Annotated in this window: 97 protein-coding genes and 4 tRNA genes (1 of these 101 running past the window's edge); 41 read left to right on the plus strand and 60 right to left on the minus strand. The window is 47.6% G+C overall.

The features are described 5' to 3' along the window. Positions 1–46: 46 nt before the first annotated feature. The 8 genes from EHO61_RS10130 to EHO61_RS10170 all read right to left on the minus strand — a co-directional run bounded on the left by EHO61_RS10130 (position 47) and on the right by EHO61_RS10170 (position 16,911). The gene (locus tag EHO61_RS10130; protein WP_135813495.1) at positions 47–352 is read right to left on the minus strand and encodes a hypothetical protein; all 306 of its coding nucleotides are present in this window, start codon (positions 350–352) and stop codon (positions 47–49) included. Next, a complete protein-coding gene (locus EHO61_RS10135) occupies positions 336–1,001 on the minus strand; it encodes a hypothetical protein (protein ID WP_135813496.1) in 666 nt (221 codons plus the stop codon). The genes EHO61_RS10130 and EHO61_RS10135 overlap by 17 nt, the downstream gene beginning before the upstream one ends. A gap of 101 nt (positions 1,002–1,102) precedes the next feature. Further along, positions 1,103–2,253 (minus strand): IS3 family transposase gene (locus EHO61_RS10140; protein WP_135813497.1). Its coding sequence is split into 2 segments (ribosomal slippage): positions 1,103–1,986 and positions 1,986–2,253, totalling 1,152 coding nucleotides; the frame shifts between segments, so codons are not numbered across the junction. A 56-nt stretch (positions 2,254–2,309) separates the two neighbouring features. After that, positions 2,310–3,449, minus strand: coding sequence for a polymorphic toxin-type HINT domain-containing protein (locus EHO61_RS10145; RefSeq protein ID WP_135813498.1), 1,140 nt, complete (start codon positions 3,447–3,449; stop codon positions 2,310–2,312). Positions 3,450–4,512: 1,063 nt separating this feature from the next. After that, positions 4,513–5,412 (minus strand): hypothetical protein, encoded by a 900-nt coding sequence (locus EHO61_RS10155; RefSeq protein ID WP_342776060.1) that lies wholly within the window; start codon positions 5,410–5,412, stop codon positions 4,513–4,515. Further along, positions 5,363–13,681: a TIGR04388 family protein gene (locus EHO61_RS10160; RefSeq protein ID WP_246032086.1), complete on the minus strand. Its 8,319-nt coding sequence runs from the start codon at positions 13,679–13,681 to the stop codon at positions 5,363–5,365. The genes EHO61_RS10155 and EHO61_RS10160 overlap by 50 nt, the downstream gene beginning before the upstream one ends. 99 nt (positions 13,682–13,780) lie before the next feature. Continuing rightward, positions 13,781–14,341 carry an Lcl C-terminal domain-containing protein gene (locus tag EHO61_RS10165; RefSeq protein WP_135813501.1) on the minus strand — a complete coding sequence of 187 codons (561 nt, stop codon included), beginning with the start codon at positions 14,339–14,341 and terminating at the stop codon, positions 13,781–13,783. Further along, on the minus strand, positions 14,338–16,911 hold the full coding sequence (locus EHO61_RS10170) for an Lcl domain-containing protein (protein ID WP_246032087.1): 2,574 nt from the start codon (positions 16,909–16,911) through the stop codon (positions 14,338–14,340). Before EHO61_RS10170 ends, EHO61_RS10165 begins: the two co-directional genes overlap by 4 nt. Here EHO61_RS10170 and EHO61_RS17355 point away from each other — a divergent pair. From EHO61_RS17355 to EHO61_RS10185, 3 genes are all read left to right on the plus strand, one after another. After that, positions 16,889–17,173 (plus strand): hypothetical protein, encoded by a 285-nt coding sequence (locus EHO61_RS17355; protein WP_246032088.1) that lies wholly within the window; start codon positions 16,889–16,891, stop codon positions 17,171–17,173. The two genes, EHO61_RS10170 and EHO61_RS17355, sit on opposite strands and share 23 nt — an antisense overlap. A gap of 513 nt (positions 17,174–17,686) precedes the next feature. Next, a complete protein-coding gene (locus tag EHO61_RS10180; RefSeq protein WP_135813796.1) occupies positions 17,687–18,172 on the plus strand; it encodes a hypothetical protein in 486 nt (161 codons plus the stop codon). Then, entirely contained in the window at positions 18,145–18,579 is a 435-nt protein-coding gene (locus EHO61_RS10185; protein WP_135813503.1) for an ASCH domain-containing protein, read from the plus strand. Before EHO61_RS10180 ends, EHO61_RS10185 begins: the two co-directional genes overlap by 28 nt. Here the strand turns inward: EHO61_RS10185 and vapC are convergent. Further along, positions 18,576–18,974: a type II toxin-antitoxin system tRNA(fMet)-specific endonuclease VapC gene (vapC, locus tag EHO61_RS10190; RefSeq protein ID WP_135813504.1), complete on the minus strand. Its 399-nt coding sequence runs from the start codon at positions 18,972–18,974 to the stop codon at positions 18,576–18,578. The two genes, EHO61_RS10185 and vapC, sit on opposite strands and share 4 nt — an antisense overlap. A gap of 214 nt (positions 18,975–19,188) precedes the next feature. On the opposite strand from vapC, the gene EHO61_RS10195 reads away from it, so the two are divergent. Further along, on the plus strand, positions 19,189–20,046 hold the full coding sequence (locus EHO61_RS10195; protein ID WP_135813505.1) for a hypothetical protein: 858 nt from the start codon (positions 19,189–19,191) through the stop codon (positions 20,044–20,046). A gap of 31 nt (positions 20,047–20,077) precedes the next feature. Here the strand turns inward: EHO61_RS10195 and EHO61_RS10200 are convergent, their stop codons facing one another. The 10 genes from EHO61_RS10200 to EHO61_RS10245 form a co-directional block, all read right to left on the minus strand. Beyond that, positions 20,078–20,764 (minus strand): hypothetical protein, encoded by a 687-nt coding sequence (locus EHO61_RS10200; protein ID WP_135813506.1) that lies wholly within the window; start codon positions 20,762–20,764, stop codon positions 20,078–20,080. Further along, positions 20,761–21,555, minus strand: coding sequence for an MORN repeat-containing protein (locus EHO61_RS10205; RefSeq protein WP_135813507.1), 795 nt, complete (start codon positions 21,553–21,555; stop codon positions 20,761–20,763). Before EHO61_RS10205 ends, EHO61_RS10200 begins: the two co-directional genes overlap by 4 nt. Next, positions 21,552–24,530, minus strand: a complete 2,979-nt coding sequence (locus EHO61_RS10210) for an efflux RND transporter permease subunit (RefSeq protein WP_135813508.1) — start codon at positions 24,528–24,530, stop codon at positions 21,552–21,554. Before EHO61_RS10210 ends, EHO61_RS10205 begins: the two co-directional genes overlap by 4 nt. Further along, the gene (locus EHO61_RS10215) at positions 24,527–27,622 is read right to left on the minus strand and encodes an efflux RND transporter permease subunit (RefSeq protein ID WP_135813509.1); all 3,096 of its coding nucleotides are present in this window, start codon (positions 27,620–27,622) and stop codon (positions 24,527–24,529) included. The genes EHO61_RS10210 and EHO61_RS10215 overlap by 4 nt, the downstream gene beginning before the upstream one ends. Continuing rightward, positions 27,622–29,094 (minus strand): efflux RND transporter periplasmic adaptor subunit, encoded by a 1,473-nt coding sequence (locus EHO61_RS10220; protein WP_425460349.1) that lies wholly within the window; start codon positions 29,092–29,094, stop codon positions 27,622–27,624. Before EHO61_RS10220 ends, EHO61_RS10215 begins: the two co-directional genes overlap by 1 nt. Positions 29,095–29,130: 36 nt before the next feature. Next, positions 29,131–29,763, minus strand: a complete 633-nt coding sequence (locus tag EHO61_RS10225) for a tetratricopeptide repeat protein (protein ID WP_135813511.1) — start codon at positions 29,761–29,763, stop codon at positions 29,131–29,133. Further along, positions 29,748–30,392 carry a lipoprotein gene (locus EHO61_RS10230; RefSeq protein WP_135813512.1) on the minus strand — a complete coding sequence of 215 codons (645 nt, stop codon included), beginning with the start codon at positions 30,390–30,392 and terminating at the stop codon, positions 29,748–29,750. The genes EHO61_RS10225 and EHO61_RS10230 overlap by 16 nt, the downstream gene beginning before the upstream one ends. Positions 30,393–30,432: 40 nt before the next feature. After that, complete coding sequence (locus EHO61_RS10235) at positions 30,433–32,235, minus strand: Ig-like domain-containing domain (RefSeq protein ID WP_135813513.1); 1,803 nt, start codon at positions 32,233–32,235, stop codon at positions 30,433–30,435. 50 nt (positions 32,236–32,285) lie between these two features. Next, entirely contained in the window at positions 32,286–33,842 is a 1,557-nt protein-coding gene (locus EHO61_RS10240; RefSeq protein WP_425460350.1) for a TolC family protein, read from the minus strand. 427 nt (positions 33,843–34,269) lie between these two features. Continuing rightward, positions 34,270–37,194, minus strand: coding sequence for an Lcl domain-containing protein (locus EHO61_RS10245; RefSeq protein ID WP_167884853.1), 2,925 nt, complete (start codon positions 37,192–37,194; stop codon positions 34,270–34,272). A 564-nt stretch (positions 37,195–37,758) separates the two neighbouring features. Between EHO61_RS10245 and EHO61_RS10250 the strand changes: the two genes are divergently transcribed. Beyond that, on the plus strand, positions 37,759–39,603 hold the full coding sequence (locus EHO61_RS10250; RefSeq protein ID WP_135813515.1) for an OmpA family protein: 1,845 nt from the start codon (positions 37,759–37,761) through the stop codon (positions 39,601–39,603). A gap of 96 nt (positions 39,604–39,699) precedes the next feature. On the opposite strand, the gene EHO61_RS10255 is transcribed toward EHO61_RS10250, so the two are convergent. Continuing rightward, positions 39,700–40,521, minus strand: a complete 822-nt coding sequence (locus EHO61_RS10255) for a thioesterase family protein (protein WP_135813516.1) — start codon at positions 40,519–40,521, stop codon at positions 39,700–39,702. A 97-nt stretch (positions 40,522–40,618) separates the two neighbouring features. On the opposite strand from EHO61_RS10255, the gene EHO61_RS10260 reads away from it, so the two are divergent. Then, a complete protein-coding gene (locus EHO61_RS10260; RefSeq protein ID WP_135813517.1) occupies positions 40,619–41,221 on the plus strand; it encodes a TetR/AcrR family transcriptional regulator in 603 nt (200 codons plus the stop codon). On the opposite strand, the gene EHO61_RS10265 is transcribed toward EHO61_RS10260, so the two are convergent. Continuing rightward, positions 41,218–41,688, minus strand: a complete 471-nt coding sequence (locus EHO61_RS10265) for a MarR family winged helix-turn-helix transcriptional regulator (protein ID WP_135813518.1) — start codon at positions 41,686–41,688, stop codon at positions 41,218–41,220. The genes EHO61_RS10260 and EHO61_RS10265 overlap by 4 nt on opposite strands. A 268-nt stretch (positions 41,689–41,956) precedes the next feature. Here EHO61_RS10265 and EHO61_RS10270 point away from each other — a divergent pair, with 268 nt between their 5' ends. The 3 genes from EHO61_RS10270 to EHO61_RS10280 all read left to right on the plus strand — a co-directional run bounded on the left by EHO61_RS10270 (position 41,957) and on the right by EHO61_RS10280 (position 43,879). After that, the gene (locus EHO61_RS10270) at positions 41,957–42,148 is read left to right on the plus strand and encodes a hypothetical protein (protein ID WP_135813519.1); all 192 of its coding nucleotides are present in this window, start codon (positions 41,957–41,959) and stop codon (positions 42,146–42,148) included. An 87-nt stretch (positions 42,149–42,235) separates the two neighbouring features. Next, a complete protein-coding gene (locus tag EHO61_RS10275) occupies positions 42,236–43,522 on the plus strand; it encodes a UvrD-helicase domain-containing protein (protein ID WP_135813520.1) in 1,287 nt (428 codons plus the stop codon). A 57-nt stretch (positions 43,523–43,579) separates the two neighbouring features. Continuing rightward, on the plus strand, positions 43,580–43,879 hold the full coding sequence (locus EHO61_RS10280; RefSeq protein ID WP_135813521.1) for a YciI family protein: 300 nt from the start codon (positions 43,580–43,582) through the stop codon (positions 43,877–43,879). Positions 43,880–43,984: 105 nt separating this feature from the next. On the opposite strand, the gene EHO61_RS10285 is transcribed toward EHO61_RS10280, so the two are convergent. Both EHO61_RS10285 and EHO61_RS10290 read right to left on the minus strand, forming a co-directional pair. Beyond that, the gene (locus EHO61_RS10285; RefSeq protein ID WP_135813522.1) at positions 43,985–44,836 is read right to left on the minus strand and encodes a metal-dependent hydrolase; all 852 of its coding nucleotides are present in this window, start codon (positions 44,834–44,836) and stop codon (positions 43,985–43,987) included. A gap of 22 nt (positions 44,837–44,858) precedes the next feature. Beyond that, on the minus strand, positions 44,859–45,710 hold the full coding sequence (locus EHO61_RS10290) for a metal-dependent hydrolase (RefSeq protein WP_135813523.1): 852 nt from the start codon (positions 45,708–45,710) through the stop codon (positions 44,859–44,861). Between the two features lie 290 nt (positions 45,711–46,000). On the opposite strand from EHO61_RS10290, the gene EHO61_RS10295 reads away from it, so the two are divergent. Continuing rightward, positions 46,001–46,077 (plus strand) — tRNA-Val (locus EHO61_RS10295). Between the two features lie 53 nt (positions 46,078–46,130). Here EHO61_RS10295 and EHO61_RS10300 read toward each other — a convergent pair. Beyond that, a complete protein-coding gene (locus EHO61_RS10300; protein ID WP_135813524.1) occupies positions 46,131–47,024 on the minus strand; it encodes a HEAT repeat domain-containing protein in 894 nt (297 codons plus the stop codon). Between the two features lie 72 nt (positions 47,025–47,096). Further along, on the minus strand, positions 47,097–47,660 hold the full coding sequence (locus EHO61_RS10305; RefSeq protein WP_135813525.1) for a polyhydroxyalkanoate synthesis regulator DNA-binding domain-containing protein: 564 nt from the start codon (positions 47,658–47,660) through the stop codon (positions 47,097–47,099). Between the two features lie 185 nt (positions 47,661–47,845). On the opposite strand from EHO61_RS10305, the gene EHO61_RS10310 reads away from it, so the two are divergent. Further along, positions 47,846–48,730 carry a hypothetical protein gene (locus EHO61_RS10310; RefSeq protein WP_135813526.1) on the plus strand — a complete coding sequence of 295 codons (885 nt, stop codon included), beginning with the start codon at positions 47,846–47,848 and terminating at the stop codon, positions 48,728–48,730. Between the two features lie 18 nt (positions 48,731–48,748). On the opposite strand, the gene EHO61_RS10315 is transcribed toward EHO61_RS10310, so the two are convergent. From EHO61_RS10315 to EHO61_RS10335, 5 genes are all read right to left on the minus strand, one after another. Further along, complete coding sequence (locus EHO61_RS10315; protein ID WP_135813527.1) at positions 48,749–49,399, minus strand: DsbA family oxidoreductase; 651 nt, start codon at positions 49,397–49,399, stop codon at positions 48,749–48,751. Between the two features lie 110 nt (positions 49,400–49,509). Continuing rightward, on the minus strand, positions 49,510–50,280 hold the full coding sequence (locus EHO61_RS10320) for a hypothetical protein (RefSeq protein ID WP_135813528.1): 771 nt from the start codon (positions 50,278–50,280) through the stop codon (positions 49,510–49,512). A gap of 71 nt (positions 50,281–50,351) precedes the next feature. After that, positions 50,352–50,867, minus strand: a complete 516-nt coding sequence (locus EHO61_RS10325; protein ID WP_135813529.1) for a TlpA family protein disulfide reductase — start codon at positions 50,865–50,867, stop codon at positions 50,352–50,354. Positions 50,868–50,886: 19 nt separating this feature from the next. Continuing rightward, positions 50,887–51,786 (minus strand): decaprenyl-phosphate phosphoribosyltransferase, encoded by a 900-nt coding sequence (locus EHO61_RS10330; RefSeq protein ID WP_135766727.1) that lies wholly within the window; start codon positions 51,784–51,786, stop codon positions 50,887–50,889. Positions 51,787–52,141: 355 nt separating this feature from the next. Further along, positions 52,142–53,731 carry a potassium transporter TrkG gene (locus tag EHO61_RS10335; protein ID WP_135813530.1) on the minus strand — a complete coding sequence of 530 codons (1,590 nt, stop codon included), beginning with the start codon at positions 53,729–53,731 and terminating at the stop codon, positions 52,142–52,144. A gap of 210 nt (positions 53,732–53,941) precedes the next feature. On the opposite strand from EHO61_RS10335, the gene fusA reads away from it, so the two are divergent. The 7 genes from fusA to prmC all read left to right on the plus strand — a co-directional run bounded on the left by fusA (position 53,942) and on the right by prmC (position 60,807). Continuing rightward, entirely contained in the window at positions 53,942–56,062 is a 2,121-nt protein-coding gene (fusA, locus tag EHO61_RS10340) for an elongation factor G (RefSeq protein ID WP_135813531.1), read from the plus strand. Between the two features lie 92 nt (positions 56,063–56,154). Beyond that, a complete protein-coding gene (locus EHO61_RS10345) occupies positions 56,155–56,814 on the plus strand; it encodes an LIC_10271 family cell wall hydrolase (RefSeq protein WP_210415335.1) in 660 nt (219 codons plus the stop codon). 47 nt (positions 56,815–56,861) lie between these two features. Then, the gene (locus tag EHO61_RS10350; RefSeq protein WP_135813532.1) at positions 56,862–58,091 is read left to right on the plus strand and encodes an amidohydrolase family protein; all 1,230 of its coding nucleotides are present in this window, start codon (positions 56,862–56,864) and stop codon (positions 58,089–58,091) included. Positions 58,092–58,115: 24 nt separating this feature from the next. Further along, a complete protein-coding gene (locus EHO61_RS10355) occupies positions 58,116–59,174 on the plus strand; it encodes a tetratricopeptide repeat protein (RefSeq protein ID WP_135813533.1) in 1,059 nt (352 codons plus the stop codon). Then, on the plus strand, positions 59,174–59,815 hold the full coding sequence (locus tag EHO61_RS10360; RefSeq protein ID WP_135766721.1) for a Crp/Fnr family transcriptional regulator: 642 nt from the start codon (positions 59,174–59,176) through the stop codon (positions 59,813–59,815). Before EHO61_RS10355 ends, EHO61_RS10360 begins: the two co-directional genes overlap by 1 nt. A gap of 40 nt (positions 59,816–59,855) precedes the next feature. After that, a tRNA-Arg gene (locus EHO61_RS10365) sits at positions 59,856–59,932 on the plus strand. Between the two features lie 11 nt (positions 59,933–59,943). Next, the gene (prmC, locus tag EHO61_RS10370) at positions 59,944–60,807 is read left to right on the plus strand and encodes a peptide chain release factor N(5)-glutamine methyltransferase (RefSeq protein WP_135813799.1); all 864 of its coding nucleotides are present in this window, start codon (positions 59,944–59,946) and stop codon (positions 60,805–60,807) included. A gap of 70 nt (positions 60,808–60,877) precedes the next feature. On the opposite strand, the gene EHO61_RS10375 is transcribed toward prmC, so the two are convergent. From EHO61_RS10375 to rpsT, 8 genes are all read right to left on the minus strand, one after another. Beyond that, on the minus strand, positions 60,878–61,222 hold the full coding sequence (locus EHO61_RS10375; RefSeq protein ID WP_008595143.1) for a P-II family nitrogen regulator: 345 nt from the start codon (positions 61,220–61,222) through the stop codon (positions 60,878–60,880). Positions 61,223–61,259: 37 nt separating this feature from the next. Beyond that, entirely contained in the window at positions 61,260–62,552 is a 1,293-nt protein-coding gene (locus tag EHO61_RS10380; RefSeq protein ID WP_135813800.1) for an ammonium transporter, read from the minus strand. A 321-nt stretch (positions 62,553–62,873) separates the two neighbouring features. Further along, complete coding sequence (locus EHO61_RS10385) at positions 62,874–64,475, minus strand: carboxyl transferase domain-containing protein (protein WP_135813534.1); 1,602 nt, start codon at positions 64,473–64,475, stop codon at positions 62,874–62,876. 20 nt (positions 64,476–64,495) lie between these two features. Continuing rightward, entirely contained in the window at positions 64,496–65,539 is a 1,044-nt protein-coding gene (locus tag EHO61_RS10390) for a GlmU family protein (protein WP_135813535.1), read from the minus strand. Positions 65,540–65,542: 3 nt separating this feature from the next. Then, positions 65,543–67,375 (minus strand): glutamine--fructose-6-phosphate transaminase (isomerizing), encoded by a 1,833-nt coding sequence (gene glmS / locus EHO61_RS10395; RefSeq protein WP_135813536.1) that lies wholly within the window; start codon positions 67,373–67,375, stop codon positions 65,543–65,545. 2 nt (positions 67,376–67,377) lie between these two features. Beyond that, entirely contained in the window at positions 67,378–68,769 is a 1,392-nt protein-coding gene (gene glmM, locus EHO61_RS10400; RefSeq protein WP_135813537.1) for a phosphoglucosamine mutase, read from the minus strand. A gap of 37 nt (positions 68,770–68,806) precedes the next feature. Next, positions 68,807–68,879: transfer RNA gene (locus tag EHO61_RS10405), tRNA-Val, on the minus strand. Positions 68,880–68,895: 16 nt separating this feature from the next. Further along, positions 68,896–69,168, minus strand: a complete 273-nt coding sequence (gene rpsT, locus EHO61_RS10410; protein WP_135813538.1) for a 30S ribosomal protein S20 — start codon at positions 69,166–69,168, stop codon at positions 68,896–68,898. Positions 69,169–69,466: 298 nt separating this feature from the next. On the opposite strand from rpsT, the gene EHO61_RS10415 reads away from it, so the two are divergent. The 3 genes from EHO61_RS10415 to EHO61_RS10425 are packed head-to-tail and all read left to right on the plus strand — an operon-like array spanning position 69,467 to position 72,065. Continuing rightward, on the plus strand, positions 69,467–70,567 hold the full coding sequence (locus EHO61_RS10415) for an LIC_10450 family protein (RefSeq protein WP_135813539.1): 1,101 nt from the start codon (positions 69,467–69,469) through the stop codon (positions 70,565–70,567). A gap of 11 nt (positions 70,568–70,578) precedes the next feature. Continuing rightward, complete coding sequence (locus EHO61_RS10420) at positions 70,579–71,373, plus strand: hypothetical protein (RefSeq protein ID WP_135813540.1); 795 nt, start codon at positions 70,579–70,581, stop codon at positions 71,371–71,373. Then, a complete protein-coding gene (locus EHO61_RS10425; protein ID WP_135766711.1) occupies positions 71,370–72,065 on the plus strand; it encodes a glycosyltransferase family 2 protein in 696 nt (231 codons plus the stop codon). The genes EHO61_RS10420 and EHO61_RS10425 overlap by 4 nt, the downstream gene beginning before the upstream one ends. 23 nt (positions 72,066–72,088) lie before the next feature. Here the strand turns inward: EHO61_RS10425 and EHO61_RS10430 are convergent, their stop codons facing one another. Then, positions 72,089–73,663, minus strand: a complete 1,575-nt coding sequence (locus EHO61_RS10430; RefSeq protein WP_135813541.1) for an LA_3751/LA_3752 family putative glycosyltransferase — start codon at positions 73,661–73,663, stop codon at positions 72,089–72,091. A gap of 235 nt (positions 73,664–73,898) precedes the next feature. Between EHO61_RS10430 and EHO61_RS10435 the strand changes: the two genes are divergently transcribed. Continuing rightward, positions 73,899–74,486 (plus strand): YceI family protein, encoded by a 588-nt coding sequence (locus tag EHO61_RS10435; protein ID WP_135813542.1) that lies wholly within the window; start codon positions 73,899–73,901, stop codon positions 74,484–74,486. A gap of 196 nt (positions 74,487–74,682) precedes the next feature. Beyond that, positions 74,683–74,943, plus strand: coding sequence for a BufA2 family periplasmic bufferin-type metallophore (bufA2, locus tag EHO61_RS10440; RefSeq protein ID WP_135813543.1), 261 nt, complete (start codon positions 74,683–74,685; stop codon positions 74,941–74,943). Here the strand turns inward: bufA2 and EHO61_RS10445 are convergent. Next, complete coding sequence (locus EHO61_RS10445) at positions 74,930–75,691, minus strand: HvfC/BufC N-terminal domain-containing protein (RefSeq protein ID WP_167884854.1); 762 nt, start codon at positions 75,689–75,691, stop codon at positions 74,930–74,932. The two genes, bufA2 and EHO61_RS10445, sit on opposite strands and share 14 nt — an antisense overlap. After that, entirely contained in the window at positions 75,688–76,542 is an 855-nt protein-coding gene (gene bufB / locus EHO61_RS10450) for an MNIO family bufferin maturase (protein ID WP_135813545.1), read from the minus strand. The genes EHO61_RS10445 and bufB overlap by 4 nt, the downstream gene beginning before the upstream one ends. Before the next feature lie 77 nt (positions 76,543–76,619). On the opposite strand from bufB, the gene EHO61_RS10455 reads away from it, so the two are divergent. Beyond that, on the plus strand, positions 76,620–77,078 hold the full coding sequence (locus EHO61_RS10455) for a YHS domain-containing (seleno)protein (RefSeq protein WP_135813546.1): 459 nt from the start codon (positions 76,620–76,622) through the stop codon (positions 77,076–77,078). 36 nt (positions 77,079–77,114) lie between these two features. Here the strand turns inward: EHO61_RS10455 and EHO61_RS10460 are convergent, their stop codons facing one another. Then, on the minus strand, positions 77,115–78,017 hold the full coding sequence (locus tag EHO61_RS10460; protein ID WP_135813547.1) for a J domain-containing protein: 903 nt from the start codon (positions 78,015–78,017) through the stop codon (positions 77,115–77,117). Positions 78,018–78,121: 104 nt separating this feature from the next. Here EHO61_RS10460 and EHO61_RS10465 point away from each other — a divergent pair, with 104 nt between their 5' ends. The 5 genes from EHO61_RS10465 (at position 78,122) to EHO61_RS10485 (ending at position 83,523) form a co-directional block, all read left to right on the plus strand. Continuing rightward, positions 78,122–79,978, plus strand: coding sequence for a carbon starvation CstA family protein (locus tag EHO61_RS10465; protein ID WP_135813548.1), 1,857 nt, complete (start codon positions 78,122–78,124; stop codon positions 79,976–79,978). Next, positions 79,975–80,529, plus strand: coding sequence for an NUDIX hydrolase (locus tag EHO61_RS10470; protein WP_135813549.1), 555 nt, complete (start codon positions 79,975–79,977; stop codon positions 80,527–80,529). The genes EHO61_RS10465 and EHO61_RS10470 overlap by 4 nt, the downstream gene beginning before the upstream one ends. A gap of 103 nt (positions 80,530–80,632) precedes the next feature. Continuing rightward, a complete protein-coding gene (gene lsa66 / locus EHO61_RS10475; RefSeq protein WP_135813550.1) occupies positions 80,633–82,384 on the plus strand; it encodes a fibronectin-binding adhesin Lsa66 in 1,752 nt (583 codons plus the stop codon). Position 82,385: 1 nt separating this feature from the next. Then, the gene (locus EHO61_RS10480; RefSeq protein ID WP_135813551.1) at positions 82,386–83,132 is read left to right on the plus strand and encodes an NRDE family protein; all 747 of its coding nucleotides are present in this window, start codon (positions 82,386–82,388) and stop codon (positions 83,130–83,132) included. A 7-nt stretch (positions 83,133–83,139) separates the two neighbouring features. Then, entirely contained in the window at positions 83,140–83,523 is a 384-nt protein-coding gene (locus EHO61_RS10485; RefSeq protein ID WP_135813552.1) for a PilZ domain-containing protein, read from the plus strand. A gap of 21 nt (positions 83,524–83,544) precedes the next feature. Here the strand turns inward: EHO61_RS10485 and cueR are convergent, their stop codons facing one another. Beyond that, positions 83,545–83,940, minus strand: coding sequence for a Cu(I)-responsive transcriptional regulator (gene cueR, locus EHO61_RS10490; RefSeq protein WP_135813553.1), 396 nt, complete (start codon positions 83,938–83,940; stop codon positions 83,545–83,547). Positions 83,941–84,105: 165 nt separating this feature from the next. Between cueR and EHO61_RS10495 the strand changes: the two genes are divergently transcribed. From EHO61_RS10495 to EHO61_RS10525, 7 genes are all read left to right on the plus strand, one after another. Further along, a complete protein-coding gene (locus EHO61_RS10495) occupies positions 84,106–84,312 on the plus strand; it encodes a heavy-metal-associated domain-containing protein (protein ID WP_135813554.1) in 207 nt (68 codons plus the stop codon). Positions 84,313–84,349: 37 nt separating this feature from the next. Next, positions 84,350–86,608 carry a heavy metal translocating P-type ATPase gene (locus EHO61_RS10500; RefSeq protein ID WP_135813555.1) on the plus strand — a complete coding sequence of 753 codons (2,259 nt, stop codon included), beginning with the start codon at positions 84,350–84,352 and terminating at the stop codon, positions 86,606–86,608. A gap of 123 nt (positions 86,609–86,731) precedes the next feature. Next, entirely contained in the window at positions 86,732–87,577 is an 846-nt protein-coding gene (locus tag EHO61_RS10505; RefSeq protein ID WP_135813556.1) for an adhesin OmpL37 family surface protein, read from the plus strand. Between the two features lie 75 nt (positions 87,578–87,652). Continuing rightward, the gene (locus EHO61_RS10510; protein ID WP_135813557.1) at positions 87,653–89,626 is read left to right on the plus strand and encodes a DUF4178 domain-containing protein; all 1,974 of its coding nucleotides are present in this window, start codon (positions 87,653–87,655) and stop codon (positions 89,624–89,626) included. 4 nt (positions 89,627–89,630) lie between these two features. Then, a complete protein-coding gene (locus EHO61_RS10515) occupies positions 89,631–89,828 on the plus strand; it encodes a hypothetical protein (RefSeq protein ID WP_135813558.1) in 198 nt (65 codons plus the stop codon). A gap of 1 nt (position 89,829) precedes the next feature. Next, complete coding sequence (locus tag EHO61_RS10520) at positions 89,830–91,329, plus strand: polyamine aminopropyltransferase (RefSeq protein ID WP_135813559.1); 1,500 nt, start codon at positions 89,830–89,832, stop codon at positions 91,327–91,329. Positions 91,330–91,419: 90 nt separating this feature from the next. Further along, positions 91,420–91,806 carry a hypothetical protein gene (locus EHO61_RS10525; RefSeq protein ID WP_135813560.1) on the plus strand — a complete coding sequence of 129 codons (387 nt, stop codon included), beginning with the start codon at positions 91,420–91,422 and terminating at the stop codon, positions 91,804–91,806. On the opposite strand, the gene EHO61_RS10530 is transcribed toward EHO61_RS10525, so the two are convergent. The 10 genes from EHO61_RS10530 to EHO61_RS10575 form a co-directional block, all read right to left on the minus strand. Continuing rightward, the gene (locus EHO61_RS10530) at positions 91,781–93,700 is read right to left on the minus strand and encodes a SpoIIE family protein phosphatase (RefSeq protein ID WP_246032093.1); all 1,920 of its coding nucleotides are present in this window, start codon (positions 93,698–93,700) and stop codon (positions 91,781–91,783) included. The genes EHO61_RS10525 and EHO61_RS10530 overlap by 26 nt on opposite strands. Positions 93,701–93,826: 126 nt before the next feature. Continuing rightward, on the minus strand, positions 93,827–94,306 hold the full coding sequence (locus tag EHO61_RS10535; protein ID WP_135813562.1) for an EVE domain-containing protein: 480 nt from the start codon (positions 94,304–94,306) through the stop codon (positions 93,827–93,829). Then, positions 94,303–96,270 carry an ATP-dependent zinc metalloprotease FtsH gene (ftsH, locus tag EHO61_RS10540; protein ID WP_135766784.1) on the minus strand — a complete coding sequence of 656 codons (1,968 nt, stop codon included), beginning with the start codon at positions 96,268–96,270 and terminating at the stop codon, positions 94,303–94,305. The genes EHO61_RS10535 and ftsH overlap by 4 nt, the downstream gene beginning before the upstream one ends. 242 nt (positions 96,271–96,512) lie before the next feature. Next, the gene (gene pth / locus EHO61_RS10545; RefSeq protein ID WP_135766785.1) at positions 96,513–97,076 is read right to left on the minus strand and encodes an aminoacyl-tRNA hydrolase; all 564 of its coding nucleotides are present in this window, start codon (positions 97,074–97,076) and stop codon (positions 96,513–96,515) included. 43 nt (positions 97,077–97,119) lie between these two features. Continuing rightward, positions 97,120–97,755: a 50S ribosomal protein L25/general stress protein Ctc gene (locus tag EHO61_RS10550; RefSeq protein ID WP_135813563.1), complete on the minus strand. Its 636-nt coding sequence runs from the start codon at positions 97,753–97,755 to the stop codon at positions 97,120–97,122. Positions 97,756–97,773: 18 nt separating this feature from the next. Continuing rightward, positions 97,774–98,709, minus strand: a complete 936-nt coding sequence (locus EHO61_RS10555; RefSeq protein ID WP_135813564.1) for a ribose-phosphate diphosphokinase — start codon at positions 98,707–98,709, stop codon at positions 97,774–97,776. After that, complete coding sequence (locus EHO61_RS10560) at positions 98,709–99,464, minus strand: sugar phosphate nucleotidyltransferase (protein WP_135813565.1); 756 nt, start codon at positions 99,462–99,464, stop codon at positions 98,709–98,711. Before EHO61_RS10560 ends, EHO61_RS10555 begins: the two co-directional genes overlap by 1 nt. Before the next feature lie 25 nt (positions 99,465–99,489). After that, positions 99,490–99,565: transfer RNA gene (locus EHO61_RS10565), tRNA-Gln, on the minus strand. A 10-nt stretch (positions 99,566–99,575) separates the two neighbouring features. Further along, positions 99,576–100,469: a 4-(cytidine 5'-diphospho)-2-C-methyl-D-erythritol kinase gene (locus EHO61_RS10570; RefSeq protein WP_135813566.1), complete on the minus strand. Its 894-nt coding sequence runs from the start codon at positions 100,467–100,469 to the stop codon at positions 99,576–99,578. A gap of 60 nt (positions 100,470–100,529) precedes the next feature. After that, positions 100,530–101,483, minus strand: coding sequence for a helix-turn-helix transcriptional regulator (locus tag EHO61_RS10575; RefSeq protein WP_135813567.1), 954 nt, complete (start codon positions 101,481–101,483; stop codon positions 100,530–100,532). Between the two features lie 184 nt (positions 101,484–101,667). On the opposite strand from EHO61_RS10575, the gene EHO61_RS10580 reads away from it, so the two are divergent. Then, the gene (locus tag EHO61_RS10580; protein WP_135813568.1) at positions 101,668–102,579 is read left to right on the plus strand and encodes an NAD-dependent epimerase/dehydratase family protein; all 912 of its coding nucleotides are present in this window, start codon (positions 101,668–101,670) and stop codon (positions 102,577–102,579) included. A gap of 6 nt (positions 102,580–102,585) precedes the next feature. On the opposite strand, the gene EHO61_RS10585 is transcribed toward EHO61_RS10580, so the two are convergent. Continuing rightward, a complete protein-coding gene (locus EHO61_RS10585; protein WP_135813569.1) occupies positions 102,586–104,166 on the minus strand; it encodes an LA_3751/LA_3752 family putative glycosyltransferase in 1,581 nt (526 codons plus the stop codon). A 196-nt stretch (positions 104,167–104,362) separates the two neighbouring features. After that, positions 104,363–104,698 (minus strand): LIC10421/LIC12816 family protein, encoded by a 336-nt coding sequence (locus tag EHO61_RS10590; protein ID WP_135813570.1) that lies wholly within the window; start codon positions 104,696–104,698, stop codon positions 104,363–104,365. Positions 104,699–105,215: 517 nt separating this feature from the next. Between EHO61_RS10590 and EHO61_RS10595 the strand changes: the two genes are divergently transcribed. Then, a complete protein-coding gene (locus EHO61_RS10595) occupies positions 105,216–105,638 on the plus strand; it encodes a VOC family protein (protein WP_135813571.1) in 423 nt (140 codons plus the stop codon). 10 nt (positions 105,639–105,648) lie between these two features. On the opposite strand, the gene EHO61_RS10600 is transcribed toward EHO61_RS10595, so the two are convergent. Further along, complete coding sequence (locus EHO61_RS10600) at positions 105,649–106,737, minus strand: helix-turn-helix transcriptional regulator (RefSeq protein WP_246032094.1); 1,089 nt, start codon at positions 106,735–106,737, stop codon at positions 105,649–105,651. 101 nt (positions 106,738–106,838) lie between these two features. Between EHO61_RS10600 and EHO61_RS10605 the strand changes: the two genes are divergently transcribed. From EHO61_RS10605 to EHO61_RS10615, 3 genes are all read left to right on the plus strand, one after another. Further along, positions 106,839–107,060 carry a hypothetical protein gene (locus EHO61_RS10605; RefSeq protein WP_135813572.1) on the plus strand — a complete coding sequence of 74 codons (222 nt, stop codon included), beginning with the start codon at positions 106,839–106,841 and terminating at the stop codon, positions 107,058–107,060. 176 nt (positions 107,061–107,236) lie between these two features. Beyond that, complete coding sequence (locus EHO61_RS10610) at positions 107,237–108,337, plus strand: DegT/DnrJ/EryC1/StrS family aminotransferase (RefSeq protein WP_135813573.1); 1,101 nt, start codon at positions 107,237–107,239, stop codon at positions 108,335–108,337. 184 nt (positions 108,338–108,521) lie between these two features. Then, on the plus strand, positions 108,522–111,869 hold the full coding sequence (locus EHO61_RS10615; protein WP_135813574.1) for an efflux RND transporter permease subunit: 3,348 nt from the start codon (positions 108,522–108,524) through the stop codon (positions 111,867–111,869). Between the two features lie 87 nt (positions 111,870–111,956). On the opposite strand, the gene EHO61_RS10620 is transcribed toward EHO61_RS10615, so the two are convergent. From EHO61_RS10620 to EHO61_RS10635, 4 genes are all read right to left on the minus strand, one after another. Beyond that, complete coding sequence (locus EHO61_RS10620; RefSeq protein ID WP_135813575.1) at positions 111,957–113,051, minus strand: hypothetical protein; 1,095 nt, start codon at positions 113,049–113,051, stop codon at positions 111,957–111,959. Positions 113,052–113,278: 227 nt separating this feature from the next. Continuing rightward, entirely contained in the window at positions 113,279–114,058 is a 780-nt protein-coding gene (locus tag EHO61_RS10625; protein ID WP_135813576.1) for a GNAT family N-acetyltransferase, read from the minus strand. A 96-nt stretch (positions 114,059–114,154) separates the two neighbouring features. After that, complete coding sequence (locus tag EHO61_RS10630; RefSeq protein ID WP_135813577.1) at positions 114,155–114,511, minus strand: PilZ domain-containing protein; 357 nt, start codon at positions 114,509–114,511, stop codon at positions 114,155–114,157. 110 nt (positions 114,512–114,621) lie between these two features. Then, positions 114,622–115,343, minus strand: partial view of a histone deacetylase gene (locus EHO61_RS10635; RefSeq protein WP_135813578.1) — the 3' portion only. The gene runs 100 nt beyond the window's last position; the window shows 722 of its 822 coding nt (coding positions 101–822); the start codon falls outside the window, past its right edge; the stop codon is at positions 114,622–114,624.

The following is a 115,343-nucleotide window of genomic DNA, read 5'->3' on the forward strand; positions in this document are numbered from 1 at the left end:
TCGAAGGAATCAAAACCGAGGAAAACGACGAACCAATTTTAGAAAATTAGGAAATTTCTTTCTGAAGAAATGTCAAGCGAATACTATCACTGTACAAAAAATCCAATAGTTGGTTTATATTTCTTTCACCAATCGTCAAATAGTATCCACTTTCTTCCTCGTCAGTATACTCTCGATCATCTCTATCCAGATCATCAAATGGAACAAAAGCATCAGGATACTTTTCTAATAACTTCTCATAACCACTTTTACGATTCATATAAAAATAGGTCGAAAGACCGACCAATACGATCGCAGAGCAAATCCCCGCTATCGCCCCAAGGCGAATTTTCGATTTATTCAGATTTTCCAATGGAAAACTTATCTGTACAGAATTTCTTCAACGAAAGATCGTTTACGGCCAATATTTCAAGCTTCGCAACATAATAAAAACCTTCCGTTGGTTTGTAGTTTAAGTCAATGGTCACATCCGAATCAGAATCTAAAGTGACTTCGAAGGATTTCTTCTCTTTCACCTTGCTCGTAACTTTCGGTACCATTGCATTTATTAAATTAAATGAGCCTTCAAAAAGAGTTATCTTAGCCTTAGTAACATTCGCAGCTTTAAATTTATCTCCTTTTTCATTCTTACAAGAATTCTGAAACTTTATGATGTATTTATCATCTGACTTTGATTCTTTCATATCAAGAAAATCAAACTTATTCACCAAGAGAATATATTCGCCAAGACCTCCGCTATTTCCAATTGACCATTTAGTATTTGAAGGAGGCCCATATATGTAGTCTAAAGTTTTTGGATCCATTCCTTTGATAACTTTAGCTTTCGCATTAAAAATTAGCTTTTCATCAGACTTTGAGGCAGCATAAATACCATGCCCATTGTCGCCTGGTGTAAATAAACTGCTAAAATGGGTTTTCACCTCCTTGTCAATGTCAATGGCAAATATTGAATTCTGAAAAAGAGTCAAAATTAAGAAATTTAGCAAAAGCGTACGTTTCATTTCTTTCGAACCACCGTGTTATAATTTCCCATACCAAGTAAATACTCTCCATATTTATAACGAACCAACTTATAGCCTAGTGACGTTTTAGCGGACACATTTTAAGCCACTTGTTCTTCAAATTCCACGGGACTTACATAGCCTATGAAGGAATGTAGCCTCTGTCGATTATAATAAACTTCTATATAATCAAAAAGAGTTACTTTAGCATCCTCTAATTTGTAAAAGTAATTATACTGAATCTCTCTCTTTAGGGTACTAAAAAACGATTCAGAGACTGCATTATCCCAACAGTTGGCCTTCCGACTATTACTCCTCCTGATTTTATTTGCAATAAGGAACTTCCGAGTTTCTTCCGAACAATAATTGGATCCTCTATCCGAATGAAAGATGAGTCCCTTTGGTGGGTTCCGAAGCTCAATCCCTTTCATGAGGGCAGACTTAACTAACTGAGAATCATTGCGAAGTCCCAAGGACCAGCCCACTACTTTCCGAGAGTAGAGGTCCAAAACCACACAAAGATAAAGCCAACCAAGAGATGATGGAAGATACGTTACATCCGAAACCCAAACTTCATTCTTCGAGGATCGTTTAAATCCTCTCCCAACTAAATCCGGGGCAATACGACCGGTGTGTCTTGAATCTGTTGTGAATGGCCTAAATCTTTTCTCTTGTTTTCCTTTGATTTTGCAAAGTTTCATCACTTTACGAACAGATCGGGCTCCATAACATGGATACAATTTCTTTGACTCTCGAAACAATCTGAGAAAACCATAATTCTCGCAATGCCTCTTCCAAGTCTCATAGAGGAATTTTACAAACTCCGGATCGTACTTATCTAATTCATTCTTTCTCCTCTTCAGATATTCATAGAATCTGGATCGAGATACATTAAATAATCTGGCCATGCTTTTTACGGAAAACAAACCTCGGTACGTCTCCATAAACTCTAATCGAGATTTTGTTCCTTCGAAAGCATGGCTGAATACTTTTTTAAAATCGCATTCTCCTCTTTGAGCCGGTGAATCTCTTTTCTAAGTTTCCGCAGCTCTTCGCTTTCTTTGATCTGCTTATCTGTCGGAGGGTTTTGTTCTTCTTCTGATTTCTTCACGTAAGCCGCCTTCCATTGTCGCAATACAAAATAGCTGATCCCCAACGACTTCGCTACTTCTTTTATCGTGAAGGATCCCGTTAAGGCCCTTTTTACTGCCTGTTCTTTAAACTCCGAAGAGTATTTGCCTTGTCTGCTCATCGTTTTACCTTTACCTCTTTTTCAGCAAAAAAGGTGTCCGGGTTTACGTCACTAGGCTAGGGCTTCCCTGATTCCGTATAGCTCAGCTTTGTTTTACCTGAACCGTCTTTCACTAAATCGTATCCCCTCTCCTTTGCAAATTGATTCGTATAATCTGTATGGAATTTTATTGATTCAGAGTTGTTCTTATCAAATACAGGGAGATTTCCGGCAAAGTCTACGTTTCCTTTCCAATTGAAGTTCTGATCATAAACCTTTGTATTTTTATAATATTCCCCTTCTTTCTGAACCTGAACCGCTTCCAGTTTGCCTCCACTACCTTCACGGAAGGTTAGTGTATCAGGTTTGCCATATTGGTTCTCTTTCGAAAAGAAACCGAATTGCTTTTCTTGTATTACCTTACCGCTTTTATTCTTAACTTCGGGAGAGATTTCCTGTCTTTGCCATACTTTACCTTCGTATGTAAACGAATCTCTTTCGAAAAGTTTGTTCATCTTTTCTTTAGCGCTCAAATCATTATTCGTAAGTATTTCCCGAATCGTCTTATCATAGTTATGTACCAGCACTTTCGACTTCGTTACAAAATAGCTGTGATTCCCTTCCACCTCTATATTGTACACCTTCTCCGGTCTACGGATCTCCTCCACCTTGCGGATCCCAATCGTACCCGCATACGTCTCGGACCAAGAGGGAGTCGCAACACTTGCTTGCCCGCCAAGGGAAGCCAAAGAAGCACCTACGACAACTCTTCTGCCTCTCTCCTCCAAAATCACACTGTTTTGGATACTCGCCAACGTCACAGAACGGTCCTCCGAACTTAGATCCTTCACTTGGGTCCAACCGGAGCCTTTCACATAAAAGGGGTGGTTCCAAGTCGTCTCTACTACTGTTCCGTTGTGATATGTAATTTTATGAACGAGCGGTACGTCATGGACATACGTCTCTGTTACTCTTTGGAAGGACAATTGTCCTGTTTTCTCATTGTGTGATAGTACTAAATCACCTACGTTGATCTCCTCGATCCCTTTATAACCTTCTTTCGTGTATACCAGTGTTCCGGCTACAAAGCAAGTATCGAACTCGAACGACTTACTTCCCGTGCTCCTCGCTCCTCCCACGTCGGATACCCCAAGTGCTAAAAGTGCATCCGATTTCACTCTGTAATCCCCTGTATTCCTTTTGGCCGCGCCCCTCATGTTTTCTTCTACTAGAGCACCCTTATATCAATAGCTTCGGGTCAGGCTCTCCGCTTCGGTCAAGTTATTGCAACATTCAATCTTTGTCGCCAATTGCATACTCCCCACTCAATAACTTGACCCCGCGTCGATCCTTCGCGGGCTCGAGCCACAAGAACTTTATCCTTTCTGAATCGATCACCCTTCTACATCAGAGCGTAGTTATCAAAGTGCGATATCCCAATCCAGCATCCTTCACAACGCCGGTGTGACAGAGATCTGTAAATAAACAGTACATTCGCGATGGTCACGTTATCCTCGTTTTTACCTGCATAGTGGCATTTCAATAAACGGCAAAGATGGATCAAAAATTGATAAAAAGCATCCAAAATTCCCTCAAAAACCGGGATTCTCGTCGATTTTCCTCGACACTGTGTCCAAACGATGTTCCCTTGGACTTATACAGAAAGGAGTATTCTTACTACGATGAAAAATTGGAAAGCGGCCCCCACTCTAATCCTATTGGCCACGATCGCTATGTTGAGTCTCGGATCCTGCAAGAAAAGCAGCAGCAATAGCAATGATCTCACTACGGACTACCTGCTCTATATTTCAGGGCAGTGTGCTGTTACCCTCGGGGGTTCAACTAAATACGTTCCCCCTCAAACTCTAAAAAAGGGGCAGACTGGTACCGCGTCCTTTATTGCAGCAACCGCTTCGGTATACATTAGTGCGGTTACGATTGTGGTGTCTGTAAGTGATCAAGTTACTGTTACAATACCTGCAGGGAGCAGCACAATGACTTATACTGGATATTTAGGCGCTTGCCCAATAAATACGAATAACGGAACAATTACCACATCGACGCAATTCACAGGCGGTACTGGAGGGGGCTTAAATGGAACGGCTACCGCCACTTATACCACAGCAGTTGCTGGGACATACACGGTTTACTTCAGTGGTGCCCCAATTACAAACCCTGCGATTACAGTCGGGATTCAGTAACATAGTAACCGAATCTTCATCCTCACAATGTTCTGGGGGGATGAAGATTGAAAGGCTTGCAGTTCTTAGGAGATTACTTTTATTTCGGAACATATTGGAATTTATCCGGAGTATTGAAATTACCTATGTCACCTATGCAGGTAATATCCTTATATATGGAGCCTTCGTAAACGCTATTGACCTCAATTCCAGCAAGAATGAGTACTACGCTCTTTCCACTTTTCGTCTCATAGATATCTTCATACATTTCTTCAAAATTTTTAATGTCGATTCTTTGGTAACCAACGCGATCTGACAAGGTAACCTTTTGTCTCTGATACAATGCCGGATCGGTAAATTGTTTATCTGATACCTGAGATGCACCATATTGAGCCGTTACTAAATAATAAATTGTAATATCTTTAGGCCTATTATACTTTAAGTAATTCGCTGCCGAGTTCTGTTTGCCAGGCAAAATATAAAAATAATTAAATTTATCGTCTCCGCTCTTGATTGCAATGTATGATAAAATTATCTCGCCGACACCCTTGTTTTTATCTGTACAATAAGCCCTGTCATGTTGTTCATATAGACCATCATAAAGCGCGTTTTCACAAGTTTTCCAAAGCCACTCATTATACTTATCTATATTTTTTTCGGAAGGCTTAGACTTCAGCAAATCTGCTGCCGCCTTTCCTTTTGGACGTAAATGAGACGTCGCCAAACCCAGACCATCCGACCAGCGACCATACTTTAATTTCCCTCTCAATGACTGAAATATAAAATCTCCCTGAAGAGTATCTTCGTCCTTCATTTTCGAAAGCCTGTACAAGCTCTCATTATCTTTTGCAGTAATACAATCGGAACCAAAACGAAGTTCCTCTTGACCTTCCAACTGCAAGAAGGACATAAAAATAATGAGCAATAAAATATATTTAAAATTTTTCATATTATTGATTACCACCCGTAAACCAATGCCATATTTTAGAAGCTCCTCCACCAATGTCTCCGAACCAATTACTGTTTCGCTTTCTAAATCCTTTTGAAGGTGTTTGAGATTTATCTGGTAGACCATCTGGCTGGCCGTCATCCTTAGTAATAGAATATGCGCCTCCACTTGGAGCCAAATCGGCTATTGTAGGATCATCCGCTGGGTAGAAAACCAACCGACCATCTTGGCCGCCTTTCTCTTTTGAGTAATGCTTTGTTAAATCCCCCCAAGAATCATTGACCATATATCCGCGTTTGCCAGGCGGACCGTCCACAAATCCCACGATCTCTATCCAGTGACCCATCGCCTTTTTTCCTTGTGATTTGCGGTAGCTTGCGTCTAAATCTCCAGGAACATTTACCGTCTTTCCATTCTCAATCTGGTTCTTTACCCAATCGTACAGTTGACTTTGATTAGTTCCCTCTTTATTCTCCTTATATTCATAAATATCGTTTTCTTTAACAGTTAAGCCGAATTCCTTCAGCATTACCTTTGCATCCTTAGCTGTTAAATTTGAAGTTCTCTTTCCTTGCTCCGCTGCCTTATAACCTATCTTTCTCGCAAGCTCCCCAGTCGGAATGTCCGCAAATCGTTCATTTGTCGAATATGAAGCTACGTAACAGATACTCTCGTCCAGTAGATGGCCTCCGTCCTTACCTATTGCAGCATTCGCATCTCTCTTATAAGCCTCCCGCTGCTTCGGATCACGTAAATCATACTCTATGATCATCTTCGGTTTTCCTTTCTCCGAATAATCTCCCCGAGTCTCCCTCTGCGTCCTCGCAACGTCCCCCATCAATAGTTTACCTATAAGTGGTTCCTTTGGATTTCCAGTAGGAATTTGAATCTCGACTGATTTGCGCCCCGTAGCTGTTTCGGAAAACTTTGCTTCCCCGGTTACAGGATCTCTTACGATCGCTACTTTAGGTTTTCCGTCATCGTATTTACCACCCTTAGCTCCCCTCTCTCCTAATACGTTCGTAGCATACGTCATGGCCGACGCATCATCCGTCTTAAACCCTGCTACTGACTGTTTCAATACATCCAGGTTCGTGCTCGATGCCTCATACCATTTACCTTCATGATACTGTCTCTGCAGGATTTTCAGTTCGCCGTTCTCTTTATGGAATATCAATTCTTCAGGCTTTCCATACGGGTTCGACTTTGTACTAAAACTTACGTAGTCCTTGGAGTTACCTGAAGTTTTCTCCCACTTCGAACCGCCGTAATTAAATTCTTCTATTTTACCAAGTGCTCTAAGCTTGTCCGCAATGGTAGCTTTTGATTTCTCATAGATAGGACTACCCGATTTATCGTAACCGGCAATTCCTCCCATCAGCTTGGAATTGTCTTCCGTCAGGATCCCTTTTCCATCCAAAATATCTTGAATCTGTTGGGTATAGTTATGCACCAACACTCTCGACTTCGTTACAAAATAGCTGTGGTTCCCCTCAACCTCTATGTTGTACACCTTCTCCGGTCTACGGATCTCCTCCACCTTGCGTATACCAATGGTGCCCGCATACGTCTCAGACCAAGACGGAGCCACGGTGTTGCTCGCTTGCCCGCCAAGGGAAGCCAAAGAAGCACCAATTGCAACTCCCTGATTTCTCCCTTCTAAAATCACACTGTTCTGGATACTCGCCAACGTCACGGAACGGTCCTCCGGACTTAGATCCTTTACTTGCGTCCAACCGGAACCCTTCACATAAAATGGGTGGTTCCAGGTAGTCTCTACGACTATTCCGTTGTGATATGTGATCTTATGAACGAGCGGTACGTCATGGATATACGTCTCTGTTACCCTTTGGAAAGATAACTGTCCCGTCTTTTCGTTGTGAGACAAGACCCAGTCCCCTACTTGGATCTTCTCTATTCCTTTATAACCTTCTTTTGTGTATACGAGTGTCCCGGCTACAAAGCATGTATCGAACTCGAAGGACTTACTTCCCGTGCTTCTCGCTCCGCCCACGTCGGATACCCCAAGTGCTAAAAGTGCATCCGATTTCACTCTACTCCAAAGAGATTCTAAGGTACCTTCTGCGGAAGCTCCTTTATTAACTGAAATATCAACTCCATATTTCTCTTGGATCGACTTTGCGGACTCTCCTAATATATTCTCCCAACCCTTCTGACCAACCTTCTCGATCATGTCCGATTTGTATTTGTCATACATCGCAAGCACTTCTTCTCCATGACCCTCTGCGACCATCTTCTGGACCGTCGATTCCTGGATCACACCACGCTCGGACAATACGTGGCCGATTGCTTCTGCTGTAGGTTTGATTGACTCTTGTCTGTTCTCCCCGGCATGCTCCTGGATCAGGTTCGTACTCAATTCGTTGATGAAATTATCGTTCCCCTGGACCTTATAACGATGTGTATTCGTGTCGAAGTCCATCGTGGCAACATTCGTTCCCCGGAACTGTCCGCTGACGTCAAAGTTTCCGCTGTTTGAAAAGTTGATCGTCGCCCCGTTCGTGCCGATCTTACGATTGCCTGATTCGTAGTTATAAAAGGCCCCTACGCTCGCTTGGCCGTCTTTACTTGCGGACATTGCCAGCCCATAATGGTTCCCCCCCTTCGAATATACATCATAACCTCCGTTCAACGTGTAGTTACCGCTTCCTGCATTGTAGTCTATCCCCACAAAGCTACCTTTTGGCAAAAGACCTCCGGCATAGTTCACGTTCACGTCCACACCGCTCCCGGGCGCAAAGCTGGCACCCACCGTCACATCTCCTACGGAAAAGCCGGCTCCTCCTCCCCAGCCTCCCTTCTGTTCGTCCTCTCCCATCAAGAGATCCGCGTTTCTATGCGAGGTCCAAGTCACAAACCCGGTATACGGGATCTTACCCGCCATCGTTACCGACGAGATCATTCCGTTCAAAAACCCGGCGATGGCTCCGTTCGTTCCGCCCTGCTCTTCTCCTACGATGGTCTGGGTTGCAATATTCGCAACCACCGCCACCGCTCGCGCAATCCGCATAGCGCTCATTCCGTCTGTTGCCAAGGTCGCTACGTTTTTAATGTCGTTTGTGATGGAGGCAATCGTTTCTAGCAACGTCTCGGAGGCAGTTCCAGAACTAGCCACTGTAATCAGGATCGAGGCCGCAAGCTCCACTGCCTGGGCCGCCTCGTTCACCCTCTCCTGTCTCGCCTGCTTCTTCGCCTCTCTATGGTCCATATATCCACGGAGGAGGCTCGCAAAGTTCTCCACTTCCTGCTCCGATCCGTTCGGATCCATACTCCGCGCAATCGCATCAAAAAATAGTTCTCTCGCCTTTTGTTTGAGAAAGGACTTATTGACCATCCCGACTTCGGACTGTGCCTGCAAGGCCGCGCCCGTTACCGTATCCGACCAATCCTTCGATTGCCGATAGATACTCTTCACATCCGATTTGCTGAACAATCCGAAGGCCTTTCCCACGTCTGCAAACGTTGTTAAGGCGCCTCTATAAACCTTCGCTTCCAGTACGCCTAGGCCTCCCTTAAACAACGCTTTGTCAAGAAGGCTCGTCCCGCCGGTTAAGACGATTTTCGCTGCGTCTAATTTCCTCAGCTCCGCCTTTGCCTGTTCTCTCGTAAGATAGTCCCCTACGATCTGCTCCATCTGTTTCGTATACGCTGGATCCCAGCCCGCTTGGTTCCCGTAGATCTCGATGGAGGTTTTCGCTAGCTCGATCTTCTCCTGTTGCCAAGCCTTCTCGTCGTCCTTGTATTCCCTCAACTTCGTCGCATCCACGTCCTTCCGAAGGTTCCCTTCGATCTTCTTATAGTCTCCGTTGGAAATCAAATGGAGATCCCGGAACACTTCCAGTCCCGGTTTCAGGAGTGCGTTCTCGATCTCTGCCAGCGGCCCTTCCACATTGCTCGCAGCAAGCCTCAGTTGCCCCTCGATCCGTCCGAGAGAGAACATCGCGGAAGTCTCCCCGAACTCTCTTTGAGCCTCCTTATGCTTCATATAGGACCCTACGATCTGTTGCATCTTGGCAATCTCGTCTGCGGACCAACCGTTCTGCTTTCCGATCTGCGCCGTTGCAAACTCCGCGGCTTGGATTTGGTCGTTATGCCACTGAGTGATCGCATTCTTCTCGTCCGTTAGCTTTACGGAGTTGATGGCGCTTCTTAAGTTCTTATCAAAATCCTTCTCTTCCCGTTGCGAGATCAGGTGAGCGTTACTCAGCGTCCTCGCGGCTGCTTCCGCTGCAAATCCTATGGCTTCAGAAATTGGCCCCTCGATCGAGGCTTCCATCGCCGCCACGGAGCGTTCCAACCTTCCCAGGGACAGCGCCTGCCCCCTCATTCCCAATTCCGTCTTAGCGTCGTTTTGGCGTGCAAAATCCGTCGCCAACTGGGATGCCAATTGAATGACATCCGGAGACCAACCCTGTGACTTCCCGTATTCCGTCATGAGGAGACCGTACACCGCCGTCTTATCGTTCCTCCACTGGCTGATCGCCGCCATATCGTCCGGACGGAAAATTCCTCCCCCCAGCTTATACAGCAGATCTCCCTCCATATACATCAGAGGATCCAAGGGTCCCAGAGCCTGTAGTACGTTCCGGACGCCTGTCAATCCCTGCAAATGATGCTCCGCAGACTTGTATGCTTCGTGATCCAAATACGCCCCCGCCAAAAACGAAGCCGCCTCCGGAGACAGATGGAAGGTGTTCACAAGCGCCGTTGCATACAAACTCTGCACCATATTATGGGTCTCATGAGCGATCCATTGCTTCGTGCTCATCCCTCCCAAAAACACGCTCTCTATAAAATCGGCCACCATCCCGGCCTTTTGGGCTTGGTCACTCGCGCTCATAGACGCCTTGGTTTCGTTCGCGCTATTCAAAGCGTCGTAACCCGCCAGTTTGGAAAGGATGGCGTTGGAATAATTGCTATTGGCAAAGAAATTGTTCACCCCGTTAAAACTCGCGCTGATGACCTCGGAAATCCTTCCCGCCTCGTTATAGCTATTGCTCGTATCGAAAAGATTCCCGACCCCTCCCCCATGACCCAAAAGGAATGCCGGAGGCGGTCCCACGCTGATATGCTGGTTATACTGACCGAACCGATAATTGGCGACATTGTCCCCTTGGCCGTCCGCTGCCCCGGTATAAGTCGCTTGGTCCATCAGGATATTTCCGTTGGAATCCACATGCACGTTCGCGTACTTCAAAGTCGTATACCCGGAACAAACGGAACTCATCAGATCGTTCCCGCACTTGGAAGTGATGAACTGATCGATCGTCTCGTGTCCGCAGACCCCGCTCGTAGGATCGCAATACTGGATATAATTCCCGTCCTGATCCGTCAGATACGTCTTGCCGTCGTCTCCCCGTTTGGTGGCCAGATGTCCGTTGTCCCTCAGCAGTTGGTCCTGCCCGTTCTGCGTAAAGGTCCGTTCCTGAGCCAGGCTATTCGCCATTTGTTGCATATAGCTCATTCTGTCGTTTAACAGAGCATTGTTGGTAGAGGAAAGGAGCGTAAGATTGGAAATCCCGGACATCGCCTGGTTCAAACTCCCTGCAAAATTCGCGAGGAGATTAAAATTCAAGTTTCCGTACTGCCCCTGAGCATTCGTGGACTGCAACCCGGAACTCACATTCGCAAACAAGGAACTCGTGATGATCCCGCTACTCGGAGTCTGGGACAAATCCGTCCCGGAGGAGATGGAATTCGGATTCAAAACACCGAACAACTCCTGAGCCAAGAGATTCGCGTCTGCCTGGTTCCGACTATCCTGTAACTTCCGATTCACTGAGGCAAAATCCGCAGTCGCTTTGGACTGGAGCTGGTTCATCTGGGACAACCAATTCGTCTCACTATTCTGCAGATTCTGTAAGCCTGTGGCGTAATCCGCTTGCGCCTGAGAAAGCAAAGTCTGCTCTTTCAACTGCCAGCTCGCATACTGCGCCTGGAAGGTACTCACCTGCCCGGTCCAATTCGTAATGCTCGGCAATACGTTTTGGTCCCAATTGTAGGCAAAGCTCTGCAACTGCGTGGCCAAATTCTGCCAAGTAGTGGCATTGGCCCCGGAATTGAAGTTGGACACCTGATAGTTCAGATTGATGGCGATCCCATCCTCCTGCCACTGAACCATCCCAACCCCGCAAATCAGAGGCCAGCCGTAACAACCGCTCTCGTCTTCCCAATAGTCGTAAAAATTCGTCCCTGGAGTCTGACCTATCGTACGATTACTCGAAAACGTCTGGTTCGCCCCTGCAATCGCAGGAGCCCCTGTGAAAATATTCCCATAACACCCCAGCCAGTCATGGCAGTACGCGGGATCCACCCCCCAGTTGTTAGATCCTCCAGCCATATTCCCTTGGTATCTGGTATCCTGGAACGCAGTCAGATCTGCCGCATTAATCCCCGTAATCAAAGATCCGGGACCCAAACTCCCGAACCAACTCGCTAGACAGGCCGGATTATAATCATTCACGCGATATGAATCATTATAATAGTAAGACGAAGTGTCCGGATTGCAAGAAGCACTTCCCCCTGCAGACAAGCTAGCGGAATATGCATTTTCCAGATAATTCGCAAACTGCGCCTGGGTCTCCTGCCCCAAAACATACTTCACGATATTCCAAGCCAACCCCACGGCCCCCGAACTATTCGCATTTCCATTTAAGAAGTCTTGTCTAGTAACGGAAAATACGTTCGACACTGTGGCAAACGGATTCGCTACGGTGGGCAAGTCGCTGTATCCGTTCGGTACGGACACGCTTGCGGACCCTCCCGCCTGGTACAATGCCACCTGACCCTGCGCATTCGCGATCTCTTGCTGCAAAAAGTTGGACAGGGTAGTCGCCGCATACACCAAGGAGACTTCCATCGTCTGGATCTGGCAGGTATCCTGTCCCGAACTTCCGCTCGGACAAGACACGCAATTCGGATCACTGGCAGGGCAACTGTTCGCAAAATACTGACCCGTCAATGCGGCTGGGTTCGTGGAGTCCACGATCGCTTGATAACAGGTATCCCCCGTCGGACAAGTCGCACTGGTCAAAAACTTCTGTTGGGTGCTATCATACCAACCCTGACCGCACACCTCTCCCGTGTTCAGACAGCTCTGGGGATACGATAGCATCTGAGACGTGGTTTGGTCAAAGATGGCCAGGCCAGTCTTTCCCTGCGTAATCGCGGTTTCGATATTGTTGATCAGATTCTGGAAGGCCTTTCCGTCCGCGTTCAAAGACGTATGGATGGTCGCCAAAGTCGTACACCCGCTCGTCGCAGTGGCCGGACAGCTCGGATTCACGTAGGTTGCGTTCGTAAGATCGTACAATAATTGCACGCAAGTATCCCCGCTAGGACAACTGCTCACAAACTGGTTTGCGGTCGTATCGTAGGTATAATTCGTACAGTTTCCGGACGTACAGACTGCGGAGATCGCGGCTCCGGACGCGGTGTCCTTCAACGCCGTCGCGGTATTCCAAAACAGATCGTTCCCGTTCAGAAATTGCTGGTACCCCATGACCGTCTGGTTCACCTGATCCTTCACACTCGACTCGTAGGACTGGATCTGTTGCAAATAGGCCTGGTACTGAGCCTGCGTCTGGTTGATCTGCGCCAACAAATTCTGATAATTCGTATTCAGACTCTGCAATGCCTGCTCGTAGTTCCAAAGACCGTTTTGGAGATTCGAGTTAAACTGGCTGTACCACTGCTGCTCTAAAGCGTTCAAGGACTGCTGGTTATTGGTCAAAAGACTCGTGTCCGCGCTTTGTCCGCCGTTCAACGTAGGCTTCCCTCCGTTGAGCAATGACTGGAATTCCGCATCGAACTGATTCTTCAGATTCGTGACGGTGGCCACATTCCCGCCGTAATACGCGTCTATAAACTGGTCCCTCTGGGTCTGGATCGCGAATTCCGCGTCTCTCTGCCACTGGGTCAATAGGCTCGACGCCTGGCTTTCCAGAGAGTCGTACACATAATTCTTATAATCCTGTACGCTCTGAAAACTGTCTTGGGTATTCACCCCGCTCACGACGTTGCTGATCTGCGCCTGGACCTGAGCCTCCCACTGCGATTGCAACACACCGTAACTCTGCAATACGATCGCATCCCAACTGTTGATATTGTGAGAATTCCCGGCCACGGAGTAGGTGGCCTGCAATTGGTTCTGCCACTGCTGCCAGTTATACGTCTGAGGATTCAACTGCGGAACGTTCACAGGTTGGGAAGTAAGCTTCCCGTCCAAAACAAACAAGGAAGCTAAGACCGAATACAGAAAGACTCGGAAAAAAAACGAACGACCTGGTCTAGGATTCAAAAACGCTCGAATTCTAAAAAAAAGACCAACCAACATAATGAACCGTCCGGAAAAACGAAGAATATTTTTTCACAATTTCGCTTCGCGCCCCCTCCCCAATCACTGGGAATTGGAGGACACGCATCTCAAATAAGCCGGGTTCGACTTCGAAGAAGTATAATAACTGTACCCGTAATAAAAGTTCACGGTCCAGGCGTTATTCGTATTCTGTGCATAGGAAGTCGTGGACCAAAAAAAGTCAGGAATCCCTGTCCCGGAGGAAGCCTGCCCCGGATCAAAAAGAGTGTTCATCGCGGGGGCAAACTGGGACCGATCCACGATAGACTTCAATTCCTGGATCGTAGGCACCCTCCAGGTAATCCCGTTTTTGTTGTACTGGGTGCAATAGGAAGCCGCAGAGGACCAAGCCATACTTACCCCTCCCGGAAACGTGCTGTTCTTTTGACAACCCGCCGGAGTCGCCGTCGTGGAATACGAATATGGATAAATGCATCTCTGCCAATACAACTTGGTGGCGCTATCGTTGATCACGCTCGCGTTATTGGAATTCACCGCAAACCTTGCCGTCTGACCCAGGAGCCCCGAACTGAATCCCGAAAACAAAACGACCGCCGACACCCGCAATGCAACAGCACAAAACCCGAATCGTCCTTTTTTCATGGCGTCACCTTCGGTGTCCCCTGACCCATCGTTCCAGACACACACCGCACCGTGTAACTTGCCGTCACTGCATCGAAATAGATGTCCGGATACTGAAAGTCCACGTACCAACCGTTCGTAACCGTGGGCGCAAACAACGTGGACGACCAATACGGAGCCGCTAGGGTCCCGCTGAATGCCGAAGCGACTGCGATCGAAGGACTTGCATTATAAATCGATAAAGTTTCCAGATCCTGAACGGTCGGGAGCCTCCAGTTCGTGATCGACGCATAGCCCGAACCGGAATGTGCCAAGTTCAGCGCACTGCAGGTATTCAAGGCGGTAAAAAAGTCCGTTGAAACCCCCTCGTCCGATTGCTTCCAGATCAGATTCGTATTCGCATCCCAAACTACGGCATCCCCGCTATACGAATTGGACCAGAGCCCGCTCGGGATGCTGGCTCCCGTCTTCAAACTTTGCGCGATGGAAAGGGAACCGACAGAGGGCTCATCCCCTTCCCCCGTTACAAACAAAGGAGCGGTCATCCCGGTCGCTACGCCGAAGGTGGTAGTCAAAAAGCTCTGGGTGACTGTGCTCGCTAGGGCCAAGCCTGCGGCATCCTTCAGAGAACCGGCGCCGATCGACCACTGGACCAAAGCGTTTTCCGGAAAGAAGATCCAAGGCAGCTGGATCAAAAGCGTATCCGGTTGGTTGCTGCTCCACAAAAATTGGAATTTCGCGTTACTCGTATTCAAAGTTTTCCAAGAGGAATACTGGAAGACCTGAACCGTCAAAACGGGCGTAGAGGTCGGATCCAAAGGCTCGCTGAACACCAGGGTCAATTGCGAAGGATTCGGATTCACTCCGGTCGCGCCGCCGGAAGGAGTCGCGGAAACCAATTTAGGAGCCTGCGTATCCTTCCACACATTCAGAGTTTGCATACCGTACTCCGGCTGGTTCGCCTGATTCCCGACGCACAAAATTACGGAATTTTTGCCTACGGTGAAATTCAGATTCGCGAGAGAAGTGGAAACTGCCGTTCCCACATTGATATCCGAATTGGTCGGGGTTCCGGACACCACATTCCCGCTCGTAAAGGAACTGACCCCTGTAGGAGTTGCGCCGTTATTGCATTCACAATCCGTGGCATTGCTGTATTTCACACCGCTAGGACCGGAATACGTAGTCTTACTCGTAGTAGTCCCGTTCGTAGTCGTGGTGGTCGTAGCTGAAGTACAATTACTTCCGCCTAACAAAACCTTATACGAAGCGCCGTTACCGGAAAACTGCCAATTGATTCCGAATGCGTTTGAGGCGTTCACAACCTTATTGCTGGGACTGGTGCTGTTCACCTGGATCGTAGGACGAGAAGAGTCGATCACATACACCGCAGAGCCGACAGTGGACAGATTCCCCGCCAAATCTCTCGCGAGAAAACGAATCGTTGTATTGGACGTCAAAGAAATCCCGTTCCCGGTGCTTGGAGGATACGAGTTACCGTTGGAAATCGCTCCCGTCAGGGAATTGATGGCCGGGGCGGAACCGTCCGTCGTATAAGCCACCTGATAACCGCTGCTCACCGTAATATTATCTTGGTACGTTAACTGCACTATAATAGGGGTCGTTCCATCGTAACCGTAACCTCCGGCCCCCGGATTCGCTGTCACCGTCGGAGGCGTATCATCCCGAGTCACGGAGAAAGAATTCTGCCCCGTCAAACCGCCACTCACGCAGATAAAGATCGTGTTCGGCCCTAAGCTCAGTTGACTGGCCGACAAAAAGGAAGTGTTGTTTTGGTTCGCGGAAACGGTACCGCTCTCCAAAACGGTTCCGTCCGTACAACCTGTGGCGTTTTGTCGCACGCTATACGTACCCGTCTGACTCGATTTCCAAACATAGCTCGTGGATTGGATCGCACCCGAAAGGGAACTCAGATAAAACGAAACAGGAGGACTCACCAAGGTGATGTTCGGAACGTTATGATTCACGATGTACGTCGCCGTATTCACGTTTTCCACGTTCCCTGCCAGATCCCTACAGCGGTATTTCAGAATATAGGTCCCGTCCCCGGAACCACCGATGGTGGTGCTCGTCTTAGGAGGATTGGTGATGGTACCGTTTTGAGGGGAATAGGTCGGAGTACTGCCGTCCAATGTATAAGCGATATTGCCCGGTGCCACGTTATCCGCACAGGTGATCGTCACCGTCTGCACACCGCCGTATGTCCCAGGAGTCAGATTCACGGAACTGCTCGGCGGAATTGTATCTGTAGCCAAACGAGCGATGATCGGATTGTCCACCACACCGTCGCCGTTCGTATCAAAGCCCTGACCCGCATAAATCGTAACCGGACTCCCCGAACAATTCGGTCCCATGGAAAGAGTAATGGTACCGTCCGAATGGTAACAAAGGTAATAATCCGGAATGCCGTCCCCGTTCACATCGACTGCATACGGAGTATTCGAGTTGCCTGAATACAGAAAAATCAGATTCGGCACACCATTGCCTTGAGTGGAAATACCGATCGCATGCCCCGTGCCACTCGCATCGACCACCACGCCGTTTACCATGGGCGCGTTGGATCCGTTCAAATTCACCGACCTTCCAGGTGACAAAGTGCTAAAACCGGAACCGGAGGAAAAGATTCCACCCGATGAGTTTCCGGACAAAACTCCGGCGGTGTTGACTACCATCTGTTCCAAGATGGATAAGAGGCTGGTGTCAGGGCGATTCGGGGAACAAGAAGCGACTAAAAAGTACGAAAAACAAAGAAAAACGGAAAAAAAACGCCCAGAAAATCGATTTTTAAGAATGATTCCAAACATCAGTGATGCCGCTTTAAATATTAAATGAATAGATAAAGCTCGAGACTGAACCTCCCACCAAAAAGAAAATTTGGCAAGAGAAAAAAAGGACAAAATAACGGGAAAAAAGACATTTCTCCGAAGAAAAAGGCGAATTTCCGCGGAAGAACCGGAGATTTGCTGCCGTCAAAGGCGGGAAAAAACGATTCGCACGATCCCTTTGCGACATTGGCACAACCGAGACCTGATGGGAAGTTTTCTGACTGGAAACGACTTGCGACGAAATTACGAAGGAAACCTAAAACGAATCTTTGGAAGGGATCATGAACTCAGGCGCTAATAAACTTTTTATAGTTTCTGATCTCTTTCAATTCGCCCGAAATTCGTTCTATTTCCTCCCGAATCTCAGATTCATATCCTGAATCCCCCATCCGGAATTCGACGGAATTACCGAAAAACTTCGAAAGCCTTAAAGCCGTGTCGGCGGATAGGCCCCCTTTTTCCCGTGAATGATTTCAACATCAAAGTCATTGCCGTCTTTCCATTTGAGGCAAATCCGCTATTGATCATTAACCTGATACGATACTGCCTGATCCAACCGCAATATTCTCGCCTTTTATTCCGAGAAACTGAAAAGCAAGGAGAACTTTTTCCGGGACTTCTGCCGGTGGAAAATACGATACGCAAAGCCTATCTTTGCCATTCGAGCGCCAAACATCTTACTCCCGGAGATATATTACTCTTTTACAGGTCCGAAGATATTCGAGCCGTCGTAGCTGTCGGGGTTTGCGAATGTACGTTCCGTTCACAGGATCCGAAGGAGATCGTGCGAAAAATCAGCCAAAGAACCGTTTATTCCCTCTCTGAAATAGAAAATCTGACGGAGAAGGAAGTTTTAGTTGTACTTTTTCGTGAATCTCGCATTTTAGAAAAACAGATCGGTTTCGACGAGCTCTCTCGAATGGGCGCCGTAAAAGGACCGATCCAATCCATCCAAAAAGTGAAGGAGGATTCCCTGCTTTGGCTAAAACAAAGAATCGTCGAGTAGTGCTCCTTCCTATCAAACCGGAATTCGCTCATAAAATCGTTAATGGGGAAAAGAATATAGAGTTTAGAAAGAAATTCTCCTCTCAAAATGTCGAGACGATCGTCATTTACTCATCCAGCCCCGAACAGAGAATTATCGGTTATGCGACCATTGACACTATCGTAATCGATACTCCCGAATCTCTTTGGAATCGATTTTCCGTAAAGGGAGGGATCGACAAGGATCGTTTTTCTTCTTATTTTAATGGGAAGGAAACGGGAATCGGGATCCGATTCAAAAGCGTAAGTAGATTGAAAGTTCCTATCACCCCTGCTCGATTAGGTATCCGAGGCGCGATTCCCCAGAATTTTAAATTTTTGAACGGGGACGTGATTTTAAAATTAGAGCGTAGGAATCGCCTATCCTAAAGCCAATTCTCTACCTTCAAACTAGCGACTCGTTTGAATTCTTTTTCATTATTTGTGACTAATGTACCATTATAAGCCAGAACGATGGAAGCAATCAACAAATCGCTCGGCCCGATCGATTTTCCTTTCGATTCCAACTCTCTTCTGAGTTCGGCGCATATTTCTGATTCAGTGTTCCCGAAACCGAGAATTTCGAACGGATCCAAAAAGTTAAGAACGATGTCCTTATTTCTTTTTCTATTGTTACTTTTATACGCTCCAAGCAAAAGTTCCCCCTTAACAAGGGAAGGGATTTTTATTTCGCCTGGATGGAATTTTGAGATGTTTTTTTGGATTTTATCGCTTTGGCCTTTAAGAAAATAAATACAAGTATTCGTATCTAAGCAATAAATCATAATCTCTCTCTTGAAGTATCCGATTTGAAATCCCGTTTTTTGGGAGCCGAAAAAGAATGTTGACATGGGAAAGTTGCAGGAGTTTAAAATCCCACAGTTTACGGTTGATCTGCTCGAGAACCTACTTGAAATTGAAATTGCGCGAAACTTTTGGGGCGCGACCCGAAATCGGCGAATCCTGTTCGAACCGCCAAAAAACTGGGAGACTCCTGTCATGAAATATCGATCCTTTATTCTAATTTTCTTATTCCATTTCGGGATTTCTCTATTAATCTCCTGCTCCACTCCGGACAAACCTCTTCCTTCGACCTTCGATCCGAAGAATCTCACAACTGAAATCCTTCCGCTCGTTAAAATACCGAAAACCTATATCCGCAGCACCTTCTACCCTGTTATCTACAACGGCAACAACGCCGAAAAACGCAACTACTGGGCCCAAGAAATGGTTGTCTCCTCGAACCGCCAAGAGGCTCTCGAAGCGGAATTGCAGCAAAACCTCGAAGCCGCGGGTGTACGTACAAAAAGGCGAGACGCTTCCGGACCGGACACAACTACCGTGGAACTCATTCCCCTAGGAACCTGGATCATCGACGGGAACTCCGCAGCTGCCGAGTTCCTAGTAAGAATCATCCTTTCTGGAAGAACCAAAATCTGCACCGAACGCTTCGCCGCACGCACAAGTGGAGAGTACGAATCCTACAAACTGAACGACATCCTCTGGAAAGCAGGAGCACACAAGGTTCCGTCCGTCATAAGTAGTTGCCTCTACCAAACGTACTCCCATGAAACAAGTTATGAATTCATACCGGAATTTCGGACGGAAACCTGGGATTATCTCAAAAACCTGTTGCCTGGCAAACCCATACTCTATACGGGAAAGTACGAACCCACCATAACCGAAGCGCTCGCAGGACTCCCTAAAACCGTAAAATATACGGAATGCGCCATGTTTGCCGGCAGCACTTCCGGCTCCATCCGGTGTATCGCCCACAAAACGATCGAAACGCCCCCGATCGAATGGAAAATCGAAAGAATCCCGACGGAAACGATCCTTCGTGAATTCGAAAAATAACCAAAGTGGGTGGATAGTTGCACGGAACGGATTAAAGATTCGTAGTTAATACAATTACGAAAAATAAGAACGGTCCGAGCCAGGTCAAAATCGCCCGGCCAAAATTTTGTTGAAAGATGGATCGGCACATCCGTACATAAAAAATGCACTGCGCCGTAATCGCTAAAATCAGAAACGCCGCGTTCAATCCTAAAAAGAACGACATCTTGAACGTGTCCTTCTGAACCGATTGCGGAACAAGGTTATACGAAATCAAAATCGGAAAGAACGCCAAAAGAAAATACGTACCTGTGGAAAACGCGATCCCAAGCATTCTGGCAAAGGACCGATCGGGCTCCCCCAAGATCCACAACGCTGCATAACTCGTCGTAGCGGAATACAACTGGAAAAGAATGCTGAAAGCCGCCATCAAAAAGATATTGAACGGGAACGAATTCATCGCGTACATCGCCCAACCGATCCGACCTTGCTCGTAATATTCCCTCATCCTATCTCCGAACTCATTCAGATAACCCAGATTAAAAAGCGAAACAAACACGTTAGACAGAACGTACGCGCCTAAAAAAAGAAGATAGATTCTAGCCGTCGCGATCAGAAAGTCCTTAGGACGTAAGGAAAGCGTCTCCTTCGGACGGAGATTGAATTCTAGGTTTTCCAGAAACGCCCTGGTAAATAAATTATCCTTCAAACGCAGTTTCAATTTTTCAAGAACGTTCATTTCTTCTTACCCCTTTTAGGATGTTTTCCTGACTGCACTTTTCCGGAAGCCGTCGGTTTCGCTTCCTCTACGGACTGTTTGCGGACCGGCCGGTCGTCCGCCCAAATCCCTTCGAAAACAAGATTCCCGAATGGACCGTACAGAACGCCCTTTCCTTCCCGCTGACCGTTTTTCCAATGACCGACGTACCTGCTACCGTCTCCGAAAATAAAGATCCCGTTCCCGTCGAAAATCCGACCTCCTGCATATTTCCCCTTCAGAGCCGGACCTTCCGGCAAATGCAAAATGCCTTCCCCTTCCGGCAGGTCGTTCTTCCATACTCCTTCTAAGGCTGTTCCATCCGACCATTGAAACGTCCCGAAACCTTCTTTCCGGTTCAGAAGAAAATCTCCTTCGTAAGAATTCCCGTTAGAGGAACGTAAAAGACCGCGACCTTGGCGCAAGCCTCGCACCCACTCCCCCTCGTAATATTCTCCCGAAACGCTTCGAAAAACTCCCTTACCGTTTGGTTTGGAATTTTCCACCATCCCATCGTACACATCCCCGTTTTTGAATTGGATCGTGGACAAACCTTCCTTACAATTACCGGAAATGCAATTCGGTGCATTCAACATCCGTAGCACAAGAACCAGAACCGTTACGATCCCGACCGTAAGGAACGCATAATGTTTCCAATGGAAGGGGTAAAACAAGGAACAGATCCCGGTGATCGCTTTCTCTCTGCTCGGAAGCTTGAATCTGCTTTTAAATCGATCGAGCATTGCCATAAAATACCTCAAAGGGAAAATCAAAACGTCTTACCCTGTTTTTTTCGGATCGAAACCGGCTGAACAAACTTGTCGGAGATGCCGGCAAAAATCCCTTCCTTTCGAAACGGACTTTCTATGCGGAAAAAGATCCTCGGAGTCAGCAAGAGCGACAACCCGATCCCGCATAAAAAGGTCGTCTCCAATTCCATCAAAAAAGCTCCGCCTTCCCGGGCAAAAATGATCTGGGGTAAAAAAAGCGTTAGGAGCAGCAAAAAAATTTCTCGCTTCGGTTCCGATTCCGTATCTCGGGAAACCTTACTCAAGCAGAGGATGTGAAACGCTGAGGCTGCAATCGTAAGCAACGAACCCAAATATACCGGCAAGGAAATTTTTCCGAAAAGAAAACTACAGATCGTAAGATTCGCAAAAAACGCGAACAACAGCGTAGTGATCACCGCGAGCGGACGCAAAAAGGATTCGAAGTATGAGGCGAATACCATATAAATCAGAAAAAAGGAGAATGCAATTACCGCGTACAATCTGTTTTCCGTTTCGGACGCCTTTTCCACATTACGCCCCAATTCTATCCTGTAATGTTCCGGTAAGCCCTGTGAAAGTTGCTCCGGGATCCTCGACTGTAAGGAACGAATTCCGCTACGGGAGCTCCGAAGTGAAAATGAGAGCGTGCGTTTTTTATTTTTGCGGGAAATCCGGACCGGGGAGCGCGCTTCTTTTTTGGATGAAACTTCGGGGATCGGAACGTACTTACCTGCCTGATTCTTGACTACGAATCGTTCTATACTATCTACCGAATTCCGGAATTCCTGCTTTGCACGAATCTTAATGTCCAACTCCCGGTTATCCGTAACGAACTTCGAAATCACGGAACCTTGGATGGCCGTCTTTAAAAAACTCGCCACCTCCGAATTGGTCAAAGATGCTCCGGAAGTTTTGGGGCTATTCAAGGAAAGCTCCAATTCGTCGCGTGGGGATTTATAATTCAGGATCGTGTCTTCCGCGCCGGTTAGATCCGCGGCTTTTGCAGCCAGATCCTTGGACAAAGAATCCAATTTGTCCATGTCGTCGCCCAAAACGTCTATGCGAATTTCCTTATATTTCGAGCTCTCCGACTCGCGGGAAAAATAAAGGAAAGCCGGACTTACGTTCCCGATCCCTTTTCGGATCTTCTCGATAAAATCGTCCGCATAGGTGCCAGAATCCAGAGAGACGACCAAAAACGAGTGTCCCGGTTCCACCTTAGAGGTGACATCCTTGGCTCCGCCGGCCTTCAGGATCTTCTCCTCTACGGATTTAGTGATCGAATTCGTCTGGGAGAAATTATAGCCGGCGGGCAATTCCACGTACCCGACGACCCTCTTGCTCTCCGTGGAATAGAACAATTCCTTATTCGCTTGCAATAAGCGAAAAATTCCCAAGATCAGAACCGCCGAATATAAGAGTGCGAACAGCCGGTTCGAAGGAAAGGAACTCGCCTTCTCCGATATCGACGGATCGGGCTTCGCGTGCCGAGTTGCGCTTGGCAAAGGGACCGAATGAAAAGATTTTAGATACTTTTCCCGTACCATTCTTACGGATGCACTCAGAGGCGGAAAGGAAACGTAAGATAAAACGAGATACAGGGACAAAAACGCTCCCAACCTAAGGGTGGACTGACCGGTATCCCGATCCAAATAGTACAGAGGAAGACAAAGAGCAAGAATCACTACGACAAGACTCGTCGATTCTCCGACCGTATTCCTGAATTTGAAAACCCCCGAATCAGAATCCCTGCGCTCACATAGGAACTTATAAACGAACAACCACAGACCACAACCCGCTATCTCCGCCGCCGCGACGATCAGATCGAACTCGACCTTCAGAGCGAACAACACGAACTGGATGAAGAAGAAATTGAGTGGAAACTGGAGCAGAAGAGTGATCGTCGCATCCGACAAGGTGTTCTTGCCGAATCTTCTTAAAGCGACCGCCGACAACGCCATTCCGATCAGAAAACAGATCGAAACGTTCGAATAAGTCTTTCGGATCGAATCCGCTTGATCGTAAACGATCCGGAACTTTACGTTCGGGATCTTCAGGTCTTCCAGTTTTTCCCCGACTTCCTTAGTGATCTGTAATATGTTTCCTGTCGAAGACTTATAGATAAAAACGCTGACGATCTCCTTCCCGCTGAATCTGGATGCGCTTTCCTCATCCCGAAAGGAAAAAGAAACGTCTGCTACATCCTCCAAAAAGAAGATCCTTCCCTGTTCGCGAGAATACAAAGGTTGCTTTTGAATCTCTCGGATGGATTTGTATTTTCCGGCCAAAAGCAGGTTATATTTCAAACCGTCTTTTCGTACGGATCCGATCGAAGCCGATTTGTTGTTGGCCTGAATCACCCTTTGCACTTCCTGCAAATCGATCCCGTAAGCCCTTAATTTCTGCAGGTCGCAGGCGACCAGAACCTCTCTGACTTTTCCTCCGGATGCCACGATCTTACTGACACCTTCTATGTTTTCCAGAAAGCTCTTTACCTCATGGTCTGCGATACTTCTCAGAGTGGTAAAATCGAACGCTTCGCTTTCGATGGAGACGATCAATATCGGTTTCTGGTCCGGGTCATAATGAAAGATCGCCGGCTTATGGACTTCTCTAGGAAAATTACCTGCGATCGCATCGACTCTTTCTCTCACCTCCAAACTCTTGAGATCCATCGAACTCCCTTTCTGAAACTCCAGATGGATCTCCGTTTTCCCTCTCTCCGCAAAGGAACGCATTTCTTCGATGCCTCCGATGCTGGACACGGCCTCCTCGATCGGAATGGTGAGTAATTCCTCGACCAATGGAACGTCCGCCCCCGGAAAGTCCACCGAAATGGAAAGTCCGGGATATTCGGTGGAAGGGAAAAGATTTATTGGAACTTTAAAAAAAGATAATATTCCAAATAGAGTTGCCCCTCCGAGAAACATGGCTACGGTAAGTGGCCTCTCTCGGAAAAAAGGAGTTCCTCCGCTCATACGACTCCCCTTTCCTCTTTTCTCAACAGATAAAAGAACAGGATGGGAATCAGATAAAGACTGAAGAAAAAGGAGGTAAAAAGACCTACGATCACGACGATTGCCATTGGCGACTGGAATTCCGTGCCTTTCTGTAGCTCCAGCATGATCGGCAACAATCCCAGAATAGTAGTGGCGTTGTTCATCAGGATCGGCCTTAATACGATCTTACCGCTGTCAGTGATCACTTTTTTTAGGGGGATATTTTCTTTTCTCAAAAGATGGACATATTCGTAATACAAAGCCGCGTTATCCACCACCACCCCGAGCAGCAATACTAATCCCATAAAGGAACTGACGTTCAGGCTCTTACCGAACAGGAACAAAGCGGGAAAGATTCCGATGAACATCAGAGGAATCACGCAGATCATGACGAAGGAATAGGACAGCGATTCGAATTGACTCGCTAAAAGCATATAGATCAGAACGATCGCAAGTACGAAGGAAAATGTCAGGTCCTGGAAGGACTTGTCGATGTTCTCCTGTTCTCCCGAAAATTTGATTCGATATCCTTCCGGCAACTGCATCTTGGAGATCAGATTCTTTACGGAACCGTAAGGATCGTTCGATTCGCCGAAGTCCACATCGGCGGTGATTAGATTCACTCGGGAATTGCCGGACCTAAGGATCGAAAGTGGAGAATCCAATCGATCGACTTTTCCGATCTGGGACAATTGAATCAGATTTCCTTGCGGTGATTGCACGCTCATCGATAGGATTTTATCCAGCGAATCGACGTCCTGCTTCTGGAAGAAAAGCCTCACGTCGCTGCTTTTATTCGCTAGTTTCACCTTCGTAACTACAGAACCGTAATTCGCCATTCTAAGATAATTGGAGAGATAATCGTTGGATAGGTTAAAAAGACTCGATTTTACCGAATCGAAGCTGAGCGCATATTCGGTGGCGGAGTCCTCCATACTCACCCGCACGTCGCGGATTCCCGAGATCTTGGGCAATTTGGATTTCAAATCTGCTCCAAGAGAACGTAGCGTTTTCAAATCCTCTCCCTGAATCTCCAAACTTAAACCGTTCGAATCGGGAGAGACCACAGATGACAGTACGTCCCCGCTGTTCTCGAAATGAATCTCCATATCCTCGGTAAATTTCAATTTCTTACGGATCCGCGAAATGAATCTGGCCGAAGAGACGCTCGCGTCGTCCTTCAAAACCACTCGAACTGAAGCCCGATTCGCCCCCCAGCTACCCGTTTTTCGGGAGCCGATCTGATCCTCTTCGAAGCCGATTCTGGAAACGACGCTTTGAACATCCGGTTCTTTCAAAAGATTACTTTCGATGAAGCGGATCGCCTCCGAGGTAGTCTCCAGCGAGGAGCCGTTCTTTGTCTTTACTAGGATGGAAAACTCCCCTGTATCTACCCTTGGAATAAACTCCATCGGTAAAACGAAAACGAAAAGACAGGAAATCGCGAACAACACCGCGATCCGTAAAAACAAAGGCCTGGGTCGATCCAGATAGCCGGATAATTTGGATTCGTATTTCGAAAGAATGTTTCTATGAAATTCTTCGGAACGCTGAAAAACGAAATCCGTAAGGAATTTCGGTTCCATCCGGATCCCGTAGAGAACGGAAGTCAACATCGGGATCAGGGTAAGGGAGGCGAAAAGACTCATAAAAAGCGCCAGAGTGATCGCCAGAGCCATTTCCCCGAATACGATTCCGATGATACTCTTAAAGAAAATGATGGGTAAAAAGACGATCACCGTGGTCAAAGTCGCGGAGACCACCGAACCTGTGACTTCCAAGGTACCTCGTACCGACGCGTCCTGAACGGAAGCTCCGCGGGTCAAATTCCTTTCGATAGCGGAAAAAACCACGTTACTCGTATCGAAGAGCATACCTACTCCGAGAGCCATACCGCCTAGGGACATCATATTCAGGGAGATGCCGAAAATATAGAAAAGAAGTAATGTGGAAAATAAACTGGCAGGGATGACGGTCAAAAGAATGATCGGACTCTTTAAATTCCGAAGCAGGAATACCAATACCAAAAACGCGAGAATCATCCCGGAAATCAGCGAGCTCGTCACTCCGGAAATGGATTCGCTGATGAATTTGGCCTCGTCGTACACGATCTGCGCGGAGATCTCACGGCTGAATTTTTTGTTGATCTCTTCCAACTCTGTCCGGACTTTCTGCGAGATCTCTACGGAGTTCTTGCCGGATTCCTTATAGAGATACGCGATGACGCAATCTTTGCCGTTATATCTCGCGATCCCGGTGCGATCTCGGTATCCTTCCCGGATACCGCTAAACGAGGAAAGACGGATCGGAACTCCCTGCGAGTTGTTCCCGACGATCGCCTCCCCTATGCTTTCCACCGATTTGAATTCGCCGACGGCTCGAACCAAATAGTCCTTATCGCCGACCGGCAAGGTACCCGCCGGATAGCTCACGTTCGCCAAGGAAAGCGACCGTCTGATATCGAAGAGGGAAATACCGTAGGAATTCATCTTCTCCGAATCGATTTCGATCGAGACTTCCTTTTTATATCCCCCGGAAAATTGCACTGCCGCCAGACCTTCTATCCTTTCGAAATAGACCTTCACGTTGTCGGACAAGAAGGAGCGCAAATCCTTTTCCCGGACTCCTTCCTTTGGAAAAATCACGATCTCTTCGAAAGCGGATCGGGAAGGATCGAATCTGGTGACGACAGGCTTACTCGCATCCTGAGGAAGGCTGTCACGAACAAGGTCGATTTTTTCCCGGACGTCCAGAATTGCATAATCCATGGAGGTCCGGTTGGAAAACTGAACCGTGACCGAAGACATTCCTTCCATGGATTCCGAATTCACCGACTCCACCCCTCCTATCGTGCCGACCGAATCCGAAATCGGTTTGGTGACCAGATTTTCCACTTCCTCTGCGGAAGAATTGGGATAGTACGTCATGATGGTGACTTTGGGAAATTCCAATTCGGGCATCAGATTGATTTTTAGGTTATGCAGCGCGATAAGCCCGAAAAGGACCAAAGCCGACCAAATCATGGAGATGGTGATCGGCTTACGGACGCAGAATTTTAGGATGAATTCCATCAACGCAGGATCGTAGGATTGACCGGCATCCCGTCTCTAAGTTGAGACAACTTGTCCAACAGGATCATATCCCCGTTTTGAATGCCCGAAGCGATCTCTACGTCCTCACCGTGTTTCTTACCCGTTTGCACGTTTACGGAATAGCAACGGCCGTCCCTTAGGACGAACACCGAAGTCTGACCTGCTTCGGTCGAAACCAGGGAAGTCAAAGGGACTAAAATCGTCGGTGTAGGATCTCCGAGTACGATGTTTGCGCGGATAAACATACCCGGTTTGAGTTTCTTTCCGGTATTCTCTACGATCGCCCGCACTTCCACGGTATGTGCCTTCTGATCCACAAGAGGGCTGATCAGCGTCACTTTCCCCGAAAATTTAGAATCTCGGAAAACGTCTGCGGTAAAGTCCACCCGCATCCCTTTTTTCAGGACCGTGGATTCCGTTTCCGTAATATTAAAGACCGCATAAACCTTATCGATATTGATCACCGTCAATGCCGGCTGACTTCCTCCGGAACCGGAAAGCAATTCTCCTTCGTTCTTATACCTCTTTGCTACCACGCCCTTAATGGGGGAATAAATTACCGCTTCTTTGAGCATGGTTTTAGTGGAATTGACCTGTGCTTCGTGAGAATGCATGACTCCTTGGGCAACTTCCAGCTCCGCCTTTTCGATTTCCGTATTGATCTCCTTCAAAAGATTGATCCTTTCTTCCTTGGATTTAGGAACAGCAAAACCGTTCCGGAGAATGTCCTCATCGGTCAAACCGATGCTATGGATCTCCAGATCCCGCTTTGCGATACTGAAACCGGACTCCTTTGCAGTAAGGTTCAATTTGGCGTTTTCGAATTCTTCCCGGCTTAAACCGCCGACTTTATAAACTTCTTCTATACTGAAAAAAGTATTCTTCGCCTTTTCCAATTCTTCTTTGGATTTTTCAAAGATTACTTTGCTCTTTTCCATTTCCTGGATTTTGGCAAAAATACCCATCTTGGCTTTTTCGTATTTTTCCCGAGCCAGGCGGACCTGCGATTTGGATGATTCCAGAGTTGCTTGCTGTTTCATCAACTCCAGTTCCATCTGAAGACTTTCCACCTGAAACAGTTTCTGACCAAGTGTAACGTCCTCTCCTTCCTTGACGAAGATCTTATCCAGACGCCCGCCAATTTTTGAAAACAGATCCACCTTATCAGTAAAGTCGATCAGACCGGAAACGTCTATATTAGGTGAAAGCATCTTCGATTCCACCTGTCTGGCGGAGACGGGCATTCCCCTTTGATCTCCTGCTTCCGGAATTTCTCCCGCATCTTTCTTTCCGGATCCGAACGGTTTAAAAATGGCTGAACCGGATTTAGAAAGAAAGGAATCCGGATTGTTTTTTGCGAACCTGGAATAGAGAAAATAGAGGACCAAATAGATCGCCGTCGCGGAGAGGACGATTCTGCCTAGCTTGCCGAATAAAATGGACCGGATCAATGACATAAAATACTACTTAATATACTCGGAAAAAAATCAATCGTTGCCCCTAAGGTTTTCGAATTTCCTCCGATGGAAATCCGCCTTAGCAGGGATATTCGCTTTTTTATATATTTCGGCCAGTCTTTTGTGGGCAAGAGCAAGCGGCAAGGTTTGCATTACGATCTGATTGTAACTTTGAATTGCTTGATCCGTTTTACCCGCCTCCTCTAACAATCTCCCGTTCATGAACAATAGCTCGATATTTCCCGCGTCCCGTTTTACGTAGGATTGGATGTTTTCGAAAATCGATTTGTCCCGGATCCCGGCGGCGAATTGGGACTTAATCACCCACAATAACGGCACTAGATTCTCCCGATCCTTGCTAGAAGCATCCTGAAAACAACGGATCGCGTCCTGAAATTTGAGATCATAATAGTAAGCCTTCCCTAATACGAAAGCGATATCCTTAAAATCGGATTTCGCTTCATAAATCTCTTTCAGAAGTTTTGTCGCCTCCGCCCTTTTATTCGCCCCAAACAGAGCCTGCGCTCTGCCGTATTTTTCATCCAACTTTTTCTCGTCCGGACCGCAATTGCCGAGGGTAGCGAAACAGAAAATCGGAACGACTACCGAAATCCAAACTCTTTTCTTGATCGAATCCTTCCGAAGCATTAGATGATTTTCCACCAAGGTTTTTTTTCCTGTCGATTGTCTATTTTATCGATGATTCGGGTACAGATTGCCTTCAACAACTCCGGTTCCGTAATCACTCTTCCCTCGATCGTGTAATTGATACTACTCACGATTTTCCCGGATTTATCGAAGACTTCCAGAAATACGATTCCGCTTTCCGTCTTGTCCAGGAGTTTACGATTGTCTCCCATAACCACCGCGCCTTGGATCAAAAAATCGAACTGCGCGACATTCTGGACGGACTTGATTTCGGATTCCTTGAGCAAACGTGAACCCAGATCGGAATGCAAGTGCCCTCCCGAATCCCCGCCTAGCAAAGCTTTATTCGGATCCCCCGCGCCTGCCGCTGGCTCGCGCTTTAGGCTGTTTTCCTCGCCTACTTTTACGAAATCCTCGATCGAAAGGATTCCGTAACCGGCGTCCAGGAGCTCGAATTTCAGCATACTAATTAAATTTTTTGTAATAAAAGGATCGAAATGATTGTCCCGATTTTCGATAAAACCCAGGAGATAAACTGACTTCACGGTCTGTTTTTTAGTGGCCAACCGGACTGTGCCGGTATTAAAATAATTGCAATTAGCTACAAAAACCGTAAAGCAGATTGTGCTCAGTATCCGTTTCATGGATAGATTACCTCGTAAAATGTGTTAGACGATTTTTCCTTCATTGACTTACGAATGAAAAGGAAAAGGGTGCGGCCAAAGCCCGACCGTAAATGTCCGTAGCCGAGTTGGCGACCTGAAGACTGTAGACCGGGCCGTTCGGATCGACCGTGATCGTGGTGTATGGAATCGCGGAAGTGAAATCCAACCCTGCATTCGTCATATTGTAGTCTCCGGAAGAACCGAACGCGCTACTTCCCCCGCAACTCGACTCGATCTCCGAGAACACCAGGTCCACAACCCTACAACCGTAAGGATACGACGCTTGGCAGTCCTTCCAAGTCCAGGTGGAAAGACGGATCACTGTCGAAGTACCGGTGATCCGACTTAAGCTGATCGCACTGATCGTCGCCCCCGTGTTCATATAATTATTGAAAATGATCCTAAAATCGTCGGTGGTCTGGTCCGAGCAGGAAGCTGCATCGTTCTTACCATCGTCCCCCCCCCTAAATTGATAAGCGCTGGGAGACAATACCTGCTGGGAATAATCCCACCAACAGAAACCCAATGACCAATTTCCACCGGTGGAACTACCCGATCCCGGAAAGGATTGCGCGCAACCTGGTTGGCTCACAACGCCGATCGCCTGAACGGACGGAGAAGGATTGATACCTCCCGCAACAAAGGAAGCGCTCACCGCTTGTGGTAAAGGGACCAGGCTCGAACTTAATGCCGAGGTGGCCAATGCCACAGTATAGCGGGTACCGAAACCCAAAGTCGTATCGGAGACAAAGGTCAAAGTCTGGTTCCCACCTGACCAAGTAAAACTACCCGAAATCGCGGGAGAGAAAGTGATCGCATTTTGAGCGCTTTGGGGATCCATCGGAAGAGAGAAATTAAAGACGATCGTATTCGAAGTGGGATTCCCCAAGCAAGCGCTGGTAACGTTTCCCGTTATGATATTTGAAGCGGAACCAATCCCCGCCTGGCACCCTGCCAGCGAGCCGGCCAAAACGGTAGCGGAAGAAAGACTAGGTGCGGCGTTACCGGAACCTACAAGAAAACTCCCTTGAACGCTTTGCTTCATCAGAGTTCCGCCTGAATCGGCGGCGCTTCCGCCTACCGTGAAAGTATATCTCTGATTGTAGGCGAGAGGATTATCGGGGGTAAAAGTAAGAACCGAGCTCGAAGCCCAAACATAGCTGCCGGAAACGCTAGGGCTGATCGAAATGGCCGCCGTAGTGGAATTCGGGTCCATCGCACGGGAAAAGTTAATGACGATTTGGTTTTGGTTCGGATTCCCCATGCAGGCGTTGAGGACGGAGCCGTTCAAAAAATCGGATAACGTCGCGCCTGCTACATTACAAGCAGCTGATGTGCCTGCATACACGTACATATTTGTCACTCCGGGATTCGATCCCAAAGTGCCTGAGGAAGCAGAGCCACCTATCGCGACGGAGGCGCTGAACGGATTTTCTATATCCAGGCCGTTCGTGTCCTCGCAAGCTTTCGTCAACGTAAATGTATAGGTACCGTTGTTCAAAGCTGCGGAAGGGGAAAACGTAAGAATGATCCCGCTCGTATTGCTGAAAAAACCGGAGGTGCTTGGAGACATGGTAAACGCCGTCTGACAACTGTTCGTATTCATCGCCCTACTGAAACCGACGGAAAATTGTTGATTCGTGGGAAGATTTTGGGCACCGGAGGTGGGATTGCTGAACAAAACCTTCGGAGGAAGACTTTCCCCGATAAACGGATCCAATTTCAGCAATTTATTCGACAATTTTTGACAATGCCCCAAAGAAACGACAATGCAGAGAACTGAGAACAAAGAGATATTATATTTAAAAAACTGAATATTCATAACGTTAAATTACCGTAAAAAATGTTGCTTACTCCGGATTTGCCGGGGCCTTACTCGCTTATCGGAACTACCCCCGCCGCCTTTCTAGGATCTCGGTTGAAGAGCAGGGCCGCAATCACGGAATTCCCCTTTCCTTTTTCGTACTGGATGATTTTCTTATGATTCAAATCGAGATTAGCGGCAAACGCGACCTCGTAGCAACCGATCATATAACCGGCCAAAGAATCGGTCAGTTCCTGTTGCGATTTCAGAAATTCCAATTCGGAGCTCAAAACTTCTTCCTTTCGGAATTGTCCTGTTCCCATTTTTACGTTGCTGATTTTCAAAGTTTCCCAATTCAGAATCACGCTGGAATTCGAAATTTTCATCATCTCCCAGGCCTCTGTTACGCGATCTATGCTCTTCTGCACTTCCAAACCGACCTGATTTTCCAGGTTCTTATTGTTCATCAGAGCTTCCGTCAATTGGACTTCTCCCTCCATAATCTTTCTGGAATAGGAGAGATTATCGAAGAACTGGATCTTACTGGATTCGTAACCGTTGATCCCGGGTCCGACGGTTTGATTACCGAAACCGGGATACGTTTGGATACCGGTGCCGTCTTTCTGAACCCCCAAGTTTCCGTTCGATTGCACTACGTTGCTACCGAGCGGCAGGACGAGATTAAAATTGACCCCGTAGATATCGTGCTTCAAAGGAAAATCATTACCGTTCTTACCGGCATAACCGCCCAGATAAACTTTCGGGATCCAATAATTGTCCGCGATCTTCTTCTCGTTTTTGAGACGTTTCACGATCAGTTGGGATTTTTTCAAATCTTCGCGCGTATTAATTGCACGGATCACCGCTTCCTCCACATCGAAATCGGGGGAATTCAGGACAAAATCTGTAAATAGGTTCTCTTCCAGATCTAGTTCCACATGAAAGTCAAGGGACAAGGCCTGTTTCAGATCCAGTAAACTTTGATTGTACTCGTTTTTGTATTTTAAATACGTATATTGTGCTTGCCGGATCCTATTGGAGGTTTCCGTGAATTGAATACGGGAAATCAATCCTTGGCTGTATTCGACCTTAGCTTTCCTTAAGGATTCCTCCATCTTCTCTACGGCTTTTTTGCCTAAAAAGACCTTACCTTTGGCCGAGAGACATTTCAAATACGCCTTCTGAATGTCTAATTTGATCTTTGCTGCGTTGATTTTAAAATCCTGTTCGTTTAATGCTTCGTTTAATCTTGCGATCTCCACTTGCAAGCTTGTCTCCCCTCCATCAAAGACCAGCTGCTGGACGGTAAGTCGCACGTCGTTGTAAAGGTTGTCCAAAGAACCGACGTTGACATTCCGAAGACCCATATACTGGACTCCCACCTTAGGTAAAAACTCCCGCCACTTTTCCGTGATCACCAATTTGGTGATGTCTTTCTTGGATTCCAGCGTGCGTAATAAAATGTTATTCGTCGTCCCGATCAAAATGGCTCGATCCATATTCAAAGGAATTCTGGGTCGTGAACCGCTGGTTTTAAGAGATTCGCTTCTGATCGGAACAGATTGGAGAAAAAAAAGTCCGAAAAGGGAAACATAGTAAAGTCCGAATGAAATTCGCCGTATCAGAACGACTCTCGACAAGAGTAATCGTGCTGGAGAGAATCTGCGATCCAGAAGAACCTTATCTAACGCGCTTATGATCCGTTTTTCCATCATGGCTATCCAATGCTCGATGTGCTTAAGATGGAAATTGTATAAATGAGTACAAAAAGCATATTTGAATCTGGAAACGAACGATCGTCAAAGTTTGAAACAAAAAGAATTTTTTGGACTTACTTAAACGAATTTATGGGAGAATTAAACCCTCTTAACGAAGACTTCAAAATTGAAGCCTAAATGCGCAAACCAATTTCCTTCTCCTTTGCACTTATTTTGTTTTGATACATAAATGTTGGCAAAAACGTTTCAAAAAGGATCACCTATCTCGGAATAAAAAAGTACACCGAGTCTTATTCCGCACGGAATAATGGGGAATTGAAAGGCGATCGTAAAATTAATTTGTGACACATCGAACATAGTAAGCGGAACTCTTTGCTGTATAAGGATTCATTTGGCCGTTTGCAAAATATACGTACCATGCGTTCAACGGCGATTGAGCGTACGAAGTCGAAGTCCAATAATAGGAAGAGACCGTTCCCGGAAAGGAAGTCGTATCAATCGCAGGGCTACTTTTGGAATAATCCACTAGAGATCTAAGCTCATTTACGTTCGGCAATCTCCAGGATTTACCGGCGGTTGTAAGTGCATTACATCTAGATAATGCGTTTTGCCAAGTATAGGTGATTGCAGTACCTGTCGAGCATGACGAACCGGAAAGCCCTGCGGTACAGGATTCCCAAATCAATCCCGTCGCATTATCCGTAACCGTACCGTTCGCATTATTGACGGAAAAACCTTGGGCAACTGCAGTAGAATTCAAACCGGAAACGCAGAATACTTGGTTCGCATTCGGCTTCGTGATCGGAGAAACAGAACCGTCGCTTAAACTAAGAGCCCAAGCATAAAACCCGTTCCCCGCATTCCCGGTTGCGGACCAAAAATTCACCCAATAGTTGGAAGACTGCCCGCTTGTAGGATTCGTGAAAGCGGACGTGTCGATTGCCGGGCTGGCACCGGAACCGTATTTGGAAATGGTGGCCAATTCTGCCAATGTGGGAAGTCTCCAAGTGCTGATGCCCCCATAAGAAGAAGCATTTAGCACGGAGCAGGCGTTTAAGCCGGAAAATTTCGAAGGAGTACCGCTGTTATCCACGGAATAGGTCCAAGGACCCACTATGGTAGTGCTGTTTTTGGTACAAGCACCTGTTTTGATTTCCCAATCCGCCGGCGTTGCACAAGTTTTCCAAACTAGACCCGTAACGGAGTCTTGGATAATAGACGTACTCGCGGTAGCCGTGACCAGGTAATTCCGAACCGAACCGAATTGGATATTCCCGTCTTGCCCCGTCCCGGAACAAGGGACAGGATTCCCGTTAGCGTCCCAACAAGCCGTTTGACCGGATTGCAGGATCGGAAATTTCTTCTGATTCGGAGCCGTGGTAAACACGATTTGGGACGCGGCAGCAAGAGGATTTCCTGCTGCATCCGTCAAACTTGCAGCGGGAATCGTAAATTGAATCTTCGTATTCTCCGGAAAAGCCAGCCATGATAGATTGATCTGCAGATTTGTACCTCCGTTCAGCCAGGTAAAAACGGCGGTAACATCAGTGCAGTTAAAGGAAGACCCGTCGAATAAATCTGCTTCGAAATAGACCGTTCCGGAAGAAGAAGCGGGACACGCATTGACATAGGAAGCTGGGAGTTGGGACAAGCTCGTGTTCATAGGTTCGCTAAATACGATCGTCGCGCTTGCCGAACTCGGGCTTACTCCGAAACTTCCGTTGGCAGGCGTGGAAGACTGGATCGTCGGAGCCACGCTGTCTTTAGTAACGATAAAGCTGGAGCTTCCATACTGGGGAGCGATACTCGCATTCGCCACGCAGATCCGAACGGTATTGGAGCCGTTCGCAAAATTAGAGTTATTTAAAACGGATGTGATCGGAGTCGCCGCCGCGGCATTTCCGCCTACGTTCGTTCCCCCGGCCAAAGAACCGCTAGTGCAATCCGTCCCTCCGACGAGAACTTGGTACGTGCCTGCCGAACTGGATTGCCAAACTACGGTTACGTTTGAACTAACTGAAGCGCTAATAGATTGCGGAGTCACGGAATTTACCGTAATCGTGGCTACGGAGGTATTAATCGTATACGTAGCGCTATTCACGCCGGATAGGTTTCCTGCTCCGTCCCGAGCGATGAATTGAATCGCAGTAGTTCCACCTGAAAGCGCAATCGGAGTTCCAGAATAAGTCAACCCGTTCGTAACCGTTCCGGAAAGAGAATTGATGGCAGGCACTGTACCATCTGTAGTGTACGCCACAGTGCAGCTACTCGTGTCTATGCAACTCAAGGAAATATTCTGAGGCGAAGTACCGAAAACTCCTGCCCCCGGACTGGTGCTAGCGGACGGAGCGATATCGTCCCGACTGATATTGAAGGAAAGAGAGCCCGTCAAACCCGCCGCGACACAAATATAGATGGAATTCAAACCGGCGGACAACTGGCTAGCGGAAATCGAACTCGGAACAGTCGTATTTGCGGTGACCGTTCCGCTTCCGATGATAGTTCCATCGGAGCAGCCCGTCGCATTTTGCCTGATCGTATAACTTCCGGATTGGTTCGATTGCCAGGAAAAACTTGAGGAAGGAACCGCTCCCGAATTCACGCTGACATAAGGAGAGCTTAAGCCGCTAACAAAAGTGATATTCGGAACATTATGATTGATCTGGTATGCGGCAATATGTAATACTTCCGAATTCCCGGCCATATCCCTACAAAAATATTTTACCGTGTAAGTTCCGTCTCCTGCCGTACCGACGGTAAAACTCGTCGAAGGAGCATCGTACACTCTACCTACCAAAGGACTAAAACTAGGATTCGTACCGTCGGTAGTATACGCTATATCTCCCGGAGCGACATTATCCGAGCAAACGACCGTGACGGTTCTTTGTCCGCCGTAAGTGCCTGAATTCGGAGAAATCACGCTACTTGGAGCGACCGTATCGGAAACGATGGAAGAAAGAATGAGATTATCCGGAGCCCCGTCGCCATTCGTGTCATATCCCTGCCCGGGAAAAACGAGTACCTGATTTCCGGAACAATTGATGCCTGTTCGTAAAGTGACCGTACTCTGCGAAAAACAGAAATAGTAATCCTGGATTCCGTCCCCATTAACATCCACTCCGAGCGGAACCCCGTTATTATTGTACATGAAGAGCATTACTGGAATATTAGAGCTTTGCAATGCGATTCCGATGGCTGTGCCCGCATTGCTAGGGTCCACCACCGTTCCCCACGCGGCAGGACTAGAATTACCGTTCAAGTTTAAGGATTGTCCAATGGATAGGGAATTCGAACTTCCGCTTCCGTGCAACAGTTGACTTAAAGCCGACAAAATAGCGCTGGCGGTCGAATTATCGTTCGCCTTACAACCGAACGTCAAAATACAAAAGAGAAGACCCAGGAAAAATCGCACAAAAATCGCAAAAACAAAATTCAGAAATCGCCAAAAGACAATGGGAACCGAAAGATTCGGAGATGTTTCTTTTATGCTGATTTCCTGAAACATATATTTATTTAATATTTAATACCAAATAATAGGATAGTCGGTACTTGCTTTTTTTGTGCAACAAAAATTGCAGAAAATCGGCATTTTGAAAGATTCTAATCAATTTTACAAGAAGACGGCTGAAAAAAAGGAAAACCGACAGAATTGGCGATATGCTACATAAGAATACTTACTTCGGCAAAGCTAAAAGAATTAAAATGTAAGAAGACTCTGCAAAATGGAAACGGATTATCACCCAAGGGACAGATACGTCTTTACGGAAAAGAAATTCGTTTCCAACGATTCCCTGAAAAAATAACGTTCCCGAAAGACCTTCCTATGAGATTCCGCAGATGGATCCGGCTCCTACTCCTCTTCTTTTCCATCTTTTCCGGACTGAATGCCGAAGAAAAAGTTCTCGAAGGAAAATTACTCCAATTCGGAAGACTCCTTCATTCCGGAGAAGAATTCGTAACCCTCATCTCCAACGACCTCGGCCCGGAATTATCCAGGCACGAAAAGGAGACCATCCGAATCCTTTGCGAGATGAAGGGAAAGAACTGCGAACCTCTCCGCTTCGATCTTTCTCCGTTTGCGGAACAGACAGGATTGGCTCCTTGGACCCTGAAAAAAATTCCGGACTATGTCGGTCGCGGCCTCTACTCTATCAACCCGATCGTATCTCCGGATGGAAAATCCCTGTTCTGGACCGTTTTTCGGCCTCAAGGGAGGCACGGAACCCAAAGAATCTGGGTAGCGGAAAAAGACGAATTCGGAATTTGGAAGGACGGAAAGGAAATGCCTCCTCCACTAAACAACGAACTACCGACGTCGGTTCTCGCAGCGCTATCCGGCGGCAATGAACTCTTCCTGTTCGGAAGTTACGACGACGAAGAACAGAAAAGAAAATTGGAGGACGAACTGCAGGAACGGAAAAGGGAAGCGTATCGGAATATAGACAGAGATCCGGAAGTCCATTCCAAAATCGAATCTATAGAAGAGGAATACCGTAAAAAAAAGGAAGCCCTCGCCCGAAGAGTCCCCCTCTATCGGAGCTATAAAGAGAATCGAAGCTGGTCCGTACCTAAAATCATACAATTCCCCGGGTTTTACAATCAATATAGAAAAAAGACCAATCCGTCCCAGGAAGTCTTCGGAGGCTCCACTCTTTCCAGCAACGGAAAGGTCCTGATCTTTTCCGTCCAACGCGAGGATTCGGTGGGAAAACTGGATCTCTACGTCGGCTTTCGGCAGGAAGACGGAACCTATGTCTTCGGGCAAAACCTCGGCAACGGGATCAACACGGAAAAAGAAGAGATGGCTCCGTTCTTGGCTAGCGACGACCGAACCCTGTACTTTTCCAGCGACGGACATAAGGGAATTTCCGTATATGTCACGAGAAGAATCGGAGAAGGATGGGACAGGTGGACCAAACCGACGGAAGTTTCCGAAAACCTCAAAGGAGCGAATTTCTTTTCCATACCTGCAAATAGTCAATGGGCCTACCTAAGCAAGGAAGGAAAACTGTACATGGCCTATCTGCCGGAAGAGTTCCGTCCCGGAGCGGTGGTCGTAGTGGAGGGAAGGGTCAAGGACGAAAACGGAAACCCTCTCTCCGCCGAAATACATTACGAATCTCTAACAAATCTTTCCAAGTTGGGTAGCGCCAAAAGCGATCCTAAGGACGGCAGTTTCAGCATAGTACTCCCTTACGGACAGAAATACGGAATGTACGTGGAAAAGAAGGGATACCTTACCGTTTCCCGAAACTTGGACCTCACTACTTCGGAAAAAAAGGACAAGGTACTGACGGAACTCGTTCTCCCTACTATAGCTGCAGGAAGACAGGTCCAACTCGATAATATCTTCTTCGAAACGAACCGGTTCGAACTCACTAAAGATTCCGAGCCGGAACTGGATCGACTTGCCGCAATTCTAAAGGCGGATCCGAATCTCAAGATCCGGATCGAAGGTCATACCGACAACGTCGGAAAGGAAAAAGACAACCAAGTCCTATCCGAAAATCGGGCCAAAGCCGTAGCGGAATACCTACAATCCCGCCACGAAATAGATCCGACGCGACTTCAAACCGTCGGCTATGGAGATTCCACCCCGATCGCACCGAACGATACGCCCGAAAATCGCCAAAAAAACCGACGCGTGGTTTTCGTAATCTCGGAATAGCGACTCCGAAAGCGAAGACCTAAACAATCGAACTGTCGATTCCCATACGTCCGCAGGATCGCAAGCCCATCCTCGTTTTGGCCGTCTCTCTTTCGCTCAACTCTCGTCGGTCATAAAACGTTTTTTCTCTTCCTCGGAAAAACGGAACGGACGTTTGGAATGAAGGTCCATGAAGATCCCATAAAACTTGCCTCTACAAACGTGGATCTCTACCTCTCCTTCCGTACGGAAAAGATCCTGGACGAACAGAAGCCTATTCTTCTCTCCCTTTTCCACACGGGTGCGAACGGAAACCGTTTCTGGAAAAATAACGGAATCGAAATAGTCCAAAGTGGCCTTATAAATCACGGGCCCGACGCCTTTACGATTCAACTCTTTCAGATCGAAACCCGCGTTGATAAACGACTTGATCCTGGCGTCATCCAGATAGTATTGCAAGGAGGAAAGATACGGATGGTTTTCCGGACTGATGTCCGTCCAACGAAGCGGAACGGAATGCTCGAAGAATCTTCCTTCTTTTTTCAGCTCGGGAGGCTGCGGTTCCTGCCCGGGAGAAAAGACGGAAAACTTTGCAAAAGCCGCAAATACCCCGTCCGAAAACCGGTACATCTCTTGGCGGATCTCCCAATTCCCTTTCGGATCCTCCGGAAAGAACGTCAAAATCCGAACGGAATCGGGATGCTTTAATTCCGCCTTATATTCTAAAAAAACCGAGCCGAAGGCAGAGGGAAGATTCTTTGCTCGAGTAGGAAAAAGCCCCGCTTCCGCAAAAGCCGCCTCTCTTGCTTCCTCGAAATAACTTTGGTACGTGCCGTTATTCACATGACCGTTCACATCCAAATCCGCCCTGCGAACGGGCAAATCGAAGGTAAACGACTGCAAACCGAAGGTTTGAGATTGAAGTCCTAAGGTTTCCATCCGATCCTCCCGGGAGACCGATCGGTCCACCCGTCGATGCTCAGGATAAAAACAGTGGACAAATCTGTCTACTTCTTTTATACTCTGAAGGATCGATATGGACCGTAATTCTCACGGAAACCCTTCCGTCAGGGAAGATCCCTCCGCCAAGGACAGAATCCTAACCGCGGCTTTGGATCTTTTTTACGAGAAGGGATATCCGAATACCGGAATCAATGAAATCCTGGAACAGGCCGGAGCCTTTAAGAAAAGTCTGTACCGTCATTTCCCTTCCAAAAAGGACCTAGGCAAGACTTACTTGGCGACCCAGGAAAGAATCATCCTCGCCTTATTCCAAAAACTAATGGATAGAAAATCTTCTTACCCGGACTTCATCCGCTCTTGGATGCGTGTGGTAAAACGCGGAACCGAATCCACCTTCCGATTCGGATGCCCGGTCGCGAACTTTGCGAACCAGACCCACGACGAGCCTGAGCTACAGGAATTAACAGGAGAGTTTATCCGACGCTGGACGGAAGTATTCGAGACATACCTACTGAAAACGTTTCCCGACGCAAACCCGGACAAAATAATCAGGACGACGGAGTCGATTTTACTATATTACCAGGGAACCATGCAGGTATACGGAATGACCGGAGATCAGAAATATCTTCAAAAATTGGAAAGAGAACTTTTGAGATTGGAAGCGGATCTGACCTAGGACCTTTTGGGCAGCTTTAATTTTCGAACCCTTTCGATATGCTCGAATTGGGCGTTCTTTGCGTCTTCCAGGAATTGTCGGATCGCCTTCAATTCGTCCAAGGTGTACTTGGATAAATTCCGTTTCCCGACTTCTATAAACGGCCCCCAGATCGAACCGATACTGGACTCCCCTTTTTTTGTAAGTTCCAAAAGGATTCCTCTGCGATCCAAAGGATCCGGAATCCGTTTGGCGTAACCGGCCTTTTCGATCCTATCCAGAGCGGTCGTCATGGCCCCCCTAGTAAGTCCGGTGACTCTCGCGATCTCACTGGGGGAAATGGATCCGTTCCTGAAGATAATACCCAAACATTTCAGATCGGTACGGTTCAGCCCCATCACTTCCGCTGCCGTATCATCGAAGGCTTCGGAAGCATCCTGGAATAGCATAACGGCCTGACCTATCGTCTGAATGATTTCGTTCTTCATAGATTTCCGACTCGTTGCCGACCTAGGCTCCGTTCCTGAGTAAAATCCCGTCGAATCAGCAAATAGTCAAGACCTTCCATTTTTCCACAAACCCCCGTATTCTTTTTTTTTGGACCCTTCTCTGAAATCCAGCTTTTTCTTTAAAAAGAGATTGACCTTTTCCAGGTATTTCATTTTTCATATAGTTAGATTTTATTACTATTTAAAATTCAAAACACTGATTCCGACCGATCCGTTCCTAAGCCGGTCGGACAAAAGGAGAAAAATTATGGAAAATCAAGATGAGCTCAAATACCAGGAACTATTCGGAAAATGGCACGGCTGGGCCTCTCCCGTAGGCCTCGGAATCTTCTTCCTAAGCCTCGCATTATCCGTTTTGGTCCTAAGCACCGCCGTCAAGAAATTGGCGGAAGCGGGGAAAAAAGGGGTCGAAATCCGGCAGCAGCTAAAAACGGAGTAGGTGGAATCCTAGACGAACTCCGTCTAGATCTTCTTTTACGCACAAAAAACGGAACCGACGGAGTGGAAATCCCACCCGTCGGTGTGAATGGAAATAAAATACGATCGCGAACAGGAAGCAGTCTTAATGGATCCTTCCCGTTTCCTTCAAGTGATCGCTTCGGCCGGCTCCGGAAAAACCAAGACCATGGTAGGAGTAGTGGAAAGAAGCCTAGAACAAGGAATCAAGCCCGAGGAGATACTCGTGCTCAGCTTTACGAGAAAGGCGGCCGGGGAAATTAGAAATAGAATCCTACGCCGCGTCGGACATGCAAACGTCCGGGTCCACACCTTTCATTCCTTTTGCTTCCAAGCCTTGGCCCGATGGCATCCCGATTTCCGAAAGCGCATTCCGAGCATCATGCTTCCCAGGGAAAAAAACGCGTTTTTCAGGGAATGGTTCCGAAAAGATCCGCTCTTGGTCGGAGGGATCCCGTACGAATTACTGGCGGATCTACGGAACTTGCCTGAGGACTTTCCCAAGGATTGGCACGAGGAACTGCAGAGAGACTACCGTGCCTACAAGACGAGTGTGGGAAAGTTGGATTTCGACGATCTAGTACAGTTATTTCTCCGATCTTTGGAGAAACAAGAACCCTGGACGGAAATCCCCAGAACTCTCCTGAAAAAAATCCTGGTGGATGAATTCCAAGATACGAACTCGGAGCAGCTCGTTTTTCTAAGCAACCTAAGTGAAAGCTCGTCCATCGTCGTTGTAGGAGACGACGCTCAGAGTATCTACGGATTCCGAGGAGCGGATGTGAAATTGTTTTTGGATTTTCCTCGACTCTTCCGGGGAACAAGCCGGCACTTACTTGTCACAAATTACAGATCTCTACCTAAGATCGTGGAAGTATCCGACATTCCGATCCGGAAAAACCGCGGCAAAATCCCGAAAGAAGTCCGCGCCCATAGAAGAGGAAAGGCATTCGTCGGTAGGATTCTGATCAACGGAATCTCGGACCTTTTCCCGTTTTTGGAAAACGCATACCTCATCTGCGGAAAAAATTGGAAGATACTCTGTAGGTCCAACCATCGGATCCGGGAATACCTCCGCGCGGGAATTCCGGAAGACTTCCTACTGACCATTCACAGTGCCAAAGGACTGGAATTCCATACGGTCTTCGTGGATTTGGCGGACGGATGGAACGTAAAACGGACTTCTCCCCAAGAAATCCTGGAAGAGGAACGCAGGATCCTTTACGTGGCCCTATCCCGCGCAGAAGACAACCTTGCGATAGTGGGATCTCGGACAGCACACACGCGGGAAACTGCGGAGGATCTCTTTTTTTCTTATTTCGACTCTCTTCCCCTTTGGAAGAAACCGCCCCGATAGACGTCTTGTACTTTGCAGTTTCAAGTCTCCTTACGATCCTGTATTTAGGAGAAGATAATGAAATTTTTTCTGATAGAACTGCGCTATACTTCCTCTTTGGAAAAGATCGAAGCTGCGGTCGTGGAGCACCGTGCGTTTTTGCAAACCCTCTACGATAGAGGGATCCTCTTGCTTTCCGGCCCGAAGGAACCTAGGATCGGAGGAATGATTTTAGGAAAAGCGAACTCTAAAGAGGAACTCCAAAATCTTCTCCGGGAAGATCCGTTCCAAAAACAAGGATTAGCGGAAGTATCTTTTACGGAATTCCACCCGGTCAAATACCAGAAATTTTTGGAGGATTGGATCTCGACTCCGTAACCGAAAAAGATCGGAAAATCTCGTCTTACATTCCGGAAAAAAAACCGACCTCCCGACTCCTTTCGGAGCGGGAAGCGGGAAGCAATTGGATTGGATGGGTGCTACTTAAATGGTGGCCAATGCGGCGTTCGCTAAATCGTACCCGCCGGTTTGATCCGGGTGAAAACCCGGTTTAAAATATAGGAGCGCCATGGAAGCCAACGACGGATACAGAACTCTTCCTATCGGTCGGGAACCGTTGAGGTCCTGAAAATATTTTCGGATCCCCACTTTCTTGTCCGCCAAAAGGAACCAGTGCTGTAGAAAAATCGAATATCCCCAGAAGATCAAGGAAGCGATCAAAAAGCCGAAAATACGTAAAACATAACTTTTTGATATTGTCTGGAGAACGTCGTAAGCTACGGATTTGTGCTCGATCTCTTCGCAGGCATGCCAGAGCAATAAGTTTCTCATCTCTCCTTCCGCATTGTCGTACAACCTATACCTAAGCACTACTTCTCCCATACTGGCCGTATAGTGTTCCAGCCCGGCGGTTACGGACAGTTTGAGTTTCTTTCCGAATAGGAATTCCAATACCGGGACCAAAAAATCGAAAGCGGTCCATACGTAGAACTTCAACATGGCTCGGATCGGGCGACCTTGGGCTTCCAAAATCTCCAGAGCTTTTTCATGCTCCTTTCCGTGCTGGACTTCCTGGCCGATAAAAGCCTTCACACGGTTCTGCAATCCAGGATCGGTGACTTGGTCGGAAAAAGCCTTTACGCTTCTGATAAAGAAACGCTCCCCTTCCGGAAATAGTACGTGATATGCATTCACATTATGTGTGACGAAGGAATTGTTCGCCACATAATGATCGGAGATCTTGTCCAAACCGGAAAAGTCCATCTTACGGACCGTAGGCGATTGCGCGTCTATCGGTTTTAAATTTTTACCTTTAACTTTCGTTTCTAAGCTCATTGAATGTACCCGTTCGATTCGTTTATATAGTTGCGAGAGCGGCGTTCGCCAATTCGTAGCCGCCGGTTTGATCGGGATGGAAATCCCGTTTGAAATAAATTCCGAAAGACTTGGATATGTCGGTCCAAAGTAGGGAAACGTACGGACCCGCGTTCTTCATATCCGCAAAATACCGTTTCAAACCAATGTTCTTATCGGATAGGATAAACAGATGTTGGATGATTACCGCATATCCCCAAAACATAAAGGAAGCGATGATAAAACCGAAAACCCTCAATAGATAACTTTTGGATACCGTCTGGAGAACGTCGTAAGCGACGGACTTGTGCTCGATTTCTTCGCAAGCATGCCAAAGCAATAAGTTTCTCATCTCTCCTTCAGCTTGGTCGTGAAGATTGTGACGAAGGGAAATTTCTCCCATGGTTGCGGTATAATGTTCCAACCCGGCGGTTACGGACAGTTTGAGTTTCTTTCCGAATAGGAATTCCAGGATCGGCCAAAAGAAGGAATAGGCGGTTTTCACGTAGAATTTCAGGATCCGAGAGACCGGGTAACCTTTCTTTTCCAACATTTCTAGGGCTTTTTCATGCTCCTTTCCGTGCTGGACTTCCTGGCCGATAAAAGCCTTCACACGGTTCTGTAGTCCCCGATCGGTGACTTGGTCGGAAAAAGCTTTTACGCTCTTGATAAAGAAGCGCTCCCCTTCCGGAAAAATAATATGATAGGCGTTTACCGTATGCGTGACGAAGGAATTCCCGGCGATGTAATAATCGGAAAGCCGGTCTAACCCTTCGAAATCCATTTTACGTACGCTTGGAGACTTCGCGTCGATAGGTTTGATATTTCGCTTTTTAGCAGATGTTTGGACGGTCATTGGTACCTCCTCCAGTTCCCACGTCGGCTTTTGTAGCGCTTACTATAACCCTAAGACGTTTGGATTGCATGCCGATCCCGGAAAATCCTAGCCGATTCCGAAATCGACCTAGTTTAATTCTGATTTTTAACCTCAAAAACAGGGTACACCGACGGAAAATCGTCCGGTTTTCTCCAAGAATTTCTCGGGATTGATTCGGGTACGTTTTGGGTCGGGAAAAGGTGAGTGAAGAAAGGCCGAATCGAAAAGGCTTTACGATAGGAATCGGATCAAAATACTGGTCGCTACCGGGGGGATTAGCTCAGCTGGTTAGAGCGCTACCTTGACATGGTAGAGGTCACTGGTTCGATCCCAGTATCTCCCACCACCGGAAAAACTCCCTTCACAACGTATCTCGGAAATAAAAAAGAAAAACGGGACTTATTTCCCGTTTTGGTCTTGGAACATAAAACTGGTCGCTGGCATTTTAAATCCGATCACGCTAGCGAGGTCCTTTTTAATCTGCTCCCGTACGATCGGCTCATGTTCGATCAAAAGAGCTTCTCGCAAAGAAAATTCACCCGCTTTTAGATCCACTTCTCCTACTGCTACTGAAGTCCTGTACCGAACCATAGGAGATTCGTCCTTCAAAAACGCGCAAAGATCGTAAAACTTCTGATTCGCGATTCGGTTGTTGGAAACGATGGCGTTCAGGATCGCGACTTTCACGAAGGAATTTTTTTCCTTTTCCAGAGCCGAATTCAATTGAGCCAAGGATTCCTTCCGTTTCTGGTTTTTGAGACCGTCCGCAGCCGCGGCACGGATATAGAAATTGGGATGGCTTAAGCCCGTTATGATGGTATCTTCATTCTCTTTGGAATACGGCAAAAGGCCCAGATTCCTAACGACTTCCCCCACGGAAATCGTTAGGTTATAACCTTCCGCAGAGCTGAAGTTCGGAAGGTCCGACTCCTGCACGAGAGGAGACATGCGCTTGAACTCTTCCACCAGTCCGGGAGCTGCCATATCCAATTCCATTGCACCAAGTGCCTGAGCAATGGCGAATTTTAGGGAAGGAGAATTCTCTTCCGATTTAGGGACCTTCGGATTTCCCTTCAAAGCGTCCAAAAGGGGACGGACCGCCAATTTGCTTTTTACGAATTTCAGATATTCGGCGGCCTGGATTTTTTCCTCCAACGTGCCGCTTTCCAGGTTGCGGACTTGCTCGAAGAACAATCGATCCAGTTTTTCGTGAATAGGCTCCTTTGCGGAAACGGAATTGGATATGAGAAGGATAACGCAAAAGAATAGGCTGGAAAATCTAAAAGCGGACATGGTCCCCCCTTTCCCATAGAGTATCGGAGATCGGAAAGTCTATCTTGATAGATCCGAGGTAAGAAAGGGGCTTCAGATGGAATCTTTGTCCCGAACCTGCTCGGCGATCTTCCGAATTTTCTCGGAAAAGTCCTCTACCGCCAATCCATTTTCGCCCCCGTCTTCCAGTTCCCGACCGACTTTTTTGAGCTCTTCTTGGATTTGTTCCCGATTTTCACTGGCTCTGTGAGCCAAATGGGTGAGTAGATCTTCCCGGTAACTCTTTACCTCTTCTAGTTTCAATTCCCCGAGCGCCACCATGCTCTGCAAAATCTTATCCATCTTTTCCCGGGTCAGGTAGGCCAGGCCGATTCCGCCCAGAACCAAACGTCCGAATAAGGCGCTGATGTTTTTTCCCGTTTCCCGAATTAGCGCGGAAAGCATGTAGTTGGAAAATTCCTCGTTTCTCTGGCCTAGACTGACTTTTAAAAAGGTTTGGCCTAGGATTTTAGGAGTGATGTCTTGGCCGGTCATATTGTCCACGACCTTGATTTCACTTCCGGCGATGATCATCTCCGCAACGTCTTCGAGGGTGATAGTTTTGCTCGTCTCGGGGTCGTACAACCTGCGGTTTGCGTATCGTTTGAGTACTTTCATTTTGGCGTTCGCCTATTCTTTGGAAAAATCCGAGACCGATGTGAAAAGAACCGAGACCGAATCAAGGGAAGATCGTTTTTTGAATCGGAACACCTTTCTAGTTGCGGGTTTTTCGCAACGCACTAATTCTAGGATCGGGTTAAAATCCCCGAGGTCAAGGAAAAAACCCTACTTTAGAATTCGGCATGAATCTACTTTCCGACGTTTACCTTCTACGACGACTGACTTCCGAAGAAAAAGAATTTCTATTGGCCTTACTGAAGTGGAAAGGAATTTCCGTTTCGGAATGGGTGAAGTCTTCGGGATTTCCCTCCGTTTCCAAGGAAACCCTCGTATGGAAATCGGACTCTCAGCCGGAAGATTTATCCATAGTTAAAGATTGGTCCAGGGAACCCTGTCTGATCGGAAGGTTCGACCCGGAGGAAAAGAACGCATTTTTAAGAGCGGGAGCAAGTCGAATCTACGACCTCAATCTTTTTCCTTTGGAGGAAATTCCTTTCTTCCGCCCCAAGAGACCTTTGCATCCGGAAATATTATTTTTCACTCGGGACGAAACTCTATACTATAAATACAGATCGCTGCTTAGAGCAGGAGGGTCCAACGCCTACTGGTGCCGGGACGAATTCGGTCTACCGAACCTTCTGAAGGAAACCAGACCAGGACTTCTGGTACTGGATGCGGAATCTTTTTCCACTAGGGAATTGGTGGAAAAATTGAAACCTCTTTTGGGAGTTCCTTTTTTTCCTCTCAGCTTCTGCCTGATCAACTTCGGAAGGGAAAACGTTTATACGGATCTGGCAAGAGGACTAAAGGATTTATCCAAAGCGTTCTTTTCGCCCGAAGACCTTCTCCTCTTTTTACGCGATCGGTTGGCCTTATCTTCGGAAACGGAAACCTCCGGATACCAGGCGATCGTTTGGGGAGGATCTCCCCATAACATTCGGGAATACGAATTCGTCCCTATCCCTAAATTTCCTGAAAGCAACCCGGAACTCGTCGAAAACCGAAGAATACGCAGATTATTTCTTTGGCTTGGAGAAGGAGCCCAACGAGGAGATTCTTCTTTTTGACCGGCAGCGGAAACGATTTCAGTTCGATTCCGTCTTCAAACGATCGAATACCTGCAAAAACAAATCCACGGGTTGTGCGCCGGAAACTGCGTATTTTTCGTTAAAAATATAAAAGGGGACTCCGGTTACTCCCATCTGTTTTCCTTCGGTTTCTTCCGATTCGATTTCCGCGAGAAGGGCATCGTCCGATTTCACGGCGACCAATTCCGATTCAGGAACGCCGGCCTCTTTCAGACTTGCAAGAATCGCGGAATCTTCCGACAGGTTTTTTCCCTCAGAAAAGAAGTTCCTGAAAAATACCTCCGCCAATTCCGATTCTTTGCCGTATTTTTTGGCCTTTCGGATCAGTGCATGGAGCAGGAATGTGTTGGGCTGGTGGCCTTTTTCCAAATTATGAAATTCTAATCCGTCTTGTTTCGCAATTTCGGCTACTCGTTCCGTCATGGATTTTACCCTTTCCAAGGAACCGAATTTGGAGACCATATGAGCGTCACGGTCCGTCCCTTCCGGAGGTAGATCCGGATTCAATTGGAACGGTTTCCATTCTACCTGGATCTCGTCCGCAGGATGGGATTCTTTCCACTTCTCGATCGCGGATTCAAGTCTTCTTTTTCCGATGTAGCACCAGGGGCAGACTACGTCAGAGTAAATGGAAATTGCGGTTTTCAAAAAGAGCTCTCCTGTAATTCTTAGACTTACAAGACCTCTTAAAATTCCAACCTTTTTAATCCGAGTTGGCAAAATAAAGAAACGGATAGCAGAGATTTTTCCGGTACGGACTAATCTTCGTCCGAAATTTCGTCGGAATCCAACTCCTCCAACCCTCTATGAGGAAATGCTTGTTCGTAAAATAAGGCCGAAAATAGATTGAAGTCCTCGTCCTCCGGCAGATTCGCTTTTTCCCAATACTCGTTTCTTCTCTTGATCAGCACGGAAATCGTCTCGTCTTCCAGAGAGAATTCCTTGGCCCCTCGATTCAATCTTCGGATCAGCCAATTCAGATTATGAAGCGTAAAGGAACCCAAAAATTCCAGAGAAGCGAGAGAAGGCTCCCTCTTCATCAATGTTTCCGTATGATATAAGGGAATTCTTAAATAATGCGGGTCGTTTGTCTGGATGTATTGTTGGTATCCGGAGGATATCGACTCGAAAAACTGCAAAGTATTCACGTAGGAAGAGTTGATCAACTTTTCCCGTTCCGGATGCAACCGAATGATCTCCATTAGATCTATGAAACGATCTTTGTCTAGCGCCTCTCTCAGAATCGAATCCTGCGGCGCCGGCCGAGCTTCCACATCTATCAACTTTACGAAAAGATATTTGATTTCGTATGCGAATCTGGATTCCCTCGGAATATAGTATTCGATCCAGATCGGTTCCTTATAATAATGCACCAACTCTTCAGCAGGTAAATCGGGAGTGACGCTAAGCGACTTCAACTTCTTAACGTCGTCGGTGATTACCTTCTTACCGCCAACCCTCGTCCGGGAACGCTTGATTTGACGGAGTTCGCTTTTATTCAATAAAGGTTTCGGTTTGTGCGAATCCATCTTAGAATCCTATCGGATCGGAAAGCTTCCGAATCCAGTTGTCCCTTCGATTTCCGTGTTGGTCCGACCGGTCAGGGCCAGAAGATTTTCGCCCAAACCAATCTGAGGAACATTCCGAACGGGCTCATGATTCCCGACTCCGCAAAACGGACGTTGCCTCCTCCGTCCAGTATATAAAAACTGGGATATCCTCCGATTCTCCAATCCCGTAGCAACATGGGATTCCCTTGTATGACGGGAAAATCCACCCCTTTTGTTCGGATATAATCGTTTAACGCTGCTTGGTTTTCTCCCTCTTCCACGCTCAAAAAAGAGAAGCCCGTCCTATCCTTTAGTATGGAGGCATACCATTTTACGACGGGAAGATTGACCGTGCAGACCTCGCACCAAGTCGCCCAAAAATAAACGACCGTCGTTTTTCCCTGCAGCTCCGCTTTCTTACCGCTAAGGTTCCGGAATTCCATCCCGTCGAGAGAAAGAACCGGCTTGGTATCCACGGCTCTAAACCAAGCGAGGAAAAAGGTGGCCGCCAAGAGCAAGACGAGTGCTCCCCCGTATTGAAAGGCGGTCTTTGCTTTGGCATTCATCTTTCTATTAGACTCGAATCTAAAGATGAATGGGCAAACTTTGTCCCGGTCCGGAATACATGATCCAAACCACTAGCAAGAGCCAGAAAAATCCCGCAGCAAGAACCCCTGCATCCGTCAAAATGGCCTTGGTAGGATTGTGACCCATATTCTTAATATAAATGATGTAGAGAGATCGGAAAATCGCGTACACTACGATCGGAATCGTGTAAACCATCTTATCGGTACCTAGATTTTCGATCGTGGTCGGACTGGTAACGTACATTACGTAGGTCACGAGAGTCATCGTCGCAACGATTCCCATCATAAGATCCAGAAAGTTGACCGAGTATTCCTCTAGAATCTTTCTATGTCCGACCGCCCCCTCTTCTAGGATGATCAGCTCTCCCCTTCGTTTTCCGAAGCCCCAATATAAGGCCAACATAAACGTACAGAGAAGAAGCCAGGAGGAAAAACTGACCCCAACGACGACGGAACCGGCGATGGCCCTCACGACGAAGCCGATCGAAATACTCATGACGTCCAGGATCACCATGTGCTTGAGAAATCGGCTATAAACGACGTTAAAAACAAGATAGAAAGTGACTAGGTAGAAAAATTCCGGTAAAAGCTGAAAAGAAAGCAAAAGAGTACCGGAAAGTAAGATTGCGGTGAGAAGGAGAGCGACCGTGGGTGAGATAGCCCCTGATGCGAGAGGACGATGTTTTTTTTCGGGATGCAGTGCGTCTTCTTTGCGATCCAGAAAATCGTTGATCACATATTGGCAACTTGCGGTCAGTGAAAAAAGAAAAAACGCAGCGATCGCTCTCTCGACGGATTCTACTTCTCCCAGTTTTTTCCCGAAAATAATCCCGGCAAATAGGATAATGTTTTTAACCCATTGGTGAGGACGCAGAAGTTTCACGTAAGGGACTATCATTCTTTCTCCAGGGACGAATATCGTCCGTGAAGGACAAAATGCCGCCAATCGTGGATGTTTCAATTAAAATTAGGTGCGGGGGGAGAGGTCTCCCCGCCCTCTTTGGGCGGGGGCCGGTGCGGTGTTACCCCCGAAGCGTAACCCCAACGCGCATAGCATACAATCATTCGGAAGCAAAGCTTTTTTTACAAAATTCGTTGTAGGAGCTCCTGCACGGAAAATTGCAAAAAAGTCTTGTATAAATGATGTTTTTATGATATAGCGTTGGCGACATTCGCCCACGAGCCCACCGCCTCCACCCGAACCTGGGTGGGGGCCCCCGCAAAAACTCCCTAGTACATTCCTAGTCTCAGTGCTAACCGACCTGAATCTTGATTCCATCATCCTTGGAACCCAAGCTACCCAAACCGGAATGACCCGTAAACGCGATCAGCAGAGTAAACACCCCCACCCTTCCGACGTACATGATACAGGGATAAAAGAATTTTTCGAGACCGGTGATATAAGGAGTCAACCCCTTCGTGAGCCCCACGGTACCGAATGCGGACATCACTTCGAAGAAGATATCCTCTATGCCGTGTCTGTGTCCATTAGTGATCGTGATGACCAGCATAAAAAATACGATGGCTATCGTAGCCAGGAAATAAATCCGAGTAGAGATGGCTACGGAGTTTTTGGAAACTTCTTCTCCCATCACCGTTACTCTTGCTTGCGGATTGATTACGTTTCTTAGATACATCAAAAGAATCATGAAAGTGGTGATTTTGATACCGCCCGTCGCGCCCTGCGGCCCACCACCGACAAACATCAGAGAACAAAGAAGGACATAGGTAGGACTCCGAATCTCGGAAAGATCGAATGTGTTGAATCCCGCCGTCCTGGAGGAAACGGAAAGAAAGAAAGAGTTGAATATTTTGTCCCAAAATCCGAAAGGACCCAAGGTATCCGGGTTGTCCCATTCCGAAAACAGAATGCCCAAACCTCCGACATGGACTAATATTAAGGATCCATAAAGAATTACCTTCATTTGAATCCTGTTCGATTCACCGTGCAATGCCTGTCGATAAAGATTCAAACGATCTTCCGCCCAAAACGAAAGTCGGATCAAAACTAAGTACAACCAAGAAGGTTCCTTTCCTTCTTCCAGCGCTCGCGACATGAGATAGGTCTCGGTCGCCACTTCTACACGGTTCATGATTTTCCGAAAGGCTTCCAAAAGCATCTTTTCAAAAAAGATGATAACCGGAAATCCGATCCCTCCCATGACGATCAAGCCCTCGATAACCAAAAGACAGATCGGTTCCTGAGCCAAAAAAGTCACATCATCAACTATGGAAAAGCCCGCATTGTTAAATGCAGAAACGGCCGTAAACAGACTTAAGAAAAACCTGTTGGGATTTCCGGGCAAACCGCTCAGATCGGAGGGCATGGTAAGATACAGCAGCAAGGCGCCTAGTAATTCCAAAGACACGGAAATATTCGCGATGGCAAACAGGATCCGACGGACATAGTGAGCCTTCCGGGAGGACTTTTCGGATCCTTCTTCTTCTCCATCCGCAGTTTCATGCGAATCGATAGCCTCGAAAACGAATGCGGCAATCCGCGTGCTCCTTGACAAACCCCTTACGACTAGGATACCCACCAATACGGTAAACGTGATTATCCCCAACCCTCCGATCTGGATCAGAAACATCATGATGACTTGGGTGGAAAAAGCGAGCTCGCTAATGGAAACCGTCGTCAATCCGGTAACGCAGATCGCGGAAGCGGCTAGATAAAAAGAATCCGGATAACCCAGCCGCCCCGACTCGGAGGCGTAAATCATAAAAGAACCGACAAGAATTGCCGCCGCGAACCCCAGGCAAAGGATTCTCGCAACCGAAAGCAATAAAAATGCCCGGGCTATCCGATTGATGTTTCTCTTCAAAAATTTGATCGGCTGCATGAGGAAAGGGAAACCCGCTTTCGAAGGGATATTTTTTTAAAAGAAAGAACCGCGGCAATGAAAAACCGGTGGGACCGTCTCAGAAGCGAGGATTCTAATAAGAATATCTTTACAAATGAGGGGGTTCCAGAAATCTGGTAAGAATGGGGGCACCTATATTCTAGGGGACCCCGGCGTTATTATAACTCCAACTTTATCTACGAGGATCTTATGAGCACTGCCGTTGCGGATTTTAAAGCGAGTGAAAAACTCCTAAAAACTAGGAACATAGGGATTTCCGCCCACATCGACTCCGGAAAGACCACCCTGACGGAAAGGATTCTTTTCTATACGAACCGTATCCACGCCATCCACGAAGTTCGCGGTAAGGACGGAGTCGGCGCGAAAATGGACAGTATGGAACTGGAAAGAGAACGGGGGATCACGATCCAATCCGCTGCCACCTACTGCCAGTGGAAAAATCACACGATCAACATTATCGACACTCCGGGTCACGTGGACTTTACCGTAGAAGTAGAGAGATCTCTTCGGGTACTGGATTCCGCGATTCTCGTACTTTGTGGAGTTGCCGGAGTGCAATCCCAATCCATTACCGTGGATCGTCAGATGCGCCGTTATAACGTTCCCCGTGTAGCGTTCATCAATAAGCTGGACCGGACCGGGGCAAACCCTTTCCGCGTGATCGACCAGCTCCGCGAGAAATTAAAACACAATGCCGTTGCCGTACAAATCCCGATCGGTTTGGAAAACGATCTATTGGGAATCGTGGATCTGGTTACGATGAAGGCCGTCTATTTCGAAGGAAAGGACGGAATGCAAATCGTAGAAAAGGAAATTCCTGCCGAAATGCAGGAACTCGCCCAAAAGAAACGAGAAGAACTCTTGGATGCGGCCTCCATGTTCTCGGACGAGCTGACGGAGGCAATGCTGGAAGGCGAGCCTACCGTGGAGCAAATCAAAACCGCCATTCGCAACGGTACGATCGCACTGAAATTAACTCCCGTATTCATGGGCTCCGCGTTCAAAAACAAGGGAGTACAAAAACTCCTCGACGGAGTCTTGGATTACCTCGCTTCTCCTGTTGACGTAACGAACCGGGCTTTGGACGTGAATAACAACGAAGAGCAAGTCGTTCTTCCTTCGGATCCGAGCCGTCCTTTAGTTTGCTTAGCGTTCAAACTGGAAGACGGACGTTACGGACAGCTCACCTATGTCCGCGTCTACCAAGGAAAAATCCAAAAAGGTATGACGATCTACAATATGTCGAATAACAAAAAGCATAATGTGGGTCGACTCTGCCGGATGCACTCCGACGAAATGGAAGATATCGATTCTGCGGAAGCGGGAGACATCATCGCGCTCTTCGGGATCGATTGCGCCTCCGGAGATACGTTTACCGACGGAAAAATGAAAGTTTCCATGGAATCCATGTTCGTTCCGGCACCGGTGATTTCTCTCACTATCGAAGCGAAGGAATCCAAACACCTAAACAACCTTGCGAAAGCGTTGAACCGCTTTACCAAGGAGGACCCTACGTTCCAGACCCACGTCGACCAGGAATCCGGACAGACCATCATCAAAGGGATGGGAGAACTCCACTTGGAAGTTTATATCGAAAGGATGAAGAGGGAATACGGCGTCGAGCTAATCACGGGAGCGCCCCAAGTGGCTTATCGCGAAACCATTACCCAACGTGCGGATTTCGATTATACCCACAAAAAGCAAACCGGCGGTCAGGGACAATTCGGTCGCGTAGCCGGCTTCATCGAACCGATTCCTTTGGAAGAGGGAAAAGATTACGAATTCGTGAACTCCATCGTCGGAGGATCGATTCCGAGGGAATACATTTCCTCCGTGGACAAAGGATTCAAAAGTTGTCTGGATCGGGGTAGCATGATCGGCTTCCCGATTATCGGAGTAAAATTGACCATCAACGACGGTTCTTACCACGACGTGGACTCTTCCGATATGGCTTTCCAAATCGCCGGACGCTATGCGTTCCGCCAAGGCTTCTCCAAAGCCAGCCCACAGATTCTGGAACCGATTATGAGAGTGGAAGTGGACGGCCCGGCGGAATTCCAGGGTGCGATTCTCGCCTCTTTGAACCAAAGACGGGGGATGATCCTGAATACGACGGAGCAGGACGGATACTGCAAAGTGGAAGCGGAAGTGCCCTTAGCGGACATGTTCGGATATTCCACCGTAATCCGTTCCTCCACCCAAGGAAAAGCGGAGTTTTCCATGGAATTCTCCCGCTACGCCCCGGTACCACGGAACGTCGCGGAAGAATTGATGAAAAAATACAAACCCAATTCGAAAGACGAGGATTGACCTCCGATTCCGAAACTGGATTTTTCCTGAGAAAGGGAGCCGATGGCTCCCTTTTCTTTTTCTACACCTCGGATTTGGCCGATACCAAATATATGAGGATCCGTTTTCGGCAAGGGTCGATTCTGTTGCTTTGTATTTGGGCTTTCGCCTTCGACGCCCGTACTTCCCTAGCCGGAACCGTCCCTACCCGAATTCACAAGGTCCAAAACAAGGAAACCGCTTTTTCCATCGCAAAAAAACACGGATTGGATTGGAGACTTCTTTTGGAATGGAACGGCAAAAAAGAATCCGACGGATTACATACCGGCGAAGTATTAAGATTGCCTCCCGATCCGTCCAAACGTTTAGGACGGTCGTCGGCGGGAACCGAATCCACGGCGAAACAATCCCAGCCGAGATTCGGAAAACCGTTGGGAAAACTTCCTCCGATCGCTCTTCCTTTTTCCACGACGAGTCATTATCCCAATAAAGGGATTCTGTTCAAGGTCGGTAGACACAAAGAGGTTCGTCCGGTGACGGAAGGAAAAGTAGTTATGGTGGACCGTATGGAAGGATATAGGAAATATATTATTTTGGAGCATAGGGGGGGATTTTCCTCCGTTTACGCCAACCTTCGATCCGTAGCCGTAAAGGAAGGAGACGTCGTAGGCAGGAATTCCTCCATGGGCGAACTCGAATCCGGAAGGGGATTGTACTTACAGATCAACCAAGGTTCCAAGGCCTTGGATCCGATGTCCGTAATCGTTCGATGAAAAGAATTTTACGTAAAATTCCGATGCAAAGATAAGGTTTCGATCCGATGGAATGGGAGATAATAAACGCAAACGCCGTGACCCCTTCGGGAGTCGTTCAAGACGCCTCGATTCGCATAAAGGGCGGTCGAATCCAGTCTATCCGTAAAGGAAAATCCACGGATTCGATTCCTATCAGAATCAACCTGGGAGGACTTTTCGTTTATCCCGGATTGATCAACGCACATGACCACCTCTTGGGTTCCTATTTGCCGAAAGTAGGAACCAACCGGCCGTACACGAACTGGTTGCCTTGGGATAACGACTTAAAGTCCTCCGTAATTTTCGCGGAAAGACAACAACTGGAACCGGAACAACTGTATTTTTTAGGATCCTATAAGAACCTGATCAGCGGAGTTACGTCCGTGTTGGACCATGTTCCTCATTTCGTGCAGGAACCTTTCCTGGATAGGGTGCCTGTCCGTATTTTGAACCGATACTCGCTTTCCCACAGCATCTGTTCCTATTCCTTAGGTTGGGGAGAAGGCCCTACCCAGGAATACGAAAAAGCGAAACGGGAAAATCTACCGTATGTGACCCATATCGCGGAAGGATTCGACGAAGAGTCGGAAAACGCCGTCCGCACTCTGCAATCTTTGGGAGCCTTGGGAGAACATACCGTTTTAGTGCACGGACTTGCCTTCGACGAAGAAGATATCCGATCCGTCGCCAAGGCAAAGGCTCATTTCGTATGGTGCCCCGAATCCAACTTATTTACGTTCGGCAAGACGGCGGAAATCAGAGCCATACTGGAATCCGGAATCAACGTGAGCCTCGGAACAGACTCTCCGTTTTCCGGATCGTTGAATCTTTTACAGGAAATCAAAAACGCGAGATCTTTTTTCCGAGACGAATACGGCGAAGATCTGGATCCAAAAACGATCTTTCAAATGGTGACTTCTCATCCCGCAAAAGCGCTGCGAGTTTCCGAGAATTTAGGAAGTTTGGAGGAAGGAAAAATCGCCGATCTAACGGTTTTATCTTCCGACAAGACGGACGCATACGAGGCACTGTGTTCCGCGGATCTCGGATCGGTCCGATTGGTCGTCAAAGAAGGCGTTCCTCAGTACGGGGACCTGGCTTTGAAAGAATTTTTCGACGAAACCGGAGTTATCGGACGCGAAATAAGGATCTCGGAGACCGATAAATACCTTGCAGGAGATCCCCTAGGGTTGGTAGAATCGGTCACCCGGGCCCTTGGTTACAAAAAGGATTTGGCATTTTTTCCTGTCGGGTAAGATTTAGAGTGGAAGGTAACGGTCTTGGCTGGGCCCATAATCCGAAATTATAAAGGCGGCTCCATTATTTACTTCGAGAAAGATCGATCTGAGGATATTTACGTCCTCAGGAACGGTCGCGTCGTTCTCACGTACACCGCGATCGATACGGGTTACGAAGTAAAGGAAGACGTAAGGTTAGGCGAATTCTTCGGCGTAAAATCGGCCCTGGGAAAATACCCGCGGGAAGAAACCGCCCAAGTCGTCGGAGGAGCGACTGTACTCGTATTCAAATTGCACGAATTCGAGATCTTCGTGTCCGAAAAAACCCATCTCATCCTGAAAATGATGAAGGTTTTTTCAAGCCAACTCAGACAAGTTCATAAGAAGCTGCGCGAAATCCTGGGACAAGCCGAAGCGAGAAACCCGGCGTTCGAACTGATGAACGTAGCGGAAGTATTTTACAAAAACAACAATTTCGAGCACGCCGCTTATGCGTTCGGCAAATACCTGGAGCATTATTCCTCCGGTCCGTATGCCGGGAGGGCGGCGGAACTCTTGGATTTGGCCAAAAAGGGGAATCCTTATCCTATCAATATGCCGCCGCTGGTATACGAAGCGAGCGCTAGTCCCCGGATGACCCAGGAAGGTCTGCAAAACATCATGAAACTCGCGTCCGAAAAGCCGAGCATGGGTTCCGGGGTCGACAACTCGATCACTTCCTTGTATAATCGCGCGCATACTTTTTTGAATGTGGGCAAATTCGAGGATGCGATCGGCATATTCAAGGAACTCACAGGAAGGAGCGACTTCAAATACGATAGCGAAAAGAAACTTGTGGACAACGCTTTGTTTCAGATGGGCGTTTGCCTGCTCAAACTCAATAATTTGGACACCGCGAGCAACACGTTTTCCGCATATATCAAAAAGCATCCTTCCGGGGAATCCGTCAAAGAATCTCTGTTTCATTTGGCCGAAATCGCGGAAATGCAAGGGGATCGACAAAGAGCCGGTATGCTATTCGGAAAAGTCGCTCTACTTCCTCCGGAACGCGATAGCCTCTCACAAAAGGCGAGACAAAAAGCCAAGGAGCTCAGCGCTTAATGGACCTAATGCTTGAGTCGATGTTTTCCAAGTTCGGTAAGACGTACGAACCGAACCAAATCATTTTCTGCGAAAACGAACCTGGAAACGATTTTTATCTGATTCAAACGGGAAAGGTTAAGATCACCAAAACCGTCGGCAATTCCATTAAGACCCTGGATATATTGGAGCAAGGAGACATCTTCGGCGAAATGGCGATCCTGGAGGAGCAGCCGAGGAGTGCGACCGCCATCGCGATTTCGGAAGTCAAGGTTTTGAACTTTAACCGGGCCAATTTCGAACTTTTGCTGACCAAAAACCCTACTCTGGCTTTGAAGATCCTTACGATCTTCTCCGTCCGAATCTATGACGCCAAGCGTCGCCTTCTCATACTTCTTCTGGACGACATCACCGGCAAAGTGGCCGACGTATTCCTGATGCTATACGAGAAAATGCATACTCATACGGATTTTAAGGAAGTGGTCCTCAACGTCTCGGTGGAGGACGTAGCGGATTGGTGTGCTCAACCTGTGGGCGAAGTCCAAAAAGTAGTCAATCAGTTCGCCAAAAGCGGTAAAATAGAGATCTACACCGACAAAATCGTAATTCACAATATCAACGACTTCCAGAGAATAGTCTCCCAGAAGCGCAAACCGGGTTAGATCCGGCGCGCAAGATTCCCCGATCGGGGAAAAAATCGTCGGTCCCGTAGCTCAGGTGGACAGAGCAGAAGTTTCCTAAACTTTTGGTCGGAGGTTCGAATCCTCTCGGGGCCACCAGTCATATTATTATGCAGAATTCCGAGGACAGCGTCCTAAGCCTTTTAAAGAAATCGGAAGAATTCCTTAAAAGAAAGAATATACCTTCCCCCCGCCTGGACGCGGAACTTCTCTTAGCGGATCTTCTTAAAATACCGAGAGTAAAACTCTATGTGGATTTTGAACGCCCCTTATCCCTTATAGAAAAGGACGCCTACAGGGAACGGATTCTCGAACGATCCAAATCCCGTCCCACGGCTTACATCATCGGAAAAAAATCCTTTTTCGATTCCGAATTTTACGTGGATCAGAACGTTCTGATCCCGAGACCCGAAACCGAAGAACTGGTCGCATGGGTGCTCGAGGATTTTTCGAAAGGACAAGGCTCCCTGGAAATCCTGGATCTTTGTTCCGGAAGCGGTTGCATAGGAATCAGTTTGGCCAAGCCGAAAGCGAATTGGATCGTTCATTTCTCCGACGTTTCTCCGGAAGCGATGAATATCACCAAACGCAATAGTTCGGAAATCCTGGGCGGAGACCGTAAGATCGAATTTTTCGAAAGCGATCTTTTTTCCTCCATTCCTAAGGACAAATCCTTCGATTGCATCGTCTCGAACCCTCCTTACATTCCCGAAAAGGAAAAAGGGGAAATCATGCCGGACGTATTGAATTACGAACCTCATCTCGCGCTTTTTCTTTCCGATTTCGAGGAATTCCACGTTAAACTGTTGGGCCAAGGCTTTCCCTTTCTGAAGGAGGGAGGACGCTTGTATCTTGAAACGCATCCGGAATATTCGGGCTGGCTAAGGGAAGCGGCGCTTAAGGTCGGTTATTCGGACGCCGTCCTGCGTAAAGACCTTTCTTCCAAGGAAAGATTCCTCCGCTTAACGAAGTGAGGCTACAAAAAAGGGGCCGGAATCCCGACCCCTAAGATGGTTCGACTCGTTTTGGGGAAGAATGAATCCGTTAGATAGCGGAGCTTCCTCTTTCACCGGTACGGATACGAATCACATCCTCGAGCGGGAGGATTAGAATCTTTCCGTCTCCTATCTTTCCGTCCCCGGTTTTTGCGGCTTTCAGAATCGCATCAACGGTAGGTTTAACGAACTCGTCATTGACCGCGATTTCCAATCTTACCTTGCGGAGCAGGTTCACTTGGTATTCATGACCGCGGAAGACTTCCGTCTTACCTTTCTGCTGCCCGTAGCCTTGCACGTCGCTGACGGTAAGCCTGTAGATTTCGTTTTTTGTCAGCTCGGCTTTTACTTCTTCCAGTTTATGAGGCTGGATAATTGCTACGATTAATTTCATATGCTCTCCTTTAATTATTAAATCGAATTTTCAGGGATTATAAAATATAACCCTTCTCTCCGTGAATTTCGGAATCGAGACCGGCGATTTCCTTCTCTTCGGAGATTCGGAATCCGATCGTTTTTTCTATCACGAAAGCCAGCACGAGGGAAACCACGAACGAATAAATACCGGTTGCGGCTACGCTGATCAATTGAACAACGATTTGGTCCCCTTTGCTCGCGACGCCTGCACCCAAAGTAAGGGTAAAGACACCGGTCAGAATTGCTCCGATCGCTCCCCCTACGCCGTGAATTCCGAAAGCGTCAAGAGAATCATCGTAACCCAGTTTACTTTTCAGGAGAATCGCTCCGTAACAGATCGGTGCAACGATGAATCCCATATAAATGGACTCTACCGGACCGACAAAACCGGAAGCTGGAGTGATTACCACAAGACCAGCGACGATTCCTGAAGCTGCACCTAACGCGGTAGCCTTTTTAGTGTGAAGATACTCGATCACAAGCCATGCAACTCCTGCCGCTGCGGGGGCAACCAAAGTTACGACGAATGCACGAGCCGCAATACCGTTCGTAGCCAGTCCGGAACCTGCGTTGAATCCGAACCATCCGAACCAGAGTAATCCGGCTCCGATCAGCGTATACGTCAGGTTATTCGGTTGAACCAAGGAGATTCCTTCCCCTTTACGTTTTCCGATGACGATTGCGGCTGCCAAACCGGCGATACCGGAAATCAGGTGGACTACCGTTCCTCCCGCAAAATCGAGAGCGCTCATTTTAAATAACCAACCGGTTCCTGCCCAAACCCAATGAGCGACCGGATCGTAAACCAGAGTTGCCCAAAGCAGGATAAAAGCGATATATCCGGAAAGTTTTACCCGTTCGGCGATCGCTCCGGAAATCAGAGCGGGGGTGATCAACGCGAACATTCCTTGGAAGAGGAAGTGAACGTATTTCGGAACCGTAAGTTCCAACGTGTTTTCGTTGATACCGTTCAGGAATGCTAATGCGAAGTCTCCGTAGTATGGGTTCTCGCCGGAAAAAGCGAAGCTATATCCGAAGATGGTCCATTGCAAAGTCAATACGAGGATGGCGATAAAGCTGTGCATCATCGTAGAAAGCACGTTCTTAGATCTTACCAAGCCGCCGTAAAAAAGGGCCAGACCGGGAATCATAAAGAACACGAAGGCGGACGCGACAATCATCCATGCGGTATCGCCTTTATCCAAGGTGGGCGCAGGAGCCGGTGCGGGGGTGGTTGCTTCCTGGCCCCATACGAATACGGGGATCGCAAGGATCAGGAACGGAAGAATTTTCTTTACCAATTTCATTTTCTCAAATCTCATCTCGCGCGTTTTGTTTACTCCCCTATTGCAAAAATGGTACCTGATACCCGAATAGGATGGAAAAAATGTAAAATTTATCGATACCGCTTAGGATAGAGCAGAAAACTGATCTAGGATCGGTTTTTTCACTGGAAATAGCAGTGCCAGGAGAGAAAAAAGAAAGATTCCTTTTTTCCCCCAATGCTGGGGTCGACAGTTTGCTTAAATAATAAGCACATTTTTCGAATATGTTAAAATTTTGGTCGCTTTTCCTTGCAGAAAAATTCGGCAAAATTTCCCAAAAGAAAAATGGGACCGGTTAGGGGGTTACATTCTGAAAATTGCGTAAGAAGGTTTTTGCCCTTTAGGCGAAAAATCCGAATAGAGCGCCAAGCCCAAGGTTTCCCGAGTGCGAGCCGGGTCTAAAACTCCGTCATCCCAGAGCCTCGCCGTCGAGTAAAGGTATGAGGAGCGGTTTTCATAATCTTCCAAAATCGGTTTTCGAAAAATCGCCCTCTCCTCTTCGGACATGGTCTTCCCTTCTTTTTCGAGCTGGTCTAGTTTTACCGTAAGAAGTACGTTCGAAGCCTGTTCGCCTCCCATTACGGAAATCCGAGCATTCGGCCACATCCATAAAAACCTAGGATCGAAAGCCCTTCCGCACATTCCGTAGTTTCCGGCTCCATAAGAGCCTCCGATCACTACGGTATATTTCGGAACGACGGAAGTGGAGACCGCATTGACCATCTTTGCCCCGTCCTTTGCGATACCGGAGTTCTCGTATTTTTTTCCGACCATAAAACCGGTGATGTTCTGCAGAAAAACCAGCGGAACTTCTCTCTGATTGCACAGCTCTATAAAATGGGCCGCCTTTAAGGAACTTTCGGAAAACAATACGCCGTTATTCGCTACGATTCCGGTCAATTTTCCGTAAATATTCGCAAAACCGGTCACGAGAGTGGTACCGTAATTCTTTTTAAACTCCTGAAAACGCGAACCGTCCACAATACGCGCGATGACTTCCCGAACATCGTAGGGCTTACGGATGTCCTTCTGTATGATTCCGTAGATCTCCTCTGCGGGATACAGCGGTTCTTCATAGGAAACGGACTGCGTTCTCCCGGACCCTCCCAGAGTGGACACGATATGCCTTGCGATTTCCAGGGCGTGCTCGTCGTTTTCCGCCAAATGGTCGGTCACTCCGGAAATCCTGCAATGAACGTCCGCACCGCCCAACTCCTCCGGAGTCACGATTTCTCCCGTAGCCGCCTTTACGAGAGGAGGACCACCTAGAAAGATCGTACCGTTTCCACGGACGATCACCGACTCATCCGACATGGCCGGGATGTACGCACCGCCTGCGGTGCAACTTCCCATCACGATCGAAATCTGGGGAATTCCCGCACGGGAAAGATTAGCCTGATTGAAAAAGATTCTTCCGAAATGTTCCTTATCTGGAAACACCTCGTCCTGCATGGGCAAAAATGCTCCACCGGAATCCACAAGATAAATGCAAGGAAGTCGGTTTTCTCTCGCGATTTCCTGAGCTCGAATGTGCTTTTTTACGGTAAGAGGATAATAGGTTCCACCTTTTACAGTGGCGTCATTCGCGACGATCACGCAGGGAGCTCCGGCGATTCTTCCGATCCCGGTAAGTATACCCGCGGCGGGAACCTCGTCCGCATAAACCTGCTCTGCGGCAAGAGGAGAAAATTCCAAAAAAGGAGTACCGGAATCCAACAAACCTTCCACCCTTTCCCGGGCAGTCAATTTTCCCCTGCTTTTGTGGCGCTGGATCGCTTTGTCTCCCCCGCCTTTTCTCGCCTTTTCCAAAAGACGGCGGGTGGCGTCCACGCGAGCGGACAAATCCTCGTAATTTTCCTTATATTCGGACGAAGACGTACGGATCTGGGATTCTATTACTTCCATCGTTCCCTCCTAGGAAGAACTCATTTACGCACTTTCGTTTCGTAAAGCACACGAATCAATTCGGCCTCGGAAGAGGAAAGTTCACGGTTACGTCTTGCCATAATCTTTCTGGAATCGCGGAGGAAATGGTCCAGAATATAAGGCTCACCGTTGACCCAGGAAAAAGGAGGAATATAGCCCCCGATTCTGGAGGAAACGACATTGCATCCGAAATCGATCACTGCACCCGTGTTCAACATCACTCCGATTCCGATCTTAGAAAAATCTCCGATGATGGAACCGAACTTGATCGAACCGGTATTGCATTCGATACCTTCTTCTAGAATCTTTACCACCCCGTAATTGTTCTTCAAATCCGAAGTGGTGGCCAACGCGCCTATATTGACCCAGCTACCGATAAGAGAATGTCCGAGAAATCCTTCGTGATGTTTATTAGAATAATCTAATATTATACTCTCCCCTACTTCTCCGCCTATCCGGCAGGCCTGCCCGATCGTGGTTCCGCCGGTGATTCTGGCGTTATCTATCCTGGTGCCCGGGCCGATGTATAAGGGACCTTCCAAAAAAGTGAACGAAGTGATCTTTACGTCCTTGTCCACGATCACGGGCCCCGAGGTCACGTCGATGACCACTCCCGGAAAGATGCTTGCGGACGGATGTACATGCAAGTGCTTGGATTTACCGACGATCTGAAAATCTCCGGACTTCACCTTTAACTTCTTGATCCACTTCCGGAGTTCCTTGTTCAGATCGATATCCTGTTCGATAGAACGACCGGTACCTTCGATCAACTTCCAGGGCAGGAATTCCTCGGGAGAAAGGATCAAGTCCACATCCTGTCCTTCATGGATCAGAATCTTGGGATTCCTCTCCAAAAAGGATCGTTCGAATTCGGGAATCGAATGCTTGTAAAAGATCTTGCCATCCGGGTATTGGGCCCGCAGACGTTCCAACGGGGTTAGAATTCCGTCACGAATTTCGCTAAACGACCTGACTCTAGTGAGCGCCTTTAAACCGGGAAGGATCTCCCTTTCGTCGATTAGAATTCTTTGGACCCTTGACACCGACTACTCCACTGTGACGGATTTGGCAAGGTTTCGCGGTTGGTCAGGAGGACAACCTCTCGCTACGGCGGAATAATAGGCCAACAACTGGAGAGGGAGAACGTTCAAAATAGGACTTAAAACCTCGGGGCAGTCCGGAACCTCGAAACAATAATCGGAGAGCTCCTTCGCTTCCTTGTCCCCTTCCGTTACGATCGAAATGATGATCCCGTTCCGAGCCTTGATTTCCTGAATATTGGAAAGCATCTTGGAATAGATTTCGGACTTAGTCGCAAGGCAAACCACGGGAACCTCGTTCGTAATCAGTGCGATCGGCCCGTGCTTGAACTCCCCTCCCGCATATCCGGAGGCGTGAATGTAAGAAACCTCTTTCAATTTCAACGCGCCTTCTAAAGCGACGGGATGGTTGTACGTCCTTCCTAAGAATACGAAATCCTTCGTTTTCGTAAAATCCGCTGCCCACGTTTCCAAAAGAGGAGCTTGCGCCAGAATACGTTCCATCTTTGCGGGAAGCATGCGGATCTCGTCCAACAAGATACGCAGTTCTTCGTCGGAAATGATCCATTTCAGCCTGGCTACATACAATGAAAATAGAAGCAAATTGATCACCTGAGCGGTAAATGCCTTGGTGCTCGCCACGCCGATCTCGGGCCCGGCGTCCGTTCGGATATAGGAATCCGATTCCCTTGCGATGGTGGAATTCACGTTGTTCACCAAAGAAACCACTTTGATGAACTTTGCCTTCGCCTCCAAAATGGAAGCTAAAGTATCCGCGGTTTCTCCGGATTGCGAGATTCCTATGATCAAGGTATCTCCCTCGACGACGGGATTCCTATATCGGAATTCGGAGGAGGTCTCGGTATCCGTCTGGATCTTGGCGAAATTTTCGAGGTAATGCTTTCCGAGCATCCCGGCATAATAACTCGTGCCCGCGGCCTGGATGATGATCCGATTCACCCTGGAAAGCACGTCCCTAGAAATTCCGGTTTCGGGAAATTGGATATCTCCCGATTCCGTCATTCTGGATTGGATGATTCTACGGAAAATTCCGGGTTGTTCATGGATCTCCTTGATCATGAAATGAGAATATCCGCCTTTGTCCACGTCCTCGAATTTGACTTCCTGCTTTTTGAACTCGATCTGTTTTTCGGATCCGTCGAAACCGAATACCTTACATTCATTTCTTGTAAAGTATCCCCATTCTTCCGAATTGATATAATACACTTCCTGACAGTTTCGGGTCAGCGGTGAAACGTCCGAAGCCAGGTAAAATTCGTCCTTTCCCCGACCCAGCAACAAAGGCGCTCCGTCTTGCGCAAAATAGACCCGATCCGGCTCGTTATCGAAAACCGCGGAAATAGCCCATTTCCCGTGCACTTTCTTGAAAAGACTTAAAAACGCTTCCCGGTTGGATTTTCCCTGTTTGCGACTTTCGGCTAAAAGATTGGGAATCACTTCCGTATCCGTCATGCTATGGAAGACATGTCCCTGTTGTTTCAGTTCCTGCTTCAGTTCCGCATAGTTTTCTATAATTCCGTTGTGCACGACCGCGACGGTTCCTTTGGAATCGGTGTGAGGATGAGCGTTGATTTGACTTGGTTCACCGTGAGTGGCCCATCGGGTATGACCTATCCCGACATTACCGCGGACCGGATGCTCCTTTAGGAAACCTTCCAAATCCTTGATTTTGCCCTTTTGCTTCCGGACCTGGATTTCGCCCTTATCCAGTACCGCTATTCCTGCGGAATCGTACCCCCGGTATTCCAAGCTGATGAGCCCTACGATTAACACGGACTCCACGTTTTTATCACCGGCGTATCCTACGATTCCACACATATCTATGAATTCTCCATGATCTTTCCCGCAATATCGATCAAAGCGGAAAGATCTTTTTTAGTCCTTGCTTCGGCGATAACTCTTAGAATCGGTTCCGTATTCGAGGGACGAATATGGATCCAAGAGTCCTCGTTAGCCAGACGCAGACCGTCACGGACATCCTCCCCATGTTCGGGGAACGCGCTCCGGAATTGCGAATAGATCTCCTCCGTTTTTTTACCGCCGATTTTATATGCGATTTTGCGCATAAATATGGCGGGAAGACCGTTCAGTACAGAATCAATGCCTTCTCCCTTTAGGGCAAGCAGATTCAATACGTGTGCCACCCCGGAAAGTGAATCCCGACCGAAGGAAGGAATCGTCGGATCAATGACACCTCCGTTCCCTTCTCCTCCGAAAACGGATTTACGCTGTATCATTTCGGACACAACGTTCGCTTCCCCCACCTTGGAACGGTAAGTCGGAATTCCGGCAGAGGACGCCACCCATTCGTTGATAAAGCTGGTCGACAGGTTCACGGTCAGAGAAGCTTTTTTGGGCGGTCGATTCGTTTGAAGATACGAAAGAAAACTCAAAGGAAGGGTATATTCCTCGGAAATCGCGCCCTTTTTCGGAGTGAGCAGAACCAAACGATCCGCATCCGGATCCAAAGCAAACCCTACAGACGCTCCCGATTGTTTCATCATTCGAGAAGATTGACGCAAAGCATCCGGCGTCGGTTCCGGAGGACGTGGAAACGTTCCGTCGGGAGAACAATGCAGCGGGATCACTTTACAACCCAATTGTTTTAACAATTCAGGTAAAACGAAGCTCCCTCCCCCGTTGACGGCATCTAAAAATACGGAGAATTTCCTTTTTTTGATCGCGGAGACATTTACCCTGGAAAGAACCGCATCGATATGAGCTTGGATCTTATCGCTTCCCGATTCCAATTTCGAACCGGGTTTGAACTGAAAGGGTTTATAGCTCTGGTTCTTTACGATCTCCAAGATCTCTTCCAGATCCTTGGCTCCGGTAAAAAACCCCCGCGGGCCTATGAATTTAAACGCATTCCATATGATAGGATTGTGGGAAGCGGAAATCATGATCCCGCCTGCTGCGCCGGTCTGGTTTACGACCGCTTTCACGGAAGGGGTCGGGACTACACCCAATAGGATCACGTTTTTGCCCAGTCCCTGCATAACCCCGATGGCTATGTTTTCCAGAAACTGACCGCTCGGGCGGGAATCCCGGCCAATGACTACCGTATTTCCGCGTAGCCAGGAACCGAAGGCGCGCAAAGCATCATAAATGACGTCGGAACTGAACCCCGTGGGGATAATTCCCCGGATTCCGGAGACGGAAACCATGAGATCGGGGTGTTGGAAAACCGGGGATCGTGGATCTAAAGCCATGGTTCCGGGATGAATCTCTTGAAATAGAAAAATGACATGGGCGATGACAGGATCGAACTGCCGACATCCTCCTTGTAAGGGAGGCGCTCTCCCAGCTGAGCTAATCGCCCGTTATGAAAACGGTTTTTATGCGCCTGCTGCTTGGCGATGAATGCGCAGTGCCATCCTACTCTTTTTACGATCCGCGTTTTTAGAGTGGATGAGGTTGGTATTGGCTGCTTTATCCAGAAGGGAAGCATATTCGCTGTAAAGACCTTTCAGCGACTCTTTTTCACCGTCATGGATCGCCTTCAGGATCTTTTTGGCTTGGGTCCTAAGGCGGTTCCGATTTTGGGAATTCGCGGCATTTCTGCGCTTCGTCCTACGGATATCTTTTTCTGAAGATTTTATATTCGCCAAGGATGGAACCTTCCTATCAAGGGATGCTGTCCAGATTTTCGTACCTCCCCTATGTGTCAATTCGGTTTTTTTAAGATTCTTTTCCCACCGGATAAGAGACATAGTCGGATCTTTTCCAGGCAGGAATTTTCGGTAGACCTTCCCAGAAATACAGTTTCGGAAAAAAATTTTTTCCCGACGATTCCCAGTAAAAGGCGGATCAAAAAATTCAAAAAAGGAATCAAATGAAAAGGTTCCGTTTTTTTATTTCTCTTCCTTTCGTCAGATACACTCAATTGTAAAAGAGAGCGAAACGACAATGATTTCCAGGCAAGAGTCTCAGTACATAGTTGTCAATTCCATCGGAGAAATCGATCCGAACAAGCTCTCCGTGTCCCAGCTCGGGATCAAATACATAGATCGTTTCGGAAACAGATATGCCGTCCGTTTTAATAAGGAAAGTCGTAAGGCCGAGCTCGTAAGGATCGCTCTCCAAAAAGCCTCGGATGCCCTCCCTTACCAGAAACCCCGCGCAAAGCAGCCGGGTAAAGGAACTCCTTTAGATTTAGGAAAACTCTCCGCTCTATTAAAGAACACCAAAGACAAAAGTCCGGAATGGGTGGAGTCACTTGCGGAAAAAGGCGCTAAGGAAGAACAAATTCCCGCCGCAAACTCCGAAAAGGCTATCTCCGAACCCGGATCCGGCCCCGTTCCCACTAAAACCGATTCTCCCGAACCGGCCCCTAAAATAACTCCGGCAAATCTGGACCGATTCGATCTCTCGAAAGTCGATTTAAATATTACGGAAAGTCAGATCGAAAACAAGCCGGATGAAACCCCTTCTTTTATAGATCCGGATGATAGAAATTACAACAGGGAAGCAGGTTTCATAGAGGGGAAATTGTCCGAATTCCAGCGGATCAAAGAAAGAATCGAATCCGTTCTGAACAATATTCGGAGTTCCAAAATCTTCGAAGCGACAGGAGATCCGTCCGAGAATAAGAATATCGTAGGAAATCTGAACAGAGAGTACGACCTGGAATTTTTCCAAAAATTGGACAAGATACTGAACTATCACAAGGAATTGACTTCTTTTCCCAGATCGATCACGTACTATACCGCAAAATACGAGTCCTCTAAAAAACAGATATTGCAGTCAAAAACGAACGACTTCGACAAGCTACAACTGGTCATCCGATGGGAAATGCAGGAAATGCTGCTTTCTCTCTCCAAAAAATTGAAGAAAATGGTTCTGGACACCTTAAACGTACTGAATACCAAAAACGAGAACCACCTGAAGCAAATCGCCTACAATCAACAACAGATGTTCAAAGACGCTCGCAGTGCTTTATTATATTGTTCGGAGGATATAGGCGCGACGCTTATATCCTTGCAAAAATGGGTCGATCATGAAGGGTAGAACCTTCCAACATGCCTCTGACAGACGAAGAACTTAAAAAAATCGTGGAAAAGATCCGCTCCGAATACCGGGAGGGGGCCCAGCAAAGTCCGAAACTTTTCGACAACAAAGGTTTCGAAGATAGGTACATTCAAACCTTAAAGCACAAGGGAAATCTGGAAAAATTCCTGCAAGACGAAGTGTCTTTTTTGGAGAAGGTCAAGGCAAAACACCGGGAACTCGTGGAAAGAAAGAACGCCGCCAAAGGGGAGACCTTGAATCGGATTTTGGACGAGCAAGAAGAGAAATTATCCAAATACCCTAGAGCCGATTTTCATCCTCTGGCCAGAACGGAGATGCGTTATTTCTACGGAGCAATGATTAGTTTTACCGAGACCGAATATCCCGTCTTGGTCTACATCTTCCGTGGAACTCCAGAGTATTCCTCCTTTCAGGATTCTCTTTCAGTCATCGAAAGAATCGGAATCTCTAGAAGAGGAATGCCCTCTCTCAGAATCGCCGAGCATATCAAAGCCTTGTTGGATGCGAACGGGAACCAGTCCGTCATGGAAAGGGACTCGCAGAATATTCTGAAAGAAGTCTGTCTTTCCCTCGCAAAACTGATTCGGAACATCCAGGAATGCATCGAAAAGAATCGGGTAAGCGATAGGATGACCGTTCAGATCTCGGACCGGGAATTTCCGAAAGCGGCCGAGACCTACAAGAATGTACTTTTCGGTATCGCATTGGAAAAAATAATAGTCCGGGTCGAAAACATCATTCGGGATTTTCGAATGAATGAACTGGTCGGCTTGGATTCAAAATGAAACTATCCATCGTCATTCCCTGTTATAACGAAAAACAGACCATAAAAAACATTCTGGAGACGGTCCGGAAGGTCCCGTTCAAGGCCAAGGAAATCATCGTTGTCGACGACTTTTCCACGGACGGTACCCGCGAATTGCTCCGGACCCCGGCGTTCAAAAAGCTATACGACCGTTTGGTTCTCCACGAAAAAAACCAAGGAAAAGGGGCCGCGCTTAGGACGGGATTCCAGGCCGCCACCGGAGATATCGTGATCGTGCAGGACGCCGATCTGGAGTACGATCCCTTCGAAATTCCGACGGTAGTGGATCCGATTTATAAAGGCAAGGCGGACGTGGTATTCGGAAGCAGATTCATGGGAAACCACCCCCATCGCGTCGTATATTACTGGCACAGACTGGGAAATCTATTGTTGACCACTCTTTCCAATATGTTTACGAACATCAATCTCACGGATATGGAAACCTGTTACAAGGCATTCCGTAGGGAAATCATCCAAGGAATCCGAATCAAAGAGGACCGTTTCGGCTTCGAGCCGGAAATCACGGCTAAAATCGCGAAGATCCCCGGCATCCGTATCTATGAAGTCGGGATTTCCTATTACGGCCGAACCTACGCCGAAGGAAAAAAGATCGGCTGGAAAGACGGATTCCGAGCCATCTATTGCATCATTCGATACAATCTTTTCGGATAAGCGAAATCGGGACGCGGCCCGGATCACTGAATTTCATATTCGCGGTATTCCCAAGCCTTTTTGGTCTTCACGATTTCGTCTTTGAATCTGGAACGAAAAGACCGGATCCAAAAATCCCTCTTTTCTCTTCCGGATAAAACTGAATTCAGATATTTCTTGAGTTTCGTATCCGAGGCGGCGACCTCTTCTTTTTTTTTCGAAACCATAACGTAGGCGTCGTCTCCATAACCTACAAAACCCAGCCTCTTTCCGGCAAACTTTGCTGATATGCCTTTTAAAAGGGATTCGATCCGATCCTCCGAAATCTGATTTGAGGCGCAAAAAACCGTCTTTCGAAAATACTCCGTACCGATGGAATTGCAAAGAACCGGATCGGAAAAAATCAGCACTTCCGCCCTCTGCCCGAACCAAACGGATCTTGTTTCTCGGATTTGTATCAAACTAGTCTTATATACTAGAGCTCCCGCAAGCGTGATCCCGAAGGAATAGAGTAACAGCAACGAAGCGAACCCGTTCGCAAATCCCTTCACCTTCACGATCTTCCATCCGCATTGTTCCCAAACCCTTTGCAAAAGGATCGTTAAGGGAAAGAGAGAAAGGCCCAAATATCTCGGACCCCAATTCGAAATTCCGTTATTCGGAGAGGAAAAGGCGACTAACGGCAGAAAGATAGGCACGGCAAAAAGCAGGATTCGGAGGGAATCGTCCCAGCCTTTCGATAGACGGAACGCTTTCCAAAAGAGTACGACGGAAATCGGCAAATACAAAAAATAACCCGGCATCCGATAGGAACCTACGAGAATGTCCCAAACCCGCGAACCTATCGTGTCCTCCGCTACCCCTCCGAAATTTTCCGAGAACCGAGGGCCGAAAATATGTCCATAATCCATAACATTAAAAATAAGCAATATTATGGAAATAATCGAAAAGGAGAATGAAAAGGAGAAAGACCGGCGAATCCAGTCCTTGCGATGGATCAAAGCTCCCGCTAACCATATGGACCCGAAAAACGGGAGAGCTTCCAGGCGCAGCCATACCGCCAAGCCTACGGCGACGCCTCCCAAAATCCGTTCCGCATTTCCTTCCCGAAAAAGTCCGGTAAAACCTAGGAGGGAAAGAAAAAGGAGGATGGGATGTTCGGAAGCCTCCGGACCCATTAGGAAAACGAAAGTTCCGAAAAAGGCGAATACGATCCAAAACCAACTTAAATTCCAGGACCTTCTCAAAATCCAAGCGGACCCCAGATGGAAAATCATTCCGAAAAAAGGAAGAAGGAAATACGCCTTCAGAATCGCAAAAGGGGAATATAGTACCGAAAGGAAGACGGGAAAAACCCCTCCCACACCGTCTCGAGTCCGATATACGAATTTTTCCTTCCACAGGAAAAAGTCTAAGTCCTCGTCCAACGAACGCCCCGGATACGTGAGAGTCTCCGAGCGGAATCCGGAGGAAACCAAAGAGACCGCCTCGTGAATCTTCAGTAAAGGATCGGAAAAGAAACCTTCCCACGGTTTCAGGAAGGAAAGTAAAGTCGCATAACAAACGGAGAACAGAAAAAAAGAAAGAAGTTCGCGTTTGCGGTCCGAGTCCTGATCCACTAAAACCTCCGTTCTTTCGGTAATGTGCGGAAAACGAAAGAACCCGGAAACAATATGCGGCTTGGATCTTTCCTCATCCACCAAAAACCGGAATCAAGGATTCCGAACCGGCCTATCTTCCCGAAAAGGAAAAAAATAAATTCGTTTCTCCGGGAGAATTTTTGGAAAAATACTTGTAGTTTAAACTATTACAAGTTGAACTATCCAAATCAACACTATGACTCAGGTGAATCGAATGAGCAAAAAATATACCACCCTCTCCCTGCTCCTAGCCGTTTTGGCCATAGGGAGCTTACAAGCTGCGAATTATAAATTGGACTCAGCCCACACTTCCGTTGGCTTTAAGGTAAAACACCTCGCGATCTCCAATGTACCGGGAACCTTTAAGGAGTTCTCCGGCAAATTCGCGTTCGACGAAAAAACCAACGCACTTTCCGCATTGGATGTTACGATCCAAACCGGATCCATTTCTACGAATGATGCCGACCGCGACAAGCACCTGAAAGGCAAAGACTTTTTCGACGCCGGCGAATTCGGAACCATTACTTTCAAAGCGGCGAAAGCTACCGTTAAGAAAGGAGGAGTCGCGAAAGTCTCCGGAGAATTGACCATCAAAGGAGTCACGAAACCGGTCGTTTTGGAAGTGAAATACGGCGGATCCGCAAAAGACCCTTGGGGAAACACTCACCTTGCTTTCGAAGCGGAAACCAAAATCAACCGCAAAGATTTTGGTCTGACTTGGAATAAAACCCTCGAAACCGGCGGAGTGCTGGTCGGAGAGGAAGTTTCCATCCGTATCGAAGGGGAAGCGATTCCGGAATAATCGGAAACGAATCCCGAATCCGACGAAACGACCTTGAGGGCGTTTCGTCGGATTTTTTTCTCCTTTTTACCCACTTCTCCTTTTTCTTGCTGAAATAAATCCGCTCTTTGTAACCATTTCTTCGAACCTACGAACTGAAGGTTGATCGGAAGTGCCATAAACCGTCCGGTCCAACGCATCCACACGGAGACTGAAAATGAACGAAATTACGAAACAGTTATTGATCGGAGCCGCTCTTACCGGACTACTCAGCAGCGGAGCCATCGCGGAAGAAAAAAATAAAGCCGGTACGGAACCGACGGGAGAATGCCACGGAGTCAATTCGTGCAAAGGAAAAGGCGACTGTGGCGGAAAAGGTCACTCTTGTGCCGGCAAGAATTCCTGTAAGGGAAAAGGCTGGCTTTCCGTTTCCCAGAAGGAATGCAATGCCCAAAAAGGAACCTTTAAAAAATCCTAATATCTTGAATAAATCCTCCTTGGACGAGTTTGGAAACGAATACGGACACGAAGCCCGGATCCGACGGAAGAAATTCCGATTCGTTCAACGCTTCCAGGAGGGTTTTTCCCTCCTTCAATTTCCTTCCTAATATCCATTCCGATTCCTTCAAGCTTTCGATCTTAAGCTCCTCCCCTTTCTTACCCAGGAGAAGGTATTCCTTTTCCTTCACGTTCGACAAGTCCTGGAATTCCCGGTTTCTATTTTTCCAAAGTTCGCTGACGGAGAACTCGTTCCGTAAAAAAATGCAGGATTCCGAAAATACGAATCGCAGATCCTCGGGCCTTTTTCCGAGTATTTTTTCCGTAAGGTCCACGGCAAAAACGGGAGGAAGATGGAATAGAAAAGCAACGATACGTTCAAACTCGGCGAGTTCGCGTAAAAAGGGAATTTCGGAAAAGGACGCGTCCAAAAACGAGGGAAATTCCTTCCCATAATCGGAAAGATTATACGACTTGGAGTCGTTCCTCTTTATAAATTCCCGGCAAGCCTCGAAGAAAGTTTCGTCGCCCAAAACTCTCCAAACGGTTTCATAGGTCTCCCCTAATGCCTCGGTCAATCTGGCGTCGTATCCTATCGAGTAGACGTTCAAGGCGGAAAAGGAGTCCAGGGTTCCGGCCGGGAGAATCTCCGAATCCGACTCTTTAGTCCATCTTCCGGACAGCAGGGATAAGGCGAAGTTCCGTCTAAAATCGAAGGTCCAGTTCATTCTTTCGCCTCCGCGAAAATGGATGCCGCTTTCATCGCTTCCTCCTCGACCGTCTGAAAAGGAGGAATGTCCGCATCCCATTCCAGAAGAATCGGTACGTTCGAAATCCTAGGAAGAGCGAATCGGAACAGATCCCAAACGGGAGCCGCGACCGGATTGGAATGAGTATCGAACAGGAATCCGTCCGCATCCGTAAATCCGGCGATATGGATCTGCTCCACGCTCTCCCAACGGATTCCGTTTAGGAATTCCGAGGCGGAAAAACCGTGATTAAACGAATTTACGTAAACGTTATTCAAGTCCAAAAGTAAACCGCAACCGGACGACTGGAGCACCCCGGAAAGAAATTCCCACTCGCTCATCCTGTCGGATCGAAATCGAAGATAGGTGGATACGTTTTCGATCAGGATCTTTCTTCCTAGAAAATCCTGCACCTTTCCGATCCGTTCTATCGCGAGTTTCTGAAATTCTTCCGTAAACGGAAACGGAAGCAGATCGTGCAGATACCTGCCGCCCTGGTCCGTCCAGCAAAGATGGTCGGACACGATCATCGGATCGATCCTACGGACCAAAGACTTCCATCGTTCCATATATCTTTCGTTTGGAAATTCTTCACCTAACAAGGATAAGGAGACTCCATGCAAGGCCACCGGAAAATCCTTTCTCAGATTTTCCAGCATCGCCAACGGTTTTCCTTCGGAGTCCATATAATTCTCCGTAATGGCCTCGAACCAGGAGATCTTTTCCGGTTTATTTTGCCTCAAATACGGATAATGCTCCGAACGCAAACCCACGCCTATGTCCGGTTTCTTTGTTTGTCGGGATCCCGATTTTTCCAAACGACCTTGCATTCTCTCTTCCATTCGTCGAAGAAGGGGAAACTTTTCTCCGGCTGTAACCTTTTTCGATTTCGGACGAAATCGGTTACATGAACAAGTCGTATTTTCTTTTTCCTTTTCTTCTCCTCCTATCCTGCTGCGGTTCCGTGCAGGTGGCCGATCCGGTCTACAAAGCGGACGGTCGAACCGCAATCAAGGGATACGATCCGGTATCGTATTTTACGGAAAACAAGCCCGTGGCCGGAGAAGAGAAGTTCCAAACTTCCTGGAACGGAGCACAATGGAAATTTTCTTCCCGTAAGAATCTGGACGCTTTCCGAAAAAATCCGGAGAACTATGCTCCCCAGTACGGAGGATACTGTGCGTATGCGATGCGCGACGGAGAAACCTACGAGATCGATCCGAATGCGTGGAAGATCGTAAACGGAAAACTCTATCTGAATTATAACGAAAAAGTGAACGGATTCTGGAGCCGCGACATCCCGGGGAATATCAAAAAAGCGGACGAGCAATGGTCCAAATTGCCCAAAAAGAGTCAGGCGCCTTGACTTCGCGCGGGACAAAAGAAAAAGTACGGTGAATTTCTAGGCCCGTCCTTTCATTACGAGATAATTATAGGAAGCTACGATCTTCTGCGTCATCTCCAGACCGTTTTTGTTTACGTCGGGATGGTATTTCTTGATCAATTCCTTATATTTCTTCCGCAGATCCCCGTCGTCGTAATCCTCGGGTAAGCCTAGAAACTCCCGATGCTGACGGGTTTCTTCGTCCTCGCCGAAAATGTTAGTTCTCTGTCTTCGGAACTGGGATTTTGCTTTCTTCTTTTTCTGTTCGTCCTTACGGAAACGCCCGAAGATTTCATAATAGGCTCTGTCTCTGTACTCGGAAGTGATTTCCCGAAGAGGAAAGACTTTGGTGTTCAAAACCTGGTAGAAGTATTTCCTCAGAAAGGTATCGGCGCCGTAATCGGAGGGAATGGACTTTCTTTCCAGAAATTCCGCGATCCCGTTATCCACCAAACGACTCAAATCGAATTTGTCGTCAAAATAGGAGTCGAACGCGTCTTCGAAACGTTTTGTGGAAGAGATCAGTAGCAGAAGCAGTTCCTTGTCCAATTCGTGCTTTTCAAGTTTGCTCAGCACGATTTCCTTCAAATGGCTCCGCAGTTCGTCCAGGTACGTATCGTCGAAATAAACCCCGGCCCGGGCAAACTCGTGTTCCAATCCTTCTATCTTCAGAATCTTTCCCAAGAGAAGAACCAAAACATCCGCCCTAGATTCCCGAAAACCTTGAGCGCCCTTGGTGGAATACGCGGAGTCGCCCCTCAGACTATATAGGATTTTGTAATAGTCTTCCCTTCGGATTCCCAAAATTTCGATCAATTTGTCCGCGGAAATATACCATTCGCAATCCGTACTGGCGGATTGGATTTCAAATAGGATATCCTCTATGGAGGACTTTACTTGATCGAAACTTTTCGTGGTCACCTTGGATCCCTAAATTAGACCTTGCCTTTTACGGTCCGAATGTCCAACCCTTTTCCCGCCAAAAAAGGTTTGATCGGGGCCGGGGAAACGAAGAACTTTCCCCCATGCTCCCCCTTTTGACCGTCTTCGGATGCTTCCTTGTATATTTTTTAGGATATAAAATCTACTCCGGTTATCTTTCTAGGTCCGTTTTTCAGCTCAAAGACACGGAAGGCGATACCCCCGCCCACAAATTCAACGACGGCGTGGATTATTTGCCCACGAAACCTGCGATTCTATTCGGACACCATTATGCGTCCATCGCAGGACTCGCTCCGATTCTAGGACCGGCCGTCGCGGTGATTTGGGGATGGCTCCCTGCCATGCTCTGGGTTGTTTTCGGAGCGATTTTTATCGGATGTGTTCACGACTTTGGCGCGCTGGTCGTTTCTGTGAGAAACCAGGGAAAATCCATCGGACAGGTCGCTCAAGACCTTTTAGGTCCGAGAGCAAGAAGCCTGTTTCACGCGATCATTTTCTTTTTAGTCGCGCTCGCGATGGGAGTTTTCGTGATCGTTCTCGCCGAAATGTTTTCTGCCGGAAAAAAAATCCAGCCCACTGTTCCACCAACTCCTCAAATCTCCGTTGAGGAGAAAACGAAACCGGAACTTCATTCCCATCCTAGCGAAGTGAAGATAGAAACTCCTTCCTCATCGTCCATCCAACTCAGGAGTAATTTTCCCGAAGCGGTGATTCCAACGGTCGGCTTGATGGTTTTAGCCCTTATCGTAGGTTGGTTGCATTTTAAAAAAGGGGCTAAGCTGGCCCCATTGACCGTTCTTTCCGTGATCTTAACGCTGGGGATCATGGTTCTGGGAATGAACGAATCGGTTCTGTCTTGGACGGGACTCAGCGATCCGGACCGTTCTCCCGGGATTCCTACCTGGAAAATTCTTCTCTTACTCTATGCGTTTCTTGCATCCGTCACTCCGATCTGGTTGCTCTTGCAAAGCAGGGACTACATCAATTCCTTTCTTTTGTACATCGGAATCGCCGCGATTTATCTCGGCTTCTTTAAGGGAAGTATCTTCGGCGAATTTTCGAATTTCAACGCGGAAGCGGTCCGTTCGGAACCCATCGGACTCGATATGGTTCCTTTCGTTTTCATCACGATCGCTTGCGGAGCCGTTTCCGGTTTTCACGCGCTGGTCAGTTCCGGAACTACCGCCAAACAATTGAACAGGGAAGTGGACGCGAGACCCATCGGTTACGGCGGAATGATCGGAGAATCCCTATTGGGACTCACGTCCGTAGTCGCCTGTACGATCGGATTCTCTTCCGCCACGGAATGGACTTCGTTTTACAAATCCTGGGCGGGGATCCAAGGTTTGGCTCCTCAAGTCGGAGCTTATATCTATGGAACGGGAAGATTCATCTCCCAATTGGGATTCGATAGCGGCTTTGCCCAAGGATTCATCGCTCTCATCGTGGTCAGCTTCGCACTGACTTCCCTCGATTCCGCTACACGACTCCTCAGATACAACGTGGAGGAAATCGCGGACAGCATAGGAATCGATTCGGTGAAGAGAATATTAGGAAACCGTTATGTTTCTAGCACCATCGCCTGTTTAGCGATCGCGTTTTTCGCGTTTCTGGAAATCGAGCAAGGCGGAAAAAAGAAGGCGGCCGGATTGGCCCTTTGGAAACTGTTCGGGACCACGAACCAACTTCTGGCAGGATTAGCGTTGTTAGTGGTTACGATTTATCTACTTTATTCCAAACGAAAGACCTGGATTTCCTTTCTCCCGATGGTGTTCGTGCTCTCCGCTACTCTTTGGGCAATGATCGTGAATTTCCGCGAGTTCCTCTTTGACAAATCCCCGAGCTACCTATTGGCCGGAGTAGGAGGAACTCTGATCCTCTTGGCGGTATGGTTGCTGGTCGAAGCGGTCCTAGCTTGGAGAAGGTTTTCGAGAACATGAAATTCTGCAGTACGTGCGGTTCCCAGGTTTCCTATCGCATCCCCGAAGGCGATAGCCTGCACCGTTACGTTTGCGAAAACTGCGGAACCATACATTATCAAAATCCCAAGGTGATCGTCGGAAGCATACCGATATGGGAAGGAAAAATCCTTTTGTGCAAACGGGCCATCGAACCTCGAAAAGGATATTGGACCTTACCCGCGGGCTTTTTGGAAAATCGTGAAACGGTGGAAGAAGGTGCCTCAAGGGAAACCTTGGAGGAAGCAAACGCACAGATCCGTATCCTAAGGCTTCATACGGTTTATAGCATTCCCCACATTAGCCAAGTCTATATGTTTTTTCTCGCGGAATTGACGGACGGTAAATTCGACGTCAGTCCCGAATCCGAAGAAGTTCGGTTGTTTTTCCCGAACGAAATTCCCTGGGAGGAACTCGCTTTCGCTTCGGTCACATATGCGCTGAAAAAATATACGGAAGAGAACGAAATCCCGGAAAGCGGCGTTCACTTAGGGTCCCTCTCCGGAGAAAGAAAAAAGAAAAACGAAGACTAAGAACCTCTCGCACCCTCTTTCATAATGCGACCCCGAAGAGAGCGTTCCGAAAAACCGGTGCAATTTTTCGGGACTAGTTTTTTTTTGGAGCATGTCCGTCGGAATGATCCGAATCTTTCTAGTTTTAAGTTTCGTTTTGACTTTTTCCGGTCTGAAAGCCAATTCTTTGATCGGCACCGAGACGACTACTTTCTCTCCGAATTGGGACGGTTCCGTAGATTTTTTGAAATTTAAGATCCGCTCCTCGACTCTTCCCAAACTACAGGACTGGGAACTGACCATACGGAACGCCTCGGGCGAAACCGTGAAAAAATACGAGGCCAATAGACTTAAGAAAAAGGACTTCTCCCTGTTTTGGGATGAAAACGAATTCGCACCGGAAGAAGTCTCCATCCCGGAAGTTCTGGAATGGAACGGAGAGGACGAAAACGGGAATATCGTACCTGACGGGTATTACACTTATCAATTACTGTTATTAACCGCAAACCAGGAAAAAATCCTCTCCGAGGAAGCGACGATCTATCTGGATTCCCATCCCCCCAAGGCGGAAACCGGAATCAGGAATCGCCTTTTACTTTTCGAAGACAGAAATCATGCCCGCATCCAAATCCAGCAAAAAGGAAGCGGAGACTCGGCGGATCTGTTTACGGGAGAATTCTTGGACTATCACGGCAAGTTGGTCAAATCCTATACTTGGAGAACCAAGGATCTGCCGTCCGTGTTAAGCTGGGACGGAACGGACTCCAACGGAAAGAATCTCGCTCCGGGATTGTACAGTTATCGGTTGATCGCGCGGGATCCTGCGGGTAATGAAAGCGTATCCAAGCAGGAAAACATTTCCCTTCAAACCGAATCCGTCGGAGCCGATATAAACGCCGATACCGAATCCTATTCCACGGACTCGTCGGTCGCGCTAAGTAGGATCAGATTTTCCTCCTTTCTTTCTTCCAAACTCAAGTCCGACTCTTACGAGTGGGAAATCTTCAAACGGAAAGGAGAAACGGAATCACAGATATACGTCGGAAAGGGTTTGGGAGAACCTCCGGCGGAATGGACGTGGGAACCTAAGGATAAGGAAAGTCGGCCCTTAAGTTCCGGAACATATTTCGTTCGCATAACGATATTTAGTAGGTACGATAGATATTCCAGTTTCCCCAAAAAATTCGTATTAACCGAAGATCGTGCGAAATTTTCCTCGGACGTTTTCCCGAACGGATTCACTCCGGACGGTAACTGGCGTAAGGATTTTCTCGAAGTCCGAATCCGGTCCAAAGAACTCCCTCTTTCCGGTTGGAAAATTACGATTTTGGAATCCTTCGGGGACTCCGAAAGAGTCGCAAGGACCTGGACGGGGACGGGAAGTCCTCCTCCTAGATTGGTTTGGTCGGGAAAAGACGAACAGGGAAGAAGAATCGGTTCTCTAGCACCGATCAAAGTCGTGCTGAGTTATAAGGATATGTTCGGTCGGGAGGGAGAGGAAATAATAGGAAATGTAAGCTCCGGAATCCTTGTCGTAAAGGAAAAGGACGGATACAGGATCTCCGTTCCTGAAAGATTGTACGAGACACGTTGGTGGACCGTTCCCTCGGCTTTAAAATCCCTTTTGGGAAAACTCCCCGGCTATAAAGTGGAACTCCAATACCACACTTCTCATCTCGGGGACGACGAGTACAATCTCAAACTTTCGGAGGAAAAAGCCAGGAAAACCTTTCAGTCTTTTTTCGGAAAAGACTACGAGTTCGGAAGATACAGATTTCGCGGTTACGGCGAAACCGAACCTCTCATTCACGGAAACGGAGCTTATGAAACGGATCGGAACCAACGGATCGATTTCTTTCTAAGTGTAGGAAAATAGAATGTGCACAGCTTTAATATATAGAAATCGAACCGATCATCTTTACGGCTTGGGCTTCAATCGGGACGAATCCGTAAAAAGAAAACCGTCCCTTTCTCCCCGCCTCATGGAATCACCGACGGGGAAGGCGATCGCGCCCATAGACGGAGATGCTGGGGGGACCTGGATCGGAATCTCGCAGGACGGGGAAATCGTCTGTCTTTTGAACTACTACGAAGCGGCCTTAAAACTTCTGAGAAATCCGGTGAGTCGGGGACTTTTGGTTCGCTCGGTGCTGTTAAAGGAACGTGCTCCGGAATCCTGGCAAGTTTCCGAACTGGAAAATTATTATCCGTTCAAGCTTTTCTGTATCGATAAGGAAAAAACCAGAATCCACATTTGGGACGGAAAGGTTTTTTCCACCGAAGAAAACACCGAAAGTTTTACCGTATACGGAAGTTCTTTTACGCAAGGACCGAAGGCACAGGTGTCCAGGCGAGAGGTCTTCGAAAAAGAGTTCCGACCGAAAACGAATCCGAACGCGAAAGATTTCGTCCTTCTTACTAAGAACTTTTTAGTCTCTCATCTTCCTGAAAAAGGAGCCTTATCTCCGTGCATGCATCGCCGGGATGCAACTTCCGTTTCCCGTACGATTTTTGTTGTCGAAAACGGAAAAGTCGATTTGTTTTATAAGCCCAGCCAACCTTGCGAAGAAGGCCCTGAGGAAGAATTCAATTTCACTTTGACTGATTTTCGAACGTTCGTATGATTGTCCTATGGCGGGCACTCATTCCCTTTTTGATGATAAATACGAATACCGGGATCCTTCTCAGCAAAAGAGAAAGAATGCCCGCGTTAAAATCACCATCGAAGGGGAGTTTTGCGTCAAAGGCAAAACCCAAAAATTTCCCGTCCATGTCGTGGATATTGGTACCGGCGGAGCCGGAATGGAGACTAGGACTTCCGTTTTCGAAGGGGACAGAATCGTTTTATTCGCGGCGATTAACGGAAAGAATATGGAATTGGAATCGGAAGTGATTCGAGTTTCCGGAAAAAAAGCGAATATCATCTTCGTAAATCTTCCGGACGAAGACAAGGATTTGATCCAAGACCTGATCCATAAGAAATTTTTCGATAAGGACAAAAAACCTCTCTCCTAAAATCCCCTCGGGACCGGAGACTTATTTTCGCTCTCCTTCCAGCTCATCCAAAATCGGACAATCCGGTCTCTGGTCTCCGTGACAATGCTTCGCTAAATGCTTCAACGTGGAACACATCTTTTCCAGTTCCAGGATCTTTTCCTCCATTTCTTGGACATGAGTTAAAGCCAGCGCTTTTACTTGGGAACTCGCCCTGGATTTATTCTTCCACAAACCCAGGAGTTGTTTGATCTCGGGTAGAGAAAAACCCAAACTTCTGGCTCTCTTGATGAACTTCAAAGTATGGACGTCGTTTTCGCCGTAGATCCTGTATCCGGACCGATTCCGTAAAGCCTTTGATACCAATCCCAAGGATTCATAATGCCGTACGAGTTTAGGACTCACGCCGCTTCGTTTGGACAATTCTCCGATATTCATCTTCCTTCGACCTCTCGGATATAAGATCCGCGGACATTCTCGCGACCGGAGGATATATCGGATGCGAACTTTTTGATTTTTATCCGCTTTTTTTCGGGAACTAGGTATTGACCTTCCCATTATGGGAACCTTTACACTTAAAATACGGACTAGGAGGAACATCCAATGCGGGAACTGAAAATAGAAGGAATGACGTGCGGTCACTGCGTATCGGCGATCAAATCGGCGGTGCAATCTCTGGATCGGAATGCAAAGATCGAGATCGATCTAAAAACCGGGTCGGCAAAATTGGAAAGCGGGATAGACGACATATCCTTAGCAGACGCAATAAAGCAGGAAGGATACGTTTTGACCTCCGTTCGGGAAGTTTGAACGACCGAGGTCTCGCACGGAAAAAAGGAAAGAGAAGATGAACGTACAAGAAACCGAAAAATCGAAAGAGATGACCCTGGATCTATTCGGTATGACCTGCGCGAACTGCGCGCTCCGAATAGAGAAAGGATTATCCAAGGTTCCCGGTGTTTCAGAAGCCAGAGTGAATTTTGCGAGAGAGACCGCCTTCGTCAGATTCGGAAACGGAACCGAGCCTTCCGACTTGGTATCGAAAGTGGAATCCTTAGGCTACACCGCTAAGGAACATTCCGAAAAAAACCTAGCCGAAACGAACAGAGCCCATGAACGGGAAATCGAAAAGTTGCGGACCCGTTTTTGGTTCTCCTTGGTATTTTCCGCGCCTCTCTTCTATACTATGGTTTCCCATTTCGGAATCCTTTCTTTTTTACCCATGCCTTCCCTTCTGATGCACCCTTGGATCCAATTCCTATTTGCGGCACCGGCTCAATTTTGGATCGGATTTCCGTTCTACAAGGGGGCTTACCGAGCTTTGAAAAACGGAACCGCCAATATGGACGTGCTAGTTGCGTTAGGCACCACTGCCGCATTCGGGTATAGTCTTGCGAACAGTCTAAGCATAGGATTTGCGCGGGGGGATTTGCTGTTTCTAACGGAACCGCATCACGGAGCCTACCCTCCTCTTTATTACGAGACATCCGCGGTATTGCTGTCTTTTCTTTTGGGAGGAAAATGGATGGAAGCATTGGCGAAAGGGAGAAGTTCCCAAGCGATACGTACTCTTCTTTCCCTAAAACCCGAAACGGCAAGGATCAAAAAAGGGGAAGACTGGATAGAAGTCCCTTCCGAATTCCTAAAACCGGGCGATCAAATCCGGATCCGCCCCGGAGAAAAAATTCCCACCGACGGAGAAGTGGAGGAAGGAACCAGCGCCTTAGACGAGTCCATGCTGACCGGAGAAAGTCTACCCGTGGAAAAAAGCGTCGGATCCAAAGTGATCGGTGGAACGGTAAACGGAAACGGATCCCTGATCGTACGTGCGGAAAAGATCGGCAGCGAAACGTTACTCTCTTCCATTGTAAAAACCGTAGAAGAAGCGCAAGCGTCCCGCGCTCCGATCCAAAGAATAGCGGATCGAATCTCCGCGATTTTCGTCCCCTCCGTCGTTCTTATCGCCGCAGTCGATTTTCTACTCTGGTATTTTTTTCTGGAACCGGGCATACTCTCCTCCGCATTGGAAAAATCCATCGCGGTTCTGGTGATCGCCTGTCCTTGCGCGTTAGGATTAGCCACGCCAGTATCCTTACTGGTCGGCACGGGAAAAGCCGCAAGCCGCGGAATTCTCTTTCGGAATGCGGAGGCATTGGAATCCGCAGCGACTCTCGGAATCCTAGCCTTCGACAAAACCGGAACTTTGACGGAGGGAAAACCCTCCGTGACCGGCTTTTTGTCGGAAGGAAATTCCGAATCGGAAACCTTACGAAGGATCGCTTCCGCGGAATCCGTCTCGGAACATCCTCTCGCGAAAGCGATCGTCGATTTCGGAAAGAAGCACCGAATCCGGATCGAATCTCCACAGGACTTTAAAGCCCAACCCGGCGGTGGAATCCGAGCGAATAGTGACGGGTTCAAAGTGACGGTGGGAAATGCGGAGTTTCTTTCCTCCGATTCCGGAAACCTACCCTCTAACCTGATCGCCAAAAGCGGAGAATGGGAATCCCAAGGAAAGAGCGTGGTCTGGGGAAGAGTGGACGGAGCCCCGACCTCATGGGCGATCTTTGCCTTAGAAGACGAATTAAAGGATACGACCTCAGAAGCCGTCGAAGAATTGAAAAATCTCGGGCTGCGACTGGTACTTCTGACGGGAGACCACAAACGTACGGCGGAAAACATCGCCTCTCGGATCGGAATCCGAGAAATCAAGGCGTCTTTACTTCCCAAGGATAAGTCGAATGAGATCGCCTCATTGCAATCATCCGGAGCAAAAGTAGGAATGGCGGGAGACGGAATCAACGATGCACCCGCCTTGGCAAAAGCGGACGTAGGCTTCGCGATGGGAAACGGAACGGATATCGCCATGGAAACGGCGGGAGTCGTTCTGGTTAAAGGAGATCTACGCCGTTTAGCGGATGCCGTTAAGATCAGTCGGGCGACCGTTTTGAATATAAAAGAAAACTTATTCTGGGCCCTTGCATATAACGGACTCGGAATACCGATTGCCGCTGCGGGATATTTGGCTCCTTGGATCGCGGGAGCCGCGATGGCCTTCAGTTCCGTATCCGTCGTCGCCAACGCACTACGTCTGAGGAGAAAATGATCCGAAAATCCCGGAAAGCGTCTTCCGCTTTCCCTAGATCCGACATAAGAAGAGGATTTGTGAACCGATTCTTATCTCTCTCTCGGTTCAATTCCGCACTAGGGTCGATCCGAAAATCAATGTATGTGCGGAATATTTTCAGGAAAATGTAAGACGATCTTGGCGCTACTTCCGCTTCTCTTTCTACTACCGGAAAAGGAAATTCATGCGGATTTAGACAGCAACCGAGCCACCGCACTGCTTAGGATAGAGCACGGTTTAAAGGAAAACGAATTTCACCTGAAAGCGATCAATAGTTCGATTTCGAACTTCGGAACTCCGGAGGAAAAAGCCTTTTATAAACGCTGCATACAACATCATATAGAGACCTTCACTCTGTATCTGCAATTCGACCTGCCCCATTCCTACGATGAAATGAGACAGACGCAGAGACTCCTCGCACGACTCTACTCCGGAACAGTGGAAAATTTCAGGCTCAAAGTGCGCCAGGAATTGGATATCCTATCGAAGTACGCGCTCCGAACGTCGGATGCCGAAGCAAGACACCACCTGGAAATGGGATATAGAGAATTGGGCGCAGCGATCGCGAAAAAAACCATCGCCGAAAATACGCGTCCGTACCTTCCCGGAATCAAGACCCAATATCTGTACGAATCCCTGAAATTGCTGAAACAGTCCCGAAAATACACGGTATTACTTTCCCTTAAATTTCTTTCCGACTTCCAGCCGGATCTACAATCCTTCGAATTCGAAGAGATATACAACGAGATCAACCGGGCTATGTTTACGAAGGCGGATCGGTATGCCAGAATTCATTTCGATAATAATTTTATGATTTTTAACGCGGAAAACCAATACGAGTCTACATGGGAAAACCCGGCGTTGGAGGAATTGGAAAAATCCTTCGGAGACATCGATCCTGGATTCGACCGAAAACGCCGTCAGGCCAAACGGAGCCTAACCCCCTGATTCCGAAAGAAATTTCTTTATCGAAACTAAAACCAGGATTGACAGCGCGTCTCCGCGGAGATATTCCCTTCCTTTGTGTCGGAACTAAGTTGCCCCAATTGCGGAGCCCCCGTCCCCTTTCTCAATAAGGCCTCGGTATATGCGGTCTGTCCGAATTGCCGCACCCTTTCCCTAAAAAACGACGTCCAGCTCGAAAAGATCGGACAGTCGGGGGAGCTCGCCGACGACAATACCGTGATCCGAATCGGAACCGAAGGAACGTTCCGAAAAAAGAATTTCAAAGTATTGGGAAGGATCCAATTAAAATTCGACCTAGGATACTGGAACGAATGGTACGTTTCCGAAGAGGACGGCGGCACCGCCTGGTTAGGGGAAGCGCAAGGAATCTATTTTTACACTCGTATTGATACGAGCCTTCCGGCAGATCAATTTCCGCGCGTTCCCGAACCCACATCCGAATACCCCAGAATCTACGAAGCGGGCCATGGAAAAAAAGACAGACTCTCTCCGGGAGACACATTCACTCTCGGCCGAGACTGGACTCTGAAAGAAATCAGCGTTGCGGAATGCGTGGGGGGCGAAGGGGAATTACCCCTCAATTTTGAAACCGGCTATAGAGCCGTTCTCTTGGATATCGCCGACGGCGAGGACAACTTCGGAACCATAGATTATTCGGACGACCCGCCTCTTCTTTTCGTAGGCCACGCCGCCACGTTTCAGGAACTGCAATTACGAAATCTGAGAGAGAATGCGATAGCGTTCGGAGCCGGACTTGTGCAGGCTCGTTCCATACAATGCGTCGGGTGTGGAGCTTCCTTGAATCAACTCAGACCGGATTTTTCCAAGTCCATCGCCTGCGAATATTGCGGAACCGTAATGGATACGGAACAGCAGGATCTAAAAGTGATCGCCAAGTTCGAAGAAGTATCCAAAGAAGGAATTTATCTCCCGCTCGGAACTCAGGTCAAACTTCCTGGGCGCCCGGAATCACAGGTGCTCGGTATTATGAAAAAATCCTCGGAAGAGGACGGCGAAACTTTCCGATGGACGGACTATCTTTTACACTATCCGGGAGGATATGCTTGGCTCAACGAAAACGGAAATAATTGGACCTACTTCGAACCTCTATTGGGCGTTCCGAAATGGGCTTCCGGACTCAAGCGAATCTACGGAAAAGAAAAATACGATTGGTATGCCAAATCGGAATCGAATACGGATTTAGCCTTAGGGGAATTCTACTGGAAAGTCAAGTCCGGAGAAAAAGCGGAGATCGAAGACTACGTCTCGCCGCCCAAAATGCTTTCGTCCGAAAGAACCGAAAGGGAAATTTTCTGGTCCAAAGGAACCTTCGTCCCGTTCCAAACGATGAAAGAGGCTCTTCCGCTGGAAGTCGCCTCGAAATTACAAAAACCCGAGGACATCGGTGCTTGCGAACCGAATCCATATAAGATCCGACTGAAGCGGAATTTTCGGATCGCAGTGGTTCTTACCACAATATTCTTTTTCGTTGAAATGTACGGATGCATAAAGGCCAAGGAAGAGGTGGTATATCAAGGTAACTTTGCATACGTTCAGACTTCTCCGGCCGGCACGGACATAGGAACCTTTAATTTTCACGATAATTCTTTCGTGACCGATATTTTCGAAATCAAAGGCGAACCGACTGATAACGTGGAGATCAAGATAGACGCTCCGAATCTGGACAATAAGTACATGTATTTTTCCGTAGCTCTCATAAATGCGGATACGGATATCGCATACGATACCGCCATCGAAACCAGCTATTACCACGGAGTTGACGACGGAGAATCCTGGTCTGAGGGATCCACAAGCGGTTCCAAAGACATGGCCGAAATACCTCCGGGACATTATTATCTCCGACTGGAAACTCAATCCGATTTCCGTCCGGGCGCGGGGGCGAAATACAACGTAAAGGTCCTCAGGGACGTAATGAGTCCTGCTCCGTTTTTCCTTTTCGGAATGCTCTTGTGGCTTCCTCTAATCTACACCTTCTTTAAAAGTTATTATTTCGATAGTAGGAGAACTTAGCGTTATGTGGGATCTTTTAAAAGGATTGATGTATCCTTTCTTCGCGACGGCCATGGCGTTCGGTTTTTACTCGCAGTACCGGGTGGGAGGAATCACCAGCGAATTCGAAGAAGTCGCCAAGGTCCCCAAAACGGTAAGACAGAACCCTGGCATCTATCGATCTCATTATAATTGGTACTCCACATATACCGGAGGAAAATAATCTGCAGCGGGCACTTTTAGTTTCCGTACTGATTCTTTCTTCCTGTGGACTCGTATACGAATTACTAGCGGGCACGGTCGCCAGCTATCTCTTGGGGGAAACGGTAACCCAGTTTTCCCTGGTGATAGGCGTGTATCTGTTTTCCATGGGAATCGGAAGCTGGTTTTCCAGATATTTGTTAAAAGACCTGGTTCCGAAATTTCTGGAAGTTGAACTCGCCTTAGGCCTATTAGGCGGGTCGAGTGCCGCATTACTCTTTCTCAGTTTCGGCCGCACTAGGATTTTCCAAGTTCCTTTGTTTAGCCTTGTCGTAATCGTGGGGATTCTGGTCGGAATGGAGATCCCGCTACTCTTGAGAATACTTAGAAGGAAATTGGGTTTCCGGGATCTGGTCTCTAAAGTTCTCAGTTTGGATTATGCCGGGGCCCTTTTGGCATCCCTGACCTTTCCGATTTTTTTTGCGCCGAAATTAGGAATGGTCCGGACCTCCTTTCTATTCGGAATCCTAAACGCCGGAACCGCTCTCTGGGGAACCTGGATGTTGCCTTTGCAGGAAAAAGAGAAGAGGAATCTGCGGATGAAAGCCGCGATTGTGCTCACTCTTCTCGCGCTCGGATTGACGTTTGCGGACGCCATCACCGCTTACAGTGAGGAAAATCTTTATACGGACGAGATCGTATATTCCAAGCAGACGAAATTCCAAAGAATCACCGTGACCCGTTACAAAAGTGAATTGAGACTTTTTTTAAACGGGCATTTGCAATTCAGTTCTAGGGACGAATATAGATATCACGAAACCCTAGCACATCCGGCTTTGCTGTCCCATCCGAATCCCAGGAACGTACTCGTCCTCGGCGGAGGGGACGGTTTGGCGGTAAGGGAAATTCTAAAATATCCTTCCGTCCAGCGCGTAACCTTAGTGGATTTGGATCCCGAAATGACGAGACTATTTTCGGAGCAATCCCTTCTGACCCAAATCAACGGATCCAGTCTAAGAAATCCGAAGGTTCGGATCGAGAACGCGGACGCTTTCCTGTGGTTGGAAAAATCCGATGCGACGTTCGACGTGGTTTTGATCGATTTTCCGGATCCGAGTAATTTCTCGATCGGAAAACTGTACACGACAGCATTTTACAAAAGTCTAAAACGTCGTCTCAATCCTCTTTCCATCGTGGAAATACAATCCACTTCCCCTTTATTCGCGAGAATGTCCTTTTGGTGTGTGGAAAAAACTCTACAGGAATCCGGCTTCGAGACTAGACCCCTTCATGTGTATGTCCCCTCCTTCGGCGAGTGGGGATTCGTCCTAGCCGGAACGAGAAAACTCCCAGTGTACAGACAGGATCTGCCGCCTGGACTTCGATTTCTGAACGAAATAGAACTCGAATCTCTCTCCGAATTCCCTGTGGATATGTCGAGAGTCTCCGTGGAACCGAACCGACTGGACAATCAGGTATTGGTTCGTTACTACGACCAGGAATGGAACCGATTGTTGGATTAAGTCCGTGATTCCCCTTCCGATACGGGAAATTACTTTTCAACACTTCCGAAACGAACCAAGGTAACCAAAACCGCATAGACCGAGGTCAGAATGAACCAAAATCGTTTCTATACATGCCTATTCGTCGCAACTGTGTTTCTTGCCTGGAGCCTTATTTCCTTGTCCGCACAAAGCGGAACGACGGAAACCACTTTGCATGATTTTATGGAAGATTATACGAAACCCGCCTCCAAAAAAGCCAAGAAAGGCGACAAAGCCGCGTTGGAAAGAATTCTGAAAGAGGTCCCGAATTTTGCTTTGGACGAACAAAAAGGGAAATGGAAAGAAATCACCGACTCCGCATTGGCCAGCGGAGACCTGGAAGGTTCCTGCAAAAGCTGTCACAAAGAATTCAAGAAAGAATACAAAAAGAATTACCGCAAGAGACCGATACAGGTTCCGAACGAACTGATTAGTTTCTTGAAAGGGTCGAAGTAATTTCCGACAAAGTTTTCTTCTCGGAAGTCGGTTGAAAATCGAGAACGATCAAAGTGAGATCGTCCTCGAAATGCTTCCGGTTTCCGGTAAATTCGCGCACGGTCTTGAATAGAACCTCGGCCATGGACTCTCCCGGGAGCCCGATATTTTCCGCCAATAATTTATAAAACCTTTGGAAGCCGAAGATTTCCCCCTTTTGGTTTCTCGCTTCGGTGATTCCGTCGGTATAGATGATCAAACGATCTCCCGGTTCGAGCTGGAATTCGGCGACCGAGTTCTTCAAGCTAGGATCCATCCCCATGATCCAACCGGGAAGGAAAATCTCCTTAGCAGTTCCGGAACTTCTCGCAATCGCGACTAAAGGAGGATGCCCCGCGTTGGAGTAAGTTACTTTCCCCGAGGTCCCGTCCACTAAAAGGTACGCCGCGGTGATATAATGTTTTCCGTACTTCCCGCTCAAAGAACGATTGATATTCCTTAACACTTCGGCCGGATCCTCGTGATTTCTTGCTTCGATGGAAAACGCCAGCTTGACCATGGAGGCGATGATCGCGGCCGGAATTCCATGCCCGGAAACGTCCGAAAGAAAGATTCCGAGTTTGTTCGGACCTACGTAATGAAAATCGTAGAAATCTCCTCCTACCGAACTGGCAAATTCGTTCCTAACCGACAATTGCAGATTCGGCATTTTCGGAAGATGATCCGGAAGAATAGATTCCTGTAATTCTCTGGCGATCTTAAGTTCCTGCTCGATCTCGGTCAATTTCAGTTGGCTTTCGTAATTTTCCAACCTTGCCTGTAGGGAATCCTTTTCCAGCGTTTTGATCCGATGAGCGAGCGCAAAGGAGAGAAGAGTCATTTCTATCACAGAACCGAACTGTGCCGACCAATGAGCCAGAAAAGAATCGGGAATCCAGGAAAGATTTCGCAGCGCCGTAATGAGAACGGAAACGATCAGCACGGACCAAGCGAGTAAAAAATACCTCGCGGGTTTATAACCCTTTCTTAATCTTAAAAAACCGGAATATACGACCAAACCGGCGGCAAGAAAGGGATACCAGGAAACGGCTTTCATCATGAGTCCGTAAGCCGAAGGGATCAAGGAGACGAAAAATCCCAAAACTGCGAACGCGGCAAGAATTAGAAAAGCCCGATCCTTCCAACCGGTTTCCCGTTCCATATGCAAAAAAGAGCGGGTGAATAAAAGGGAAAAAGCCACCGAGAGAAAAGCGAATCCGACCAGATAATCGTTCCAAGCGACCGGTGAAGCTTGTACCAAATACCGAGCTCCGACTCCCGAGACCGCAAACTGCCATAAAGCGTAGAACAAAAGATAAAAGACGTAGAAGAAATAGCTGGAATCCTTCACCACGAATGCAAGAAATCCGTTGTAGATCAGCATGATGCCGATCGCACCGAAAAACACCCCGAGAAAAAGATTTTCCGACTGGATACGGGAAGCGAATTCCTTCGGCGACCAGGCTTGGAAATTAAAAACGACCGATCTTCTACTTGCGGCTCGAATCAGGAATTCTTCCGAAGAATTCGCGCGGGCATGCATCCGATACGCCGCGTGCACATAGGAGATTCGTCTGTCCGAACCTATCTCTTTCCAAGACTCTTTTTCCCCCGAACTCTCCTTTCGATATACCGCAAGCTCTTCCATTCCAGGATTGTTCAAAACCAAAAACCAATCCTCGTCTCCTCCGGAGGAAATCCTGAGTTTCAGCCAAAACACTTCATCCGTAAAACTCAAAGAGAGGCTATCCTTCTCTATAGGTTTCCATACGGAATCCACCGACATAAGCCTGTTCGGATCTTTTTCTACCGCTTGGGAGGAACCCGGTGCAAAGGCGGAGATCGACATGAATTGATTCAACGGAACGCCCTTCATTGTGCCGGAAAGGGGAAAGGATGTAACCCGGACCTCTTCCGCATTCAGAGTGCTAAACCCTAAAAGCAAAAAGCAAATAAAAGCCGTACTCCGGATTTTCCGGAAGAAATCGACCAAGAATCCCCCTCAACCGGAGACTGTCTTGGCCCCGGCTAAATTACATATATAGAAAAAGTGTTCTGGACTGACCGGCTGGATCGAAAGCCGCCCCCCTTTTTGCAGGAGAACCATGCCCTTCAGTTTCCCGTGGGATTTTAATTCCTCTAGCGAAATTGGGCGAGAAAATTTTTCTTTAAATTTCAAGTCGACCATGTACCAAGCGGGAGAATCCGGCTTGCTTTTGGGATCATGGTATTTGTGTTTAGGGTCAAAAGCGAAATGATCGGGATAACCGTCCTTTACGATCTCCGCCAGACCGACTACTGCCGTCGGTTTGCAACTGCTGTGGTAAAACAGGACCAGGTCCTTTTTTTTCACCTGATCCCTTAGATAATTTCTCGCTTGGTAGTTCCGGACCCCTTCCCAAGGAGCGATTTTTTTAGGAGAACCCTTTAAATCGTCTATCGAAAAAGCGTCCGGTTCCGTCTTAAACAACCAATAATTCATTCTACTCCCGTAGAATATGCCGGTTTTGCGGGAATCCCTGCCGTCTTTTCTTTCTTGGTCGTTTTTTCCGCCTTCTTCTTCGGCTCTTCATTGGCAGGGTGAACGATCGCCATCAATTCCTCGTGGGTTACCGTTTCTTTCGCCAAAAGCGCCTTAGCCAGGTTTTCGAACTTGGTGGAATTCTTGCGTACGAGTTCCCTGCCTTTGTTCAAGCAGGTCTGCACGATGTCCCGAATTTCCTTGTCGATCATCGCGGCGAATTCCTCGCTGTAAGCCTTATTTCCCTGGCCCATGTCTCTGCCCAAAAACGGACTTTCGTGACCACTACCGTAATTGATGGTTCCGAGCTTTTCGGACATTCCCCAATCGCAAACCATCCGGCGTGCGATATTGGTCGCCTGCTGAATATCGTTGCTGGAACCTGTGGAGGTCATCTTAAACTTGTTTTCCTCGGCGATAAAGCCCCCCATACAAACCACGATCTGGTCCAGCCAATACGCCTTGGTATGGATATGCTTGTCTTCCGTCGGAAGCGATTGGGTTAGGCCCAATGCTCTTCCTCTCGGAATGATCGTAACTTTATGCACCGGCTCCGAATACGCGAGCAACGTCCCTAAAATCGCATGACCGGCTTCGTGGTACGCGATGACTTCCTTTTCCTTTTCCGAAATAAAGAAGGAACGTCTTTCCGGTCCCATCATCACCTTATCCCGTGCTTCTTCCAACTCGTCCTGGGTGACTCTCTTCTTGTTCTTCCGGGCAGCCAACAAAGCGGCCTCATTGATCAGGTTGGAAAGATCCGCGCCGGTAAATCCGGGGGTCCCTCTCGCGATGGAGTTCAAGGAAATATCGCTGGTCAAAGGTACTTTTCTAGAATGGACTTTCAGGATCTGTTCCCGACCGTTAAGATCCGGAAGATCGACCATTACTTGACGATCAAAGCGTCCCGGTCTTAGCAAGGCAGGATCCAGTACGTCTGCTCGGTTCGTGGCAGCCATAACGATCACGCCTTCGTTCTTTTCAAAACCGTCCATTTCCACGAGCATCTGGTTCAGGGTCTGTTCCCTTTCGTCGTGACCGCCGCCCCATCCGGCTCCTCTGAGCCGACCGACTGCGTCTATCTCGTCTATGAAGATGATACAGGGAGAATTCTTTTTTCCTTGGTCAAAGAGATCTCTCACCCTGGAAGCTCCCACTCCTACGAACATTTCCACGAAATCGGAACCGGAAATGCTGAAAAAAGGAACTCCCGCTTCGCCGGCCACCGCTCTAGCAAGTAAGGTCTTTCCCGTACCTGGAGGCCCGATCAGCAATACGCCGGTGGGAATTCTCGCACCCATGGCTTGGAATTTCTTCGGATCTTTCAAAAATTCGATGATTTCTACCAGCTCGGTTTTTGCTTCTTCGCAGCCCGCCACGTCCGCAAAACTTACCTTGACCTTGGGGTCCACAGTCATCTTGGCCTTGGATTTTCCGAAAGAAAACGCCTTATTGCCCGTAGACTGAACCTGACGCATAATGAAAAAATAAAATACGAATATGGCGACGATCCCCAGCAACAAAAAGGAACTCAGCATTCCGAAACCTCGACCGTCTTCGGCCGAAACGAATTCGAAATCCATGTTGGAACGACGGAGAGAGGTGAGTAGTTCCTTATCTACGGGAGCGATCGTAGTACGGAAACGGACGGGTTCTTTGGAAGCCGAATCCGAAGGTTCATAGCAACCTTCCACCACATCCCTTTCCATGATCAGTTTTTCGCAGCCCGGAATCTTAGCGTTCTTAACGAGCTTGCCTATGGGCTTGGAACCGTCCGGTTCCAGCATATTCATGAATTGGGAAAACGGAATCGACTTGGGACTCCGATCCACGTAATTTTTGATCTGGGGTCCGTAATAAGCGACGATTACTATCCCCACGATGAATAGAATCAGTAATCTGAGGCCTTTATTATTGTTATTCATATTCCTCTTAACCCCCGCGACTTTCAGTCGCCATGTTCCTTCTTAGACTCCGAAAAATCTGTCAAAAGTCAGGAAATCCGTTTAGGATAGATATAGCTTGGAAACCGCTTTCGAAGAAAAAGTTCCCTCAATTCAGAATCCGGTTTTTTCCCGAAAAGTAAAGGAGAATACGGGGAGAAAAAATGGAATCGTACCGCAGGGAAGGTCGGAAAAAAACGAACCCGAACAAATTCCCGCCGTCTTTAAAATCTGTATTTTTCTATGACGTCTTCGATGTCTCCGAGACTAATGGATCGAATCGCAGCTTCGGCGTCGTTGATGATCTGGATCAGACTCAGGTTTTCCAAAGGTTGAAAATCCTCTTTCAAAAAGATCTCCAGCCCGGAACCGTCAAAGACATCGTTGCCGATGCCGATACGGATCCTGATAAAGTTCGGAGAACGCAAGGATTGCACGATGGATTTGACTCCCGCGTTCTCCGTATCATTCACGCCCTTATCCACCACGATCTTACCCAAGGGTAGGGTCCAATCCTCGTGGATAACCAGGATATCCTGGACTTGGATTTTTAAAAAGGACGCTATATAAAGAACGGATTCTCCGGAAAGATCGCTGAAGGTCTGAGGTTTCAGAAGAACGACTTCTTCCCCCTCGAAGTCCCCTCTTCCGATCAGGGACTTTTTTTTCTTCGTCTTGATCTCAACGTTGATGTTATTCGCAATAACGTCGAGAATCTTGAAGCCGATATTCGCTCGGTTATTATTATATTTGTCCCCGGGATTTCCCAGTCCGACGATTAGCTTCATAGATTACCGTTTTCCGAATTCTTAGACCCGAGCAAGTTCCTGATTATTTTCCGCCCTTCTTAGCGCCACCCTTGCCCTTAGCGTCTCCGGCAGCTTCCTTAGCATCGGCGCGTTCCTGAGCCAAAAGCGCTTTGGTCTTCAGAACTGCGGCCACGATGGGATCTCCGTTCACCAGGATTTCCCAGCTAGCCGGAACCTTGAGCTCGCTCACTTTAATGGATTGGCCTACATCCAAATCGGATACGTCTACGACGAGACTTTCCAATAGATCTTCGGGGATGGACTTTATGCGGATCTCGTGGATCAAATGATCGAATTGTCCGCCCATTTTGGAGCCCTTTGCGGTTCCTTCCGTACGGACTCCGATCTTAGTGACGATCTTCTTGCCCGGCTCGACCTTATAGAAGTCGACGTGACGGATCCGATCCACTTCCGGAAACCTTTGGATCTCCTTGACGAAGACCTTGTGGGTTCCTTCTCCTTCGATCTCAAGATCGATCAGAGTGGATTGACGGATGCCGGAATGCACCAACTTATCCAGCTCTTTTTCGTTTACCGAACCGGAAGAGGCCTTTCCGCTTCCGATGATGTTTATGGGCACCATTCCGGACGCACGAAGACGATTATTGACGTTCTTGCCTGTTTCCGTTCTTTTTTTAACGGTGATTTTGTGGCTCATGGTTCCTACCCTTGTTTACTAAATAAATAGATCGCTGACCGATTGATTGGTCGATATTCTCTGGATCGCCGCCGAAAAAAGCGGAGCGACCGAAAGAGTCTTTAATTTCGAAATCTTTTTCGATTCCGGAATTTCTATGGAATTAGACAATACGACTTCTACGAAAGGAGTGGAATTCAATCTGTCCACCGCTTCCCCCGAAAGAACTCCGTGACTCGCGGCACAATATACGCTCTTGGCTCCGTTTTTCAGGAGAGCGTCGGCTGCTTTGCAGATCGTTCCGGCAGTATCGATCATATCATCCAAAAGAATGCAGTTTTTGCCCTCGATTTCTCCGATCACGTGCATTACTTCGGAGACGTTAGCCTTAGGTCTTCGCTTATCAATGATCGCTAACGTAGCATTCACCTTTTTGCCGAAGGACCTGGCACGTTCTGCTCCGCCGGAATCCGGGGACACGATTACCAGATCCTCGATATTCTTGTTCCTAAAATATTCCACCAACACCGGATTGAAATGGAGATTATCCACGGGAACTTTGAAAAATCCCTGAATTTGGTCCGCGTGCAAATCCATGGTGATCATTCTAGTCGGACCCATTACCTCGATCAGATCGGCGACCACTCTGGCGGAAATCGGAACCCTAGGCTCCACCTTCCTGTCCTGGCGGCCGTAACCGTAGTAAGGCATTACTACGGAAATACTGTTTGCAGAGGCTCTTCTTAGAGCGTCCATGATGAGAAGAAGTTCCATCAAATGGTCGTTTGCGGGAGCGGAAGTGGATTGGATCAGGAATATGTCCCTTCCACGTACGTTCTCCTCGATTTTGACCGCTATTTCGCCGTCGGAAAATTTTCGAAGATTGATTTTGCCCGGGGCGATTTTGAGTTCGGCACAAATTTCTTCCGCTATGGAACGGTTAGAAGAGCCGGAAAAGACCGCTATTTCGTTCATTATGCTCGAGCTCCTCCGTTTAGGATTTCCGCCAGAGCCTCCAGGTCCTGGGGCGAGTTGACCCCCTGACTTTCGCCGCTATCTTTCAGCACCACTGCGCCCAACTTCTTGCCTTCCTTTTTGTATAAAGCCACTAGATCAGGGAGATAGTATTCTCCCTGGGCATTGCTATTTCCGATCTTTTTGAGGGATTCGAAAAGGGAATCGGAACTGAAAACGTAAGTCCCGGTATTGATTTCCTCTATTTTTCTCTGCTCATCCGTAGCGTCCTTCTCTTCCACGATCGCGACGACTTCTCCGGAACCGTTTCTTACGATACGACCGTATCCTTTGGGCTGGTCCACTTTTGCAGACAATAAGGTAGCCGCGAAACCGTTTTCGACGTGAGTTTGGACCAAAGCGCGGAACGTTTCTCCCGAAATCATGGGCACGTCTCCGCAAGCGACCAAGATCGGACCTCTATGTCCGTTCACCGCGGATTCCGCACTCAACACCGCGTGGGCGGTTCCGAGTTGCTCTTTTTGCTCCGCGAATTTGACGCCCGCGATTCCGCTACACAGAGCTTGGACGTCTTCTTTTTTATAACCGACCACTACGACGATATCTGCGACCCCCGCTTCCCGCAAGTGGTCGAGTACATGATTCAAGAGAGGTTTACCGTTCAAGGAAACCGCGACCTTGGGTTGGTCGGTTTTCATGCGGGTTCCCTTGCCGGCAGCGAGAACCACGGCAACAGCTTCCTTTGAGATATTCATTCGTAATCCGGTGAAATTAGAACAGTGGCTGGGCCGCTAGGATTCGAACCTAGGAAATGGCGGTACCAAAAACCGCTGCCTTACCACTTGGCGACGGCCCAGTTTCTATCTTTAATAATTAAAGCTAACAAACGTAAGACCGGAAAATTCCGCCCGCATTTTTGCAAGCAGTTCGTCCCGAATCTCCAGTCCTTGAACCAATCCGTAGATGCAAGATCCGGAACCGGTCAACGAAGAATAGCTGGCTCCGTTTGCCAAAAAGCGATCCTTTAATCTCCCGAGTTCCGGAAAGGTTTGGAAGGCTAACGGCTCGAAGTCGTTTACGAGCTTTCCCTCCAAATCCGCCCAATTTCCCTCTTTTAGAGCAAATCCGACGTCTTTGGCTAGAGAAGTCCAGTTTTTCGAGGGTGGGTCAGCTTGTAAAGGTTTTTTGAGCCCGGCGTACATTTCAGCCGTGGATAGTACCTGTGGAGTTAAAGCGAGAACCCCCTGCCCGGAATGGATCTCTACCTCTTGGAGAATCTCCCCTTTTCCCGAGACCAGAGCATGCCCTTCGCTTAAGAAAAAAGGAACGTCGGCCCCCACGGTGGCCGCTAAGTCGTTCAATCCGTCGGAACTGAACTCGGAAGTCAGCCCGAAAAAAAAAGACAAAAGGGAGGCTGCATTACTGGATCCGCCACCCAAACCTGCGGCAGGCGGAATTCTTTTATTCAGATAGATCCGCACTCCAGGGAGTTCTCTGTATCTGGAACGGATTTTCTGAAAGGTTTTGAATAGGATGTTTTTTGTCTGGTCTCCTTTTTCGGAGACCTCGTCGTAGAGCCGGCGCTTTTCCAAAATGATTTCATTTTCCGAAACCAACTCGAATCTACCGGACTCCAACGGCTCGATCCGAATATCGTCTCCCCAATCAATCCGAAGAAAGACGCTCCGAATCTCATGGTAACCGTCCATTCTCTTAAACGGAATTTCTAATCCGAGATTTATCTTTGCGGGGGATAACAATGTAATTCTTGTTTGAAGAAATAAAAACCCATGTCAATCATTATCGATTCATCTCCGACCTCAGGTCCCCATTTCGCCGAGCTGTTCCGTCCAATACGCCTGCAATCTTTGCTTCAAGCCCCTAGGGCTTTTTAGGATCACGCTGTTTCCGAACCCTTTTAACGTGGATAAAAACCAGTCCTCGTTTCGGATATTCGTTTTAGAGAGATAAAACACGGTTTCCCGAAAACGGATGGACTCTTTCGTTCTTTCCAAACCGAAACGACGATGAAGGTTGAAATAAACCTCCGCGGTATGGAAAATCTCGGCAACCGCGCCTTCCTTTCCGGAAGATTTCAGAAATTGCTTTAGCATAGAGATCGCGTTTTTTCTTTCCTGATCGGGAACCTGAATCGATTTTTCTTCCGTCCTTTCGAAGGTCAAAATCGAATCCAACCGGAAAGACCTGGGCGCATTGCGAGTATGACAAAATCCGATCAGATATTCTTCCTTGTAACTCAATAACGCCCAAGGATCCACCTTCCGTTTTACGGGAGAAGTTTCGCCCTGAGCCTGGTACTCCAGTTGAACGGATTTTTGTTTTTTGATCGCTTCGGTCACTTGCGATTTCAATTCTCCCGAATCCAAAACTCCGGAAGAAGGCAGGACAGTATGGATCTTCTGCAAAGAGGAAAGTAGAATTTGCCTACGTTCCGGATCTACTTCTTTCTGTTCCTCTTCCAGTAACAGATTGCGGATTCCTGACCATTCGCGAACACTCATGGTCAGGCCTTCCTGCATCCGATTCGGCAATCGGATTCCGATGGTTTCTCCATCATAATCGATTTCCACGAGCTGGTCCGGGGTATAAGGATAGGAACCCACCATGTAGAGTTTTCCCAGTTCCTTTTTTAGATCCGAGATCTCCTTTACACCGGAATATTTGGAAAGATCCTCCAAAGTCATCCGACGATTTTCCCGCAAAAGGCCGATCAACGCCAATTTCGTCTGCAATTTCCTCGTAGTAGGATTCATCCGAAGGACAGACTCTCCAAAAAAATCCTACGTTTCAATCGGAAAAACGGCGACGAGGAATGCGGGAAGAAGGAGAATTCGAGTCGAATTTTTTGATTGAGACAGTTTCGTTCAAGCGGAAAGGTTCCGTAGGATATAGAATGGAATCTTGTCTTTCAAGATTTAGGAAACAAGAGAACGCAAAATGAAAATACTGATCACCGGCGCGACCGGATTTTTAGGAAAAAGGATCGTAGACCTACTCAAAAAAGAGGGTGGAAATGAAATCTACGCTCTCGCAAGAAATCAAAAATCCGCAAAGAATATCGAGAAGATGGGGATCAAGGTCGTGTACGGCGATTTGGGAGAACCGGCAGTCCTGAAAAAATCCCTGGAGGAACTCTCTCCGAACGCGATCATCCATTTGGCCGCCGAAATCGCGACACAGAGAAACACGAAATTATTATGGCAGGTCAATCACGAAGGAACCAAAAACCTCTACGAGGCCGCAAAGGATCTCGGGTTGAAATGCTTTCTATTTGCGAGCACGGTGGTCGTGGGGGAAGCGGGAGGAGAATTGCTTTCGGAGGAAAAACCCTTAAATGTCGAAACGGAATACGGCAAAACCAAGCAGGCTTCGGAATCGATGCTCTTAAAGGCCTACCAAACGGAATCCTTTCCCGTGGTGATCCTCAGACCCTCTCATATCTACGGCCCCGGAGGATGGTTTGCGGATCTGATAAAAGACATGAAGATCGGATTGTTCCGGATCCCCGGATCGGGCAAAAATTATTGGGACGTGGTACATGTGGACGATGTCGCGGCGGCCTTTGTCAAAGCGCTGCATTCCGGCAAAGCGGGAGAAATCTATCATATCGCGGACGACACTCCGGTCTTGATGCAGGATTTTTTTAACGAAGCGGGACATTATTTAGGAAAACGTAAAATAGGACACGCTCCGATTTTCCTGGCAAACCTGTTAAAAGGGAAGGATCCGGTTCGTGCCGCTACCAGATCCGCTCGAAGTTCCAATTCCAAATTAAAAAGCCTAGGTTGGAAACCCGAATACCCGGATTACCGTTCCGGCCTAAAACATACGTTCCAAAACATGACTTGATCTTTCCTACTGCCGGATCCGTTTTCTTTGCATCGAAAAGATGATGACGTCCGGCAGATTCCCAACTAGAGACGGCTCGAAATCCTTTCCCAAAAGCGAAACTACGGAATCGAAGTAGGGATTTTTTACGAAAGGAACATCCGAAAGAGTCGCAGGGTCCATCAATACCTTAGCCTGAACGAATAAAATCTTATCGAATTTCTTGGGGTCGTTCCGCAGGAAAAACTTATCCAAAGACGTTCCGTCAAAAAGAGTCACGCAAGGAACTTCGAAAAAATTCTCCCCCAAAATCTGGGAATACGTGCGGATCTGAACAGCAATCAGGTCCGGCTTCTGCTCGGTGTAAATCTTATGTAGGACTGTCGTTCGTTTGCCGTACTTCGCAAGTATGGAAGTGTATTTCACGGTGATATATGAGGAAAAAAGAATACAACAAAGAAGGAAAATTTTCCCGGACCTTTCCCACCTAGGCTTGGATTTTAACTCGTCCAACAGGATAAGGGCAAATCCGGCAAAACAGGGAATCGTCAAATGCAAGTACCTCGTGCCGAAATCTATGATCCCGTCGTTCGGAGCGGCCGCGACAAGACCGATGAAACCCGCAATTCCGGATTGGACCAAAGGATTCCCGCCTTTCGCCGGATCGCTCGTCTCCTCCCGAGAGCGCAAAAAACCCCGGGGGGAAAAGAGAAAATACAGGGAAAACCAAAATAAAAAAAAGAACAAGGGCATATAGGCAAAAAAGCCCAGCCGATTAAAACTGAAAAATAGGAGTCCGCGATAAATCTCCAGCTTTGCCCAAGGGGAAAGAAACATCGTCGGCTGATTGAACGAAAATCTAGGCCCGAGGGGAAGTCCGTAGAAGAAAGTCTGCATCCCGATCAAAAACGAAAGACCGAGTAAAATCCCCATAGAGAATCCTAAAACGGAAATCCGATCTCTGGATCCTCGTACGGCATCGAAAATCAGAAACGCCGTAAAGGAAAGACAGAACCCGATGGATTCGATCCGAAACCATCCGGAAGAAGCCGACAAAAATCCCGCAAATAAAAACGGTAAGGAACTTCCTGGAGAGCGGCTTTTTAAAACCAGTACGACCCCTGAGAAAAATAAGAAAGCGGCAAGTCCCACATCCGGGAAAAAATAACCGTTCACTACGAACGGGGAGCCGAAGACCAGTATGGATAGAAAAAGAAGATTCCTTCTCCATAGCATGGACAGGATAAAAATCGTAGCGGAAACGAGAATCGCATTCACGACATAAACCCCCGTGATTCCCCCCCAAGGTAAAATCAGGGCATATACGAAACCGAGAGCGACCGGAAAAGGACTTACGATCTTACCTCTGATGCGAATGCATTCCGTAGGGCAAAATTCCGATTCCGGATCCAGCTTCGAGGAGGGCAGCTCCAGTTCGCCGGAAGCGAAACCGTGCCTGGAAATGGATTCCCCCAAAACGAATTTGGCCAAGTGATCCGAATACAACTGCTCCACAGGCTTCAATAAAAATAGAAACAACAAGGGAGACAAAACCAGAAGAAAGAAGGAGAGAGTCCGAAAGCGACCCGAGTCTAAAAAAGGGGACACGCTTCGCTAAGCTAAAGTCGGAGAAGAAGGAGACAATCTTTTTTTAGAAGGAACTTTTTCTGAAGACCGGACTCTTTTCCGGACCAGTCCGTCCGGAAATGGCTTCAGTCCCTACCCTTCTCTGCTTTATAAATAAAAAAAGGCGCCCGAAGGGCGCCCCTCATCAACGAAGATAAATTCGAAGAATTTGAAACGATTAAAGGTTGTTCAAAAATTCTTGAGTTCTCTGAGCTTCTCTTTCCAAAGCGGCAGCTTGTTTCAGAAATCTTTCCGATTGAGCATTGCTAGCCAGGAATTTTCCACCGGTAGAACGTCTTGCAAGAGCTCTCAACTCTTCCGCACGCTCCGTCTTTTGCTGAGCAAGAGCTTTTAAGTAGGTCCCAACGGCAACTTTTTGTTCCTTGGTGACTGCTGCAGAAACTAAGGCTTGCTCCAGCAAACGATCTTCAGTATCTTGCGATACCGCAAATACGGAAGAACCGGCTAAGAATCCAGCGATTAGAAGAAGAGAAATCGTTTTGTTAACTTTCATGGACTTGAAACCTCTCAATGATTTGTTTATATTTTTAATTCTCGTTATCGCTTATATCCATAAGACCTATACAGCTTTTCAATTGGAATAAAAAAATTAAAAAAAGATAAAAAAAATAAAACTTGTCGTTAAGCGAAGTTAAAGAGAACAACACTTCACATTATCCTGTATTAGATTTGTATAATTTTATAAAAAAACTTTAACGCATGCCGCAAATCATACGATCCGCGAATAAAACAGGCGATTTCCGATACCAAAAACGAGATGTGCACGTTTATGATACAATCTTCGACTAGATCCTCGAGTTTTTCAAGAAAAATAGAAATCCGAAAATCAAAAAATGCTTATTTTTTGGGCACAACTATTAAGCAATATGCCCGTAATATATGCAAAAACAGGCCAAAAACCCCCTTTTTTCAGGAATTTCCCAAATTGGAATTTTTTCCTATGGATCGCTTTCCAATTCGATAAAAGCCGGAAGACTCAGTCCAAAATCACCGTTTTAAAATAGGATATTATGCGATATTTGCACGCTATGATTCGAGTCTTTAATCTAGATTCCGCATTGGATTTCTTTTGCGACAAACTCGGCTTGGTCGAAACGAGACGGAGCGAACATCCGGAAGGAAAATTTACCTTGGTATTTCTATCCGATGGATCGTCTAACGCACCAGAGATCGAACTAACTTACAATTGGGAACAAAAGGACGGATACACATCGGGTAGAAACTTCGGACACCTTGCCTTCGAAGTGGAAAACATCTACGAAACGTGCGAGCGCCTGGTGTCCAAGGGAGTTACGATCAATAGACCTCCTCGCGACGGCAGGATGGCTTTCGTTCGTTCTCCTGATTCGATCTCGGTGGAGTTGTTGCAAAAAGGGAAGTCGCTAGCGCCTGCCGAGCCCTGGAAAAGCATGCAGAATACCGGAGAGTGGTAAGGTTTCTTTCTTAAGAAAAATCGGAGCCGTAACTTTCCGCGAGAAACAAAAGGGAATCCTTAAGTTTCTTCTTTAATTCTTCCGGTTCTATCTTTTCCAGAGAATTACCTTCTTTCCATAAGAAAGGAAGCAGTCCTTCCAGATTGGTGCATTCGAAACGGATCGTATTTCCTTCCTGAGTCAGAGGAATTCCGGATAAAAACTGTTTGGCTTTTACTAAGGATTCGGTCTTACAACCCAAAGCGACCGCCTTAGGTTCGTGCACGGGAAAAAGGGCCGCATGAACGATCTGGTCTTCCCAGGTTTCTGCTTTAGTTCCCTTCTTTTGATAAATGAAGTCACCCTCCAGGATTTCCGCTTCCAAAATCTTGGCCAGGATCAACCTTTTCTTGATCTTTTCGGAGCGATCGTAGGCCAAAAGATAATAATCCTCTCCGCCTCTTCTGAGCAAACGAACAGGATCGACCTCGATAAAGTACGAATCCTCGGGAAAGCTCTTAAAATATTTCAGACGAAGAGGACTCCGGTTTTTTAGAGCCTCCAGGACGGAAAAAGCGATCCGACCGGATTCGTCTGAAATCTCCCGGGGCTCTTCCTTTAATTCCGGAAAAAAACCCAATTCCCCGGCGAAGATCTTCTGCGCAGCCGTATAGAGTTCATATCTGGGAGACTGGGAATACGCCTCCAATAGAACTGCGGAGATTTCTCTCAGCTCATTCGGATCGAATCGCAAGGATTTTGCCCAAGGATCCGTCTCCAGAACATAAACGAAGTCCTTGTCGTGCTTTTGAGGATAATATCGGATCCGAAAACCTAAGGATTCCAACTCCTGAATGTCACGGGAAAGTTTTCTCCGATCCGAGTCCTTGTTCTCGTTATCGTAGAATTCTCCCATAATGTCCTTTAATCCGGAAAGAGTCAGCCCTTCCGGAAATTGTAAAAAATTAAAGAGCAGAGTGAGAAGGCGGGATTCCGTCGGATTCATTTCCCTCGGCTCGATTTCTAGCTCGGGATCGGACTCGAATTCTTCCTGTTTTTCCATGGACACAAGCAGAGAATCGGGAATCGATAGGACGGACGCAACCAGGAAATCTCGCATTCTTAAGATTCGGCCGCGGGAGAAAAAACCGCTTGAAGTACCCGAAAGCCGGGAAAAACTCCGGATGCCCTCAAAAGAAATCTCGGGCCAGGAACCCTATCATGGCTAAAATTTTCAGTTATATCATCCCGAATCTTGCAGGACTGGCGCTGATCCTTTTAGGTTGGTGGACCACGATCATCAACGTCGCCACCCTTCGATTCGCGGGAGAATCCTACTTTAACAAATGGACCTATACCGGATTAGGACTCATCCTCGTAGGTGCATATTTGCCCGAAATCTGGATCGGGATCAGAAACAAACTCTTCGGAGAAAAGTCCTAGACAAATCACCGTCTTTATTTCTTAGGTAAAAAAGTCTAGACAATCTTTCTCTAACCTCCGATTTTCGGAATTAGAGAAAGATTCGTTCTCTCGGTAAGATTCGAAAAAAATCTTTACGAGCAATGTACATGCGTTACAATGCGACATAATATAGAGACTGGAACCTGAGACGTTCAATGAGCGCGGAAACTGAAGTAATAGAAAAAACCGGCCGAAAAAAAACCGAGATCGAGTACAACAAGCCCACTCTCTCCAGAGAGGATCTAAAAACGGTACTAGAGGCTCTCGTCGAAGACCATCTTTCCACCGGTTCCATCACTTCCCGCTTTGAGAAAGCCTTTTCGTCCACTTTTCGTACGAAAAACGTAATCTCCACCAACAGCTTAACCGCTGCATACCACCTAGCCTTACTCTCCCTGGAGATCCGGCCCGGAGACAAAGTGGTCTTATCTACCTTTGCTCCCTTGGCCGCTCTGGACGCGATCTTTCTACTCCAAGCGAAACCCTTTGTCCTAGACCTGGACAGGAACTCCTTCCACCTCAATCGGTCCGGATTGAGCGCCGCCCTGGAAGACCCGAGCGTGAAAGCTATTGTACTGGATCATACCTTCGGATCTCTAGCGGATTTTTCCCAATACGATTTCCGCGGAATTCCTACGATCGAAGATTTTTCCGAAGCGGTCGGAGCTAGAACGGAAACCTTTACTCCCGGAAAACAAGGAAAGCTCTCTATTTGCGGCCTTTCCGTGGAATACCTAATCACTACGGGAAACGGAGCCTTGGTCTGCACCGAAGACGATTCCCTGGCCAAAAAAATTAGGGCCAGAAAAAACGGACAGGATCCCTATCCGAGAAAAGACGGACAGCCGAGATTGGATTACGATATGATCGATTACCAAGCCGCTCTCGGAATCGAACAATTATCCAATTTGGGAGTCATCCTGGAGCGAAAAAGGAAAATCGCCCAGGTGTATCTGCAATCCATACAAGGTTCTCAAGTTTCCACGCATTACAACGATCCGACCACGGATACGTTCAATCGATTCGTAATCCTGGCGCCCGGAAACTACGACCAGGCGGAGAGATACTTCCGCTCTCTGCAAATCGGAACGAGACACACTGCGGACGAACCCATTCATCACATTCTGGAATTAGGAAACGCCGATTTTCCGAACGGAGAACGACTGTACCAAAGAGGCCATTGCGTTCCGATTTATCCCAACCTGACCAAGGATAATATCCAGCGAATCGCACAGGCGATCCGTCGGATTTATTAGTTCGGATTGAAAATCTTTTCGTCCGAAAATCTGCCGGATCCCGAAAAAGAATTCTAAATTTCTACTTTTCGCGTCGCGATAAATTCTTTCCGAAAAAATAGAACGCGTCGAAATAGACCCTTAAAGTCGCTCGAACTTCTCTCTTCCCCAAATCCGAGGAAAGTCATTCAGCCGAGGAGGCCACTTGAACATCGCGCTTCTTTCCATAAAACGTCCGATTTTTATTACAAGCTTAGTGATCCTAATGCTTCTGACAGGATTGGTTTCCCTATCACGAATGGGGGTGGATCTTTTCCCCGACGTGAATATTCCTGTAGTTTCGGTAACCACAATCTATCCGGGTGCCGGCCCCGAAGAAATCGAGGAATTGATTTCGAAGCCTTTGGAGGAGGAGCTTTCCTCCATCTCAGGTTTGAAGAAAATCGTCTCCCGAAACCAGGAAGGAGTGTCCGTCGTCTCCGGAGAATTTACGCTTTCCACTGATATCAAGTACGCGGAGCAGCAGTTCAGGGATAAAGTCGGATTGGTTCGTCCTAAATTGCCGGACGGAATCAAGGAACCGAAAGTCGTTCGCTTCGATCCGGCGGACCAGCCTATCGTTCGTTTGGCGGTATTCGCCGATTTAGGACAGGCTCAACTCTACGATCTCGCTAAGGAAACGGTAAAAGCGAAGCTGGAGCAGATCAGCGGAGTCGGTTCCGTTAAGTTGGTGGGAGGAACGAGAAGAGAAATCCAAATCGAATTGGATCGAAACAAACTCATCTCGTACCAGATGCCGATGGTATTGATCGCCAACCGTTTGAAATCCGCCGGCTTAAACGTGCCCGTGGGTAAATTCGAATCGGGCACCGTGGAAACTTCCTACAGAACCTTGGGACGGTATGAAAGTCTCAGACAGATCGAAAATACCATCGTCTCTTTCGGCGGTGATGTGGGAAATTCCGTTCTCATCAAGGAACTCGGAACGGTCCGCGACGGAACGGAAGATGAAGAAACCTTAGGCTATCTTTGGGCTTCGAAGAGCGACGTCGTGGAAGAGGAAGATGTGGGATTCTTCGCTCATCCGTTCATTTGGATCGGTCAAAACGCCCGGAAGATCAAAGCCTTGTTCTCCTCCAAAAAAATCGAAGCAGAAGAAAAGGAATTAAAACCGGCTCTTTTTATCGATGTGTACAAGCAATCGGGCGGGAACACGGTCGCCGTTGCGGACGAGGTTTTGAAGCGGATCGATAAACTGAACGCGGATCTCAAGCCTCTCGCGGGAAACCCCAAGATCCGTCTCATCCGGGACGGATCCCGCTGGATCCGTTACAACGTGGAGGACGTCACCGAAGCGATCGTGCTCGGGGTTCTATTGGCGGTCATTACGGTCTATTTTTTCCTAGGAAACTTCAGATCTACGGTCATCACCGGCTTGGCCCTTCCGAACTCCATGCTCGGGGCATTCATTCTGATGTGGATCATGGGTTTTACGATCAACGTAATGACCCTCTTGGCTCTTTCTTTAGCGGTGGGTCTCCTCGTCGATGACGCGATCGTAGTGCGGGAAAATATCTTCCGAAAATTGGAAGAAGGGCATAACGTTTTAGAAGCTTCCGAAAAAGGAACGATGGAAGTTGCTCTCGCAGTCGTAGGTACTTCTCTCACCGTGATCGCGGTGTTCTTTCCCGTAGGATTTTTGTCAGGAATCGTCGGACAATTTTTCAAACAATTCGGTCTGACCGTCGTTTTTGCGATGATCATTTCCCTTTTTGACGGGCTTTTTGTCGCGCCGATGCTTTCCGCTTATTTCGCGGGAAAATTGGATCATAGCAAACGGAATAAGGCCGTGGAAGCCTTCGACAAATTCCAAACTTGGTTGGAAAAGATTTACGGAATCGCGATGAAGTTCGCGTTGGCACATCCGGGAAAAATCATCCTTTTGACGTTCCTGATCTTCGTACTTTCTTTGGTGAGTTGTCGCTTCGTCAAAAAGACCTTCTTACCCGCCAACGACCAAGGAGAATTCCTAGTCACACTGGACCTTCCTCCCGGAACCAGTCTCCAAGGAACGAAGGAAGTCGCCGACAAGGTACTGCTCGAACTTCAAAAATTTCCGGAAATGGACAAAATCGCCATCACCATCGGAAAACCGGATGGAGGAGAACCGAATACGGCAACTCTAGCCGTAGCCTTGGTATCTTCCAAAAAGAGAAAAAAAACTACGGTCGCGATCAAAGATGCGATCCGGGATGTCCTAAAGAATTACGCGTTTGCGAGACCTGCAGTCTCGGATTATTCCGCGGTGGGCGGAGGAGTTCAGTATCCCTTCCAGCTCGTCATCAAGGGGGACAACCTAGCGGAAATGGAGGCCTATTCCAAGAAAGTTCTGGAACGATTAAAGTCGGTTCCCGATCTCGCGGATATAGACACGGATTACCGAGCAGGAAAACCGGAATATCAGATCACTCTGGATAACTCGCGTATGCAATTGGTGGGGGTTCTTCCGGGAGTGGCCGGATCCGAATTGAGATACCAAATCGCCGGGGACACGGTCAGCAAATTCTACGACAAAGGGATCGAATACGATGTTCGTATGAGACTTCATCCCGACCAACGGAATTTGAGGGTGGCGTACGGACAAACCAAGGTCCCGAACATCGCAAATAAACTGATCCCTCTGGCGGCCATCGGTTCCGGCAAGGAAACGGTGGGTCCCGCAAGGATCAACCGGATCGATCGGGCCAGGACCATCGTGATTAACGCGAATCTTGCTCCGGGAGGCGCAATCCAAAGCGCGACGGAGGAAGCCACCAAGATCATGTCCACGGAAATAAAACCTCCTCCTGGAGTTCGATTCAACTTCCAAGGACAGTCCGAGGACTTTAAAGAATTGATCGTGAACATTTTAGTCGCATTCGGACTAGCGTTAGTGTTCATCTATCTGGTTCTTTCCTCTTTGTACGAATCCTTCATCACACCGGTGACGATTTTATTCGCGATCCCTCCGGCAATCTCGGGAGCGTTCTTCGCATTGTTCGTAACGGGAGAAATGCTCAATCTATTCTCCATGATCGGCCTCATCCTGTTGATGGGTCTCGTGGCCAAAAACTCGATTCTCTTAGTGGATTACGCGATGCAGGCGATCCGGGATAGAGGAATTACGAGAAACGAGGCGATTTACGAAGCGGGCTTAGTACGATTGAGGCCGATTTTGATGACCTCTCTCGCCATGATTATGGGAACGGTTCCGATCGCTCTAGGATTGGGAGAAGCGGCAAAATCCAGAACCGCCATGGGGATAGCCATTATCGGAGGCTTGATCCTTTCCACCTTGGTTACTCTGATCGTGGTGCCTTCCATATTCGGCGGGATCGATCGATTCCGGGAGTGGATAGAGAGCAAATTCCGTCCCGATATGGGCGCAACCGTTTCTCATACGGCTGTAACCGGAGAAAACAACCACCACCATACCGCGGATCTCTCCGACTGGGCAAAAGCCGTAACGGAAGAGCCGCCTAAAAAAAGTACTGCTTCGAAAAAGAAGAAATAGGAAAAACATAGGGAAGCCCTCCGAAAAAAGGAATGGCTTCCCTCTTTCTCCGTCCTAACGGCAAGTCCTATCGGAAAAGCTTTTCGCTTAACGTAGAAACTTTGGAAGATATCCGTTTCCTTCCGGATAGATTTTGGAAGAAAGAATGAATACGAAAATGCTGATCGCGATTCCGATGGCTGCGAGTAAAACGTCCTTACCCACCTTTCGAAACGTTTCCAAGTAAGGGGAATCCCGATAGGTCATAAAATTTAGGATGATTTCCCGACCCGCAAGCATCCCTAAAAAGACCCAAGTCGTCGACATGGGCATATCGCTCCATCTTTGAAAGAACAGCAGGATGCAACCGTAAACTAGATCGATAATGGTGGCCGCCTTTGACCACTGGATATCGGATTTCTCCGTTACGATCTCCTGGATGGTTCCGCCGTTGATATAAAGGATGATTCCCAAAGCGGTGCATAAAATAAGGACCGCCGCCGATAATTCCGCAAGACTCAACTGCCTCGGAATGTATACGACTATATTCGCGGCATCCTGGGCCAACCAAGTTCCCCAAAGAAACAAAGTGGAAAACCACTGAAGTATGGACCAACGCCGTTCCGTATTCGGATCCGGAATATGGTCCTCCGTATATTCCCTAGGATCGATTTTTACTAGGATTCCCCAGACCAATACGGCCGTTCCGAACGCGATCATATAACCCATAAAGGATTTCGTGAGCATCTTCTCTATGTTTTGTCCGCCGAAGAGTCCGAGAATCAGAAACGTAGTGGAGATGGGAGATCTCATTCTGGTGATCACGACTAAGATGAAAGGAGCAATCAATTGAAGTAGATTGAATTTGGAAACCGGCGGGAATTCCTCCAATCGATCGAAATGGACCTGACCCGAATCCGTAAGCCAGCCGTACGCGAAAACCAAAGTCAAAAATCCCGATAATGCAGCGAATTTATAGAACCAATGAACTGACTTTTTACTCTCTATAAACGTTCCCAAAGTCTGGACGGCGTCGTTTCCTGCGACGGAAAATGCCGAAATCGAAAAAGCGAACCAGCCCAGGTAATAAGCGGGAACTCCGGAAAGATAACCGGAGATCATCAAGACTGCGGCAACTAAGACGAAGGAATAAAATCTGAGCTGATCTCGAAAACTCGGATGCTGAAAGTCGATTTGATTCATGCTATAAGTTCGTAAGAAACCCGAAAAACGATCGAGTTCGTAAAGTTCCGACCGAACGCCGGAATGTCTTAGACTTTAATGTAAAGGAAATCGGGGATGAATTGCCGGTCAAGGGCGATCATCCCCGAGATGACGGGAAAACGGACCGAATTCGGAAGTCACTCGTTTCGACGGAACGGATCCTTCGAAATAGAAATTCCGACGTTTCCCGAAAAAAGGCCTTTTACCTATTCCAGGTAATGCTTGCTATATCTTGCTTCGATATCTTTTATATCGAACAGAATAAAGAAGTCAGTAGTTTTGAATACGCTATCCAAAGCTGGAGTTCCGCAGATGAGCGATCCTGCGCGGATATATCCTTTGATCAACGCGGGAATTCTTTTTGAAACTACCTTGATATCTTCTGGAGCGAAATTCGGGTCGAAACCGGTCATCTCGAAACCGGAAAGAGGTTTCACGTCGAACTCCTCGCCCGCCAACGCTTTTTTATCCTTCAAAAACGCATACACGTCGTTTGCGGTTTGAGCATCCACACTATGAACGGATCCGCATCCGAAAAGATAACCGATTTGGTGCTTCTTCATGTATTGGCCCAATCCTGCCCAAAGAAGAGAAATCACCGAACCGTCTCTGTATTCCGGATGAACGCAACTACGTCCGATTTCGGCAGGCTCGCGCTCTAACTCGTAGATTTTCGTGATGTCGAATTCGTTGTCGGAATAAAAGCCTAGGTTCGCTTTCGCTACGCTTCTTCTCAAGATTCGGTAGGTTCCCACAATCATGTCGTCGCGATTCTTATCCACTACGATGAGGTGGTCGCAAAAAAGATCGTATTCGTCCCTGTCTTTGCGGGTCGCTGCGGATTGGGGCAGTCCTTCTCCCAATTCCAAATTGAATACGTCATAACGCAGCGCTAGCGTTCTTTCGATTTCAAGTTGGTTCTCCGCGATTCTTACTTCTAATTTGCGTTCTGTTTTTAGCTTATTTTGGACAGATCCTGATCCCATTTTTGTCCTTCTTCCTTTTAGTAGGATGTTCTCTGTATCCGTCCTTTTCGTTACATTCGGATTACGCACCCGAGAAATTCCGGTGACTGGCCCCCCTTAACCTGCCATTCTGCGCTGGGAAACCAGCTTTTTGACGAAAGCATCCAGAAAATCTTTCCCTTTTGCGTCGATTTGCGTGAATTTGAGACCGAAAAGGCCGTTCGCCGCCTTGCCGGGAGATAGGTGTTTGATCAAACCGATCGCCTTAAACGGTTTAAAACCGGGTAAGGATACGACTAGTTCCACAGCGGAGTGGATATCGCATCCGTCGAAATGATGGGGAACAAGAATGGCCATACCGCCTTGACTCACGTCCTGCGCGATTAAAATGTCAAGAAATCCGTTTCCCATCAACTGTATTTGAACCGGCTGGTTCGGGAACGGAACCACGCGTGTGTGCTTTCTCTTGTCCATCAAGTTCCTCCGGAAATACGAATGCCCGGTCCGAGCCAAATTCATAAGACGAGCGGACGGTATTCTATCCGAAATAAAAAAAATTTCAAAACAAATGTTCGAATATATCCCTATACCTTTAGGCCTAGTTCTTCTTCCGCACCTTCCGCGAGAGTAAGGTTGAAATTCTCCGCGATTTTAGAGACTTTTTTTTCGAACTTACGATTAAAAACGAAATGGGACAAGGTCTTTTCCAAAAAGAAAATCATTTCCGTCGGTTTCCACTCCGTGACTCCTTTTTTAGAGTCTATTACTTTTCCATGATACAGCAGGGTGGAGATTGCGCGGATCGAATGCTTAGGAAACGCGGACTTCAAGACCTTGAATAGGGCTTTCGATTCCGCTTCCAGAAACTGGAACTTGCGGGAAAAAAGAACCGCATCGTGAAAATACTCCGGACGAACCACGGTACCGTTCAGCCTTAAGGAGATAATCAAAAAGCCGATAAAATCGGCCATCTCGGGGAAGATGCCTAGGCCAGGGGTGTCTTGCCCGGGATAAAGTCTGGTATTTTTCCGATCCTTGTGTTTCGGATGACGTGTCTGCAACCAATTGATGACCAGGTAATTTTCTTTGAAGAAGTAATCGTTGATTCTGATTCTATATTCCTGGATGCTCAAACGGAGGTGGATCAGTATCTCGCCTTCTTCGGCCAGAACGACTCTTTGGTACAAATCGTCGGTACCGGACAATTCCAGTTTCGGGGAAGTATATCCTTTTTTTCTCAGCTCGGAAAGGACTCCGGTGATCTCGAACAATTCCCAGACATTTTCCTTAGTCAGAGAATGAAATA

This window comes from Leptospira fluminis (genome assembly GCF_004771275.1).
Lineage (GTDB): Bacteria > Spirochaetota > Leptospiria > Leptospirales > Leptospiraceae > Leptospira_B > Leptospira_B fluminis.

Excerpts from the sequence above, each read along its gene's own strand:
- EHO61_RS10135 (WP_135813496.1), bottom strand. The coding sequence starts at position 1,001 with ATGAAACGTACGCTTTTGCTAAATTTCTTAATTTTGACTCTTTTTCAG.
- EHO61_RS10145 (WP_135813498.1), bottom strand. The coding sequence starts at position 3,449 with ATGAGGGGCGCGGCCAAAAGGAATACAGGGGATTACAGAGTGAAATCG.
- EHO61_RS10165 (WP_135813501.1), bottom strand. The coding sequence starts at position 14,341 with ATGAAAAAAGGACGATTCGGGTTTTGTGCTGTTGCATTGCGGGTGTCG.
- EHO61_RS17355 (WP_246032088.1), top strand. The coding sequence starts at position 16,889 with ATGGGCGCGTTGGATCCGTTCAAATTCACCGACCTTCCAGGTGACAAA.
- vapC (WP_135813504.1), bottom strand. The coding sequence starts at position 18,974 with ATGATTTATTGCTTAGATACGAATACTTGTATTTATTTTCTTAAAGGC.
- EHO61_RS10195 (WP_135813505.1), top strand. The coding sequence starts at position 19,189 with ATGAAATATCGATCCTTTATTCTAATTTTCTTATTCCATTTCGGGATT.
- EHO61_RS10200 (WP_135813506.1), bottom strand. The coding sequence starts at position 20,764 with ATGAACGTTCTTGAAAAATTGAAACTGCGTTTGAAGGATAATTTATTT.
- EHO61_RS10210 (WP_135813508.1), bottom strand. The coding sequence starts at position 24,530 with ATGAGCGGAGGAACTCCTTTTTTCCGAGAGAGGCCACTTACCGTAGCC.
- EHO61_RS10215 (WP_135813509.1), bottom strand. The coding sequence starts at position 27,622 with ATGGAATTCATCCTAAAATTCTGCGTCCGTAAGCCGATCACCATCTCC.
- EHO61_RS10230 (WP_135813512.1), bottom strand. The coding sequence starts at position 30,392 with ATGAAACGGATACTGAGCACAATCTGCTTTACGGTTTTTGTAGCTAAT.
- EHO61_RS10235 (WP_135813513.1), bottom strand. The coding sequence starts at position 32,235 with ATGAATATTCAGTTTTTTAAATATAATATCTCTTTGTTCTCAGTTCTC.
- EHO61_RS10250 (WP_135813515.1), top strand. The coding sequence starts at position 37,759 with ATGAGATTCCGCAGATGGATCCGGCTCCTACTCCTCTTCTTTTCCATC.
- EHO61_RS10255 (WP_135813516.1), bottom strand. The coding sequence starts at position 40,521 with ATGGAAACCTTAGGACTTCAATCTCAAACCTTCGGTTTGCAGTCGTTT.
- EHO61_RS10260 (WP_135813517.1), top strand. The coding sequence starts at position 40,619 with ATGGACCGTAATTCTCACGGAAACCCTTCCGTCAGGGAAGATCCCTCC.
- EHO61_RS10265 (WP_135813518.1), bottom strand. The coding sequence starts at position 41,688 with ATGAAGAACGAAATCATTCAGACGATAGGTCAGGCCGTTATGCTATTC.
- EHO61_RS10270 (WP_135813519.1), top strand. The coding sequence starts at position 41,957 with ATGGAAAATCAAGATGAGCTCAAATACCAGGAACTATTCGGAAAATGG.
- EHO61_RS10275 (WP_135813520.1), top strand. The coding sequence starts at position 42,236 with ATGGAAATAAAATACGATCGCGAACAGGAAGCAGTCTTAATGGATCCT.
- EHO61_RS10280 (WP_135813521.1), top strand. The coding sequence starts at position 43,580 with ATGAAATTTTTTCTGATAGAACTGCGCTATACTTCCTCTTTGGAAAAG.
- EHO61_RS10285 (WP_135813522.1), bottom strand. The coding sequence starts at position 44,836 with ATGAGCTTAGAAACGAAAGTTAAAGGTAAAAATTTAAAACCGATAGAC.
- EHO61_RS10290 (WP_135813523.1), bottom strand. The coding sequence starts at position 45,710 with ATGACCGTCCAAACATCTGCTAAAAAGCGAAATATCAAACCTATCGAC.
- EHO61_RS10300 (WP_135813524.1), bottom strand. The coding sequence starts at position 47,024 with ATGTCCGCTTTTAGATTTTCCAGCCTATTCTTTTGCGTTATCCTTCTC.
- EHO61_RS10305 (WP_135813525.1), bottom strand. The coding sequence starts at position 47,660 with ATGAAAGTACTCAAACGATACGCAAACCGCAGGTTGTACGACCCCGAG.
- EHO61_RS10310 (WP_135813526.1), top strand. The coding sequence starts at position 47,846 with ATGAATCTACTTTCCGACGTTTACCTTCTACGACGACTGACTTCCGAA.
- EHO61_RS10320 (WP_135813528.1), bottom strand. The coding sequence starts at position 50,280 with ATGGATTCGCACAAACCGAAACCTTTATTGAATAAAAGCGAACTCCGT.
- EHO61_RS10325 (WP_135813529.1), bottom strand. The coding sequence starts at position 50,867 with ATGAATGCCAAAGCAAAGACCGCCTTTCAATACGGGGGAGCACTCGTC.
- EHO61_RS10330 (WP_135766727.1), bottom strand. The coding sequence starts at position 51,786 with ATGATAGTCCCTTACGTGAAACTTCTGCGTCCTCACCAATGGGTTAAA.
- EHO61_RS10335 (WP_135813530.1), bottom strand. The coding sequence starts at position 53,731 with ATGCAGCCGATCAAATTTTTGAAGAGAAACATCAATCGGATAGCCCGG.
- fusA (WP_135813531.1), top strand. The coding sequence starts at position 53,942 with ATGAGCACTGCCGTTGCGGATTTTAAAGCGAGTGAAAAACTCCTAAAA.
- EHO61_RS10345 (WP_210415335.1), top strand. The coding sequence starts at position 56,155 with ATGAGGATCCGTTTTCGGCAAGGGTCGATTCTGTTGCTTTGTATTTGG.
- EHO61_RS10350 (WP_135813532.1), top strand. The coding sequence starts at position 56,862 with ATGGAATGGGAGATAATAAACGCAAACGCCGTGACCCCTTCGGGAGTC.
- EHO61_RS10360 (WP_135766721.1), top strand. The coding sequence starts at position 59,174 with ATGGACCTAATGCTTGAGTCGATGTTTTCCAAGTTCGGTAAGACGTAC.
- prmC (WP_135813799.1), top strand. The coding sequence starts at position 59,944 with ATGCAGAATTCCGAGGACAGCGTCCTAAGCCTTTTAAAGAAATCGGAA.
- EHO61_RS10375 (WP_008595143.1), bottom strand. The coding sequence starts at position 61,222 with ATGAAATTAATCGTAGCAATTATCCAGCCTCATAAACTGGAAGAAGTA.
- EHO61_RS10380 (WP_135813800.1), bottom strand. The coding sequence starts at position 62,552 with ATGAAATTGGTAAAGAAAATTCTTCCGTTCCTGATCCTTGCGATCCCC.
- EHO61_RS10385 (WP_135813534.1), bottom strand. The coding sequence starts at position 64,475 with ATGGAAGTAATAGAATCCCAGATCCGTACGTCTTCGTCCGAATATAAG.
- glmS (WP_135813536.1), bottom strand. The coding sequence starts at position 67,375 with ATGTGTGGAATCGTAGGATACGCCGGTGATAAAAACGTGGAGTCCGTG.
- glmM (WP_135813537.1), bottom strand. The coding sequence starts at position 68,769 with ATGGCTTTAGATCCACGATCCCCGGTTTTCCAACACCCCGATCTCATG.
- EHO61_RS10415 (WP_135813539.1), top strand. The coding sequence starts at position 69,467 with ATGATTTCCAGGCAAGAGTCTCAGTACATAGTTGTCAATTCCATCGGA.
- EHO61_RS10420 (WP_135813540.1), top strand. The coding sequence starts at position 70,579 with ATGCCTCTGACAGACGAAGAACTTAAAAAAATCGTGGAAAAGATCCGC.
- EHO61_RS10425 (WP_135766711.1), top strand. The coding sequence starts at position 71,370 with ATGAAACTATCCATCGTCATTCCCTGTTATAACGAAAAACAGACCATA.
- EHO61_RS10435 (WP_135813542.1), top strand. The coding sequence starts at position 73,899 with ATGAGCAAAAAATATACCACCCTCTCCCTGCTCCTAGCCGTTTTGGCC.
- bufA2 (WP_135813543.1), top strand. The coding sequence starts at position 74,683 with ATGAACGAAATTACGAAACAGTTATTGATCGGAGCCGCTCTTACCGGA.
- EHO61_RS10445 (WP_167884854.1), bottom strand. The coding sequence starts at position 75,691 with ATGAACTGGACCTTCGATTTTAGACGGAACTTCGCCTTATCCCTGCTG.
- bufB (WP_135813545.1), bottom strand. The coding sequence starts at position 76,542 with ATGCAAGGTCGTTTGGAAAAATCGGGATCCCGACAAACAAAGAAACCG.
- EHO61_RS10455 (WP_135813546.1), top strand. The coding sequence starts at position 76,620 with ATGAACAAGTCGTATTTTCTTTTTCCTTTTCTTCTCCTCCTATCCTGC.
- EHO61_RS10465 (WP_135813548.1), top strand. The coding sequence starts at position 78,122 with ATGCTCCCCCTTTTGACCGTCTTCGGATGCTTCCTTGTATATTTTTTA.
- EHO61_RS10470 (WP_135813549.1), top strand. The coding sequence starts at position 79,975 with ATGAAATTCTGCAGTACGTGCGGTTCCCAGGTTTCCTATCGCATCCCC.
- lsa66 (WP_135813550.1), top strand. The coding sequence starts at position 80,633 with ATGATCCGAATCTTTCTAGTTTTAAGTTTCGTTTTGACTTTTTCCGGT.
- EHO61_RS10480 (WP_135813551.1), top strand. The coding sequence starts at position 82,386 with ATGTGCACAGCTTTAATATATAGAAATCGAACCGATCATCTTTACGGC.
- EHO61_RS10485 (WP_135813552.1), top strand. The coding sequence starts at position 83,140 with ATGGCGGGCACTCATTCCCTTTTTGATGATAAATACGAATACCGGGAT.
- cueR (WP_135813553.1), bottom strand. The coding sequence starts at position 83,940 with ATGAATATCGGAGAATTGTCCAAACGAAGCGGCGTGAGTCCTAAACTC.
- EHO61_RS10495 (WP_135813554.1), top strand. The coding sequence starts at position 84,106 with ATGCGGGAACTGAAAATAGAAGGAATGACGTGCGGTCACTGCGTATCG.
- EHO61_RS10500 (WP_135813555.1), top strand. The coding sequence starts at position 84,350 with ATGAACGTACAAGAAACCGAAAAATCGAAAGAGATGACCCTGGATCTA.
- EHO61_RS10505 (WP_135813556.1), top strand. The coding sequence starts at position 86,732 with ATGTGCGGAATATTTTCAGGAAAATGTAAGACGATCTTGGCGCTACTT.
- EHO61_RS10515 (WP_135813558.1), top strand. The coding sequence starts at position 89,631 with ATGTGGGATCTTTTAAAAGGATTGATGTATCCTTTCTTCGCGACGGCC.
- EHO61_RS10525 (WP_135813560.1), top strand. The coding sequence starts at position 91,420 with ATGAACCAAAATCGTTTCTATACATGCCTATTCGTCGCAACTGTGTTT.
- EHO61_RS10530 (WP_246032093.1), bottom strand. The coding sequence starts at position 93,700 with ATGAAGGGCGTTCCGTTGAATCAATTCATGTCGATCTCCGCCTTTGCA.
- EHO61_RS10535 (WP_135813562.1), bottom strand. The coding sequence starts at position 94,306 with ATGAATTATTGGTTGTTTAAGACGGAACCGGACGCTTTTTCGATAGAC.
- ftsH (WP_135766784.1), bottom strand. The coding sequence starts at position 96,270 with ATGAATAACAATAATAAAGGCCTCAGATTACTGATTCTATTCATCGTG.
- pth (WP_135766785.1), bottom strand. The coding sequence starts at position 97,076 with ATGAAGCTAATCGTCGGACTGGGAAATCCCGGGGACAAATATAATAAT.
- EHO61_RS10550 (WP_135813563.1), bottom strand. The coding sequence starts at position 97,755 with ATGAGCCACAAAATCACCGTTAAAAAAAGAACGGAAACAGGCAAGAAC.
- EHO61_RS10555 (WP_135813564.1), bottom strand. The coding sequence starts at position 98,709 with ATGAACGAAATAGCGGTCTTTTCCGGCTCTTCTAACCGTTCCATAGCG.
- EHO61_RS10560 (WP_135813565.1), bottom strand. The coding sequence starts at position 99,464 with ATGAATATCTCAAAGGAAGCTGTTGCCGTGGTTCTCGCTGCCGGCAAG.
- EHO61_RS10575 (WP_135813567.1), bottom strand. The coding sequence starts at position 101,483 with ATGAATCCTACTACGAGGAAATTGCAGACGAAATTGGCGTTGATCGGC.
- EHO61_RS10580 (WP_135813568.1), top strand. The coding sequence starts at position 101,668 with ATGAAAATACTGATCACCGGCGCGACCGGATTTTTAGGAAAAAGGATC.
- EHO61_RS10590 (WP_135813570.1), bottom strand. The coding sequence starts at position 104,698 with ATGAAAGTTAACAAAACGATTTCTCTTCTTCTAATCGCTGGATTCTTA.
- EHO61_RS10595 (WP_135813571.1), top strand. The coding sequence starts at position 105,216 with ATGCGATATTTGCACGCTATGATTCGAGTCTTTAATCTAGATTCCGCA.
- EHO61_RS10600 (WP_246032094.1), bottom strand. The coding sequence starts at position 106,737 with ATGCGAGATTTCCTGGTTGCGTCCGTCCTATCGATTCCCGATTCTCTG.
- EHO61_RS10605 (WP_135813572.1), top strand. The coding sequence starts at position 106,839 with ATGGCTAAAATTTTCAGTTATATCATCCCGAATCTTGCAGGACTGGCG.
- EHO61_RS10610 (WP_135813573.1), top strand. The coding sequence starts at position 107,237 with ATGAGCGCGGAAACTGAAGTAATAGAAAAAACCGGCCGAAAAAAAACC.
- EHO61_RS10620 (WP_135813575.1), bottom strand. The coding sequence starts at position 113,051 with ATGAATCAAATCGACTTTCAGCATCCGAGTTTTCGAGATCAGCTCAGA.
- EHO61_RS10625 (WP_135813576.1), bottom strand. The coding sequence starts at position 114,058 with ATGGGATCAGGATCTGTCCAAAATAAGCTAAAAACAGAACGCAAATTA.
- EHO61_RS10630 (WP_135813577.1), bottom strand. The coding sequence starts at position 114,511 with ATGGACAAGAGAAAGCACACACGCGTGGTTCCGTTCCCGAACCAGCCG.